This is a genomic window from Rhizobium sp. Leaf321, from assembly GCF_001423215.1.
Classification (GTDB): domain Bacteria; phylum Pseudomonadota; class Alphaproteobacteria; order Rhizobiales; family Rhizobiaceae; genus Neorhizobium; species Neorhizobium soli.
In genome coordinates this window covers 1,134,189-1,249,531 of sequence record NZ_LMOF01000006.1, presented here as the reverse complement: position 1 = coordinate 1,249,531, position 115,343 = coordinate 1,134,189, and the positions used below count along the sequence as shown (strand labels likewise).

Below are 115,343 nucleotides of genomic sequence, written 5' to 3'. Positions count from 1 at the left end.
CGGAAGTTGACCTTGATCGAGAAGCCGCTGAACCGTTCGATCTCGATCACTGCACGGGTAATCGGCTTGGCACGTGCCCCGACCCGAACCGAACCGAACCGAACGGGAATATAGGGAGAGCCGGCATCGCTGCCCGACAACTGATCGAACATGGCAACAAGGCCATGGAAGACGGCATCAACCGAGAAAGGGTTAAGGTTATAGGTGAGATAGGGGTGCGCCGGAGCCTTGGCAGACTTCAGATCGACCTCGACCGTGTTACGACCAAAGACGCGCGCTTCGCGCAGCAGCTGAAAGTGCGGGCCGTATTGGAGGCCGAACCGTTCGGCAGTGCTATAGACGTCCAGCGTGGAGAGCTTTGCGCTTTCGCCTTCGCTGGCACGCCAGATCTGGCGGTCAGATGCATGCTCTACCGGCTTGCGGCAGCGGGCTACTGCATGCACGGTCCAGTCGTCGCTGCTCAGTCGTTCGCGCGAACGGATTTCGATATCACCTGTCTCGGGCGACAGGATCGTCGATAGCTCGAGCAGCCGGTCGGTGCGAAGTTCGAGCGGACGCACGATCTCCATATTGGTCAGTTCGACGTCGTCTGACCCAAAATGCACCTGAGCGGCGGTGATGGCGATCTCGACAAATCCGCTCCCCGGAAGGATCGCACGCGAATCGACGACGTGCTCAGCCAAATCCGGGAAGAGCTGCGCGTCGACATGGTTCTTCCAGTGGGCGCTGTTGGGATCCGTGCGCCATCCGAGCAGCGAGTAGCTGCCGTGGTGTTGGCGGCCGAAGATATCGACCTCATCGGTCGTATTCGCCATCTTCAGCACAGACGGCTCGAGCGGCAAGACCGGTAGGCCGGCAAACGCATCACGCTTGCCGCTTTGACGCGACACGCTCGGTGCGATGCCGTGGGCGATGGCGCGGGCAAACGACTGCGCGACCGGGTCACGTCCCTCGATCGGGGTCTCTCGCTGCAGGGTGCCGATCACGACAGCCGAATGCGACGCATGCTTGGCGATTTCACTGACATAGTTCGACAGAATCGAACGTGGCGAAATCTCGATGAAGAGGTTGCAGCCGAGCTCCAGTGCTGTTTCGGCCGCGGACTTGAAGAGAACCGGATCGCGGACATTCCGCCACCAGTAATCGGCATCCAGGCCGCGGCAGTCGTAGATGCCGCCGGTGACCGTCGAAACATAGGTGCAAGCGCCACTCTTCGGCTCGATCGTCGGCAGGTCCGCGAGAAAAAGATCGCGCGCGCTGTCGATGATCGGGTGATGGAACGGGTAGTTGATGTCGAGAACATGGACGACGGTCTGCGCCTTGCGTGCCGCATCGCGAAACGCCTGGATCTCGTCAGTCGGACCGGAAATCGTGACCGAGTTCGGTGCGTTGATGGCGGCGACGCCGATCTCGTTCAGACCATGGGTCTTTGCGAAGGCAAGCGCCGTCTCCTCGTTCATCACAGCGGCAGCCATCTTGCCCTTGCCGGCAAACAGATCCTGCGACTTGGAGCGCTTGGCGACGATCGCCACGGCTTCCGCAGCCGTCAGGGCCTTGGCGGCATAGGCAGCTGCAATTTCGCCCACGGAGTGGCCGAAGACGACATCCGGGCGAACCCCGAGATTAGCGAGGCAATCCGAGATGGACGCCTGGATCGCAAACAGCATAGGCTGAGCGATCTTGGTATCGGCAAGCCTACTGCCGATATCGTCGGCAAACAGCAGATCCGAGAGCTTTTCGCCCAGGTGATACTCGAACAGCGCGCTGAAGGACTGGAAGCACTGGCGGAAATGGCGGCTTTCACGATAGGCCTCAACACCCATTCCAGCCCACTGCGCACCATTGCCGGAAAACACGAAAGCTGTCTTGCCGGCATGGGACGGCGCTTCTCCGCGCTCCCCCTGCGAAGCCGTTCCGGCCAAATGCGTTTCGATCGCCTTGAGAACCCTGCCCTCGTCCTTGGCTTCGACGGCGAAGCGATAACGCATCGGGTCGCGATTGGCGCTGGAGGCGGCGATCATCCGACGTGCCTTGACAGCATCGGAGCGTTCGAGGGCCGACTGGTAGTTTTCCAGAAGCGACTTCAGGGCGGTGGCGCTATGGGCGCTGGCAAAGAAGAACTGGCTGTCGGCCTTGGTGGGCAGCGCCGGCGTGTCGACCGGATCGGGATCGCCGATCACGACGTGGGCGTTGGTGCCGCCGAAGCCGAACGAGTTGATGCCGGCGAGCCGAGCGCCCTTGGCAGGCATCAGCTTCATCGCGGACATGTTGACCCGCACGTTGAGCGAGGCGAAGTCGATATCCTCGTTGGCTTTTTCGATATGAAGCGTCGCGGGCAGGAAATCGTTTTCCAGCGCAATCATCGCCTTGATCAGGCCGAACAGACCAGACACCGGTTCGGTATGACCGATATTCGACTTGATCGAACCGATCGGTAGCGGGGCCGGACGGTTCTGGCCGATGACAGTGCCAATGGCCCAGACTTCCGCCGGGTCGCCCACACGCGTTCCCGTGCCGTGGCCTTCGATAAAGGCGACGCGGTTCACGTCGATGCCGTTACCCTGGTAGATCGAGCGCAAAAGATCCGCCTGCGCTTCGCGCGATGGCAGACTGATGCCGTTGGTGCGGCCCGAAGAATTCACGCCTGTTGCGTGGATCTTGGCGTAGCTGCGGTCATTTTCCCGCTTCGCGCGATCGCTGCGACGAAGGACGATCGCCACCCCGCCTTCGGCGCGGACATAGCCATGGCCGTTGGTGTCATAAGCACGGCAAAGCCCTTCGGGCGACAGCATGCGCGCCTGCGCGAAGCCGACGAAGGAGAGCGGGTTGACCAGGATATTGACGCCGCCGACGATCGCGGTGTCGATATCACCGCGCTCGAGCGAGCGCACCGCCTGATCCAGCGCCACCAGCGACGACGAGCAGGCGGTGTCGATGGTCATGCTCGGCCCATTGAGGCCGAAGACGTGCGAAATGCGGTTCGAGACGATCGAGAGCGTGTTGCCCGTCATGAAATACGGGCTACCGGATGCCGGATCCTCCGACGACAGCGTACTGTTTTCGAGACTGGACGCGCCGATATAAACGCCGACCTTTTCCTTGGCGAGCGTGCTTGCCGGAAGATTGGCGTCTTCCAGCGCCTGCCAGACCAGTGTCAGAAGCACGCGCTGCTGCGGGTCCATCTGCATGGCCTCGCGCTGCGAAATGCCGAAAACGGCAGGATCGAAGTCATACAGCCTGTCGATAACGCCTGCGGCAAACGTATAGGTCTTTCCAGCGACACCCTGTGCCGGATGCCAGAAACGTGCCAAGTCCCATCGATCTCCAGGGATCTCCGAAACGGTGCAACGGCCGCCGCTCAGGATCGTCTTGAGTTCCTTGACGGAGCTTGCACCCGGCGCCACACAGGCTCTACCAATAATTTCGATCGTCATTGTCACTCTGTTTTCACAGCTAAAATGGCGGATGCGGAATGCCCGCATCGGACAACTTTAACAACATACTTATTAGCGGATGTCACGAGAAAAGCTAATACACATATGGCCCAAGGCAGGTTCAGGGGTTCGCAAAAAGCACAAAGTTATTGCATAAACAAGCCATTACATAACCTGCCTCCTGTTTATACTAGCATGGGTTGGATCGCCAGATACCTTACAGCAACAATCAACCATACAGTGAACAGAAAGCGGCACCACGCCTGCAAATGGAGTTGAGAAGGCGAGACAGCCTACAGCTCCGACCAGCGTAAACTCGTCCGCCAGGCGCTGATGACCGCCGGTCGAATCGAAAATATGGCGAAGCTCTAGATTTGAAGCCTGTTAGTAATGTGGTAAGCGCAGGCATCATCGCAGGCATTCCTCGATCGGAACAAGACTATGCCGCAAGAGGAGAGGCCCGCAATTTCGACCCCTGCCGAACAGCGTCGCCGACGCGGCGGCCGGTTGTTCGTTCTTGCGGTATTCCTTCTCGTTGTCTTCAGCGGGCTTGCGGCGACCGTCCTTTTCGTCAACGAAGGGCGCAACTACAAGCGTCTGGTGCGCCAGTTCGGCCTGCAAAACTATCTGCTTCCTCCTCCTCCCGCACCTTCTGTTCGCATCGGGCGCCAGCGACGGCTTGCGGCGAGTAGCAAGCAGCTGCCCAGACTGGTCCGGCCGCTGGCGCACGACACGTCGCGTCTCATCCCACCCGTTACGACATCAACCGAGGAACGCTGCCAGGCACTGGCGGGCATAGGCGGCGAACCGCCGAACTTCTTGGCGGGCGCCAATGTATGGGAGTGCACGTTCTTCCTGCCGCTGGGCCCGGGTGAAGATCCCGCGTCTCTGTTCATCCAAGCGAAAGGGGTTGGAGAGGATGACCTGCGTACCTTCCGGATCAAGCTCAGTTTCACGGATGAGCGCCACGACGGTGCGCTGTTGCAGACTGCACTGACCACGCTCGACGGTTACGGCCTGTCGCTGACACCGCAGAGCCGGTCATATCTCGAGGCAAGGCTTTCCGCCCGCACGGCGTTTAAATCCGATCTCGAAAACTACCGCGCCACCTTTGTCCCCGAAATGATGGACCAGAGACGGTTCAACCTGCTCCTCGTTGCCCATCCCGTTACCACGGCATGCCCGGTACCGACGCCGGAACCTGGCAGGGCGTCACAGCGAGCGATCGTCAGCACGCGGATCGGCTGCCTGACGCTCCCAGTGGGGCAAGTTTTTTCGCCGCAAGGCTAGCCACGCTACGCAACCGTCAGATTGCGTTAAAGCCTGATCAAATCCAGCCGCTCTCCGAGTTCGCGCTGCGCCGTTTCCACCAGGCTGAGCTGGTGGGTGAACAGCACCGTCTGGAACTTGTCGCCGGCAGCAGCCAGTGTGCGGATGCCGGCAGCGGTGCGTTCGTCGTCGAATGTCTGGAAGATGTCGTCGAGGATCAGCGGTGCCGGTTCGTTGCGGCTGCAGTAATCCTCGAGGAACGCCAGACGCAGCGCCAGATAGAGCTGGTCGCCGGTCCCTTCGCTGAGGCCCGATAGCGGAACCTGCTCACCGGTGTTTCGCTCGACAGCCAGCTGCAGCTCGTCCTTTTCGTCATAGAGCTGCACGAGCTTGGCAAACCGTCCGCCGGTGAGATCCGCAAAAACCTTGCCGGCCCTTTGCATGACTGGATCGGCCTGCTGCTCGCGGTAGGTTTCCATCGAGGACGACAGAAGGCTTGCGGCAAGCTTCAGCACTACCCACCGACGCGCAAGGTCCCTCGCCTCGGTTTCGGCCGCATGCTTCTGGAACACAGCGCGCTCGGCGCCGATGCCGCTTTCCAGTTCGCGGCGGCGGCGGGCATTGTCTGCCTCAGCGGTGCGCAGGGAAGAAATCCGGTCGATCTGCCTGCTATCGGCGCTCTCCAGCTGCTCGATCTCGAGCCCTGCGGTCACCTTGTCGAAAACGACCAGCGCCTCGCGCACCGCTGCTTCGTCGTCACCATCGGCGTGCTCGTTGAAACGGGAGCGGCACTGCAGCAGCTGTCCGTTCAGCCGGCTTCGCTGGCGCAGTTCTTCCAGCACCTGCTCGAGGTCGGCGACGTCTCGCGAGGCGGATGCGGCAAGGGCCGCAAGCTCGTCCTGCAGGGTCTTTTCGCGCGTGGCGTAGCGATCCAGAGAGAGCGTCGCACGCTCCAGGTCAGCCGACATCGCCGCCTTGTGCTTGGCGGCGGCATTGGCGTCCATTGCCCGGTCGTTGAGCAGGCCGGCGGCGACGTCTGCCGGCACAGTGATCAAGTCGGGTGCCACCTTGGTGCAGAGGCTGCGGATCTCTTCGTCGAAGGTTTCCATGTCGCGCTGCATGCCGCGCACACGGCGGCGGCGGTTTTCGCGCTCGGCCAGAATATCCGGCACGCTGCGCCAGACATCGAGCGCTGCCGCTGCCATGTCGACCGTCGCCTCATCCGGCAGGCCGGCCATGGTCGCAGCGTTGGAGAATGCGGCCCGCCAGCTATCGACCTCACGACGAAGAACGGTCTCGCGCTCTTCGAGGCGTTGCAGCGCATCGACAGCGGAATGGCGCTTGCCCTCCAGCGAGCGGCTTTCCGTCCAGCGTTCCGCTATCTCCGCCAGTCTGCGGTCGAGAGCGCGCGCCAGGGCCGCAGGCGGCAAGGCGGTTGCGGCAAGCCCGATCGCGTCCGCAAGACCGACCAGCACCGGCTTCAATCGCTCTTCCTTCAGCCGCGCGGTCTGCAGCGCGTCGCTTGCATCCTTCAGCGCATCGACCTGACGCGACAGGGCTTCGACGCCGCGGCGCCATTCGAGCATGCGCTCCGGCGATAGCGGCGAGACGGGCACCGAGCGGAACAGGTCCTCGAATTCTGTAATCGCATCCGACAGCGCGATATCGCTTTCGCGCGCTTCGGCGCGGGCGTTCGTCAACTGCTGCTCGATCTCGTGCTGGCGCAGGCTGAGCTGCGCGTGGCGGGAAACGCGCTCGGCGTCTGTCAGGGCAGCGTCAGCCAGTTCGTCAGCGTTCTGCACGGCCTTCTGGACATCGGCTAGCTGACCCGCTGATGGCTTTGCTCCGAGCGCGGCAAGACCCGCGTCGCGCTGTTTCCGGGCTTCAACAAGATCGGCACGCGAAACGATGCGGCCCTGCCCTTCCAGCGCCGCCATCTGATCCGCCACGGTCTTGGCTTCTGCCTTCACCGTCGTCAGCGTCTGGGTGATCCTCGCATGCACGGCGCGTGCATCGTCGATCAGCTTGCGGTGGCTGCTGAGCGCTGCGAGATCCGGCAGCGGGCTCGCAAGCAGGGCGTCGATGTCCTTGACCGGCGGATCGAGCCTTGCAACGGCGGCGGCAAGATCGCTCTCTGCCCGTGTGGCCCGGACCTGCAGGTTTTCGATGCCTGCGAGATCACTGAGTTCGGGGCGCAGCGCCGTGAGCTGCTCGGCCCATGGTTTCGGATCGATCAGGCGGCTGTCCGGATTGGCTTCATCCAGACGCCGCAGCGCCTCGCGCTCTTCTTCCAGACGGAGATGCAGCTGTTTGAGGCTGCGGTCGAGTTCGCTGCCTTCGTCGAGCAGCGTTTTCAGCCGCACCAGATCGGCATCGGCAGGCTGGTGGCGTTCCAGGTCGTCGGTCCTGACAAGACCTAACCTCCGCCCCAGCTGCACCAGCCGGGTGTCGAAATCCTCGACCTCGCCGCGAACCCTGGCGATATCCTCGCGGGCTTTCAGATAGACGCCCTTGTCGGCGTGGCGGGCGAGAATGCTGCCGGCAGCGGCGATCAGCGCGTCGTCGACATGGAGAGCCGCGATCTCATCGCCGAGGCGCGAGACTTCGGTTTCCGCCGCCCGATGAGCGTCGTCATTGCGGCGCGCCTCGTCCAGAGCCCGCGCGAGTGCGTCCTCAAAGCCAGGCGGCAGCGAGGCCAGCGCCTGATACTGCGCCAGCTGGTCCTGCTCGCGATCGATTTCGCGCAGCACCGGCTCCAGCCGCATCAATTTGCGCAGCCGTTCCAGCGTCTGCTTGGTGTTTTCGCGCTCGGTCTTGATGGTGGCGAGTTCCGCTTCCAGCTCGGCCTGTTCGGCGAGCAGCTTCTTCCAGTCGCCCGACTTCAGCTCGTTGTCGCGCTCGGCCTTGCGCGCCTCGTCATGGCTGTCGAGCACCTGGTAAAACAACCGGTCCTTGGAGCGGCGCGACGCGTAGATGGTGTCGGCCTCGGCATCGAAGCTCTTGCGCAGGTCGGAGAGGCCGGTAAGGCCCGACGCTGCGGAAAACAGCAGGCTGCCGATCTCGCCGCCGCTTTTCAGCATGCTCTGGCCGCCAGCCCGCAGCGAAGCCGAATCAAGACCGAAGGCGCGTTGAAACACATCGCGGTTCAGCGTGCCGAGAAAGGGTGCCAGCGCATCTTCGGGCAGCGCCTCTTCCGCCTCGCTTGCCGCGAGCAGCGTGTTCTTGCGGCCGCGACGACGGCGAAAGCCCAGCTTGCTGCCATCGCGTGTCTCGATTTCGGCGCCGACGCGAAGGGCCGTCGCATCGTGGAGAAAACTGTATTCGGCAGCGGTCGGAAAACCGAACAGCAGATCCGAGATTGCCGACAGCGCGGAAGACTTTCCGGCTTCGTTCGGGCCATAGATGACATGCAACTGCGCATCCGGCCGGAACGCAAGCGCGCGATCGGTGAGCGCGCCGTAGCGCAGGATGTCGAGACGGGTGAAACGCATGTGACTACCCTACCCTTGCCGCGCGCGACAGAAGCAGCTCGCGTGCTTCCGCCAACAGTGTTGCCGCATCATCACCTAGCGCCAGGTCACCGGCACCGATACCGCCCGGCAGACGCGCGGCAATTTCGGCAATGCGGGCCTCGGCTTCGCTGACCAGAAGCGGCGAGAACTCCGCCGTCGGCAGCAGGCCTTCGAGCCCGAGCAGATCGGTGGCTTTCCCAGTTGAGGCAATCTCGGCTTCGAGTTTGACCTCCAGCTTTTCCAGCCAGATATCCTCATGACCCCGATGGCACGCGGCTTGCACCTCGTCCCGGAAATCGGCCGCTCTCGCCAAGATCTCGTTGCGGAAGCGACTGCGGCCGCTGATGCGGATGCGCAGTGCCAGCGGCCGGCTTTCCATGGCATCGATCACAGAACCAAGCAGATCTTCCAGCCGCCGCAGGATTGCCGCCGGCGTCTCGTCCGGCTCGACAAGAACAGCGAGTTCAGCAAACCTTGCGCTGTCGGTCACGATACGCTCATAGGCGATGCGCCCGTCCTCGACAGTCACGAGGACGGCGCCCTTTGCCCCCTGCTCGCGGATCGACCGCCCCTGAAGGTTTCCGGGGAACACGACCAGCGGGTCTTCGGCGACGATTTCGAAATCGTGGACGTGCCCCAGCGCCCAGTAATCGTAGCCACGCGATCGGAGGTCTTCGACGGAACAGGGCGCATAGGCTGCGTGCGGCTCGCGGCCGGTCAGCGACGTATGTAGAACGCCGATGTTGAACCAGCCGGCCTCCGGCCTCGGATAGGCAAGCGCCAGGTTTTCATTGGCCGAGCGCTCGGCGAAACCCTGGCCGTGCAGCGCGACCTTCAGATGATCCAGCTTGAACGTACCGGGCTTTGCGGTCGGGAATTCGCTGACATTCTTCGGCAGTGTGATTGTCTTGGTGATGACGCTTTCGGCGTCGTGATTGCCCTTCAGCAGAAAGACCGGAATGCCGGCGCGTTCCAGCCGGGCGACTTCGCGGTTGAAGAACAGGCCGATCTTGTTGTCCTTCCAGTCGCCGTCATAGACATCGCCGGCGACGATAAAGAAGTCGACCTTGCGCTCCACCGCCTCGTCCACCAAGCCCGAGAACGCCTTGCGGCTTGCCTCGATGAAGATATCGGCGAGTTCGGCATCCTTCAGCGCCAGGCCCTGAAAGGGACTGCCTAGATGCAGATCGGCGGCATGGATGAAGCGGAATGAGGTCATCGACTCGGCTGCTGGAACACATCGGGAACGACAGACTTAAGTCACGCATCGACAATAAAAAAGGCCGGGTGCGAAAACACCCGGCCTTTTCCTGTTGATGAACGGTTTAGTTGGTCGCCTTGATCTCAACCGGGAAGAACAGCGTCTCACCAGAACTGTCATCGACGCCGTCATTGTCGGTGATGGCGAAGGCCTTGCCGGACTTGTCGAAGGCGAAACCTTCGAGCTTGTCGACCATGTATCCGTTGGTGGCGTTCTTCAGGTCGGGCAGGAAGTCGTGAACTTCCTGCTTGGTGACGAGCGGCAGCTCTCCGCCAAGCTTTGCGGGCTTCAGATCGGCGATTGCCACACGGTAGAGCTTCTTGAGCTTTGCGTTGTCGCCGATCAGGTTGTCGCGCTCGATGATGTAGAGGTAGTCACCGCGGGCGGTGATTTCCGACAGGCCGACCCAGCCTTTTTCGGTCTTTTCGAGCGGGTAGCGAACGGCGGCCCATTCCTTGGACTTCGGCTTGTAGGACAGAAGCTTCACCTGGCCCTTCGGATCGTCCTTCCATTCGCGCTGGATTGCCATCCAGAGTGTCAGGTCGTCGCCCGAACCCGTTGTGGTGATGCCTTCGAGACCGAAGCGGGTTTCACCTGCCAGAAGTTCTGCCGGCAGCGCGATCTCGGACTTGATCTCGCCCTTGGCGCTGACGTTGTAGATGCCGTGACCAACGAACTTGGCACTGTCGCCTTCGGAAGCCAGCCAGAAGCCACCCTTGCCGTCGAGTGCGATACCTTCGATATCGAGCTTCTGGGCCGGCTGACCGTTGCGGGTCACACGTACCACGCTGGTGATTTCGGCCGGCTTCTTGGTGGCGTCGATGGTGAAGATCGAGGGCTGCATGGCATAGACGCTATCGCTGACTGCATAGAGAATGCCGTCCTTTTCCGCATCCCCGACGAGGCCCGACATGGCACCCCAGCCGAGCGGCTTGCCGTCGACATCCTTGGAGACGAGCATCGGATAGGCCTTTGCGCCTTCGCCAAGCTCGTAGATCATGACATGCGAGCGGGCACCGCCGTCTTCGCCGAGATCGGCTTCGTTGGCGGAGGCGAGCAGGTTGCGGCCGGGAATGGCGACAGCGCCTTCAGGCGAGATGCCTGAGGGCAGAAGCTGCACCAGTTCCGGTTCCGCACCGGTATCCTTGTAGACCGCGATCATCGAACCGCGTTCCGACAGGACGAAGAAATATTTCTGACCGTTGAAAGTCGCAGCTTCCAGGCCTTCCGGCTCGATGCCCTTGTTCTTGGCACGCTTTTCCGGGAAGTGTCCGACGCGGGCGACAGCATATTCGAGCGACGTGCCGGCGTCATAGAGAACCTTGCCGGTACGATCGAAAATGGTGAAACCGCGCGAGCCGCCCTTGTAATCACCTTCGTTGGCGACAACGAAACGATCGGTACCGAGCCACTTTACCGCATCCGGTTCGCGCGGAATGGCCGTGAGCTTGCCGGAGAAGGTCAGTGCGCCGTCGGTCTTGATGTCAACGCCATCGAGATCAACCGTGCCGGCCGGGAAATGGGCGGTAACCTTTGCGGTCTTGCTGTCGACGATGACGATGTGGTTATTTTCCTGCAGCGTCACGACGATTTCGCCGTTGGCGTTGATATTGACGAATTCAGGCTCGGGATCCTCAGGAGCGACGGTGGACAGTCCCGTCAGATCGACGTGACGGATGCTGTCGCAGACGGGCACCCCATTGTTCAGGGTGACAATCTGCAATTCACCGGCCGGCAGCTGCGGAAGAGCGCCGTCGTTGAGCTTTTCGTCGCGCTGGTTCTCGATGGCAATGGCCGCAAACGTGCCATCCGGCGAGATGACGACCGAGTCCGGCTGGCCGCCGAGATCACAGGTGTTCTCGAGTTTCCGGGAGGCGATATCGACCACACCGAGCTGGCCTGCGGGCTTGGTGAGGTCCTTGGTCCGATCGATGGTGACGAGAACCTTCGCACCGACTGCGGCGACCGAGTTCGGCTCGCCGTCGATCTTGACCGAGCCGCCTGCCTTCGGCGCTTTTGCGTCGGTGATGTCGATAAAGCCAATCGTGCCGCCCGGCGCATCGGAATAGATGAGCGTGTTGCCGTCGGCGGTGGCCGTGATGATTTCCGACGAGGTCGCCTTGTCCTCGCCCTTGGGCAGATTCTGGGCGACCGGGAAGGATGCAATGCGGTTGAAGACTTGCTCGGCGCCGGCAGGAGCTGCAACGGAGCCGAGGAGGAGCGCGGTCAAAGCGGCGCGTGTCGAGAATGTCATGGGAAGCCTCCGTGAAACTACACTCGGCTTGTGCTGCACTGTCATGACAGGCGGATGACAGTTTTGGACGCAGAAAGAACGGACCTGCGGATAAGGCTCGAACACGCTTTCCGTTCAACGAAAAAGGCCCGGTTCTCACCGGGCCTTCTCAACGCTTTGCATCACGGCGGCAGGCCGCCAGATGCTTTCGATCAGCTGTTAACAGCTTCCTTGAGACCCTTGCCGGCCGAGAACTTCGGAACGTTGCGAGCCGGGATATCGACTTCAGCGCCCGTGGACGGGTTGCGGCCCTTGGATGCTTCGCGACGCGAAACGGAGAAGCTGCCGAAGCCAGCGAGGCGAATGTCGCCACCATTCTTCAGTTCGGCCTGGACAGTCTCGAAAACGGCATCGACTGCAGAGGCGGCATCAGCCTTGGAGAGGCCGGCTTTTTCGGCCACTGCGGACACCAGTTCGGTCTTGTTCATATTTCCACCCTTTCAACGGTTTTGGAACGACTCATTTGGTCGGCGCCGACAATAGTTTTGCGTCGGCACTTGGCAACCCAAAGGCTCCGAAAAAGCCTGAAAAACAAGGGGTCTTGGGCATTTTTCACAAAAAAAGCCGGCTTTCGCCGGCTTTTTTATCAGTTCGTGGCGGCTTCAAGGCACCGCTTAGTGAGCGATCGTTGTCGACGAGTCGTCGGCACCGTCAACCGTCGCAATGACCGGTGTCTCCACAGTGCCATCCCACTCGATCGGTTCGGGAAGGCGAACCAAAGCGTGCTTGATCACCTCGCCCATACGCGACACCGGGATGATCTCCATGCCGTTTTTCACGTTGTCCGGAATGTCCGCGAGGTCCTTCGCGTTCTCCTCCGGGATCAGCACAACCTTGATGTTGCCGCGCAGAGCCGCAAGGAGTTTTTCCTTGAGACCACCGATCGGCAGCACCCGGCCGCGCAACGTGATTTCGCCGGTCATGGCGACATCCTTGCGTACAGGAATGCCGGTCATGATCGAAACGATCGCGGTTGCCATGCCCACACCGGCCGACGGACCGTCCTTCGGCGTCGCACCTTCCGGCACGTGCACGTGGATGTCCGACTTGTCAAAGCGCGGCGGCTCGATGCCGAAATCGACGGCACGGGAGCGGACATAGGATGCCGCAGCCGAAATCGATTCCTTCATCACGTCCTTGAGGTTGCCGGTGACGGTCATGCGACCCTTGCCCGGCATCATGACGCCTTCGATGGTGAGGAGCTCACCGCCGACTTCTGTCCAGGCAAGACCCGTAACGACGCCGACCTGATCCTCACCTTCGGCTTCGCCGTGACGGAAACGCGGAACGCCAAGGTAATCCGAGATGTTGGCAGCGGTAACCGCAACCGACTTCGTCTTGCCCTTGATGATCTCGGTCACGGCCTTGCGGGCGAGCTTCATCAGCTCGCGCTCGAAGGAGCGAACGCCGGCTTCGCGCGTGTACTGCTGGCTGATCGCCATCAGGGCATCGTCCGACACCGAGAATTCCTTCGGCTGCAGCGCATGGTCCCGGATCGCCTTCGGCAGAAGGTGACGCTTGGCAATCTCGCGCTTCTCATCCTCGGTGTACCCGGCGATGCGGATCACTTCCATGCGGTCCATCAGGGGACCTGGGATGTTCAGCGTGTTCGCCGTGGTGATGAACATCACGTCGGACAGATCGTATTCGACCTCAAGGTAGTGGTCCATGAAGGTCGAGTTCTGCGCTGGATCGAGCACTTCGAGCAGCGCCGACGACGGATCGCCGCGGAAGTCCGAGCCCATCTTGTCGATTTCGTCGAGCAGGAAGAGCGGGTTGGACTTCTTCGCCTTCTTCATCGACTGGATGACCTTGCCGGGCATCGAGCCGATGTAGGTGCGGCGGTGACCACGGATTTCGGCTTCGTCACGAACGCCACCGAGTGCCATGCGCACGTACTCGCGGCCGGTCGCCTTGGCGATCGACTGGGCAAGAGACGTCTTGCCGACGCCCGGAGGACCGACGAGGCAAAGTATCGGACCCTTGAGCTTGGTGGCGCGGGCCTGCACGGCAAGATACTCGACGATGCGTTCCTTGACCTTGTCGAGACCGAAGTGATCCAGTTCGAGGACCTTTTCAGCCGCGTTAAGATCGGTCTTGATCTTCGACTTCTTGGACCACGGAATACCGAGCAGCCAGTCGAGATAGTTGCGCACGACGGTGGCTTCCGCCGACATCGGGCTCATCTGCTTCAGCTTCTTCAGCTCGGCGTCGGCCTTTTCCTTGGCTTCCTTGGAAAGCTTGGTCTTGCCGATGCGCTCTTCCAGTTCGGCCATCTCGTCACGGCCTTCGTCGCCGTCGCCGAGTTCCTTCTGGATCGCCTTCATCTGCTCGTTGAGGTAATACTCGCGCTGGGTCTTTTCCATCTGGCGCTTGACGCGCGAGCGGATGCGCTTCTCGACCTGGAGGACGGAGATTTCGCCTTCCATGAAGCCGAGCGCCTTTTCAAGCCGCAGCTTGATCGAGACCGTTTCGAGCATTTCCTGCTTTTCGGTGATCTTGATCGACAGGTGCGAGGCGACAGTGTCTGCCAGTTTCGAGTAATCCTCGATCTGGCTCGCGGCACCAACGACTTCCGGCGAGATCTTCTTGTTGAGCTTCACGTAGTTTTCGAATTCGGAAACCACGGAGCGCGACAGCGCTTCCACCTCGACGGCGTCCTCATCGGGCTCGGCCAGAATCTCGGCCTTGGCTTCGTAGAACTCTTCGCGGTCACTGTATTCGGAGATCTGGGCGCGTGCCTTGCCTTCGACCAGAACCTTGACGGTTCCGTCCGGGAGCTTCAGGAGCTGCAGCACATTGGCCACCGTGCCGACCTTGTAGATCTGCTCGGGCTCAGGATCGTCGTCGCTGGCATTGATCTGGGTGACGAGCATGATCTGCTTGTCGGAACCCATTACCTCTTCAAGCGCCCGGATGGACTTTTCCCGTCCGACGAACAGCGGCACGATCATGTGCGGGAAGACCACAATGTCGCGCAGTGGCAGGACCGGATAGGTCTCAGCGCCGGATGCCGCAGACGTTGAATTCGTCATGTCATTTCCTTTCCATCGTCCCGTTGCCGGGATGGCTTGAGAAATTACCCAAGCACTTCACTCCCGCTAAAAGTGGAGTTTTCACAGATCGTTTTCAAGCCTTGCAAGGTCGCTGCACTGCACCTTGTGCAACCAGCCGTCAGACAAAGCGCCCACGCATAACGCCTTACGCAAAATGTCAGCTCTTCAGCACGGACGCGCCACCGTCCTTGCCGACAAACCTTTTCGAGACGAGGTCCGAAATCAACGGCACACGCACAAAAGGTGCGAAGCAGCCGGAACGGAAAGGTTCATCCCTGACCCTGTCTAAATCAAGCGGATTATCTTGCAACTCTTTGCAGTGCAAAAATCGTGTAATACGGCCTAAAACAATAGCCGAGGCTAAAACGAAAAAGAGGCCCCAATGGGGCCCCTTCTCAATGTTGCTATGACCGCTGAGGATCAGGCCGAAACGTTGGCCTTTTCTTCCTGCCTGTCGGCGTAGATGTAGAGCGGACGTGCATTGCCCCGCACCACATCGTCGGAAATGACCACTTCGCGAACGCCTTCCAGCGCCGGCAGCTCGAACATCGTGTCGAGCAGGATCTTTTCCATGATCGAGCGAAGACCACGAGCACCGGTCTTGCGGATGATGGCGCGCTTGGCGATCTCGCGCAGCGCGTCCTCGTGGAACGTCAGTTCGACGTCTTCCATCTCGAACAGGCGCTGGTACTGCTTGATCAGCGCGTTCTTCGGCTCCGACAGGATCTGGATCAGCGCATCCTCATCGAGATCCTCGAGCGTTGCCAGAACCGGCAGACGACCGATGAATTCCGGAATGAGACCGAACTTGACCAGATCTTCCGGCTCCAGTTCGCGCAGCACTTCGCCAACGCGACGATCGTCCGGAGACTGGACGGATGCACCGAAACCGATCGAGGTCTTCTCGCCACGGGCAGAGATGATCTTGTCGAGACCGGCAAAGGCGCCGCCGCAGATGAACAGGATGTTCGTCGTGTCGACCTGCAGGAATTCCTGCTGCGGATGCTTGCGGCCTCCCTGTGGGGGTACGGATGCGACCGTGCCTTCCATGATCTTCAGAAGCGCCTGCTGGACGCCCTCGCCCGACACGTCGCGGGTGATCGAAGGGTTGTCCGACTTGCGGGAGATCTTGTCGACTTCGTCGATGTAGACGATGCCGCGCTGGGCGCGCTCGACATTGTAATCAGCCGACTGAAGCAGCTTCAGAATGATGTTTTCCACGTCTTCACCGACATAGCCGGCTTCCGTGAGTGTCGTCGCGTCGGCCATCGTGAAGGGCACGTCGATGATGCGCGCGAGCGTCTGGGCGAGATAGGTCTTGCCGCAACCCGTCGGACCGACGAGCATGATGTTCGACTTCGCAAGCTCGACATCGCCGCCCTTTGAGGCATGCGCGAGACGCTTGTAATGATTGTGGACTGCGACCGACAGAATACGCTTGGCCTGCTTCTGGCCGATGACGTACTCGTCGAGGACCTTGATGATGTCCTGCGGCGTGGGAACGCCTTCACGGGACTTCACCATCGAAGACTTGTTCTCTTCGCGAATGATGTCCATGCACAATTCGACGCATTCATCGCAGATGAATACGGTCGGGCCGGCAATCAGCTTGCGGACCTCGTGCTGGCTCTTTCCGCAGAAGGAGCAATACAGGGTATTCTTGGAGTCGCCGCCGTTGCCGCCGCTGACTTTGCTCATATCACTTTCCTTCCAGCACTCCGCCTATCCGCCTGTCCAGACGGTCGCGGTCAACTTTGTCGCTGTCGACACGCGCGGACGCCATGCCGCGCCTGTCTTCGCTCAAGGGGTACTCTACCGGCCTTAAACTCGCTTTCGCAGGTCCAGAATGACCGGCTGCAACGAAACCCCTAAGACGCCAATGCTATGTCATAAACACTCAACACAGCCTTAATAGGTACTAATAGCGCGTTCCGTGCCACTTGAAACCCCCGAAATCACTCAAATCCGGGTGAGCAGCACGGATGCCACTATTGCCTCAAGACGCCGAAACGCCTTCCATTTCCTGACGCGTGGTCAGGATCTTGTCGACGACGCCCCAGTCCTGAGCTTCGTCGGCGGTCATGAAGTGGTCACGATCGAGGGTCTTTTCAACTTCCTCAAGCGTACGGCCGGTGTGCTTCACGTAAACGTCGTTCAGGCGGCGCTTCATCTTCAGAATGTCGCGGGCATGACGCTCGATGTCCGAGGCCTGACCGGTAAAGCCGCCGGAGGGCTGGTGAACCATGATACGCGAGTTCGGCATTGCAAAACGCATGCCCTTCTCGCCGGCGCACAGCAGCAGCGAGCCCATTGACGCGGCCTGACCAATGCAGAGCGTCGACACGGCCGGCTTGATGAACTGCATCGTGTCGTAGATCGACATGCCGGCGGTGACGACACCACCTGGCGAATTGATGTAGAGCGCGATTTCCTTCTTCGGATTTTCAGCCTCGAGGAAAAGCAGCTGGGCGCACACGAGCGACGCCATGTAATCTTCCACCGGACCGGTGACGAAGATGATGCGCTCCTTCAGGAGGCGCGAGTAGATATCGTAGGAGCGTTCACCGCGATTGGTCTGCTCAACGACCATCGGCACCAAGGCCATTGCGGTATCAACTGGATTTCTCATGTCCGTCCTTTGTCAAATGCATCGCCGAAGGCGGCGATGCGCTCCGGAATCATTGGAATTGGTTATCTCCTACATAGAGTGTCACCGCCGGGTACTTCAAGACGGAGAGCCCGATATCCTTAATCGGCTTGGGATGCGCGAGGCTGACCGATAATGCAACAACTCTCATATACCAGAGGCAAAAGAGAAGTATCGACAGCCATCCAAGCATTTTTGATCGAGCAGGGTAAAGCAGATATGAAAAAATGACAGCATTCTAATCAAAATAACCGACGCAAAACAGCAACGCAGCCTTAAAGACTTAGCTGCATACTGAAGCGGCCGGGAATGAATGACGGAGCTGGACGTGGATATCTTGACGGGTCTGTTGATCTGGGCCGCTGAAGCGGTGACGCTCGCCGTCCTGCTCTTTTCACGCTGGTACTATGAGCGCGAACCACTTTATCTCAGCTGGGGCAGCGGCTTCGCTGTGCACGGGATTGGCGCAGCTCTGGTCGCAATGCGCGGCGACATCCCGGACTTCGTTTCGATCGAGATCGCCAATACCATGGTTCTTTCGGGTATCGGCCTGTGGGCTGCGGGCCTGATGCAGCTCGACCGCCGGCCCGTGGAACCCTATGTTGGCATTCCGGCCCTTATCTGGATTGCCGGGATGTTTCTAGACCCCGTCCGCGGCGACTTCGCCAGTCGCGCCATCCTTCACCATGTCGCGGCCATGGTCGGTCACGCCATGATCATCGGCATTCTGCTTTACCATCGCGGTCCGCGCAGTATCACCCGTCGCGTGTTTGCCAGCGTCATCTGGATACAGTCCTTCTCCTGTGCGCTGATTGTCCTGATGGTGTTCATCGGTAGACCGGATGCGCTTGTCGCTGCGTCGCATTCGCCGTGGCTCTATCTCCCGACGGCTTTCGTCTTTGTCGGCAGCATCGTCTGCGGGGCGCGACTCCTGACCGAGCGGTCGGAGCTGACCCTGAAGGAGCTGGCGCGGACCGACCCGCTGACCGGTGTGCTCAACCGCCGCGGTCTGCTGGAAGAGTTTCACCGGTCGAAGGGCGTTGATGCGGTGGATGGCAGCATGATTGCTTTCATCCAGTTCGATCTCGACGGGTTCAAGCAGATCAACGACGTCTACGGTCATCAGGCCGGCGATGACGTGCTCTCCGCCTTTGCACGGATTGGTGCGGCGGCTCAGCGCGGCCGCGGCTCGTTCGGACGCATGGGGGGCGAGGAATTCGCGTCGATCATCCGCGTCTCCGATATGGTCGAAGCAGCCAGTATCGCAGAGGCAATCCGCTCGACGCTCAGACGCCATCCAATCAGTGTCGGCGAACACAGGATAGCCGTGACGGTCAGCGCCGGCATCTCGCTGTGCTCCACAAAGGACGCTGATATCGACGTGTTGCTAACCGCTGCCGACAAGGCTCTTTACGTGTCGAAGACCAGCGGCCGCGACCGCACCGCCGTTCATACGGATCAGGAAATCATGATCATACCGTCGACGGATTTTGCGTCCCCAACCCCGTTTGCCGCAGAACCTTTCGAAGACATCAGCGTGTCCCAACAGGTGGCGTCGCTGAAACGCATCGTCGTCCTCAGCCAATAGTGCCGTTGCCCACGACCGCCTAAAGTCTTGCAATGGCGCGACAATGCTCCACACTCTCTCCGAGCAAACTCAAGAATGCGGAGAGACATGCCATGCTGAAGCAAATTTCCGGAACTGTTCTCGCCGGTTTCCTGACGATCTCAGTTGCCTCGGCGCAGCCGGCATCGGACACGACAGCGCCGGAAAAAGCTTCGGCAGTCACGTCGGCCAAGCGGGTGGAGACGAGGCGCTACATGGTCGCCGCCGCCAATCCGCTCGCCGCGGAAGCGGGCCGTGCAGTGATCGAGAAAGGCGGCAGTGCCGCCGATGCACTGGTTGCCGTGCAGACCGTGCTCGGGCTCGTGGAGCCGCAAAGTTCGGGCCTCGGCGGTGGCGCTTTCCTCGTCTATTACGACGCAGCCTCGCAGAAACTGACGACGTTCGACGGCCGCGAGACGGCGCCGATGGAGGCGACGCCGAAGCTCTTTCTCGACGATCAGGGGCAGCCGTTGAAGTTCATGGCAGCCGTGGTCGGCGGGCGGTCGGTCGGCACGCCGGGCACGGTGCGGCTTCTGGAAACCGTCCACCGCAAATACGGTAAGGCGAACTGGGCGGGATTGTTTACTGCCGCCGAGCGCCTCGCCACTGACGGCTTTGAGGTCTCGCCGCGGCTCGGCACTCTGCTTGCGGCCGAGGGTGACAAGCTGAAGACCGAAGACGCTACGATCCGCTATTTCTTCGACGATGGCGGCGCACCGCTGAAAACCGGCACTCTCCTCAAGAACCCGGCCTATGCCGAAACGCTGCGGACGATCGCGGCCGGCGGCGCTGATGCCTTCTATTCCGGCCCGATTGCGCAGGCGATCGTCAGGGCCGTGCGCGAAGCGAAGGGCAATCCCGGCGTTCTGTCGCTATCCGATTTCGCCAACTACAGGGTCAAGGAGCGGGAACCCGTCTGCCTTGCCTATCGCGCTCTCGATATATGCGGCATGGGCCCACCCTCCTCCGGTGGCGTTGCCGTCGGCCAGATGCTGGGCATGCTCGAAAACTTCGATCTGAAGGGGCTCGGGCCGGACAATGTTGAAAGCTGGAGGCTGATCGGCGATGCGCAGCGTCTGGCGTTTGCTGACCGCGAAAGATATCTCGCCGATCCCGATTTTGTGCCGGCACCGATCAAGGGTCTCCTCAAAAAAGAGTATCTCGGCGAACGGGCACGACTGCTCGACACGGATAAGGCGCTTGCCAAGGATGCCGTGAAGTCGGGTGAGCCGACCTGGGATCACGCGCTCCTGTTTGGCCGCGGCGAGGCGATCGAACTTCCCTCCACCAGCCATATCTCCATCGTCGACAGGGACGGCAACGTCGCCAGCATGACGACGACGGTCGAGAACGGTTTCGGATCGCGGCTGATGGTCAACGGGTTCCTGCTCAACAACGAACTCACCGACTTTTCCTTCAAGACGCATGATGGCAGCATGCCGGTCGCCAACCGCGTCGAGCCGGGCAAACGCCCTCGCTCCTCGATGGCGCCGACGATTGTGATGAAGGACGGCAAGCCGCTGATGGCGATCGGGTCGCCGGGCGGCAGCCAGATCATCGGATATGTGGCGCAGGCGCTCGTCGCCTATATCGACTGGGGCATGCCGGTGGAGCAGATCGTCGCCCAGCCGCATCTGATCAACCGTTTCGGAACCTACGATATTGAAGCCGGAACGCGGGCCGAGACGCTGATGGAGCCGCTGAAGTCGCTTGGATACGAGGTGAAGGCGGGCGAAATGACGTCTGGCCTGCAAGCGATCGAGATCACCGACCGGGGACTTGCGGGAAGTGCCGACCCGCGACGCGAGGGTATCGCCACAGGCGAATGACGGGCTTTCGTGGAACCGCGGATTGGGTTACCCATTCGGCATGACCGCGATCCCCGATTTCCTCCGCATCGATCCCGATACCCGCCGTGTCTCGCTGGATGGCCGCAACCAGGCCTTCTACAGCGATCCGAACCGCGTCTACGGGCTCTTGCATCAGCACTGTCCAACCTTCTTCTGGGAGGAGCAGCGGCAGTGGTTCTTCACCGGATATGACCATGTGAACCTTCTCCTGCGCGACCGCCGATTCGGCCGGCAGATCCTGCATGTCGCAAGCCGCGAGGAATTGGGCCTCCCGGAGCCGGAAGCGCATCTTGCAAATTTCGACCTCGCCGAGCGGCACTCGCTGCTGGAGATCGAACCGCCGGAACATACGCGGCTGCGGACAATGGTAAACCGCGCTTTCGTCTCCCGCCATATCGAGAAGCTGAGGCCGGAGATCACCGAGCTTGCGGAGCGGCTGATCGACGCGTTCGACGGCCAAGGCCGGGTAGAACTGCTATCGGCCTTTGCCGACATCATTCCCGTGACGATGATTGCGAGAATGATCGGCATTCCGGACGAGATGGGTCCGCAGTTGCTGAAATGGAGCCATGCCTATGTCGGCATGTACATGTTCAAGCGCTCGCGGGAAGACGAACATGCGGCGGACAAGGCCGCCGGGGAGTTCGCAGCCTATGTGAAAACGCTGATCGCCGAGCGCCGGCGTGAACCGCGCGAAGACCTGCTGACCCACATGATCCATACGGAGCACAAGGGCCAGTATCTGACCGATGACGAACTCGTCTCGACCACGATCGTGCTGCTCAACGCTGGCCACGAGGCGACCGTGCACCAGATCGGCAATTCGGTTCGCGTGATCCTCGAAAGCGGTCTAGCGCCGGTCGAGCTCTTCCGCGACGAGGCCGCGACGGAGCGGACGGTGGAAGAGACGCTGCGGCTGTGCGCGCCCGTCCATATCTTCCAGCGCTGGGCGCTCGAAGACGCGGAAATCGACGGCGTTTCCCTGAAGCGTGGCGACAAGGTGAGCCTGATCCTCGCCGCCGCCAATCTCGACAGCAAGAAATTTTCAGATCCGCTGACGTTCAAGCCGGATCGTCAGGAAGGCCAGAACCTGTCCTTCGGCGCCGGCATCCACTTCTGCATCGGCGCACCACTGGCGCGGCTGGAACTGAATACCGTTCTGCCCATCCTGTTTCGCCGCCTGCCCGGCCTCAAACTGGCCGGGGTACCGACGGTCAAGGACGTCTACCATTTCCACGGGCTGGAGCGGCTCGATCTGGTCTGGGGATAGGAGCAGCCGGAGGACCTGCCGTCAGGCTCAGAGCCTGATGACGTAGTCCTTGCGGGTCGTCTCCACCACTTCCCAGGTGGCGACCAGACCAGGCCGCAGAACCATGCTGTCGCCGGCCTTCAGATGCAGCGGTTCTGAGCCTTCTTCGGTGATGATCGAGTAGCCGAACTGGATGTGGAAATATTCCCACTCGTCATAGACGATCTTCCACTTGCCCGGCGTCGCTTCCCAGACGCCTGCATAGATGCCGCCTTCGGCCTCCTCGAAATTCCAGGTGAGGAATTTCGGATCGCCGAAGATGATGCGGTCGGGAGCGGGTGCGCCCTCCTCCGGTTCGATTGCGGTCAGATCGAATGTCAGCCAGTTCTTCATGAGTATCTCAAGTCCTTGCTAATGCTTGGTCCAGGTCGGAGAGCAGGTCTGCCACATCCTCGATGCCAACAGACAGGCGAACCACGTCAGGTCCGGCACCGGCGGCGATCTGCTGCTCTTCGGTGAGTTGCCGGTGGGTGGTGGATGCCGGGTGGATGACCAGCGAGCGGGTATCGCCGATATTGGCGAGATGCGAGAAGAGCTTGAGGCTTTCCACGAAGATCTTGCCGGCCTCATAGCCGTTCTTCAGGCCAAAGGTGAAGACAGCGCCGGCACCGTTCGGCGAATAGCGCTGCTGCAGAGCATTGTTCGGGTCGTCAGGCAGGCCGGCGTAGTTCACCCATCCAACCTTCGGATGGCGGCTCAGCCACTCGGCAACCGCAAGCGCATTATCGCAATGCCGCTGCATGCGCAGCGAGAGCGTCTCGATCCCCGTCTGGATCTGGAAGGCGTTGAAGGGCGAGATGGCCGGCCCGAGGTCGCGAAGGCCGAGCACCCGCGCGGCGATCGCAAAGGCGATGTTCCCGAAGGTTTCATGCAGGACCATGCCCGAATATTCCGGCCGCGGTTCGGACAGGACCGGGTAGTTGCCGGAGCGCGACCAGTCGAACGTGCCGCCGTCGACGATGATTCCGCCCATGGAATTGCCGTGGCCGCCGAGAAATTTGGTGAGCGAGTGTACGACGATATCGGCGCCGTGTTCGAGCGGCCGGACGAGATAGGGGCTCGCCATCGTGTTGTCGACGATCAGCGGGATTCCGAAACGCTGGGCCACCTCCGAAATCGCCGCGATATCGACGAAGGTGCCGCCGGGGTTTGCCAGGCTTTCGACGAAAATCGCCTTGGTGCGATCGTCGATCTCGTTTTCAAAACTTTCCGGAACGGCGCTATCGGCCCAGCGCACCTGCCAGCCGAAATTCTGAAACGCGTTGCCGAACTGATTGATCGAACCGCCATAAAGTTTGCGCGCCGCGACAAAGTTGTCACCGGGCTGCATGACCGTGTGGAAGACCAACAACTGCGCTGCATGGCCGGACGCGACGGCAAGGGCTGCCGTGCCGCCTTCGAGCGCCGCCACCTTTTCCTCCAGCGCGGCCTGCGTCGGGTTCATGATGCGGGTATAGATGTTGCCGAATTCCTTCAGCCCGAACAATGCGGCTGCATGTTCGGTATCCTTGAAGACGAAGGACGTCGTCTGATAGATCGGCACCGCCCGGGCGCCGGTCGTCGGATCGGGCTCGGCGCCGGCATGAACAGCGAGCGTTGAAAATCCGGGATTGCCGGAACTGCGTGAATTCGGGTTGGCCATGCCGGTCTCCTCTAGGGTCGTTTCATCACAGCAGAGCCTGCGGGCCGACGGCGATCAAGAAATATCGTTGCAGCATTCGCACCGATTGCGAAAAGAGTCCGCGAAATCAATCCGCGAATTACCTGCCCCGCTCCCTTACCCTATCCGAGAAGACGGGCAAGCCTCGGATATTCGATCGCCGGGCAGCGATCCATGATTACCTGGATACCGGCAGCCTCCGCCTTGACTGCGGCCTGATCGTCGCGGACGCCAAGCTGCGCCCATATGACGTTGGGCAGCTGATCCAGCGCCAGCGCTTCGTCCACCACACTGTCCAGATATTCCGAAGCGCGGAACACATCGACCATATCGACGGGTTCGGGCACATCCGCGAGGCTCGCATAGACGTCCTGACCGAGGATCTGCTTGCCGGCCTGGCCGGGATTGACCGGAAACACCCGGTAGCCGCGCTGCAACAGAAATCCCATGACGCGGTTGCTGGGCCGGTCGGGATTGGGCGATGCGCCGACCAGCGCAATCGTCTTCGTGCTTTTCAAGACGCCAGCGATGACGTCGTCGTCATACCGATCGTGAGCCATGGTTCTAACCTCCTCATGCAGTCACCTGGACATAGGAAAGCAATGGAAATCTTCCAACTCGGTTCCGGAATCACATTTTCCCACCAGCCAGGCGTCCGGCCTGCTGCGGCTCAAACCAAGGTATCCCTTCTCGATAAGTCGTGTAAGAGACGAAACACCGGCCGAATATTTGTGAGGTATTATTTTACCTCATCAGTAAGTCATTCTAAACGTTGAGCTATTTTTCCGACCGCTCCGGGCCGGCTGCTTGACGCTTTTTAGGCTCCGTCGTATAAGCCGCCCAGATCGCGGACCTCTCGAAGGCCCGCTTTCTTTTTTGTCGGCATAGCCGAGCAAATCAAGCAACAAAAAACGCCCTTACGGCCGGTCTTCCGGTGGTCTTGGGTTCAGATGAGAGAGAAAAACAATGTCAACCTTCGTTCAGAAGCCTGCAGAGGTGGAGAAGAAGTGGATCATCATCGATGCCGAAGGCCTCGTTGTCGGTCGCCTCGCCACCCTCGTTGCCAATCGCCTTCGCGGCAAGCACAAGGTCACCTACACACCTCACGTCGACGACGGTGACAATGTCATCATCATCAACGCTGAAAAGGTTGTCCTGACCGGCAAGAAATACACAGACAAGAAGTACTACTGGCACACCGGTTACCCGGGTGGCATCAAGGAGCGTACTGCACGCGCCATCATCGAAGGCCGCTTTCCTGAGCGCGTCGTCGAAAAGGCGATCGAGCGTATGATCCCGCGCGGCCCGCTCGGCCGTCGCCAGTTGAAGAACCTGCGTGTATACGCCGGCTCCAACCATCCCCATGAAGCACAGCAGCCGGTCGCTCTCGACGTGGCATCGCTGAACAGCAAGAACGTAAGGAGCGCCTGATCATGGCCGATCTTTCCTCTTTGAAGGACCTCGCTCCGGCTGAAAGCCAGGCACCGGTTCACGTCCGCAAGGTCGATGCACAGGGCCGTTCCTATGCAACCGGCAAGCGCAAGAACGCGATTGCCCGCGTTTGGGTCAAGCCGGGCTCCGGCAAGATCATCATCAACGGTCGCGACTTCTCGGCGTACTTCGCCCGTCCGGTTCTGCAGATGATCCTTCAGCAGCCGCTGGTTGCCGCTGCCCGCACAGGTCAGTTCGACATCATTGCCACCGTCACCGGTGGTGGTCTTTCCGGTCAGGCCGGTGCCGTTCGTCACGGCGTCTCCAAGGCCCTCACCTACTTCGAACCAGGCCTTCGCCCGGTTCTGAAGAAGGGTGGCTTCCTGACCCGCGACAGCCGCGTCGTCGAGCGTAAGAAGTACGGTAAGGCGAAGGCCCGCCGGTCCTTCCAGTTCTCGAAGCGTTAATCGCTTCAAGACTTTGCATTTCGAAAGGCGGGGCTTCGGCTCCGCCTTTTTCGTTTCGGGCTTTCTTCGGTCCGAGTCTTGTCTTACAGACATTCCCACTGCACTTTCTCTGCGATCCGGGAGAATGCAATGGCTTCAAAATCCATCGACAACGCCTTTACCGCCAAGTCCCTGCGCGATGCTGCCACCGACCCGACCTATGCGGGCGCGCTGTCCTTCATGCGGCGGCGCTATACCAAGGATCTGATCGGCGCCGATGCGGTCGTCCTCGGTATTCCCTTCGACGCTGCGGTCTCCAACCGGCCGGGTGCGCGGTTCGGGCCACAGGCCATCCGCCGGGCTTCGGCGATCTTCGACAACGACCCGCAATATCCGTTCTCGCGCGATCTCTTCGAAGCCATGTCGGTCATCGACTATGGTGACGTCATGCTCGACTACGGTCATCACTGGAAGACGCCGCGGCTGATCGAGGCGGAGGCGACGAAGATCATCGAGTCGGGCGCGTTTCTGCTGTCGCTCGGCGGCGATCATTTCGTTACCTGGCCGCTCTTGAGGGCGCATGCAGCCCGCCACGGTCCGCTTGCCCTCGTGCATTTCGATGCCCATCAGGACACATGGAGCGACGATGCGGACGAGACCGGCGACATAGAACGGATCGACCACGGCTCGTTCGTGGCGCGCGCCGTGCGACAGGGCGTGATCGAGCCGCAGCATTCGATCCAGATCGGCATCCGCACCCATGCGCCTGGGGATTTCGGCATCAGGATCATGCCGGGCCATGAGGTAGAGGATCTGAGCGCCCAGGCAATTGCCGACGCGATCCTTGCCCATGTCGGCGACCGCCCGTGCTATCTCACCTTCGACATCGACTGCCTGGACCCCGCCTACGCGCCCGGTACAGGAACGCCCGTTGCCGGTGGTCCGTCGAGTGCGAAAATCCTGTCGGTGCTGCGCAAACTCGGCGCCCTCGAGATCTGCGGCGCCGACGTGGTGGAGGTGGCACCGGCCTATGACCATGCCGATATCACCGCCATTGCCGGGGCAACGGTTGCGATGTATATGCTTGGCCTGCGCGCGGAGCGACTTTCCGCCCGTTGACAAATTGAATCAAGCAGCTGGCAAACTGATTCCGGCTCTCACCCCAAGGCACTGACATTTCAGGGATAATGACCATGACGGCAAAGATCTTCATCGACGGCGAACACGGCACGACAGGGCTGCAGATCCGCACCCGCATGGCCGACCGCCGCGACGTCGAGCTCTTGTCGATCCCGGAAACCGAGCGGCGCAATGCCGCAATGCGCGAGGACCTGCTCAACAGCGCCGACATCGCGATCCTCTGCCTGCCGGACGAGGCTTCGAAAGAGGCCGTGACCATGCTTGCCGGCAACAACAACGTGCGGGTAATCGATACCTCGACGGCCTACCGCGTCGATCCGAACTGGGCCTATGGTTTCGCCGAGCTGGACAAGGCACAGGCCGACAAGATCAAGGCCGCCCGCAACGTCGCCAATCCGGGCTGCTATCCGACCGGTGCTATCGCGCTGCTGCGTCCGCTGCGCGCTGCCGGTCTCCTGCCCGACGGCTACCCGGTCTCGGTCAATGCAGTCTCCGGCTATACCGGCGGCGGCAAGCAGCTGATCGGCCAGATGGAAGACGCTTCACGCGAGGACGCCATCTCCGCCAACAATTTCCTCTACGGCCTGACGCTGAAGCACAAGCACGTTCCCGAGATGAAGGAACACGGCCTGCTCGATCGAGCGCCGCTGTTTTCGCCATCTGTCGGTCGCTTTGCGCAGGGCATGATCGTACAGGTGCCGCTGTTCCTCGAAAACCTCAAGGATGGTGCCACGCTAGAGAGCATTCATAGCGCCCTCGTCGCCCACTATACGGGTCAAGATATCGTTACCGTCGTGCCGCTCAACGAGAGCGCGAAGCTTGCCCGCGTCGATGCCGAGGAACTGGTCAACACCGACAGGATGAAGCTGTTCGTGTTCGGCGCGGCTGGTAGCCCGCATGTCAATCTCGTGGCGCTGCTCGACAATCTCGGCAAGGGTGCCTCCGGTGCCGCCGTCCAGAACATGGACCTGATGCTGTCTGCCTGAAGACATCCGGATTTTTAAGACTTGAGGCCGCGGTGAACTCAGTTCGCCGCGGCTTTTCTGTCTTCAAGCGGGTATTCGCCGATATAGCCGCGCCAGTGGGTGATGGCATAGCCGAGCACGACAAGGGCGCCGCCCTGATGCGCGAGCGCCAGATCCAGCGGCACCCGATAGACCAGCGTCAAAATACCGATCACGGCCTGCAGACAGACCAGCAGGAACAGGATGACGGCACGCCCCGTATGGACCGAGCCCGGTGCCTTGGACAGTGACACGATCATGTGGATCAGTGTTGCGGCCAGAAGCACATAGGCGCCGCAGCGGTGAACGAACTGCACGGTCTTCGGGTTCTCGAACAGATTGATCCACCAGGGATCGCGCAAGAACAGGTCGGCCGGAACGAAGGCGCGATCCATCATCGGCCAGGTGTTGTAGCTGAGGCCGGCATCGAGGCCTGCGACGAGTGCGCCGAGATAGATCTGGAACAGCGCCAGAAACGCGAGGCCTCCAGCCGCGATATAGGAGTGACGCGTCGGGGCCGCCCCCTGCTTCTGGGGCGTGAGGCCGCGCATGATCCAGACGCAGGCGGAAAAGATCAGACAGGCAATGACCAGGTGTGTGGCGAGGCGGTATTGCGACACGCTGACGAGCTTGGTGAGACCCGACGACACCATCCACCATCCAATGAAGCCCTGAAATCCGCCGAGTGCCAGCGTGCCGACCAGCGGCCAGCGCAGGCGTTTCTCGATGCGACCGGTCACCCAGAAGAAGATCAGCGGCAGGGCGAAGACGAGGCCGATCGAGCGCGCCAGGAAACGGTGCGCCCATTCCCACCAGAAGATGGTCTTGAACTCGTCGACCGTCATGCCGGCGTTGACCAGCTGGTATTGCGGGATGCGCTGATAGAGCTCGAACTCTTCCTGCCATTCTGCCGCATTGAGAGGCGGAATGACGCCGTGGATCGGTTTCCATTCGGTGATCGAGAGACCCGAATCGGTCAGCCGGGTCGCGCCGCCGACCAGGACGAGGCAGAACAGCACGAAGACGACGAAGCCGAGCCAGATACGCACCGATCTGCGGTCGCGCTCGCGGCGTTTTGCTGCCGGATGGATGACATCGATGATGACGCTATCAGTCGCCGACATGCGGAAACTCCTGTCGCTCGAAGAAAGATCAGCCTTGCACGCGCTTGAGAGCACCATGCGGGCGGTAATCTTTCCGCTCCTGGCGTTGATTTGCCCCAAGGACACGTGCAAAACAAGCCCCGATGCTTTGCGGCATCGCGTCGCGGGAGGAGAAACGCGTTGGTCCCACGCCTGAGAAGTTTCATCGGCACGATCATGATCATCGTGCTCGTCATCGTCTACGCGCTGGCTGCAACCACGGTCGCGACGCTGTTGCTCGCGACATCGCCGTGGTGGGTGCATTTCCTCTACTTCCTGCTGTCGGGGCTTTTGTGGATCCTGCCGGCCATGCTGATCATCAAGTGGATGGCGGGCGCACGGCCGAAAGTCTAGGTTATGCCTGGGTTCACCCCGCATTAACCAGCCGTGATAGTATTGGCGGCGGGCGACACAGCAATAAACAGATTGTTGGTGCACGCTGCCTATTCTCCCCGCTTGAAAGACAGCGGAGCGCGTCATGCAAACCTCGAGACTGATTGAAGAGCTTGCGCCGGCAGGGACATCGGGATCGCCTTCCCGTGAGACTGTCCCGTTGCGTTTCGCGCAGATCGAAATGGCAGTCGCGACGGACATGGCGGATCTGAAGTCCGACTGGCACCGTCTGCAGGCGATCAAGCTCAATTCGCTGCATCAGGGTTTCGACTGGTGCGAAGCCTGGGCGAAATCCCACGGCCGCACGCTTGCAGTCGTCGTCGGTCGCATCGACGGTCGCGCCGTGTTTATCCTGCCGCTCGATATCGTGCTTGAAAAAGGCATCCGCGTCGCCCGCCTCCCCGGCAACCATTACAACAATCTCAATACCGGGCTGTTCGATCCCGCACTCGAGGTGGCTTCCGCTGCCGAGCTGAAGCCGTTCCTGCGCATGCTGCGCACGGCGCTTTCTCCTTACGCCGATCTCGTGGTGCTCGATTGCGTGCCGCTCTCCTGGCGCGGCAGTCGGCATCCGCTGAGTGCTCTCGCAACGACGGAGAACCAGAACCATTCGTTCCAGCTGCCGCTATTCCCGAATTTCGAGACGACGCTCGCACAGCTCAACGCCAAGACCCGCCGCAAGAAATTCCGCTCGCAGAGCCGCAAGATCGAAGCGGCCGGCGGCTATGACCATGTGATCCCGCTAGACGCGGACGAAAAGCACGCGCTGCTCGATACGTTCTTCCGCCAGAAGGCGGCGCGGCTGAAAATGTTCGGCCTGCCCGATGTCTTCCACGCGTCCGAGATCCGAGAGTTTTTCCATCGCCTGATAGACGCGCCGACGGATGGGACAGACACTTCGCTCACCCTTCACGCGATCCGCATGCGGGGTGAGCACGAGGGACATGTCGTGGCGATTGCCGGCGTGTCGCGCAAGGGCGACCATGTGATCTGCCAGTTCAGCTCCATCGACGACAGCATCTGCCCGGAAGCAAGCCCCGGCGAGTTGCTGTTCTGGCTGATGATCGAGAAAAGCTGCCACGAAGGCGCGACACTGTTCGATTTCGGCGTGGGCGACCAGCCCTACAAGCGCAGTTGGTGCAGCCAGGAAACCGTGCTGCACGATATTCTCATCGCCATCACGCCGAAGGGTTCCGTCCTCAAACCGCTGATGGTTCTGGCAACGAGGGCGAAGGCTGCGGTGAAGCACAACCCGCGCCTTTACGCACTCTTGCAGAAACTGCGGGCCGCCAAAACGAACAAGGCGGCATGAAAGCCGCCTTGTAGATCGTGGTTCATGAGGTGTGGCTCACGCCACCTGTCGTCCAGCCTTGCGCGGCGAGCTGCGGTCATTGGCGTCAGACATTACCAGCAGGTTGCGAATTCCCTCGCCTTGGAAGTCCTGGACAATCTTTGCGACATCCTCTTCCTTGAACTCAGGCACGGAGAGAATGACCTCCGCCTTTTCGTTGCGGGTCAGTCGCGACAGCATCGGCGCTTCCGCCGGGCCGCATTCGATCAGCACTAGATCATAGGCGTCTGCGAGTGCGTCGACGACCATCGGCAGCCGGTCTGCGCCCCGCATGGCGCGAACCGGATCGGCAGAACCGAACGGGATGATATGCGCATCCGAGAGACGGTCCGGATGGATGGCTTCCCCGAACGCAACCTCGCCGCACAGCAGATCGGTGATGCCGGCAAGCTTGACGTCCTGCGCCATCAGCCGTGTCGGGCAAGCCGAGCCGGTCATGTCGATCAGGGCGACGGTGCGACCGCGCTCCGAAATTTCACGGGCCAACATCACGGTCGCCGTCGAGCCTGCATCGCCACCGGGCGACACGACCAGGCCGATCGGCACCGCACGGCGCTGGAGGTAGCGGGCAACGGACGCGATCGTGAAGGATTCCTCCTCCCCGTCGTTCGCCGGCGGCGCCACGGCAATTTCTTCGACCGGTGGCTCGGCAGCGATCGAAGCCTCCTGCTTCTGATCAACTTCCGCGCCCTTCGCGGCAGCGGCATCCTTGCGGGAGGCAGCCAGCATTTCCTTTGCCGCCGCGAACAGTCTGTGTTCGCGCTTTGGCCGATCTGCAACAGTTTCTGCCGCAACCGGAGCTGCGGCGGGTGTTGTTGCAACCAAAGCGCCGGCAGGGGTCGGTTCGGGCTCGGCCGGGGCCGGTTCGACTGCAGGCGTTGCGACCTCGTGTGGTGTCAGCAGGAAATCGTCCTCGCGACGGCGATTGAGAGGGCGGAGCGCCCGGCCGCTGAACAGTTCGGCGATGATGACGACCAGGCAGCTGACGATCAGTGTCGCAAGCGTCGCCACGATGACGATCGGAATGACCTTCGGAAAGAAGGGTTCCGACGGTTCGACCGCGCTCGATACGATGCGGGCATCCGCAGGGCTTGAATTGGCGTCGCGGCGCGACGTCGCCTCGCGGTAGCGCACGAGATAGGTTTCGAGCAGCTGGCGCTGGGCGGACGCTTCGCGTTCCAGGGCCCGCAGCCCGACTTCCTCTTCACCGGCCTTGGCCGAATCAGCCTTCAAGCCGTTCATCTGCTGCGTCAGCTGACGCTCGCGGAGCCGTGCAATCTCTCTCTCGTTGTCGAGGCTTGCCAGGATCTTCTGGGTTTCACGCTCGATCTGCTGATTGATGCCGCTGAGCTGCGCGCGAAGTCCCCGAAGACGCGGATGGTTGTCGAGCAGGGATGTCGAGAGATCATTGATCTGCGCCTGCAAATTGGTCTGGGTTTCCTTCAGACGCTGGATGACCTGCGATCCCGCGACGTCCGCCAGCGTGTCCGAAGCGCGGCCGGCTCTCAAACCAGCGCGGACGTTTTCCGAACGGGCCTCGGCATTGGCGAGATCGGCGCGAACGCGGGCAAGTTCGGTCGAGATATCGTTCAACTGCTTGCTGGAAAAGCTGTTGGCTTCGCTGGTCTGGAAAAGTCCGTTCGAGGAGCGGTAGTCCGCCACCTTCTTTTCGGCATCGTTGACGCGGGTCGTCAGGTTGGCGATTTCCGGCTCCAACCAGCGGGCGGTTTCGGCATGGGTGTCGACCTTCGAGCCACTCTGGATCTGAAGATAGGCTTCGGCCATCCGGTTCGGCACATCCGCCGCGAGCTTCGGATCATGCGAGGCAAATTCGACGGCGATGACGCGCGAGCCCTCGACCGGATAGACCGACAGCTTTTCGCGGAACTTCTGGATGACCCGGTCTTCCGGATCGATCGCCATCGGATCCTGCTTCAGGCCGACCATCACCAGGAGGTCCGGCAGTGCCGACTGTCCAGCCGGGTCGAATTCCGGGCGATCGGAAAGCTTCAGATCGCGCGCAACCCGCTTGATGAGGTCGGTCGATTGCAGCAGCTGGGCCTGGCTGGTGATGTTCAGCGTGTCCAGAACCGGATCGTTGGAACTGCCTGCCCCTTCCCCGCCGGAGAGGTTCGGCGATCGCGATTCGATCAGCAGCCTGGTTTCGGCCTTGTAGCTGGGTTTGATCAGCGAGGCGCCGACCAGCGCCAGCGCGCCCGCCGCGATCGTCACGGCGAGGATCTTCGCCTTGCGTTCCCAGACGGCCGCGATGACCTGCCTGAGGTCGATATCCACATCCTGATGGCCGCCGTTTACGCCAGACATTGCCCGCTCCAAACTGGTCTATTTGGGCGGACAGTAAATTATCATGGTAACGCTACAGTTAATGAGCCGCGGCTTCGAAGAAAAACCGGACTCTGATCTTGCAGGCATTATTTCCGAGGGTCGTCTCGCCTCTCTTTACCGGGCATTAACCCTAATGGATCGATAACAGGCTCGAAATCGTCGAACCACCACCCCGAGCCTGGGACGCGAACATGCTATTCGCCCAAGACAAGAAAAATCCGACGCGCAACCAGCGCGCCAAAACCGTTCTGGCTCTTGCGGCGGCAGCCGTTGCGATGACGCTGTCGGGCTGCGCCTCATACAAGCCGGCTCCGAAAAGCTTTCAGGAAGCGACGATCCAGCCTTACCGGCTGGACAGCGGCGATCGGCTACGTGTCAGCGTCTTCGAACAGCCGAGCCTTTCCAACACCTATACCGTCGATCAGGCCGGCTATATCGCCTTCCCGCTGATCGGTCAGATCACGGCCCGGGGCCAGACCATGCCGACGCTCGAGGGTGCAATCGCCGCCAAGCTCAAGCAGGGCTATCTGCGCGATCCCGACGTGACGATCGAAATGGATCGTTACCGCCCGGTTTTCGTCATGGGCGAAGTCGGACGACCCGGACAGTATTCCTATGTGCCCGGCATGACGGCACAGAACGCCATCGCAATCGCCGGAGGCTTTACCTCTCGCGGAAACCAGCGCGATGTCGACGTCACACGCAAGATCAACGGCGAGGTCATCACGGGCCGTACGACGATTTCCTCACAGGTCCTCGCTGGCGACACGGTCTACGTCCGCGAGCGGCTGTTCTGACATCATCATGTCGGCTGAGGCCCCTCCCTTGCGCATCCTCCATTGTTTCAGGTCGCCCGTCGGCGGGATCTTCCGCCATGTGCGCGACCTGGTGGAAGAACATCGGGCTGCCGGCCACGAGGTCGGCATCCTCTGCGACAGCTCGACCGGTGGCGAGCACGAGGACAGGTTGTTCGACACGATCCGGCCGCAGCTTTCGCTTGGCCTGACACGAATTCCGATGCGCCGTTCGATCGCTCCTTCCGATCTTGCGGCACTCTACAGAAGCTACAAGCATATCAAGAGCTTGCGGCCGGACATATTGCACGGACACGGCGCCAAGGGCGGCGTTCTGGCGCGATTGATCGGCTCAGCCTTGCGGGTTAACAGGTATTGCGTGGCCCGCCTCTATTCGCCGCACGGCGGCAGTCTGCATTTCGACCGGTCCAGTCTTTCGGGCAAGGTCGTGCTGCAGCTCGAACGGTTCCAGGAACGCTTCGGCGATGCCCTGGTCTTTGTCTGCGATTACGAGCGCCGCACCTACGAGGAAAAGGTCGGAAAACCGCTCAAGACTGCGCGCGTGATCTATAACGGCATTGGCGAAGCCGAGTTCGAGCCGGTCCCAGCGGTCATTTCCGCGGTCGACTTTCTCTATATCGGCATGCTGCGCGACCTTAAGGGACCGGATGTCTTCATCGACGCCTTTGCCCGAACGGAACGCGCGGTCGGTCGGCCGCTCTCGGCGCTGATGGTCGGCGACGGTCCGGACCGTGAGCGCTATGAAGCCATGATTTCCGAACGTGGCCTTGGCCGCCGGCTGACGATGATGCCGGCCATGCCCGCCCGCAAGGCGTTCGCCCTCACAAATTTCGTCGTCGTTCCGTCGCGCGCGGAAGCGATGCCCTATATCGTGCTGGAAGCGCTTGCCGCCGGGAAACCCGTCATCGCATCGCGTGTCGGCGGCATTCCCGAAGTGCTGGGTGTGAAAAGTGCGGCCCTTGCCGTCCCCGGCGACGCCGCAAGCCTTTCCGACGTGATGACGCAGGCACTGCAGACACCGGAGTGGCATGACCGCGTCATGCCGAAGCCGTCCGATTTTAAGGCAGTGTTTTCCGCCTCCGTTATGGCGGACGACATGCTTCACTTGTACCAGGATCTACTCGGCCAAATCCCTGACCGAAGGTACAGCTAAAGGCTTCTTTAGCTTCTTTTTGCTACTGGACTGAGACTACTTCTGCGCCTTCGCGGCAGCTGAGTCGAGGATCCTGGCATGAGCCCGCTGAACAAGCCCGATGAATTCGACGTCGAAAGCCTTCGCCGCAAGGTCTCAGAGATGCGTGCGAGCGAGGAGAAGGAAGCGGGCGCGGTCCTCAATCCCTTCGCACGCCAGATCGCCCAGCAGTTCCGCGAAACCAGCTATTCGCCATCCCTGCTGGTCGGACTGATCCGGCTTACCGAATTTGCCGCGATCCTGATTGTCGGCCTCATCGTCGACCTGATCTACGGCGCGACCGAGATGTCGCTTTCCCGCCTGGTCATCATCACCTTCGGTTCTGCCATCACGCTTCTGCTTCTGCAGATTGCCGACACCTATCAGATCCCCTCCCTGAGGTCCGCCAACAGGACCTTGAAGCGGGTTCTCATCACATGGGCCTTCGGTTTTGTCCTGACCAATCTCGCGCTCAGCTTTGCCGCGGGCGGCTGGGTGCCCGTGACCGGTCTCATCGTCTGGTTCTCCGTCAGCTGCGTCGTCCTTGCCGCCGAGCGGCAGGCGATCGCGCTTGGCATCCGCCACTGGGCGCGCAACGGCGTGATGGAACGCCGCGCCGTAATTGTCGGCGGCGGCGAACCTGCCAAGCAACTGGTGCGCGCTTTGGAACGCCAGTCGGATAATGACATCCGCATCTGCGGCATCTTCGACGACCGCAACAGCGACCGCTCGCCAACCGTCGTTGCCGGCTACCCGAAGCTCGGTACCTTTGCCGAGCTTGTGGAATTCTCGCGCCTTGCCCGTATCGACATGCTCATCATCGCGCTTCCTGCCAGCGCCGAGCAGCGTATCCTGCAGCTTCTGCGCAAACTCTGGGTTCTGCCGGTCGATATCCGGCTCGCGGCGCATGCGAACCGCCTGCGCTTCCGCCCACGGGCCTATAGTCACGTCGGCACCGTTCCGATGTTCGATATTTTCGACAAGCCGATCCGCGACTGGGATTCGGTCGCAAAGCGCATCTTCGATATCGTCTTTGCCGTGTTCGCGATCGCCTGCCTCTGGCCCGTCATGCTGGCTGCTGGCATTGCCGTGAAGCTCAGCTCGAAAGGGCCGATGCTGTTTCGCCAGAAGCGCCACGGCTTCAACAATGAGATCATCAACGTTCTCAAATTCCGCTCGATGTACACGAGCATGAGCGACCAGACCGCGATCAGGGCCGTGACCAAGGGCGATCCGCGGGTCACGCCCGTCGGCCGGTTTCTGCGCAAGTCCTCGATCGACGAGCTACCGCAGCTGTTCAACGTGCTGAAAGGAGAGCTGTCTCTCGTTGGTCCCCGTCCGCATGCGGTCAGTGCCCAGACTGGCGAACGCAGATATGTGGACGTCGTCGAAGGCTACTTCGCCCGCCACCGCGTGAAACCCGGCGTGACTGGCTGGGCGCAGATCAACGGACTGCGCGGCGAGTTGGACAGCGACGAAAAGATCCGTGCCCGCACCGCCCACGATCTCGACTATATCGAGAACTGGTCGATCCTGTTCGACCTCAAGATCCTGTTCCTGACACCGATCCGGCTTCTCAACACGGACAATGCATATTGACGACGCTGGCCGCACATGAGACCCGGCCGTTCAACGTCCAGCTGGCCGTTTTTGCCCTCGTGGCCAATGGCATGCTGGCCTTCGGCGTGTTTCTGTCCGGCTTCGTCATGTCGGAGCCTGCCCCTTACGAACTGATGATGGTGGCCCAGATCGGCCTCTGGTTCCTGTTTGGGCTCAGGATCTCGCGCACCGTCGCGATGCTGATGGCGATGCTGCTGATCTTCAACATCAGTGGTCTGTTTTCCATCTTCGTAATGAAGGATTCGTCCGGCGCCGGCATGTATTATGCGGTCTCGATCTTTCTTGCGCTCACCGCCGTGTTCTTTGCAGCGGTCATAGAGAACGACCATCGGCGGCTGAAGATCATCTTTCATGCCTGGGTGGCGGCCGCCATCATCACGGCCACTCTCGGCATCCTCGGCTATTTCGACGCGTTTCCCGGGGCCCATGTCTTTACCCGCTATAACCGCGCGATGGGCGCCTTTCAGGACCCCAACGTGTTCGGCCCCTATCTGGTCGGCCCGCTCCTCTATCTCCTTTACCGCATGCTGACCGGCCCGGTCATCCGTACCCCCCTTCTCATCCTCGGCATGCTGGTGCTGGCGATCGGCATCTTCCTGTCGTTTTCACGCGCGGCCTGGGGCCTCCTGCTGTTCGGTGCCATTGCACTGATCGTCCTCATGCTCCTCAAGGAGCGCACGACGGCATTCCGCCTGAAGATCCTGGTCATCTCGATTTGTGCCGGCGTGGCTCTCGTGCTCGCCCTTGCGATCGCTTTGCAGATCCCGCAGATCGCCGACCTGTTTTCCAACCGTGCGAAACTGGTGCAGGATTACGACGGCGCGCGGCTTGGTCGCTTCGAGCGGCACAAGATGGGCTTCCTGATGGCGATGGAGCGACCGCTCGGCATGGGACCGATGGCGCTTGGAAAAATCTTCGGCGAAGACGAGCACAATATCTGGCTGAAGACACTCACGACCTATGGCTGGGTGGGTGCGGTGACGTATCAGATCATGATCTGGTCCAGCCTGTGGATGGGCTTCCGCTATATGCTGCGCGAGAGGCCTTGGCAGCCTTTTCTGATGATTGCATGGGTCCTGATCCTGGGACATGCGATGATCGGCAACGTCATCGACACCGACCACTGGCGGCATTTCTATCTCTCGCTCGGCATTCTCTGGGCGTGCGTCGCCCTGGAAAACCGCTATCAGCGAAACACCACTGCCGCGATGCCGCCGTTACAGGCCTGAGTTGTTGCCTCAAGCGCAAGTCCTTGACATTGGGTCGCCTTGCGCCAGATTTCTCGTATGTTGACCTCATCACAAATTCGCGCAGCGCGCGCACTCACCGGCATCTCGAAAGAGGCGCTTTGCGCCGCTTCGGGCCTGTCCGCCGTCGAATTCGACAACGCGGAGGCCCATGACGCCCTGCCCGACCCAACCATCAGTGAGAGACTGAGGGCATTCTTCGAGACAAGGGGCGTTATATTCCTGGCAGCCGGCGACGGCGGATCCGGAATGGGACCGGGTGTGAGACTGAAGCAAGACGGTCAGGAAGAGGGCATGCGCCCCGAAGATCTCAACGCCGCAAACGACGATTGAAAAAAACCTGAAACTCGCTGGAACATATTGAGCTCATAGGCGTTTCCCGGCCAGAATTGCATAGTCGGGGAAATTCATGACGCGTTCCAATAATCTGTACTTCATCATCGGCGCTCTCGTTGTTCTGGTCGTCGGTCTGGGGTTCTATGTCTACCGCGAAGAAACCAAGCCAAAGGGCGTAGAATTCAGCATCGGCCAAGACGGCGTCAAGGTCGAGGAAAAGTAGTTTCTCCGGGAAAACCGAGCTTAAGAATTTCTTTATTTAGAGTCGTTTTGTATGCACTGGATATTGGAGGATACCATCCTCCAATATCTGTGAGGGGGCACAATGTCGCATATTACATCCGTCGATCTTCAGCAGTGCGGAATGAAGAAGGTGTGGAGCGTAACTGACTTCGCCCGCCGTTACCGTCTCGACAAGGACGAAGAAAACCGTCTTCTGCAGCTCCTGGGGTCGTTTGCTTCCGAGCAGGAGCTTCTGATGAATGCGAGCCGGACAGCGCGTTTTCGCTAACGCGAACTACTATCGCGTCTGCTACGCCTATACTTGCTGATTGATCGCAGGCGGAACTTTACCACTCACAAATCAGTTACATCCCCGTGAATATCTTGCGCCGCAGGCCCTGCCACGGCTCCATACACGGAGGATACAATGATCAATGTTTTCGCAAAGGCAGGCCTGGCCTTGGCCTTGTCCGTCTGCACCCTTGGTGCGGCCACTGCCCCGGCATCGGCCCAAGACGTACAGCTGCGCATCGGACCTGACGGCGTGCGCCCGGTGATCCGCGACAGGGATCGCGATTACGACAGACGCGATCGCCGCATGGGCTGCAGCCCTGGCGAAGCACGCGCCGCCGCTCGCGACGAAGGCTTCCGTCAGACGGAGATCGTCCGCGCCACTCGCCGCAGCATCACCGTCCAGGGCATGACCCGTCGGGGTCCCGACCGGATCACCTTCGCCAATCGCCCTGGTTGCCCGGAAATCTAAGACTGACTGAAAAGGCCCCGCAAGTGCGGGGCCTTTTTTTGCTCGAGCTGTATCTCGACAACAGCGGCAAAAATGAAAAAGGGTCAGCTCGTGTTTCGGAGCTGACCCTTTTAGATCGAAATGCACTGGCCGTTACCGCCAGAAATCCAGAACTTAGAATACGAATGCGTAGAGCAGCACGATTACAAGGATCGGAACGCCCATCGCCCAAAGTACAACACCCTTCAACATCACATTCTCCTTTGTTTTCCTATCTGACAACGCGTCGGGAACACTGACGTTCCAGCCAAATGCAAATTGTAGTCAGATAAGTCGAACGCGGTTCGGGATGATCCATCATTCGTTCACAGGTTCTGGTGAGTGACGTGGCAACAGGATGGCGTGACGAAAGACGAGTTCACCAGTGGCGAGCTCAGGTCAAAGCGGCTCTGGGGGAGCCTGTCGCCGAAGGAAGAATGGTCGGAATGGCCGGATTCGAACCGACGACCCCTTGACCCCCAGTCAAGTGCGCTACCGGGCTGCGCTACATTCCGCCACATCGCTTCGAGCCGGCGGACCGGCGTCGCGTGAAGCATGCATTCCATACTGACATGATCTTCACCACGCAAGGAAAAAATCGGCTTTCAATGGATCTCGGATCGACGGTCTTGCTTCAACAAGAAAGCCGGCCCCATTGTCTGGAGCCGGCCTATCAGGACGCCTTGGCGACTACCCTATCAGTAGGGCGAGTAGCACAGCTGGCGCGGGCCGTTATAGGGCTGGAACGTATTGTCATAAGCCCTGTAGGACCGGTAGCGGTTGGCGCACCAGTTGACGTGCGCGCTATTGGCGTTCACGTAACGACGTGGCTGCACGTAACGCGGTTCGGCGTAGCGCGGCTGGGATGCAATGGCACCGCCAATCAGAGCGCCGGCAGCAAGACCGCCGATGATCGCACCTGAATTGTGGCCACGGTAGTGGCGACCGCGGTAATAGTCGCCGCGGCGGTAGTCGCGATGGTGACGATAGTAGCGACGACCTTCCCAACGATCACGATGCCGCCACTGAACCTGCTGGACCTGATCAACGCTCTGCGGCGCTTCGATGGTCTTCGGTGCGTTGACGACAGGGAAGGCGTGTGCCGGTACCATGCTCGTCAGTGCCGTCATGGCCGAGACGACAATGATTGCGAGTTTTTTCACGTTTGCATCTCCTCTTGTGTTTCCTCGTAGGTAAATGTTGTACCTTCGCGTTTGAACCAGAGGTGAACGGTAAATTTACAGTGAGTTCATGTAAGCAGGTATCGGATCAACGAACCTGGTCCAGCAGGCGCTTGCATTCCAGAAGGTCAAACAGTGCCTCCTGTAGCAGGGCACGGTCTTCCTTGCCGACACTCGATTTTCCAACCGAGACTTCCAACTGGTCCTCCCCGGCACCGCCGAAACCGAAGAACCGGCCGCTCGGCTTTACCTTCGGGCGCCCGACGACCTGATCTTCTTCCTGGGTGGAAATTTTCGGCTCGGCATTCTTCTCGCTGTTGGCCGCCATGATGGCTTCCATCGTGGCGATATCACCCGATGCGATTGCTGAGACGAACTTGTTGCCATTCGTCTTCAGGAGCTTCTGAACGCCCTTGATCGTGTATCCGTGGTCGTAGAGAAGGTGACGGATCCCCTTCAACAGGTCCACGTCCTCCGGGCGGTAGTAGCGACGGCCGCCTCCCCGCTTCATCGGCTTGATCTGCGGAAACCGCGTTTCCCAGAAGCGCAGGACGTGTTGCGGCAGGTCGAGATCGTCAGCGACTTCGCTGATGGTGCGGAATGCGTCCGGGCTCTTGTCCAAGTGTCAATCTCCAGGGATCGAACGGCCGTGCGGCGCGAAAGGGGTCAGCACGAAAGGCTGGACGAGGATTATGCGTCGAATCGCACATTTCTCAACGGCTTGCACCGAAAGATTCAAGTGTGTTCACAAGATTGGTGTTTTGGCAGGGGTGCCAGCGTGCAAAACGGGCGTGTCAGCTCGCAGGGCTTGCCGGCTTCTGCTTGACCTTGCGCAATGTGTGCGCTTTGAGGATGCGTTGCTTCAAAACATTGGATGCCTTGAAGGTCATCACCCGGCGGGGTGAGATCGGTACTTCCTCGCCTGTCTTCGGATTGCGACCGATGCGCTCGTTCTTGGCGCGCACCTGAAATGTCGCAAACGACGAAAGCTTGACCATTTCGCCGCGAACGATGGCGTTGCAGATTTCGTCGATTACCGTTTCGACGAGTTCCGCCGATTCCGTGCGAGAGAGGCCAACCTTGCGAAAAACCGATTCCGCCAGATCCGCGCGTGTGACTGTCTTGCCGGCCATGGTCCCCCGCCTGATTTAATGTGATATTATCAAAGCCCGCAAACAGTATTTTGGTTGTGCCCCACGGTCAAGCGCCCCCGGGCCAAGCATCTGTTCGGCATTGATTATTTCATAATATGGCTCAGGTTTTCAGCCGGCATCACCAGCGGATCAGGACGGCACCCCAGGTGAAGCCGCCACCCATGGCTTCCAGCATCACAAGATCGCCCTTCTTGATGCGACCGTCGGCACAGGCAACTGAAAGCGCAAGCGGGATCGATGCCGCAGACGTGTTGCCGTGAATGTCGACGGTGACGACGACTTTCTCGGTGGGAATGTTGAGCTTCTTGGCAGATCCATCAATGATACGACGGTTGGCCTGGTGCGGTACCAGCCAGTCGATATCCTCGGCAGTCGTGCCGGTCGCCTCGAATGCGTCCTCGATCACGTCGGTGATCATAGCCACCGCATGCTTGAAGACCTCACGGCCTTCCATCTTCAGGTGCCCGACCGTGCCGGTCGTCGATGGGCCGCCATCGACGTAGAGCTTGTCCTTGTGGGATCCGTCCGAGCGCAGATGCGCCGTCAGGATACCGCGGTCGGCAATCGTGCCCTCGCCTTCCTGAGCCTCCAGCACAACGGCGCCGGCGCCATCGCCGAACAGCACGCAGGTTGTGCGGTCGTTCCAGTCCAGAATGCGGGAAAAGGTTTCGGCGCCGATCACCAGCGCGCGCTTCGCAAGCCCGCCACGCAGGTGGAGGTCTGCCGTCGTCATCGCGTAAACGAAGCCGCTGCAGACCGCCTGCATGTCGAAAGCGTAGCCATGCTTCATGCCGAGCCGGTTCTGGATCTCGACGGCGGTCGCGGGAAAGGTGTTGTTCGGCGTCGAAGTCGCCAGAAGGACCAGATCGATGTCGTCAGGTGTCAGGCCAGCATTATCGAGCGCTGCCCGCGCCGCCTTCTCACCGAGCGATGCCGTCGTTTCGTCGTCGCCGGCGATGTAGCGCTGGGTGATGCCGGTGCGCTGGACGATCCACTCGTCCGACGTGTCGACCATCGTCTCCAGCTCGCGATTGGTGACGACCCGTTTCGGGAGCGCTGCCCCGTAACCGCGAACAACTGATCGAATCATAGTCAAATCACATCCTAACGTCATGCGGCTTCAGGGCCGGCCGGCGGCAGGCGTCTGGCATGATAAATCTTCAAATCCTGCGAAATTTTGGCGTTGAGGTCGTTTCGCGCCATGTCGTAGCCGACTGCGATCGCGGCCGCGATGCCTTCGGCGTTGGCGCTACCGTGGCTCTTGATCACAATACCGTTGAGGCCGAGAAAGACACCGCCATTGACCTTGTTCGGGTCCATCTTCTCGCGCAAGCGATCGAATGCTGGCTTTGCGAGAAGGTAGCCGATCCGGGCAAGCAGCGTGCGCGACATGGATTCGCGCAGAAGCGTGGCGATCTGGCGCGCGGTTCCCTCGGCGGTCTTTAGAGCGATATTGCCGGTAAAGCCTTCGGTCACCACAACGTCGACGGTGCCCCGACCGATATCGTCTCCCTCGACGAAACCGTGATAGGAGAGGTGCGGAAGGTTGGCTTCGCGGATCAGCCGACCGGCTTCCTTCACCTCTTCCTGCCCCTTGACCTCTTCGACACCGACATTGAGAAGGCCGACGGTCGGGCAATCGACTTCAAACAGAGCCCGCGCCATAGCGCCGCCCATCAGGGCGAAATCGAGCAGCTGCTGGCTGTCAGCGCCAATCGTCGCGCCGATATCGAGAACGATGCTTTCGCCCTTCAGCGTCGGCCAGATGCCTGCAATTGCGGGGCGTTCGATACTCGCCAACGTGCGAAGACAGAATTTCGACATTGCCATCAGCGCACCGGTATTGCCGGCGGACACAACGACATCAGCTTCGCCAAGCTTCACGGCTTCGATGGAACGCCACATGGTCGACACATAGCGACCACGGCGTAGCGCCGCACTCGGCTTCTCGTCCATGGCAACGGCCAGTTCACACGCATGGAACACGGACCGCTCGCGCAATTTCGGATAGCGCGCAAGCCACGGCTCGCATTCGGCTTTCAGTCCGTAGAGGAGAAAACTGACGTCGGGATGGCGTTCGAGCGCCTTCGCGGCGCCCGCCATGACGACCTCGGGGCCAAAGTCGCCACCCATGGCGTCAATCGAAATTCTGATCACGCGTCCCTGATCCTTGTTTTAACCGGCCGCACGCGCCTGCAACGAATGCCTGCGCCGACTTTTGCTTCTTCAGTGGGCACGCTCATGCGCCGCCCTGCCGGCGAAATCGTGGCCAAAATATAGGTTTTGTTTCTGCTTACAACCGGTCTCAGTCTTTTTTCCAATCCTTGAGCGCAGCAAACGGATTGGGTTTGGTCGCCGGATCGTTCGGGTCGCTCTCGATATGGTCCTTGAAATCGATGCCCGGCCTGCGCGGATAAGGGTCTATCGCCAGTGCCACGAACTCGGCAACGACCTCGCCCGCATCGATCGTATCGCCGACAAACATTTCCGGCAGGTCCGGACCATCAGGATCGACCACCATCTCGGCGCTTTCGGCAGTGACGACGCGCGCAAGCTTGGATCCCTCAGGCACGAAGACCTGATCGAAATCTTCTGAAATGGTCGACGAGACAGGATCAAGCGTCACCACGCAGGCCTGGGTGACGGCGGCCTTGACGTGGCCCTTGAGGCGCACGCCGTCCTTCTTCCAGCGGGCAATGTAGATTTCCGCCTTCAACGAATTGACCGATACGACGTCCCAGAGAACGGCCAAGCCCTTCAGCTCGTTTTCATCGGCTTCAACAGTGACAGTGACGGGATTGGCCGAAATGTTTCCGACCTTCACAGGATAGGAGAACGGAGGCTTGCCGCCTTTGGCCTTGCTGGGTTCTTGATCGCGTTTCATTGTTCCTCGCCTTCCCGGACCGGCTGCGGCACGACCAGCAGCCCACGGGAAATCGTATCTTCTGAGACCGCTGACATAGCGGTTTCGGTGGTTGTCATCCAGTGCGCAAGTGCGCTCATGTCTTGTATATCGGTGGCTTTAGGATGGATATTACGGTGCAGCGCTGCGGCAAGCGCGGTCTCGTCGCCGCTGTCGAGAGCTGCGGCATAGGTTTCGAGCCGACCGTAGAACATGCCCGCGAGCTTCTTCATCCGCTTCGGAACCCCCTGGTCGCCGATGCCGAGCTCGCGAATCGAATGGTCGATATCCTGAAAGAAGGCATCGACGATCTCCTGCGCCAGTTCCTGCCCGCTCGGCCCCGACTTCGCCGTCCGGCGAAAAAACAGGATCATCACGATGGACAGCATTTCAAACCGGCCCATCACGGTATCGGGTACGCCGAAATCCTCGTAGAACACGGGGATGCGCGCTGCCGACGTCAGGGCGTAGTATTGCCGGTTGACGATGGTCTGATTGCTGTTTTTCTTTTTGAACAGGCCGAATATCATCGTGTTTCCTGCATTTGCCTTCATGTTTGCGTCATGGTCGAAGCTGGCGATGTTGCATGCAAACGAAAGCTGGTTTACCGAAGCAGGCACGAATTGCAATGCATTCGCCATCGGCGGGCTTCGGTTCGGCTATCCGGAAGCGGCAGTCAGCTGTCCCCGGAATAGCCACAATGGTATGAGCAGCAGAGTAACCGGCTTCCGCCGGCACATCGACATGTGGGGGATACCGTTGAAGAAGCGGGTTTTCGGATACGAAATGAAAGCGTTGAGCAAAACGGCGGCGGCCCTTGTCGTTGCATCGATTGCAGTTTCCGGCTGCACATCCATGGAAATCGGCGACACGATGTACAACGGCTATGTCGTTGACCAGCAGTCGCTGAACCTGATCCCTGTCGGTTCAAGCCGCGAGCAGGTGATCCTGACCATGGGTACACCGTCGACGACCGCGACCTTCGATACGGAAGTGTTCTATTACATTTCCCAGAAGCGCCACCGTCGGGCAGCCTTCATGAAGCCGCAGATCGTCGAGCAGAGCGTGCTTGCCATCTATTTCGACAAGAACGGCGTGGTCGCCCAGCGCGCCAACTACGCACTTCAGGACGGCAAGGTGTTCGACACGATCTCGCGCACGACGCCAACCGGCGGCCGCGACCTTACCTTCCTGCAGCAGCTTCTGTCGGGTGGTTCCGGAGCAGCAAGCGGCGGTGCCGGCCAGATCCGCAACATGCTGCAGAGCATGGGCAACTAACAAGCGCATTTCCGAATATCAAAAAGCCCGCGATACCAATGGTACCGCGGGCTTTCTTTTGTCTGGATGAGACCTGGTTCTAGTGGGCGAGAACCGCGAGCAGCAGAAGGGCGACGATGTTGGTGATCTTGATCGCCGGGTTGACGGCAGGGCCTGCCGTATCCTTGTAGGGGTCACCCACCGTATCGCCTGTCACCGAAGCCTTGTGGGCTTCGGATCCCTTCATGTGGCGCGTGCCGTCCTTATCGACGAAACCGTCCTCGAAGCTTTTCTTGGCATTGTCCCAGGCGCCGCCGCCCGAGGTCATCGAGATCGCGACGAACAGGCCGTTGATGATGACGCCGAGAAGCGAGGCACCGAGCGCTGCAAAGGCGGACGCCTTGTCACCGCCGGAGACGAGAAGCACACCGAAATAGACGAAGATCGGTGCCAGCACCGGTAGCAGCGAGGGCACGATCATTTCGCGAATCGCGGCCTTGGTCAGGATATCGACCGCGCGGCCGTAGTCGGGCTTTTCCGTTCCTTGCATGATGCCGGGCTTTTCGCGGAACTGCCGGCGAACTTCCTCGACAATCGAGCTTGCCGCCTTGCCGACCGCCGTCATGGCGATGCCGCCGAACAGATACGGGATGAGACCGCCAAACAGCAGGCCCGCCACCACATACGGATTGGACAGGCTGAACGAGATCTGGCCTACCCCCTGGAAGTACGGATATTTATCGGCGTTTGCCACGAAGTACTGGAGATCGTTGGCGTAGGCCGCAAACAGCACCAGTGCGCCGAGACCGGCTGAGCCGATCGCGTAGCCCTTGGTGACGGCCTTGGTCGTATTGCCGACGGCATCCAGAGCATCCGTGGCTTTCCGAACATCCGGCGGCAAGTGCGCCATTTCGGCAATGCCGCCGGCATTGTCGGTGACAGGGCCGAAGGCATCGAGTGCCACGATCATTCCGGCAAGGCCGAGCATGGCGGTGACGGCGATGCCTGTGCCGAACAGTCCGGCGAGCTGATAGGTGGAGATGATGCCACCGACGATGACGAGTGCCGGCAACGCGGTTGATTCCAGCGAGACGGCCAGTCCCTGAATGACGTTGGTGCCATGGCCGGTCACGGAGGCCTGGGCGATGGAATTGACCGGCCGCTTGTTGGTGCCGGTATAGTATTCGGTGATCACAACGATCAGCGCTGTCACGACCAGCCCGACGAGGCCGCAGGCAAACAGTCTGGCGCCGGTGATGTCCATGCCGGCAACCGTGCCGATCGTTCCCCAGCCGATTGTGATCGACGTCGCGATTGCAAGTCCGACAATGGACAGCAGCCCCGTCACGATCAGGCCCTTGTAGAGGGCGCCCATGATCGAGCCGTTGGTGCCGAGCTTGACGAAGAACGTGCCGACGATCGAGGTGATGATGCAGGTGCCGCAGATCGCCAGCGGATAGAGCATCGCCTGGTCGATGACGGCGCTGCCGGCAAAGAAAATTGCGGCAAGCACCATGGTGGCGACAACCGAGACTGCGTAGGTCTCGAACAGGTCGGCCGCCATGCCGGCGCAGTCACCGACATTGTCGCCCACATTGTCGGCGATCGTTGCCGGGTTGCGTGGATCGTCTTCCGGAATACCGGCTTCCACCTTGCCGACGAGATCGCCGCCGACATCGGCGCCTTTGGTGAAGATGCCGCCGCCGAGGCGCGCGAAGATCGAGATCAGCGAGGCGCCGAAGCCGAGTGCCACAAGGGCATCGATCACTTCGCGTGAACCGACCGCATGGCCAAGCACGGTTGTCAGGATGAAAAAGTAGATGGACACGCCGAGCAGTGCGAGGCCCGCGACAAGCATGCCGGTGATGGCGCCAGACTTGAAGGCAATGTCGAGACCTGCTGCCAGACTATGGGATGCCGCCTGCGCCGTGCGCACATTGGCCCGCACCGAGACGTGCATGCCGATGAAGCCGGCAGCGCCCGAGAGAACGGCGCCGATGATGAAGCCGATGGCTGCCGTGCCAGACAGAAGAAACCATGTGAGACCCGCAACCAGCACACCGACGATGGCAATCGTCATATACTGGCGAGACAGATAGGCCTGTGCGCCTTCGCGGATATAACCGGCGATCTCCTGCATCCGCTGATTGCCTTGATCGGCGGCAAGTACGGAACGCGTCGCCCATGCAGCATAAATGATCGACAGCAGACCGCAGACGATCACACCTAGAATTACAGTCATGCGAATTTTCCTCTCCCTGACCGGCTGCGGCCGATGCCGCCCCGGCATTCTGCACCCTCCAGCAACGGCTTTCCCCTCCCAAGGAACGCAGCTGTTGCCATGCGCGGGTGAGATTGCGGTGAGGAACAACCGCCGTCAAGCGCTACGACGGTAATAGAACCGGGTCAGTTGGCTTTTGCGACGGGCCTGCGCAGCATCAGCGCCAGAATGAGAAGAAGGCAGAAGATCGCGACCGGCCAGATCACCAGGTTGATGAATGACCAGCCCCAGGTGACGAACACCTTGCCCGAGGAGAAGGAGGACAGTGCCACCGTGCCGAAGAGGACGATGTCGTGAAACCCCTGCACCTTGTCGGCCTCCTGCGGTCGATAGCTGGAGGCGACGATCGTGGTCGAGCCGATGAATCCGAAATTCCAGCCTATCCCGAGGAGAACCAGCGCCAGCCAGAAATTCCACAATTCCACGCCCATATGGGCAACGATCGCGCAGCCCATCAGCGTGACGAGGCCGGCGGCGACCACTTTTTCCGCGCCGAAGCGGGTGATCAGCATGCCGGTGAAAAAGCTTGGGCCGAACATGGCGAGCACATGCCACTGAATGCCGAGCGCCGCCAGTTCCGTCGGAAAGCCGCAGCCGATCACCATGGCGAGCGGCGCACCAGTCATCACGAAGGTCATCAGCGCGTAGGTGCAGATACCGCAGACCATGCCGGTCATGAACCGCTGCGTCACGACGATTTCCCGCAGCGACCGTGCCGGCGGCTGCTGGGTTGAGAGCGACGCATCCGCCTTGGTCGGCAGACGCAGGAAGGCCATGATGCAGATACCGGCAAGACAAAGCGGGATCAGCATCAGGAACGCACCGGCAAAGGTCACCGGCGCCAGCCAATCCTTTGCGGCGATGGAGAGCTGAGGCCCGACGATCGCCGAGACGATACCGGCCCCGAGGATCCAGGAGATGGCTCGCGGCTTATAGGCTTTGGGAGAAATATCGGCAGCGGCGAAGCGGATCTTCTGGGTGAAACCGGCGCAGGACCCGACCAGCAGCAGCGCGAAGGCAAACAGCCAGAAATCACCGCGAAACAGCGCAATTGCCGCAAGCCCGCCGCCGATCGCGCCGAGCATGCCGCCCGACATGAAGGCCGCCTTGCGGCCCAGGAACTTGGACGCGATGGCAATCAGCACCGCACCGACGGCCGTGCCGAGGTTGAACGCGGTGATCGGCGCTGTCGCAAGCGACTTGTCGTCGCCGAGAAGCTGGTAGCCGGCAAGAGCGCCGATCGACACTGTGAGAGGTGTGGCAGACCCCAGGATGGCCTGGGTGCCTGCGAGCAGAAAGACGCTGCGGCGGGCGGTGCTCAAGTCAATTCTTTGACGCTCGACCGCTTCGTCCATCTGATGCTCTTTCCGGGATGTTACTTCTTCGCGTCGCCGCGGATTTGCTTGGCAATGCGGTCGAGAACCGCATTGACGACCTTCGGCTCATCTTCCTCGAAGAACGCGCGGGCAATCTCGACATACTCGGTAACGATGACGGCCACCGGGACATCCTTGCGCTCGACGATCTCGAACGTTCCGGCACGCAGGATGGCGCGCAGGGTGGAATCGATCCGCGACAGCAGCCAGTCTTCCTGCAGCGCCGAGCGGATCAGCGGGTCGATCTTGTCCTGATCGCGTACGACGCCGGCGACGATCGAGCGGAACCAGGAGGCATCCGCCTTCAGATAGGTATCGCCATCGAGTTCCTGGCCGAGGCGATGGGCCTCATATTCGGCCACGACCTCGAGAACGCCGGTGCCGCCGACATCCATCTGATACAGGGCCTGAACGGCTGCCAAACGCGCCGCGCCACGCTGATTTGCCGGCTTGACCGGATGCTCGCCTTCTTTGGACATTCTATCAACCACCATTCAGCTTTTCGCGCAGTGCGATCATGGTGAGGCAGGCACGGGCCGCAAAGCCGCCCTTGTCCTTCTCGGACCGCTTGATGCGCACCCAGGCCTGCTCGTCGTTCTCGACGGTCATGATGCCGTTGCCGATCGCCAGCGATTCGGAGACCGCAAGATCCATCAGCGCGCGCGAGGATTCGTTCGAGACGATGTCGAAATGGTAGGTTTCGCCACGGATGACCATGCCGAGCGCGACAAAGCCGTCATAGGACGTGCCGTCCTGATCGCCAGCATCGAGCGCCATCGCGATTGCCGGCGGAATTTCGAGCGCGCCGGGAACCGTCACCACGTCGTAGGTCGCACCCGCATCCTTGAGAGCGGTCGTTGCGCCATCGAGCAGCGCGTCCGCCATGTCGTCATAAAACCGTGCTTCCACGATCAGGATGTGAGGTGCGTTTTCTTGCGGCATGATTTCACCTTGGTTACATCGGCGCGTTGGGCGACAAGCCGAATATTCGGCGGTCAAAACATGCCCGGCCGGGATTGGCAAGTGGTTTTCGCTGAACGCTGCGTTGCAGGGCGCGAATACCTATTCTGCAACGTCATCGGGGCGGAACAGGAGGAGCGCAGCTTGCCCGCGGCCGCCTGTTTCCGATTGTCGTCGGATCGACCTCAGCCCGTCGGGAACTGCGCCAGCCTTGCTGCGTAGCGGGCCATCGTATCGACTTCGAAATTGACGAAATCGCCGGCCTGGCGATCGCCCCATGTGGTGACGCCCAGCGTGTGCCTGATCAGCAGCACGTCGAAATCGGTGCCATCGACAGCGTTGACGGTGAGCGATGTGCCATCGAGCGCAACCGAACCCTTCGGCGCGACGAAGCGGGCGAGACTTTCCGGCGCCCGAAGGCGAATGCGGACTGCTTCGCCTTCGGAGGTCACGGACAGGATCTCCGCCTTGCCGTCGACATGGCCGGAGACGATGTGGCCGCCCAGTTCGTCGCCGATCTTCAGCGCCCGCTCCAGATTGACGCGGGTACCGGATGTCCAGCCAGCGATCGTTGTCAGCCGCAGCGCTTCTTCCCAGGCTTCCACCTCGAACCAGCGCTCATTGCTGCCGTCCTCAGGCAAGTTGGTCACGGTCAGGCAAACGCCGCCATGGGCGATCGAGGCACCCATCGCGATCGTCTTCGGATCGTAGCTGGTGGCGATACGGAGCTTGACGCCCTCGTCCATCGGGGTCGTCGCCGCTACGGTTCCGACATCGGTGACAATTCCGGTAAACATCGACGACCTCTATGACTGCTCGATTTTCTGAAAATCGTAGGAACGGTCGGGACCGAACGTATCCTCACGAACCAGCTGGAAACCCTCCGGCATATCGGATGGCGACAGAGGCGATTCAAGACCGCCCTCGCCCACCATCGTCGGCCCCTGCGACAGCACGATCCGATCGACGAGGCCGGCATCCAGAAAGGCCTTGCCAACCGTTGCGCCGCCTTCAACGAATAGAAGGGAAATTCCGCGTGTCGCCAACTGGTCGAGAAGTGCTGCGAGATCGCCTGCCTCGATCACATCGACACCTGCGGCCAGAAGTTTTTCCCGCTTTTCGGACTCTTGCGAGACCGGCACGCAGGCGACGATCACAGGCACGTCGCGGGCAGACTTCACCAGAAGGCTGTCGAGCGGCAGTTCGAGACGGCGGTCTAGAATAATGCGGACGGGCGATCTGTCGCTCATCTCGGGAAGCCGGACCGTCAGTTGCGGATCGTCGGAACGGACGGTTCCCATACCAACCAGGATCGCATCGCTTTCGGCGCGCATGACATGCACCTGGGCACGGGCGAGCGGCCCGGTGATCAGCACTTCCTCGCCACGGCGTCCCAGCATTCCATCGGCCGAGACGGCAAGCTTGAGCGTGACGAAAGGGCGGTGACGGATCTGGCGGGAGAGATAACCGGCGAGCGCGCGCTTGCCGTCATCTTCCATCAGGCCAAGCTCGGTCGCGATGCCGGCATCGTGCAGGATCTTCAATCCCTGACCGGAGACGCGCGGATCGGGATCGGCGACGCTGACGACAACGCGGGAAACACCGGCCGCCACGAGCGCATTGGCGCAGGGCGGGGTCTTGCCGTGATGGGCGCAAGGTTCCAGCGTCACATAGGCGGTCGCCCCCCTCGCCTTCTCGCCGGCAACGGCGAGCGCGCGGGCTTCCGCATGTGGTCGGCCGTCGCGGGCCGTGACCGCTGCACCAACAATGGCACCATCCCTGACGAGCACGCAGCCGACCGATGGATTGGTCATGGTCTGGCCTTCATGCCAGCGCGACAGCCTCAGCGCTGCGGCCATGAACCGCTGGTCGTCGGCCTCCGACATGGCGTCAGGACTCCAGCCCGGGATCGCGGGCAATCTTGGCGTTGATCTCGGAAATCACTTTCTCGAAGTCCTCCGCATGGGAGAAGTCGCGATAGACGGATGCGTAGCGCACGAAGGCGACGTCATCGAGGCTTTTCAGCGATTCGAGCACCTGGAGGCCGATCTCTTCGGAGGAGATTTCGCTCTCGCCCGAGCTTTCGAGGCGCCGGACGATGCCGGAGACGGCGCGCTCGATGCGGTCGGGATCGACGGGCCGCTTGCGCAGCGCAATCTGGAACGACCGCACCAGCTTGTTGCGGTCGAAAGGTACCTTGCGGCCGGTCTTCTTCGACACCAGCAGCTCGCGCAACTGCACGCGCTCGAATGTCGTGAAGCGACCGCCGCAGTCAGGGCAAATGCGCCGCCGCCTTATGGAGGTGAAATCCTCGGCCGGACGCGAGTCCTTGACCTGGGTATCCTCCGAACCGCAATAGGGGCAGCGCATCGCTTTTCCTTAGAGGTACGGGTACATCGGGAAGCGATTGGTGAGCGTCATCACCTTTTCGCGGACACCCGCTTCCACCACCGCATTGCCCTCGTCCGAATTGGCCGTCTTCAGGCCGTCAAGCAGTTCGACGATCAGGTTGCCGATTTCGGTGAACTCGGCTTCCTTGAAGCCGCGCGTCGTTCCGGCCGGCGTGCCGAGACGGATACCGGACGTGACGAATGGCTTTTCAGGATCGAACGGAATGCCGTTCTTGTTGCAGGTGATATAGCCGCGGCCAAGCGCTGCTTCGGCCCGTTTTCCGGTCGCGTTCTTCTTGCGCAGATCGACCAGCATCAGGTGGTTGTCGGTGCCGCCGGAGACGATGTCGAGACCGCCTGCCACCAGCGTTTCCGACAGGGCCTTGGCGTTCTTGACGATCTGAGCCGCGTAATCCTGGAATTCAGGCTGCAGCGCTTCGCCGAAGGCCACCGCCTTGGCGGCGATGACATGCATCAGCGGGCCGCCCTGCAGGCCGGGGAAGACAGCCGAGTTGAATTTCTTCGCCAGATCCTCGTCATTGGTAAGGATCATGCCGCCGCGCGGTCCGCGCAGCGACTTGTGGGTCGTGGTGGTCGCGACATGGCAGTGCGGGAACGGCGACGGATGCTGGTTGCCGGCAACGAGACCGGCGATATGCGCCATGTCGACCATGAGCCAGGCGCCGACTTCGTCGGCGATCTCGCGGAAACGCTTCCAGTCCCAGGTGCGGGAATAGGCCGTGCCGCCGGCGATGATCAGCTTCGGCTTGGTCGTGCGGGCCTTCTCGGCCACGGCATCCATATCGAGAAGGTTGTCGCCTTCACGAACGCCGTAGGACACGACGTTGAACCACTTGCCGGACATGTTGACCGGCGAGCCGTGCGTCAGGTGACCGCCCGAGTTGAGATCGAGGCCCATGAATGTGTCGCCCGGCTGCAGCAGCGCCAGGAACACGGCCTGGTTCATCTGCGAACCGGAATTGGGCTGGACGTTGGCGAAGTTCACACCGAACAGCTTTTTGGCACGTTCGATGGCAAGTTCTTCGGCGATGTCGACGAACTGGCAGCCGCCGTAGTAGCGCTTGCCCGGATAGCCCTCGGCATACTTGTTGGTCATGATCGAGCCCTGGGCTTCGAGCACGGCACGCGACACGATGTTTTCCGAGGCGATCAGTTCGATCTCATGGCGCTGACGGCCAAGTTCCTTCTCGATCGCGCCGAAAATATCCGGATCGGATTCGGCCAACGGGCGGGAGAAGAATGCTTCGGTATTGGACATGTGCGAGGCTCCTCGAAGGGTGGCAGGCGATGTGACGCGTCTTAGCCTTCCCTTCCGATCAGGGCAATACACGGAGCGACATTTGCGCGTCCAACTCCGTTTCGAGACAACGGCAAAAGGCCGCACCACCCTTTCGGGCGATGCGGCCTTTCAATCGACTTCGTCGTTCGTCAGCGACGTCCTGCTTATTGCGGCAGAAGATCCTGTTCGGTGATCGCACCGGAGGCACGCTCCACGCCGGTCGTGGTCTGCAGAGCCAGTTCCTGGTTGCCGTCGCGCTGGTAGATATCGTCGCGGAACTGGACGACCTGGTCCTTTGCCGACCATGCCGTGACATAGACGATATAGACCGGAACTTCCTGGCTGAGCTTGATCGGGTTGTTCTGGCGAGCAGCGATAACCCGTTCGATTTCCTGACGCGACCAGCCGGGCGTGTCACGCAGCAGCCAGGTCACGAGATCGCGCACGTTCTGGATACGCATGCAGCCCGAGGACTCAAAGCGCATCAGCTTGTTGAACAGGCCCTGCTGGGGCGTGTCGTGCATGTATTCGTTGTTCGGGTTGTGGAAGTTGATCTTCGTCGAGGACATCGCGTTGATCTTGCCCGGATCCTGGCGGAACATGAAGTTCGGCGCCTTGGGGGCATTCCAATCCACGGTTTCCGGCGACACTTCCTGGCCACGACCGTCGATCAGACGGATGTTGTTGCGCGTCAGGTAGGTCGGGTCCTTGCGCATCAACGGCACAATGTCTTTTTCGACGATCGAGCGCGGTGCGGTCCAGTAAGGATTGAGGATGACTTCGTAGATCTTCGAATTGATCGCATGGGTCGGGCGGTCGATACGGCCGACGACCGCATTGGTGCGCAGCGCCACGCGATCGTTCTCGACCGCTTCAACATAGGCCGCCGGGATGTTGACCATGACGTAACGCGAACCGAGATCACCGGACATCGACTGCAGACGGACCCGGTTGGTTTCGAGCTGCATCAGACGTGTCTGGGCCGGAACGTTCATCGCCTTGACGCTGAATTCGCCAAGCACGCCATCTGCCGGCAGGCCGTGACGGGCCTGGAAGCGCTTGACGGCACCGTCGACATTGCTGTCGAACGAGCTGGACATGCCTGCGGACTGATCGAGATCGCCGGCGATCATCAGGCGACGGCGCAGGTTCTGCACCGACGGATCAACGACGCCGAGCTGCAGGCGCACGGACGAATTGACATCTGGCCAGCCACCTGCAGAGACGATCTGCTGATAGAAGGCAATTGCCTGCTGGATGTTTGCCGGGCCTTCGGAACCAAGGATCGGATTGTTGGAGACGACACCGACGGCCGAGCGCGAACCACGCGCATCGAACTGGTCATCCCAGTTGCCACGACGAGGCGCGGTCATGATGCCATCGAGCGTCGACTGCGCCAAAGCCGGCGCGGCCAGAACGGCGGCACCCACGGAGACGGCCGAACGCAACATGGCGCGGCGGGAAAGCAATTCCGATCCGATCTTTTTCGACATCATCCTGTCCATCTGGTCCCAGAGGCTTCAAAACAAAAGCGCTACAGGGATATGGTTAATAAACGCGCAAAATTCCGCGGCTGGGCTGCTGGAAATGCTCGGGGGGCCATCTGGATTAGCACGAGTTTCCCGAACCTGTTCAAGCATGGCGGTCCCATAGCAATATGGCCAATTCGTGTCAGTTGCCGCAGCGTCACAAAGCCGTGTGAAAGCGTGACTTTTCGGCCTCCGACGATGTCAGGAGCCGAAAATGTGGCAGGCTCGATCTCGAAGCCATTTCGGGAGGTTGGGAGTGCGCTGTGGAGCGAGAGAACGCTGCGTTCCTGTGTTCTTAAAGAGCCTGCATCAGGCGACCATGATAGAGGACATCTGGAGCTCTGAAACGGGATCGGCGGAGCGTATTGCTACGCTCCGCCCGATATGTGTGTCGTGCCACTGCATGACTGGAGGAAATGCAGGCGCCGACAGTTGTCTTTGCCGTGCCGCCGTCGCGCCTCCGGTGGTTCAGGAGCGCGGCGCGGCGATGGCAGATATTACATGCGGTAAGCGATGCTGTCGTTCCAGAAGCGGTCGAGGCGCTGCAGCAGCTTGTTCATCTGCGAGAACTCGCCTTCTCCGATGCCGCCGACCTTTTCGATCGAACCGACGTGGCGATCATAGAGCTTGGCGACGGTTTCTGCGACTTCCTGGCCTTCCTTGGTCAGGCTGATGCGGACCGAGCGGCGGTCAATGCGCGAACGCTGGTGGTTGATGAAACCAAGGTCGACCAGCTTCTTGACGTTGTAGGAGACGTTGGAGCCGAGATAGTAACCGCGCGAGCGCAGTTCACCGGCAGTCAGTTCCGAGTTGCCGATGTTGAAGAGGAGAAGTGCCTGGATGGCGTTGACGTCGTCGCGACCCTGACGGTCGAACTCGTCCTTGATGACGTCGAGCAGGCGGCGGTGAAGACGCTCGACCAGGTGGAGCGATTCCATGTAAAGCGAACGGATCGGGTCTTCGTTGATGTCTGCTGCGACCGGTGCTTGCGGCTTCATTTTCGTGTTCATCATGACTGCCTCACTGTTTTGCTTGGCGGTGTGTTTGTTTATTCCCGCCTTGAGACAGACACTAACGAAAGCGCATAAAATTCGACTTAAAACAAAGGGTTAACAAAAGCTTGCAGAAGTTTTTCCAATCGTCGGCAGTCTAGCTGCCTCCCCCTCACCCTTATTTCCGCCCTATTGAAATCAATGGGTTAGGTCGAAATTTCAGGCCAAATAAAGGCGCCAAAGCTTTAGGGTCAAGGTGAATCAATCCTTACCCGCTCCGCCTTGCGCCGCTCTTCCAGCCATAAAGAGAGCCGAAACACGCCGTAAATGGCGGCCACGAGGCCGTGCAGGATGGGCACAAGAGTGTTCCGTCCGAAGATTTCTGGCCAGACGAGATACATCAGCACCTGCGAGAACGCTGCGATAGTCCAGAGCACCGCGCCCCAGGACACGGTGAGCCACAAACCGAGCGAGGCAACCGGAAACAGAACGGCAAGCGAGGCCGCCGCCACTTTCCATGGCGGCGCCAGAAGATCGAAGCGCGCCATGCCGTGCAGCGAATAGCCGACCAGCATCGCCCAGTACTGGATGCCGAACCATAGGCAGGCAACCGCGATAATCCTGAGGAAGACGACGAACAGGATTTCCGTCAGCGTGCGCTTGGGTACCGTGGGTGAATCAGATTCCATGCCTTCGATCATATCGGGAGACGTCGCGAGCCGCCAGCAGGCCGCATGGCAGCAATGCGCAGTAAGCCCCATTCATAAACAGTTTCTCGCGTGTTAGAGCGTTTGACCTGACACAAGCCTGCTCCGGCAGAATGTTTCAATCCAGCCAGGAAACACTCTCGTCAGCAGCGAGCAATAAGAACGGAGTATCCGTCATGGACAAGACCCACCTCGTCGACCACGTCACCGGTCATCGCCGCATGCGGCGCAACCGCAAGGCAGACTGGACGCGACGCATGGTGCAGGAAAACCGGCTAACCGTGGACGACCTGATCTGGCCGATCTTCATCGTGCCCGGCACCGGCATCGTTGATCCGATCAAGTCGATGCCCGGGGTCAACCGGATGAGCGTCGACAAGGCGGTGGAAGCTATCAGGGAAGCGGCCGATCTCGGCATTCCCGCTGTTGCACCCTTCCCCGACATCGAGATGAACCTGCGCGATGAGACCGGCTCGGCGATCCTTGATCCGAACAACCTGATCAACCAGTTCACCATCGCCGCGAAGAAAGCGGTGCCCAATATCGGCGTCATCACCGACGTGGCGCTCGATCCATTCACCAGCCATGGCCATGACGGCATCCTGCGTGAGGGCATCATCGTCAACGACGAGACAGTTGATCAGGTGATCAAGGCGGCGGTCCTGCAGGCGGATGCAGGTGCCGACATCATCGCGCCGTCCGAGATGATGGACGGTCGCATCGGCGCCATCCGCCGCGGGCTCGACGCTGCCGGTCACCAGGATGTCGGCATCATGTCCTATGCGACAAAGTTCTCCTCGGGATTTTACGGTCCGTACCGTGAGGCGATCAATACGAGCGGGCTCCTGAAGGGCGACAAGAACGCCTATTACATCTCGCCCGCCAACGGCACCGAAGCGATGCGCGACGCGGCACTCGACGTGGAAGAAGGCGCCGACATGCTGATGGTCAAGCCGGGTATCGCCTATCTCGATATCTGTTGGCGCGTGAAGGAAGCTTTCGGCCTGCCGACCTACGCCTATCAGGTCTCCGGCGAATATTCGCAGATCAAGGCGGCGGCGATGAACGGCTGGATCGACGGCGACCGGATCATGATGGAGACGCTGCTCTGCTTCAAGCGCGCCGGCTGCGACGGCATCCTGACCTACTTTGCGATCGAGGCCGCGAAGAAACTCGGCCGGGTTTAAAGCCTATGGTGGCAAACCTTGCTGTTGGGCTTGCCACCTCTTATATCGGGTTTGGTACAACTGGAGAACCACGCGAATGAGCTTCGAACCGAACCCGACCTATGCCGCACCGGACAATTGGCGCGCCTATAGCGGCGTTCTGTCACGCCGGATCTTCGCCTTTGTCATCGATTACCTGTTCGTTCTTCTGCTGTGCATCCCTGCAGCGGTGATCGTGTTCTTCTTGGGAATTCTGACGCTCGGGCTTGGCTTCATGCTCTATCCCGCGTTGTTCTTCATCGTCGCCCTCCTCTATTTCGGCCTGACGCTCGGTGGCGCCAGCCAGGGATCTCCGGGCATGCGCGCCATGGGGCTTGCCATGACACGGGTCGACGGGCGCCGGATGGATTTCCTGACTGCCATGGTTCACACGGTACTGTTCTGGGTGATCAATTCGGTACTGACGCCGCTGGTGCTCCTGGCCGGGCTGTTTATCGAGCGCTCGCGGCTGGTTCACGATCTCCTCCTCGGCACCGTCGTCGTCCGCAGGTCGTAAGACCGCAACAGTGATCTAGGGATGCGTCAACCGGCAAATGCGCCAGTTGACGTTTCCGCGTTATGCGCCATGCTAGGATCAGTAGCGCCACGAGCAAGACGACGGACCGGGCTGCACCTCTATGAACACACAGACAACGCCATCACCTCAGTTCTACCTGACGGCACCGGCGATTTGTCCGTATCTATCGGGTGAAATGGAACGCAAGGTGTTCACGCATCTCGTCGGCCCGAGGGCTGCCGAAATGAACGACCTTCTGACCCAGGGTGGATTTCGCCGCTCCCAGAACATCGCCTACCGGCCAGCCTGCGAAGCGTGCCGTGCCTGCGTTTCCGTACGAATTCTTGCAGGCGACTTCCAGCCGGCGAAATCCATGAGGCGCGTTCTTGTGACCAACAGCGACATCGTTGCGACCCTTGGTCCAGCGCAGCCGTCCACCGAACAGTTCTCCCTGTTCCGACGGTATCTCGACAGCCGTCACCAGCGCGGCGGGATGTCGGACATGTCCGCCCTCGACTACGCGATCATGGTCGAGGATTCGCACGTCAACACCCGCGTCATCGAATACCGCCGCCGCGAGCCGGGAGACGGTATCGCCGGCACGCCGAGGGGCGAATTGCTCGCCGTGGCGCTGACCGACATGATGAGCGACGGGCTGTCGATGGTCTATTCCTTCTTCAACCCCGATCTCGAAAAGCGCTCTCTCGGCACTTTCATGATCCTCGACCATATCAACCGCACGAAGACGCTCGGCCTGCCGCATGTCTATCTCGGCTACTGGGTGAAGGGCTCGCCCAAGATGGGCTACAAGACCCGCTACCAGCCTCAGGAACACCTGACGGCCCGCGGATGGGAACTTGCCGATCCGGCGCGCGACGTCTGACGCCCCCTCTCCCGACGGCATTGCAAATCGGCCATCCTCATGTTGCAACACGAGGATACGCGCATGAAGACCACCATCCGCAAGATCGGCAATTCCGAAGGCATCATCATCCCGAAGGAGATTCTGGAGCGGATGGGGTTGCGCGCGGGAGATAATATCGATCTTAGCGAAGAAGCAGGGAAGCTGGTGTTGAAGCCGCTCGATGACGATTTCAACCGTCAGCTAGAGCATGCGGAGCGCTTCATGGACAGATACAAGGTTGCCCTCAAGAAGCTGGCCGAGTGATGGCTATCCAATTTCTTTCACGAGCGCTGGTTGAACGCCTCCACCTGCGCCAGATCGAAAGATTCGGTGGGGCTTATGGTTTGCGCGATGAGGGCGCGCTGGAATCTGCGCTGATGCTTGCCGTCAACAAGGTTGCATATGGATCGACAGACCTCATCGAGCTGGCGGTAGCGTATCTTTACGTTCTTGCAATGAACAATGCTTTTATCGACGGAAACAAGCGGATCGCGATCGTCTCAGCCGGTGTCTTAATGATGGACAACGGGTATGCCATCGATACCGATGACGCCACGCTCTACCAATTCATCCTCTCCGTCGCAGCCGGCGAGATCGACGAGGATGGTGCAGCGCGGTTCCTTCGCGATCACACGGTCCCCTACCCCTGAACCGGTCCGCCCATCAGGGCGAACCGTCTCAATCCAAAGGCCTGATCAGCCGGCGAATTTGCCGCTGCGCGGAAAGCCCTTCGGAACGGTGCGGCCGGCGGAGGCGCGGTCACCCATCCATTCGAGAAGCTCATCCTTGCTGCGGTTGAAGGCGCGTCCGGCACTGTCTTCCCAGGCAAGCCCGGTATCGATTGCGAAACACTTGATGTCGGAGATGCCGCCGTCCTTGTAGCGCTGCAGGCGCACGCCCTTGCCGCGTGTCATTTCCGGCAACTGGTCGAGCGGGAAGACCAGCATCTTGCGGTTCTCGCCGACAATCGCGACGTGATCACCCTTGACCTGAACGACCAGCTTTGCCTCGTCCGGCATCGAGACGTTCATGACTTGCTTGCCCTTGCGGGTATTGGCCACCATCTCGCTTTCGGCAATGACAAAGCCATAGCCGGCGGTCGAGGCGATCACCATCTTGCGGCTGGCGTCGTGGACGAAGGCGGTCAGGATGTCCTGGTCGTTCTCCATGTCGACGATGATGCGGATCGGCTCGCCATGGCCGCGGCCGCCCGGCAGCTTGTCGGCGCCGAGCGTGTAGGCCTTGCCGCCTGTTGTCACCAGCAGCAGCTTGTCGGTCGTCTGCGCCGTGAACGCGATCTTCGGTCCGTCTCCTTCCTTGAAGACGAGGCCCGACGTATCGGTCACATGGCCCTTCAAGGCGCGGATCCAGCCCTTTTGCGAGATCACGACGGTGATCGGTTCCTTTTCGATCATCGCCTGCTGGATCGCTTCCAGATTGGCTTCCGGCGCATTGGCGAACTGGGTGCGCCGGCGGCCGAGCTCGGTCGCCTTGGCATACTGTTTCTTGACCTCCTGGATCTCCCAGGCGACGGTCTTCCACTGCTGTTCGTCGGAGGCGAGAAGCGCTTCGATCTCGCCCTTTTCCTTGGTCAGATTATCGTGCTCGGTGCGGATCTCGAACTCTTCGAGCTTGCGCAAATTGCGCAGCCGCATGTTGAGGATCGATTCCACCTGCAGGTCGGTCAGAGACCAGCGCGCCACCATGACAGGCTTCGGCTCGTCCTCCTCGCGGATGATGCGGATCACCTCGTCGATGTTGAGGTAGGCGATCAGCAGGCCGCCGAGGATTTCCAGCCGCCGGTCGATTGCTGCCAGACGGTAGCGGGAGCGGCGAACCAGCACGTCCTTGCGATGCGCCAGCCATTCGAGCAGCACCTCGTTCAGCGCCATCACCCGCGGCACGCGCCCCATCGAGAGCAAGTTCATGTTGAGCGGAATGCGGTTTTCAAGCTCGGTCAGCTTGAACATCGATTCCATCAGCAGCGTCGCATCGACCGTGCGGTTCTTCGGCACGATGATGATGCGGACGTCTTCGGCGGATTCGTCGCGGATGTCGTCGAGCAGCGGCAGCCTGCGGGCAATCAGCAGTTCGGCGATCTTTTCGATCAGGCGCGACTTCTGCACCTGGTAGGGAATTTCGGTGACGACGATCTGATAGCCGCCGCGGCCGAGATCCTCGATCTCCCACTTGGCGCGGACGCGGAAGCCGCCGCGACCTGTCTTGTAGCTCTCGAGGATCGACTCGCGGTTATCGATGATGATGCCGCCGGTCGGAAGATCCGGACCCGGCATGAACTCGAGCAGCTTTTCGACGCTGGCATCCGGATGGGCGATGAGATGCAGCGCCGCGTCGCAGACTTCATGGGCATTGTGCGACGGGATCGACGTCGCCATGCCGACCGCGATCCCGGAGGCGCCGTTGGCCAGCAGGTTCGGGAAGGCACCGGGCAGAACCGTCGGTTCGGAGTTGCTCTCGTCATAGGTATCGCGAAAGTCGACCGCATCCTCGCCGATTCCCTGCAGCAGCAGTTCGGCAACGGCAGTCATCTTCGATTCGGTGTAACGCATCGCGGCGGGGCTATCGCCGTCGATATTGCCGAAATTGCCCTGGCCGTTGACCAGCGGATAGCGCTGCGAGAAATCCTGCGCGAGACGGGCAAGCGCATCGTAGATCGATTGGTCGCCGTGCGGATGGTAGTTACCCATCACTTCACCGACGATCTTCGCGCATTTGCGGAAGGCCGAGTTGGGGCGAAGGCCCATCTCGTTCATCGCGTAGACGATACGGCGATGGACGGGTTTCAGACCGTCGCGCACATCAGGCAGAGCACGGTGCATGATCGTGGAAAGAGCGTAGGCAAGATAGCGCTCTTCGAGCGCTGCCTTCAGGTCAACCGCCTGAATGTGGTCGCCGCCGCCGTCTCCCGAGCCGTCGCCAGGTGGAGTTACAATTTTTCCCATGGCACTTGACTATAGAAATCCCTGATTCCCGGCAAGAAACCTATCCAAACGCCCTGTGGATGATCGGGCCGATGACACAAGTTTTCACTGTTTGGCGACAAACATTTACGCTGCCGCAATTATGCCGAAGCGAATGGACACTACGGCATGGACGTTTTGCACCGTCCGCCTTAACTCTTGCCTCAGCCAGACTGTAATTGATCCCGGGCCGTGCCGCCCGCCAGGAGGACCTATGACCCACTTTTCCACCACGGCGCGCCTGCTTGCCGCCGCCACAGCGCTGTCGGTGTTTGCCGGGCCGGCCTTGGCTCTCGACGGCAACGATCTTCTGAAGAAGATCAACGCCGCGCTCGTCATCCAGGGCGGCGCGCTCGAAGCCCAGTCGGTTGCCGTCGACGGGTCGAAGGTGACGCTTACAGGCGCGACCTACAATCCCTCAGGGGCTCCGCAGAAGATGCCGATCGGCACTGTGACGATGGATGGCGTCGAAGAAGCCGAGGGTGGCTACACGATCGACAAGGTGACCTTCCCCAACATCAACGTTTCGCATGAAGCCACCACGATCAGCGCGTCCGACATCACGATGAGCGGCGTCACGGTACCGGCGGACGCCACGAAGAACACAATCGAGTCGCTCCTGCTCTACGAGGAAGCCAAGACCGGCGCCACGACCGTCGCAGTCGGCGGCAAGACCGTTCTCACAGTCGGCCCGAGCAGCGTCACGACGGAGGTTGCGGACGACAATTCCGGTATCGACTTCGATATGGCGCTGAACGAAATCAAGGCGGATCTCAGCATCATCGACGACCCGCAGTCGCGCGAGGCAATCCAGGCGCTTGGCGTCAACACTCTGGATGGCAGCATCAACCTCAACGGCACATGGACGCAGAACGACGGTACTGTCGCCGTCGAGGAATATGCCATCGACTTCGACAAGGTTGGCCGCCTCGACCTGTCCTTCAGCTTTTCCGGCTATACGATCGACTTCCTGAAGTCCGCGCAGGAAACCGCAAAGGCGCTGGAAGCCAACCCGAACAAGCAGGAAGCGCAGCAGGCGGCAAACCTTGCCATGCTCGGCCTGATGCAGCGGCTCACCTTCAACGCCGCCCAGATCCGCTTCGAGGATGACGGCGTGACGGCGAAGGCGCTGGATTATGCCGGCAAGAAGCAGGGTTCGAACGGCCCGCAGATGGCACAGATGATCAAGGCGATGACGCCGATCGTGCTGTCGCAGTATAACATTCCGGAACTGCAGAACATGCTGAGCCAGGCCGTCAACACCTATCTCGACAAGCCCGAGAACCTGACGATCACGGCAGAGCCGGCAAACCCTGTTCCGTTCCCGATGATCATGGGCGCGGCAATGGGCGCACCGAACACGCTGCCGAACGTGCTGGGCGTCAAGGTCTCCGCGAACGACTGATCGCTTCCCTCTACGGGATGAATGAAAAAGCCCCGGCAAGCGATTGCCGGGGCTTTGTCTTGTTCAGGATAGGTGCGCCGCTTCAGTGTCCGGGGGTTGCCGAAAGGGCTGCGTGTTCCTTGTCGTGCAGCGCGAACCGGTCGATCATCGAGGCGCTTGCCTCGTTGGCACCGATCACCTCGACGGCGATGCCGCGGCTACGGAATTTCATCACTGCACGGTCGAGTGCGCCGACGGCCGAGATATCCCAGAGGTGCGCACGGCGAACGTCGATCGTGACGCGTTCCAGGCTTTCGGCGAAATCGAAGGCGTCAACGAGAGCGTCTGCCGAGGCGAAGAAGACCTGTCCTTCAACCGCATAGGTTCTTGCCTTGCCGTCTTCGGAAAGGCTGGAGGACACGCGCACCATCCTGGCCACCTTGCCCGCAAAGAACACACCCGACAGAAGCACGCCGACGATGACGCCCTTCGACAGATCGTGCGTTGCCAGAACAACCGCGACGGTCGAGAGCATGACGATCGAGGATGTACCGGGATGCCGCTTGAGATCGATGACCGACTTCCAAGAGAACGTGCCGATCGCCACCATGATCATGACGGCCACGAGTGCTGCAACCGGCACAATGCGCAGGATATCATCCAGCACCAGAAGCAGGATCAGCAGGTATATGCCGGAGGCAAAGGTCGAAAGCCGGCCTCGCCCGCCTGACGTGACGTTGATCACCGATTGGCCGATCATGGCGCAGCCGCCCATGCCGCCGAACAGGGCTGCAACGATGTTGCCGCTGCCCTGACCGAAACATTCTTTTGTCTTGCTGCTGGTCGTGTCTGTCATTTCGTCGACGATCTGTGCGGTCAGCAGCGATTCCAGAAGACCGACGGCTGCGAGTGCCAGCGAATACGGAAAGATGATCCGCAGCGTCTCGAAGGTCAGTGGCACATCGGGCAACAGGAAGTCCGGAAGCGCAGTCGGCATCGCGCCGAGATCGGCAACGGTCGGAACCTCTATGCCGAAGGAGAGCGCCAGAATGGTAACGGCAGCGATCGCCACAAGGGGTGACGGGATGGCTTTGGTTACATAGGGAAACAGATAGATGATGCCGAGCGCCAATGCGATGAGCAGGTAGGTCACTTCGGGAACGTTGATGAGCTGCGGCAGCTGAGCCAAAAAGATCAGGATCGCCAGTGAGTTGACGAAGCCGGTCATGACCGATTTCGACACGAACCGCATCAGGCGACCGAGTTTCAGCATGCCGGCGAAGATCTGCAGGATGCCCATCAGGATGGTTGCGGCAAACAGGTACTGGATGCCGTGATCGCGTACCAGGGGCCCCATCAGCACCGCAGTGGCAGCCGTGGCGGCCGAAATCATGGCCGGGCGGCCACCGGTGATCGCGGTGGTGCAGGCAATGGCGACCGAGGCGAACAGGCCGACCTTTGGATCAACGCCGGCAATGATGGAAAAACCGACAGCTTCGGGGATGAGCGCGAGCGCGACGACGATGCCGGCAAGGAGATCGCCGCGAATGTTCGAAAACCATTCGCGCCGATAGGCGGAAATTGACTGTGTCATGTATTGGAAACTTCGCAAATAAAGCGCATCCGCCGGGAGGTATCCTCCAGGGTGAGAAAGACGGCTGATGCTTTGCGTTGTCCGGCGGATCGGCGGCCGGAAGAGCCACTCGGGAGTTTCACCTGAGTCCTTGTGATGGGCGACCTATAGCGGAGAGAATTGCAGATGCCAAGCGTGGTACGGGAATATCTGCGAGACGGCGGCGGTAGCGGCCCCGAAGCGATACGGACTAAAAGCTCCGACGCAAAAAGACCGGAGCTGCGGTGGCAGCCCCGGTCTCTCAAATACTATCCGAAATCAGGCAGGTACTATTCCAGGACCTGAATAACCGTGCGCGTCTGCGGGTCGACGATGACGCGGCGATCGTTCACGACCGTGTAACCGTAGGAGTCATATCCCTGCACAGGACGGACCTGGACGGCTTCCGGCAGCACGCGGCCGACCAGGACGTCGCCTTCGTACGGCACTGATTCAACCGGCTGTTCCATCACGTAGGTGCGGACTTCGCCTGGCATGACAACCGTTGCGGGTGCCATTGCTGGTTCCTGCGTGATGATCGTCGTCTGGGCGAAGGCTGCACTCGAAAGCGCCATGAATGCCGCCGAAGCGGTCAGTACGATCTTGCGCATAGTCTTACTCCATTTGTTTATTCTGCCTCTACAACTCGAAATACGCGGCGATGGTTCCGTCCGACCAAGGTCTGATCGCTGCACTGCAACGAAGCCCTGCCCTGCTGAAACGGGAAAGCCCGGCCTCCTTCGAGCGCCGGGCTTTCCAATCTCGTCACAGAAATAGAACCGAAGATCAGTCCTTCTTGACCGGCGGGATCGGGCGGATCGCCAGTTCGCGCAGCTGCGAGGGGCTCGCTTCCGATGGCGCGCCCATCAGAAGATCCTGGGCCTGCTGGTTCATCGGGAACAGCGTGATCTCGCGCAGGTTCTTTGCACCGGTCAGAAGCATGACGACGCGGTCGACACCGGCTGCCATGCCGCCATGCGGCGGTGCGCCGTACTGGAATGCGCGGTAGAGGCCACCGAAGCGATCTTCCACGTCCTGCTGCGAAAGGCCGACCATTTCGAACGCCTTGACCATGACTTCCGGCAGCTGGTTACGGATCGAGCCAGAGGCGATTTCGAAGCCGTTGCAAACCATGTCGTACTGATAGGCCTTGATCGTCAGCGGATCCTGGTTTTCCAGCGCGTCGAGACCGCCCTGCGGCATCGAGAACGGGTTGTGGGCGAAGTCGATCTTCTTGTCTTCCTCGTTGTATTCGAAGAACGGGAAGTCGACGATCCAGCACAGGGCGAACTGGTTCTTGTCGGAAAGGTTCAGCTCGTCGGCAGCGCGGTTACGGGCTTCGCCGGCAAACTTGTAGAACTTGTCCGGATCGCCAGCGACGAAGAAGCAGGCATCGCCCGCTTCGAGGCCAAGCTGGGTGCGAACGGCTTCGGTGCGCTCCTCGCCGATGTTCTTGGCGAGTGGACCCGAGCCCGCGATCTTGCCGTCTTCTTCCTTCCAGAAGATGTAGCCGAGACCCGGCTGCCCCTGGCCCTGCGCCCAGGCGTTCATACGGTCGCAGAACGCTCTCGAACCGCCGGTCTTGGCCGGGATCGCCCAGACTTCGACCTTCGGGTTGGATGCGATCATGTTTGCGAACACCTTGAAGCCGGAGCCGGCGAAATGCTCGGTGACGGCTTCCATCTCGATCGGGTTGCGCAGATCCGGCTTGTCGGAGCCGTATTTGCGCAGCGCGACGTCGTAAGGGATCCGCGGAAACTCCTTGGTAACCGGCTTGCCTTCGGCAAACTCTTCGAAGATGCCGCGCATGACCGGCTCCATCGTCTCCCAGACTTCTTCCTGGGTAACGAAGCTCATTTCCAGGTCGAGCTGGTAGAATTCGCCTGGCAGGCGGTCGGCACGCGGGTCTTCGTCGCGGAAACACGGTGCGATCTGGAAGTAGCGGTCAAAGCCCGCCACCATCATCAGCTGCTTGTACTGCTGCGGCGCCTGCGGCAGCGCGAAGAACTTGCCGGGATGGATACGGCTTGGAACCAGGAAGTCGCGCGCGCCTTCGGGCGACGATGCGGTCAGGATCGGTGTCGAATATTCGGTAAAGCCACAGGTAGCCATTTCGCGGCGCATGGCAGCGATGATCTGCGTGCGCTTGACGATGTTCTTGTGCAGCGTTTCGCGGCGAAGATCGAGAAAGCGGTACTTGAGGCGCACGTCTTCCGGATATTCCGGCTCACCGAAGACCGGCAGCGGCAGTTCCTTGGCAGCGGACAGGACTTCGATCTCCTGTGCGTAGAGTTCGATCTCGCCGGTCGCCATCGTCTTGTTGACGGTCTCGTCGGAACGCGCCTTGACGGTGCCGTCGATGCGGATGACCCATTCGCCACGCACGACTTCGGCCGACTTGAAAGCCGGGCTGTCCGGGTCGGCAACGACCTGGGTCATGCCATAATGGTCGCGAAGGTCGATGAACAGAACGCCGCCATGGTCACGGACGCGATGAACCCAGCCGGAGATACGGACATTGGAGCCGACATCCGACTTGCGGAGGGCTGCACAGGTGTGGCTGCGGTAACGATGCATTGTCTTTTATCCTGGACTGATGCTGAAAGCGGCTTCATCGGCGCGCGAAGCACAGCCGTACGAACCCATGAAAATCGGCCGGAAAAGCGCATGGTGGGCCTGCTTTGTCAAGACTTGTCACAGTCTCCCGCGGCGCTCGAGCCCTTTCCCCCGCTTTTACGGCTAGAGTTGCATAGGAGGATGTCATAACCAGAATGGGTCGATACGGCCAGCGCGCTGGCTGAGTCTCTGCGCCTGCCGACCATGCCCGAAAGCATCCGATGAACCAGATCCGCCCGCTGATACCGCTTCTGATCACCGCAGGGATCCTGATCGGCGGCAACGGGCTCCAGGGCACTTATATCGCGCTGCGCGGTTCGGCCGAGGGTTTTTCGCCGTCGGTCATCGGCCTGATCGGTGCCGGCTACAGTGTCGGCTTTGCGATCGGCTGCATCTATGTGGCAAGGCTGCTGCGCTCGATCGGCCATATCCGCACCTTTGCGGCCATGGCGGCAATCGCTGCGTCCGCCTCGATCGCCCTATCAATGGTCATCGACCCCGTCTTCTGGTTCGCCATGCGTTTCCTGATCGGCATCACTATCGCCAGCCTGTTTGCCACCGTCGAGAGCTGGATCAACTCGCAGGTGACCAACGAGAACCGCGCGCGGACGCTGTCGATCTACCGTTTCGTCGATCTCGGCTCGGTCACGATCGCGCAATACCTGATCCCGACCTTCGGCATCGACGGACCTGTCATCTTCAACATCATCGCCATCGCGCTGACGCTTTCGCTTGTGCCGATATCCATCGCCGACAAGTCGGGGCCGACGCCACCGGCCTCCATCTCATTCGATCTGAGAACCGTGTGGCGCATTTCGCCGCTCGCTGTGGTCGGCGTCGTGGCGGTCGGTCTGTCGATGGCGGCCTTTCGCAATATCGGGCCGATCTACGCCAAGGAGATCGGCATGAGTATCACGTCGATCGCGACCTTCATGAGTGCCGGCATCATCGGCGGCGTGGTACTGCAATATCCGCTCGGCGTCTATTCGGACAAGCTCGACCGGCGGCGCGTCATCCTGTGGACGACGATCGGGTCCGTCATCACCGGCGCCTATCTGTCGTTCGGCGCGGGCAGCAACGAGACGGCCAATATCATCAGCGTCTTCCTGTTCGGCGCCTTTTCGATGCCGCTCTATTCGCTCTGCTCGGCGCATGGCAACGACCACGCGAAACCAGGCGAGCACGCGGTGATCGCGGCAGGCTTGCTGTTCTTCTGGTCGGTCGGCGCCACGTTCGGACCGCTGCTTGCCGCGGCGCTTCTCGAATTCTACGGCCCGCGCGCATTCTTCCTCTACACGTCCTTCATCTTCGCCGGGTTCGCGATCTACACGCTGCGCCGGATGCAGGTGCGGGCACCGGTGCCGCCGCAGCAGCGGAGTTCGCGCTTCCGGGCCCTCCTGCGCACGTCGGCCTATTTCAACCGGCTTGCAGACCCTGCGGACCGTGGTGGCGACAAGGACAGGGACGCTGACGGCAACAACAGGAAATAGCCGGCTGCTGCGGGGAAAGGCTGGCCGTTTGTCTTGACATCTGCGGCGGGAAGGGAAAGGAAGGTTGACCACCTGCACGTGAATGAGACGATGATCGAAACAACAATTGCCCTTCAGGAAGCCTGCGAAAAGCTGGCTCAGTCAGACTTCATCACCATCGATACGGAGTTCTTGAGAGAGACGACCTTCTGGCCGGAACTCTGCCTGATCCAGATGGCGAGCCCGACAGTCGAAGTTCTCGTCGATCCGCTGGCAAAAGGGCTCGACCTCAAGCCCTTCTTCGAGCTGATGGCGAACACGGCGGTCACCAAGGTGTTTCATGCCGCGCGCCAGGATATCGAGATCATCCACCATCTCGGCAATCTCGTGCCGCACCCGATCTTCGATACGCAGGTCGCCGCCATGGTGTGCGGCTTCGGCGACAGCGTCTCCTACGACCAGCTGGTCAACCGCATCAAGGGCGTGCAGATCGACAAGTCGTCGCGCTTTACCGATTGGAGCCGCCGGCCGCTTTCCGAAAAGCAGCTCGACTATGCGCTGGCTGACGTCACCCATCTGCGCGACGTCTATCTGTCTCTGAAAGAACAACTGGAACGTGAAGGCCGTGCCCTCTGGCTGACGGAGGAAATGGCGGTTCTCGAGAGCGCGTCGACCTATGATCTGCATCCCGACGATGCCTGGCTTCGTCTGAAGTCGCGGCTGAGGAAGCCAAGCGAACTGGCGATCCTGAAATTCGTCGCCGCATGGCGCGAACGTGAGGCGCGCAGCCGCAACGTGCCGCGCTCGCGCGTGTTGAAGGACGATGCGATCTACGAGATTGCCCAGCAGCAGCCGAAGGATACCGAAGCTCTCGGACGTCTTCGCACCGTGCCGAAGGGCTGGGAACGCTCATCCTCAGGCGCCGCGATCGTCGAGGCTGTCAATACGGCGCTGGCGCTGCCGAAGACCGAGATGCCGCATGCTCCGAAGCATGTGCATCTGCCAGAAGGCACGGGCGCTGCCGTCGAACTCTTGAAGGTTCTGCTGAAGCTCATTTCCGACAAGCAGGGCGTTGCCGCCAAGGTGCTCGCCAATACCGACGATCTGGAAAAGATTGCTGCCGAAGGCGAGTTGGCCGAAGTGGCCGCCCTTTCCGGCTGGCGTCGCGAACTGTTCGGCGACACGGCGCTCAAGCTGATTCAAGGCGGCGTGGCGCTGCGCTTCGTCAACAAGAAGGTCGAGGCGGTCGAGCTGTAAGGCTCGTCCTCACCGTCATTCATCATACAAGGGATCGGCCACCGGAGCTCCGGAGCGCGATCCCTTTTCGTTTAAATCCCAGTTATTTGCAGCGTTCCAGGCCGGCTCCGCGACGCTTGAACTACCTGCTCTGGCACCGTCAAGAAACCGACGTAAAACCTTCATCCAAGCGTCAACCGATCATCACCCTACCGTCATGCGTCCCGCCTATCGACGTCGCGTGTTCTTCTCATTCGAACAGGTGATTTGATGACCAAAACCTTTTTAGCCTCCGTCTTCGTAAGTGCCCTCCTCGCCGGCACGGCATTGGCCGACGACAAGGAGTTTCCCGCAAAGCTCGCGGGCCAGGCAATCCTGCCGGCCAATACGGTGACTGCTGCTCCAACCGATGCGCCTGAGTTTCTCAAGACCTCGGGCAAGTTCACGACGCCGGACCGCAAGCGCACGGAAAAGCTCGGATCGATCGACGGCAAGGACGGTGTTCGCGTCACCGACGTCAAGCTGCCGTTCAACGGTCAGCCGATCCAGGGCTTTTCCGGGATCAAGGCGATGGCAGACGGCACGTTCTGGACGCTCTCCGACAACGGTTTCGGCTCCAAGGCCAATTCCTCCGACGCGATGCTGTTCCTGCACCAGGTGAAGTTCGACTGGGCGACCAACAAGGTCGATGTCGTCAAGAACATCTTCCTGTCGGACCCGAACAAGATCGCCCCCTTCCCGATCGCCATGGAAGGCAGCGACAAGCGCTACCTGACCGGCGCCGATTTCGACATCGAATCGATCCAGCCGGTGGCAGACGGTTTCTGGCTCGGCGAGGAATTTGGCCCCTATCTGATCAAGGTCGACATGCTCGGCCAGCTGACCGATGTCGTTGCCACCACCGTCGACGGCAAGAAGGTCACCTCGCCTGACAACCCGACCCTTTCGATGCCGGCCAACCCCGCCGCCAAGATGCCGGTCTTCAACCTGAAGCGTTCGGGTGGCTATGAAGGCATGGCACTATCGAAGGATGGGCAGAAGCTTTACGGCCTGCTGGAAGGCCCGATCTTCCTCGACGACGGCAAGGTCGAACAGGCCGATGGGCGCACCGCGCTGCGCGTCATCGAATTCGACATCGCTTCGAAAAGCTGGACCGGTCGTTCCTGGCTCTATCCGCTGTCTGAAAAGGGTGTCGCGATCGGCGATTTCAACATGCTGGATGCCACCACCGCGCTCGTCATCGAACGCGACAACGGCGCCGGCACCAAGGACAAGGCCTGCGCCGATCCGAAGCAGCCGAAACCGGATTGCTTTGATGCGCCGGCCGAACTGAAGCGCGTCTACAAGATCGAGATGACCGACGCCAATGTCGGCGCGGCCGTCCGCAAGATCGGCTATATCGACCTTCTGAACATCAAGGACCCCGACAACAAGAAGAAGGCTGGCTCGAAGGACGGCATCTACGACATGCCGTTCGTGACGATCGAGAATGTCGACCAGATCGACGCGACACACCTGATCATCGGCAATGACAACAACCTGCCCTTCTCCGCCGGTCGCGCCGTCAACAAGGCTGATGACAACGAGTTCAGCCTGATCGAAGCCGCCGAGTTCCTCAACGCGAAGTAAAGCAGTGAGGTCGTGATCCGCAGGCCTCTAGAGCCCGGACATCACCACGACGAAACCGAAAAGGGTATCTGCATCGGCAGGTACCCTTTTCGACTCCATGACACTTCGAACCTGGACGTATTAAAGCTCAGGTATCGCCCGGATCTACCATTTCAGGACGTCGTTAAGCGACGATGGCGCCTTCAAGCTTCTGTTCAAATTCGTCGAAGGGTCGTTGAGTTGGCGAACGATGTCGCTCTTTTGCGACGAGGAAAGATTGCTCCCCGACTGCCGCAGGATCAGGATCTGGTTATTGGCCACACCCTGATCTGTCGTATCCTTGGCAGCGTTTACGCTCAGCTCCACGGCCCGCGGATCCTGCAGGCGGTACAGAAAATCGGCTGCCTGGTAGCGAATGGTCTTGTCCGGATCTGCGGCCGCCTGAATCAGCAACGGAAAATCCTCAGCGGCCAACTTTTGCGACAGAGACGACGCCAGGTTGGGGTCGGAGCGGATCATTTCTGCCAGGGCATAGACCACGCCGAGCTTGACGCGGTAATCGTCCGGCGATGCGTGCAGCGCAGACAGCATCATGGGCACTGCGACAACTCCGGCAGAGACCAGAAAGTCGCGGGAATTGCGCCTCAGGAACGTATCCTCGTTCCGTAGGCCGGCAAGCGCCTTCTGAATTTGGTCGACCGATGCTTCCGGCCGAACCGCCGCCTGAGCGAACGCGCTCAGATCCCACCATGCACCTGTCGTGCTGCCGCTAACCTCCGCTGTCGGCCCAGGTGAAAGCGTATCCAGTTCGGACAGGAGAACCAGCGAGCCGTTCTTGACCTGCCGCGCATTATAGTCGAAGCGCCACTGGACCGGCCGGCCTTCGGCGAAAATTGCCCGGATTTTCTGGGCATCGCCGATAAGCTCGAAATACTCTTTGCCAGCTTCCTTTTCGATTGTATCGACCTGCATCCGCATCTGCGTGCTTTGTAGCGATGTACCGAGGCCAAGAAACTTGATCCGTCGGACCATGGCATCCTTGTAGATGTAGAGCGGCTCGTCATCGATTATGCGGATATCGGCGACATGCGAGAAGTCGCCGCTGATCTCGCCTTTAAACAGCGCCGGCGTGCCAGGCGGCGTAAATTGCTGGAGCATTAGAAACAGAACGACTGCCATGGCGCCGGCCCCGGTCACCGACCAGCCGGCCCAGTTCCCTGCAACCTTTGCACCGAACGCCGCAAGCACCAGCCCGAAACCGACGCAGATGGTCAGCGAGGAGGCGGTCTGGCTGCGTCCCAAGAGAAGGATCGCAGTACCCAGCAGCACGAGAAAGAGCCCGACGGCCACGCCGGCAACAAAGTATTTTTCCGGAAAATTGTTCTCGGGCGCCAGCGCGTTATTGGCCCCACGGTCCGCATGATTGTTCGCGCCTTGATCTGCCACTGCCATGTTCGAGCCCCCCTCGAAGCCAACACCAACATAAGGCATGCCTGTTCAACCGAAGATAAGCCGAAGCCCGCTCGGTTGCAACCGTCTAGATCTGATGCATCTGTTCTCGCAACAGCTGCTATTCGAACACGAAGGCGAGCTTCTTGCCGGTCAGCTTGGCAAGCTGCTGCAGCCGACCTTCCAGCCGCTCGCCAGCGAAGTTGCGGTAAGCGTGCGGCACGACGAATTCCATGTCGAGATCGGGCGAACTCGACTGGCGGAAAGTCAGGTTATTGACGATGCCGGGCATCGAAGCCGAGAACAGATAGACGACCCGCAAAAGCCCGCCGAGCAGTTTGGCGAGCTCAAGAAGCCGCGGTGTCGCGATCGTCGAGAGCGGACCGGTGGCACCGTCGTCGCTCAAACCCTCGAACCGGTAGTAGTTGGCGAGCGCCAGATAGGCGCGGCCCGCATGGGTAATCCCGACGAAGGACGAGTGGGCGATGACGTTAAGTGCCTGGGCGCCGCGGTAATCGGGATGCGCACGCCAGCTGATATCGGCCAGCAGGCAGGCAGCCCTGCGATAGCGGCTTTCTTCCTCGGTCTCGGTAATGCCGAAGAACGGCACCATGCGGCCGGTCCAATCGGCAAGCTCGCGCGCATGTTCCGGCGAACGCGCGCGCAGGATGGCAAGCTGATCGGCAGCCACGACCAGCGGATCGGCCTGCTTTTCCTCATCCGGCATCAGATGATAGAGATAGCCTTCCCGCACGCCCTGCGCCGAAAAGCTGACGACCGACGGCTTCATGACGGAGAGCACTTCCTGCAGGGCCACGGCGCCGAAGGGCAGAAGCGAACGACGGCTTTTCGAGACGGCCTGCCAGGCAGGATCCTTGGAATCCTTGGCATCGATCACGTCCTCGAGGAATTTCTGGATTTCCTCGAAGGTCAGTTCATACCCCTGCATCATGTGCAGCGGATATTTGGTGATTTCCATGTGCAGTTTGGCGATGTTGCGCCATGTGCCGCCAACGGCGTAGAAGGTGCGGCCCTCGCCCTTTTCCAGGAAGCGGGCGGTATTGACCTGCTTGCGGGCAAAGGTGCGCGCCTTGGAAATGGAGCCACCTGATGATTCCGACAGGCGCAGGCCGCCGAGAGGCAGGGTGATCCCCTTGCCGAACTCATGTCCCTTGATGTCGATCAGTTCAAGCGAACCGCCGCCAAGATCGCCGGCAACGCCGTCGACCTCGTGGAAGCCGCTGATCACGCCGAGAGCCGAATACTTGGCTTCTTCCTCGCCGGACAGAAGCTGGATTTCCTGGCCGAGAATTTCCTCCGCCTTGGCGATGAAATCCGGGCCGTTGGAGGCTTCGCGGGCGGCGGCCGTTGCAAGGACGTAGATTTCCGTCGCCTGCGCCTGGTCGGACAGCGCCTTGAACCGTCTGAGAGCGGCGAGCGCGCGCAACACGCCCTCGTCGTCCATCCGGCCGTTCGAGCCGAGACCCTTGCCAAGACCGCACAGAACCTTCTCGTTGAAGAGAACGGTCGGTGCCCTGGTCAGGCCTTCGTAAATCACCACGCGAACCGAGTTCGAGCCAATGTCGATGACGGAAACAGGGGCGATGCCAGGCAGGCGCCCTTGAGCTTCAGATCGTACCATGCTGCCTATTTCTTGACTGTTCTTGCCGGCTACTTTTTGCGTCCGGACATGACGCCGGCAATCAGTTTCGGAGCGCTGGATTTCAGGGCTTCACCACGCCCCGAGAGGCTAGGATTGGTCATGAAATAATGCTGCGCGTTGAACGGTTCTTCACCCTTGCGCACTTCCATGCGCCTTGACGTACCGTCCGCCAATATCTCGTAGCTCTGTTGATTGTCAATGAGATTGCCCAGCATGATCTGTGAAAGAACCTGCTCGTGCACGGTCGGATTGAGCAGCGGCACCAGCGTTTCGACGCGGCGATCGAGGTTTCGGGGCATCATGTCGGCGGACCCGATGTAGAGCAGAGCCTTGTCCGAAGGCAGGCCGTAACCGTTGCCGAAGCAGAAGATGCGGCTGTGTTCGAGGAAGCGCCCGACGATCGATTTGACGCGGATATTGTCGGAAAGACCCGGCACCTGCGGGCGCAGGCAGCAGATGCCGCGGATGACCAGATCGATTTCGACGCCGGCGCGGCTGGCGCGATAGAGCGCGTCGATAATCTCGGGATCGACCAGTGAATTCATCTTCATCCAGATCGCGGCCGGAGCTCCCGCCTTCGCGTGCGCGATCTCTTCTTCGATGTGTTTGAGAATGCGCGGTCGCAGCGTGTAGGGCGACATGGCGATCTTGGTGCTTTCCTTCGGCTCGCCGTAACCGGTGATAAAGTTGAAGATATTCGCCATGTCGTGGGCGATCTTCGGGTTGCAGGTGAAGAAGGAAAGGTCCGTGTAGATCTTTGCGGTGATGGGATGGTAGTTGCCGGTACCAAGGTGGCAGTAGGTTCTCAGCTTGCCGTCCTCACGGCGCACCACCATCGACATTTTCGAATGTGTCTTGAGCTCGATAAAGCCGAACACGACCTGCACGCCAGCGCGCTCCAGGTCCCGCGCCCAGCGGATGTTGGCCTCTTCGTCGAAGCGTGCCTTCAACTCGACCAGCGCCGTCACCGACTTGCCGGCCTCGGCCGCATCGATCAGGGCTCGGACGATGGGGCTGTCGTTGGAGGTTCTGTAGAGGGTCTGCTTGATGGCGAGGACGTCGGGGTCGCGTGCTGCCTGAAGAAGAAACTGCACCACAACGTCGAAACTCTCGTACGGGTGGTGGACCACCATGTCCTTTTCGCGGATGGCGGCGAGGCAGTCTCCGGCGTGTTCGCGGACGCGTTCGGGAAATCGGGCGTTGTAGCTTTCGAACCGCAGATCGTCGCGCGGCGCCTTGGTGATTTCCGACAGCGTGTTGAGTGCCAGAAGACCCGGCAAGACCGCGACGCGGTTGTCCGGAACGCCGAGTTCCTGCACCACGAACTGGCGCAGTTCCGCCGGCATTTCCGAATCGGTTTCGATGCGGATGACCTTGCCGCGACGGCGGCGCTTGAGCGCCGTCTCGAAGAAGCGGACCAGATCTTCGGCTTCTTCCTCGACTTCGAGATCGCTGTCGCGGATGATGCGGAACGTACCGCCGCCCTTGACCTCGTAACCGGGGAAAAGCCGGTCGGTAAACATGGCGACCGCATCTTCTAGCGTGATGTAGCGGATCGTGTTTGCGTCGTCGGGCAGACGGATGAAGCGGTCAAGCGTCGTCGGCAGGCGCAGAAGACCCGTCATCGGCTCCTTGCCGTTCAGGCTGTGCAATTGCAGCCCCATCGAGAAGCCAAGATTGGGGATGAACGGGAACGGATGCGCCGGATCGATCGAAAGCGGTGTCAGGATCGGGAACAGCTCGTCGTCGAACGTCCCGGACAGCCAGTTACGGTCTTCGTCCGAAAGCGCTGCCGGACGGACGATCAAAATCTCTTCCTGCGCCAGATACTGCTGTAGCACGGCGAGCGAAGCCTGCTGCTCCATCTGCAGATTGTCGATTTCCTGCAGGATCGCATCCAGCTGTTCTGCCGGCGTCTTGCCATCGGGGCTCTTGATGACGATGCCCTGGCGGACCTGCCCCTCGAGACCGGCAACGCGCACCATAAAGAATTCGTCGAGGTTTGCAGCCGAGATCGACAGGAAGCGGATGCGCTCCAGAAGCGGATGCGACGCGTTCAGCGTTTCCTCGAGAACGCGGCGGTTGAACTGCAGCCAGGAAAACTCGCGGTTGATGAACCGCTCGGGGCTGGAAAGCAGCGCCTCACCCATATCCACCGCTTCGTCCCTGCTGGCTGCCTCGCCCTTTTTGGGCTGCTCAATCTCGGTCGTCATCGATTCCATCTTCATCCATCCCAGAGCCAGCCCCATAACCGGTATGCGTGGGGCCGTACGATACGTTTGACGACGCGACAGTCATAGTCAATTGCCGGCGCAGACGTTGCTAATCATTCGGTCCGGCACTGCCGAAATCCTTGAGGACTTCGGTTGCCAGAGGACGGGTGATCCGGGTCCCGCGCGCCAATGCCAACCGGTCAAGCCGGTCGACGATGGTCTGCGCAGCGCCCAAAGATCGCTCCATCCTGGTGACGATGTAACTGAGAAGTTTGTCATCAATATAAAGCTGACGATCGGCAAACAGTTTTACCATCACCTGGGCCAGCAATTCCTCATCGGGCTCGCCGATTTCCACCACGGTTGCAGCCTTCAGCCGTGATTTGAGGTCCGGCAGCGTCACGGACCAGGACATCGGCCACAGCCGCGATGTCATCAACAAAGTGCGGCCATTCTGGCGCACGGCATTGATGACGTGGAAAAGCGTCGTCTCGTCGAAGTCGCGCCGATCGGCGTCCTCAAACAGCACCGGGCCGTCCGCTGCGACAGTTGCTGCATTCGAACCCGCGATCGGCTGGATCTCGGCAGCCCCTGCCCGCTCCCGCCAGATATAGGCGAGATGCGACTTGCCGGAACCGACGGGACCCGCAAGGATCACGACCGGCGATGGCCAAGCCGGCCATTCATCGACGATCGAGACCGCGGCGGCCAGCCGTTCGGAGACCAGGAGATCATCCCGGCTCTGCGCGGAATCATGGGTGAATTGCAGCGGAAGCTGTTCGCTTCTGCGCTGGTCGCGTTCGCTCGATCCGGTCATTCGCTTTTCAGATGTCTTTCTGGTCGCTCTTGGGAGCATCGAGACGCTGCATGCCGGTATTTTCATTGACCACGGCCTGTGGCGCCCCTTCCCACGGCAGATCTACCGATCGGCCGTAATAGAGATCGCTGTCAAGATACCGTGAGATCGCGAAGCGGACAAGCACGCCGACGACTGCCGCTGCGGGCACGGCCAGAAGAAGACCGACAAAGCCGAACATGGCACCGAAGGCAAACAGCGCAAACATCAGCCAGACCGGATGCAGACCAACGCTTTCGCCGACCAGCTTCGGCTGCAGGATATTGCCTTCCAGGAACTGGCCGGAAAAGAACACGGCAGCGACCGCCATGATCCACAGATAGTCCGGCCAGAACTGTACGAGCGCCACACCGATCGCCATGATCAGACCGATCATCGAGCCGATATAGGGAATAAACGAGATCATGCCGGCGACGAAGCCGATCAGCAGGCCGAAATTCAGGCCCACCAGCGACAGACCGACGGCATAGTAGATGCCGAGGATGAGGCAGAGCGATCCCTGCCCGCGAATAAAGCCGGCGACGGATCCATCCATGTCGCGGGCGATATCGCGCACCGTCTGGACCTGATCGCGCGGGATCCAGCTATCGACCTTCGATACCATCCGGTCCCAGTCGAGCAGCAGATAGAAGGCGACGACCGGGGTAACGATCAGAAGCGACACGACGTCCACGATCGCCTTGCCGGAGTTCCAGATCTGCGCAAACAGGGTACCGATGAAACCGGCGCCCTGGCTCAGCACTTCGGAGAAATTCTGTTTGACGGTCTCGATCTGGCTGGAGACCCAGCTCGGCAGGAACGAGTTCTCCGGGTTGGAAATGATCTGCTGCAACTGGGTGATGTAACCGGGCAAAGCGGCGGCGAACTGGGTGAACTGGGTGACGATGATCGGGATGACCAGCATCAGCGACAGCGCGAACACCGTGACGAACGAGACCAGGATTAGCACGGAAGCCATCATCCGGCTTAGTCCGCGGCGCTGCAGCCAGTCTGCGACAGGATCGAGGAAATAGGCGAGCGCCATGCCTGCGACGAAGGGAAGAAGGATGGAGCTGAAAAACCACAGAAACAGCGCGAAGATGAAAAGAACGGCTGCCCAGAAGAAGACATGGCGGCGAAGGCTCGCTCCGCTGATATGATAGGGCATCTTTACGTCCTTTTTTGCACTGCATTCCCGGTATCACGCATATGAGCCCGGACCGGGTAAGGTCAAGATCGGCATCGACTTCGCCGCGTCGCCAGAGGCCGGGCCTGTGAAAAGCCTTGAAAGCCCACGCTTCTGCTTGCATCCTCCGCCTTGTCATGCAATGGCGGGCCGGAGATTTTTGCGCAGCCGCACCACGCCGAAAGGTCTCGATCTTCGGTTCGCGCGGCATGTCCCAACGGAGAATTACGATGAGCGAGACGGGCAAGAACGGTCTCACCTATAGCGATGCCGGCGTCGATATCGACGCGGGCAACCTGATGGTCGAGAAGATCAAGCCGGCGGTACGCTCAACCCGCCGTCCCGGCGCAGACGGCGAAATCGGTGGCTTCGGCGGCCTGTTCGACCTGAAAGCAGCAGGATTTACCGATCCGATCCTGGTGGCTGCCAATGACGGCGTCGGCACCAAGCTGAAAATCGCGATCGATGCCAATTTCCACGACACCGTCGGCATCGATCTTGTCGCCATGTGCGTCAACGACCTCGTCGTGCAGGGCGCAGAGCCGCTGCTGTTTCTTGACTACTTTGCCACCGGCAAGCTTGATCCGGACCAGGGCGCTGCCATCGTCAAGGGCATCGCTGCGGGCTGCGTGGATGCAGGCTGCGCGCTGATCGGCGGCGAGACGGCGGAAATGCCGGGCATGTATTCCGATGGCGACTACGACCTTGCCGGCTTTGCCGTGGGTGCAGCCGAACGTGGCCAGCTTCTACCGGTCGGCGACCTGGCCGCCGGCGACGTCATTCTCGGCCTGACCTCCTCGGGCGTGCATTCCAACGGTTTCTCGCTGGTGCGCAAGATCGTCTCGATCTCCGGCCTCGGCTGGGACGCGCCTGCGCCGTTCTTCGACGGCAAGTCGCTCGGCGAAGCGCTTTTGACGCCGACCCGCATCTATGTGAAGCCGCTGCTGAAGGCGATCCGCGAAACCGGCGCCCTGAAGGCGCTTGCCCACATCACTGGCGGCGGCTTTCCCGACAACATTCCGCGCGTGCTGCCGAAGAACCTGGCGGCCGAAGTCGATCTCGACTCGATCCCTGTTCCGCCCGTGTTCTCGTGGCTGGCAAAGACCGGCGGCGTGGAGCCGAAGGAAATGCTGCGCACGTTCAACTGCGGCATCGGCATGATCGTCGTCGTTTCGGCTGAGAATGCGCAGACGGTGACGGATGTGCTCACCCGCGAAGGCGAAATCGTCGTCCCGCTCGGCCGCATGATCGACCGTGCAGAAGGCGAAGCAGGCGTCGTCTACAAGGGCACGCTCGGTCTATGAGCGAAGCACTCGCCAGCGTGCAGAAGAAGCGCGTCGTCGTGTTTATTTCCGGCGGCGGCTCCAACATGCTGTCGCTGGCGGACGCCTGTGAAGATCCAGGCTTCCCGGCCGAAATCGTTGCCGTCATCTCCGACAAACCGCAAGCCGGCGGGCTTGCCAAAGCTCAGGCGCGGGGCATCCTGACGCTCGCATTCGAGCGCAGGTCCTTTGCCGGCAAGGCCGAACACGAGGCGGCTATTCTCGAGACGCTCGCGGATATCCAACCGGATATTATCTGTCTTGCGGGTTATATGCGGCTGATTTCGGGAGAGTTCATTTCCCGCTACGAGGGCCGGATGCTCAACATCCACCCATCAATCCTGCCGTTGTTTCCGGGCTTGCACACGCATCAGCGCGCGCTCGATGCCGGGATGAGGGTCGCCGGTTGCACTGTGCATTTCGTGACCGAAGGCATGGACGAAGGCCCGATTGTCGCGCAGGACTGCGTGCCCGTTCATATCGACGACACGCCTGATACGCTCGCCGCACGGGTACTGACCGTCGAACACCGGCTTTACCCGGAAGCGCTTGCGCTTCTGGCAACGGGAGGCGTCAGTCTCAAGGCCGGCAGGGCAAAATTCGACCCAGAGGGTTAGTACACTTCCGCGCCGCACGCCGGCGATACCCATCCGGCGTGCAGCGTTCATCACTTAGCTACGCAGGAACGCCATCAGGTCGTCCGTCAGCTGCTGCTTGTTCGAGGCAAACAGCCCGTGGGGCGCGCCGTCGTATTCGATCAGCGTCGCGCCGGGGACCGCGGCAGCGGCGGCACGGCCGGACGTCTCGATCGGCACGGTCTGGTCGCCTGTTCCGTGGATGATCAGCGTCGGCACCTTGAAGCTCGGCAGGTCCGGACGGAAATCCGTCGAGGAGAAGGCCTTTGCGCAAGCAAGCGTTGGCCAAAGACCCGCCATCATCGTCTGCTGGAACGACCAGTCGAGCACGGCTTCGCTCACCGACCCGGTGAACACGCCGACGCCGTAGAAGCTTTTCAAAAAGCCGTGGAAGAAATGCGCCCGGTCTTCCTTCATGCCGGCCGTCATCTCGTCGAACACCGACTGCGGCACACCATCAGGGTTGTCGGGCGTCTGCGCCATATAGGGCACGACCGACGCGATCAGCGCGGCCTTGGAAACGCCCTTGCCACCGTGGCGCGACATATAGCGGGCAACCTCGCCACCGCCCATGGAAAAGCCGAACAGTGCTGCATCCTGCGCGCCGGTCGCCTCGATGACATCGGCAAGATCGTCGGCCAGCGTATCGTACTCATAACCGTCCCACGGCTGCTCGGAGCGGCCGAACCCGCGTCGGTCATAGGAAATGGCGCGGAAACCGGCGTTTGCTGCCACCACCGCGAAGTCGTCCCAGGTGTCCGACGTCAGCGGCCAACCGTGCATCATGATAACGGGACGGCCGGTCTTCGGACCCCAGTCCTTGACATAAAGCTGCGTTCCGTCGCGGGTGGTGATCATGGTCATCTTTGCATCCCTTCTTCTGGCAATGGAACCAGTCTAACGGGAGGTCTCTGGCAATTGTTCCCCGACATGGAAGCGATGCATCCCTCCCAACGACCAGCCATTTGACGACCGGCTTGGCGCGGACTACCTTGGATTGAACCGGAGGTGTGAGATGACGATCACGGTCAAGCTGGGTGATGCGAAAACCGAACTTTCCGAGCTCCTGCCCCTCGTCGAAGCCGGCCAGGAGGTGGTGATTGCGCGTGGCGAAACACCGGTCGCGCGGCTCAGCCCGATCGCGGCCACGCCCGGTATGAGTGCTGAGTTCACCGAAGAACAACTCGCGCGGCGGCGGGCCCTTATTGAGACGATCATATCTGAGCGCGACGCTCGAATGTCCGCCACTGCCGAAGAAATCGACGAATGGAAAAAAGAAGGTCGGCGTTAGTGCAGACTTTCGTGGTTGATGCCTCGGTTGCAGCCGGCTGGTTCATAGCTGATGAGGCCAATCCATATTCGAACCATGTCTTGAAAGTCTCAGTGGCGTTGGGCGCGGTTGTGCCTGACCTTTTCTGGCACGAAATGCGCAGCCTGCTGACTATCGCCGCCCGAAGGAAGCGGATCGTCTTGGAAGATGTTGCTACATCGATGACACGCTTGCGAGAGCTGGAAATCACGACCGTCACAGGGCAAGAGGACGGGCGTATCCTCGAGCTGATAGCCCGTTACCAGCTATCCGCCTACGACGCAGCCTATCTTGCGCTGTCGCTCGAGCAAAACCTCGAACTCGCAACGCTCGACAAGCAGTTGATCGCGGCAGCCCGGTCGGCCGGGTGCAGCCTCGTGCGGGCCTAAAGCGCCGCCCGGTTAAGCACGGCCCACTGCAGCAGCATGATAGTCTTGGCATCGATGATCTCGCCGTCAGCGATCATCGTGACGGCCTTGTCGAGCGGAAACTCCAGCACTTCTATATCCTCGTGCTCGTCGGCGAGCCCGCCACCCTCGTTGATCCGGTCGGAAAGATCAATCGAGGCGTGGAAGAAGTGGATGACCTCGGTCACGGAGCCCGGCGACGTCAGTGCCTTGAAGACGAAACGCACGTCGCGGATCCGGTAGCCGGTCTCCTCCATCGCCTCGCGGCGGATCGCGTCTTCGGCGTCTTCGCCATCAAGAAGGCCGGCCGGGACCTCGATCATGAAGGACGGCTCGCCGATGAGATGCGCGGGCAGCCGGAACTGTTTGACGAGGACGACGATATCGCGTTCGCGGTCATGTAGCAGGATGCAGGCGGCCGGCGTGCGATGGAAAACCTCGCGCTTGATCCGCTGCGTCTCGCCGTTGCGATCAGTATAGTCGAGTTGATAATCGGAAAGCCGCGTCCAGCCCTGCGACAGCGTCGTATCGCTGACGATCTTCACCCGGTCATTCACGTCGCTCATGCGATTTCCCTGCGTAGCCAGACCTTGTTGTCGTGCACGGCAGCACCTCCGAAAGGCGCCACCGGATCGGCGCCGGTGAGGACGTTGATCCCCTCGCCGTCGAGATGCGCGTCGTTGGGCCACAGTCCTTCGGCGATCAGCACGCCGGGTTTTGCGCCGGCCACGAGTCTCGCATGCAGACGGATCTCGCCCCGACGGTTGCCGAGCGTCACGATATCGCCGTCGACGATGCCGAGACCTGCGGCGTCGGTCGGATCGATCATCACGTCCGGCCGCCCTTCCTTCTCCACCGAGCTTCTGGTCTCGGCAAAGGATGAATTGAGGAAGCTGCGCGACGGCGAGGTCGCGAGGCGGAACGGATGCTCGGCGTCGGCCGTCTCAATCACATCGACATGATCGGGAAAACGCGGCAACTGTGCGTGTGGCCCGAGCGGGCCGACGCTGTCGGGCGTCCGATCCGGCGATGGGCCGTTGATCCAGTCGGGACTGAAGCGGAATTTGCCGTCCGGGTAGCCGAACCCGTTGATGTAATGCGCGGTGTCGAAATCCGGCTGCGCATCAATCCACTTGTCGGCCTTCAGCGCGTCATAGGAACCCCAGCCGCTGGCAGTCAGGATACGATCGATATGGGTGCGTTCGTCCATGCCGAAGCCGGCGAACCCGTCGACGCCAAGACGCTTGGCCAGTTCCTCGATGACGAAAAGGTTGGTGCGCACCGTTGCCGGCGGTTCGACCAGTTTCGGGCCGAGCAGGATATGCTGATGCCCGCCGCCGCGATAAAGGTCGTCATGCTCAAGGAACATGGTCGCGGGCAGAACGATATCGGCAACCTTTGCCGTATCGGTCATGAACTGCTCGTGGACGGCGGTGAAAAGATCGTCGCGCAAAAAACCTTCGCGCACGAGGCGCTGTTCCGGCGCAATATTCATCGGATTGGTGTTCTGGATCAACAGCGCCGTCACCGGTCCGCGATGACGCAGCGCTTCCGCGTCGCCGGTCAGCACACGGCCGATCTGCGACTGGTCGAGCATGCGGATGTCCGGATCCTTGTAGGCCGTGCCCATCAGCTCGGCCTTGTTGAATCGATATATCTCGCCGTTGTTGTGGAAGGCGCCGCCGCCTTCGTGTCGCCAGGAGCCAAGCACGGTCGCGATCGACAGCGCCGCGTGCATCGCCGCCGTACCGTTGCGCTGACGGGAGAAGCCGTAGCCCAACCGGAAGAAGCTCTTCGGCGTGGTGCCGACGAGCCTGGCGAACCCCTCGATTTCCTCGACGGCGAGGCCTGTGATCGCCGACGCCCATTCCGGCGTGCGGCTTTTCAGATGCGCTTCGAGGCCAGCCGGATCATCGGCATATTTCGCCATATAGGCGCGGTCGGCATAGCCGTCACGGAAGGCGACATGCATCACGGCGCAGGCGAGTGCTGCATCGGTGCCGGGGCGCAGCACCAGCTTGACGTCGGCCTGCTTCATCGTCGGATTGTCGTAGATGTCGATGACGACGATCTTGGCGCCGCGCTGTTTGCGGGCCTTTATCGCATGGGTCATCACATTGACCTGGGTGGAGACGGCGTTGGTGCCCCAGATCACGACGCAATCGGATTTCGCGATCTCGCGCGGATCGGGGCCGCGCAGGGCGCCGGTGCCCATCACATAGCCGGTCCAGGCCATGTTGGTGCAGATTGTGCCCATGAAGCCGGAATATTTCTTGGCATGGCGAAGGCGCTCGATCGAATCGCGCTGCACCTGCCCCATCGTTCCCGCGTAGAAATAGGGCCAGACCGCTTCGGACCCGTGCTTCGCTTCGGCCTTGACGAAAGCGTCGGCGATCTCGTCAAGCGCCGCTTCCCAGGAGATTTCCTGCCAGAGCCCTTCGCCCTTGGCACCCATGCGGCGCTGTGGCACCATCAGGCGGCCGGGATGATAGATGCGCTCGGTATAGCGCGCGACCTTGGCGCAGATGACGCCGGCCGTGTAGCTGTTGTCGGACGAGCCGCGGACACGACCGATCCTGCCATCCGCGGTCAGATCGACATCCAGCGCGCAGGCGCTCGGACAGTCATGCGGACAGACGGTATGGCCGACGGAAGTGTGACCGACGACGGGGCTTTCGGGAATGGGGGTCGCAACGTTCATGGCTTTTCTATATGGCATGGCGACGGCTGCAAAAAGGGCCATTTGCAGCGCATCAATTTTATTCAAGCGAGACACAAGCTGAGATGAACTATCGGCACATCTACCACGCAGGCAATTTCGCCGACGTCCTCAAGCACGCCGTCCTGTCGCGGCTCGTTCTTTATGCACAGAACAAGGACAAGGCGTTCCGCTTCCTCGATACGCATGCGGGCATCGGGCTTTACGACTTATCCTCCGAAGAAGCGCAGAAGACCGGCGAATGGCTCGACGGCATCGGCAAGCTGGTCGATGCCGAGTTTTCTCCCGAAGTGGCCGAAATCCTTGCGCCCTATCTCGGTGCCGTGAAGGAACTGAACCCGAAGGGTGGCGTCAAGTTCTATCCCGGCTCGCCGAAACTCGCGCGCATGCTGTTTCGCCCGCAGGACCGTCTCTCGGCAATGGAACTGCACCCGGAAGATTTTGCCCGCCTGTCGCGCCTGTTCGAAGGCGACTACCAGGCACGTGTGACCGAACTCGACGGCTGGCTGGCGCTCGGTGCGCATCTGCCGCCGAAGGAAAAGCGCGGCATCGTGCTGATCGATCCGCCCTTCGAGGAAGAAGGCGAATACGACCGGATGGTCAGGGGTCTCGCCAATGCCTATCGCAAGTTCTCCGGCGGTACCTATTGCCTTTGGTACCCGATGAAGAAGGGCGCGCCGATCAAGGACTTCCACGAGCAGCTGAACGCGCTGGATATCCCCAAAATGCTCTGCGTCGAGCTGACCGTGAAAAGCGACCGCGATCTTGTCGGCCTAAACGGCTCGGGCCTCGTCATCGTCAACCCGCCTTTCACGCTCAAGGATGAGCTGCATACGATCCTGCCCGCGATTAAGACGGCGCTGGCACAGGATCGTTACGCCTCGCAGCGATGCTTCTGGATAAGAGGTGAACACACCGACGCCGAGGCTTGACCCGTCGGCGCATCCCTTTCATGGTGCGGCGCGACTGGAGGCCGCCCACCATGAAACGCTTGTTCGCCGCCCTTGCAGGCCTCGTCGTCCTTCTCGCCTTCACTACTGCGTCGACGGCGCAGGATCGGCAGCGCAACCGGAGCCAGCAAGGCTCCGAGGACCGTGCGGGCGCTTTCGATTTCTACGTCCTCTCCCTGTCCTGGTCGCCGACCTTCTGCGCGTCCGATGACGGAGGCCGAAACCGGCAGCAATGCGGCACCGACAAACGTTTCCGCTTCGTCGTACACGGGCTCTGGCCGCAATACGAAACCGGTTTTCCGGATTTCTGCCGATCGTCGGAACCCGATCGCGTGCCGCGCCAGCTTGGTGAGAAACTGTTCGACATCATGCCGTCGATGGGCCTGATCGGTCACCAGTGGCGCAAGCATGGAAGCTGCACCGGCCTCGACCAGCCAACCTATTTCGACACTGTCCGCAAGGCTTTTGAGCACGTCAAACTTCCGGCGGACCTTGCTGGCGGGCAAAGCCCGCTTAAGCTTTCCCCAGATGCCATCGAGCAGGCCTTCATTTCCGCCAACCCGGGTCTTTCCCGCCGCGGTATCGCTGCGAGCTGTGAGGGCGAAAAGCTCGATGAAATTCGTATCTGCCGTAGCAAGGATCTACAGTTTCGCGATTGCGCGGAGGTCGACCGCCGAGGCTGCCGGATTGGCCAGGTTACGCTTCCTCCGGCCCGCTGAAATCCGCTTGCTCAAGATGACACCAGCGGCCCTCGATATCAGAACAAGGACATACCGATGAAGATCCTCCACTCCCCGGCCTCGCCCTACTCCGTCAAAGTTCGCATGGCCGCCCGCCATCTCGGTCTCGACGTGACCGAAGAAAAGACCGACACGAATGCGGCGCCTCCCGAACTCATCGACAACAATCCGCTCGGGAAGATCCCGGTTCTGATCCGCAAGAACGAGCCGCCGGTCTATGACAGCGTCGCGATCATGCACTTCCTCGATCGTCACTCCGGCGGCAAGCTTTACCCGAAGAAGGACGTGAAGCGGACCGAGGCGGAAGTGCTCGAAGCGCTCTGCGACGGCATTACCGATAGCCTTCTCGCGATCGTCTACGAGCGTCGCTCGCGCGAGGAGGAAAAGGTCCACCAGCCCTGGATCGACAAGCAGTGGGACAAGGTGGTGCGCGGGCTGGACTATCTGGAAAAGAACCTGCCGAAGACCGGCAAGAAGCTGCATGGTGGCCATTTCGCGCTTGCCGCTATGATCGGTTATCTCGACCTGCGCTTTAACGGCCAGTGGGCCGAAGGTCGTCCGGAACTCGCCTCCTGGCCTGACACGTTCTCCAAGCGCTTTCCGGCCTATATGGAAATGAAGCCCTACGCCTGAACCGAATGAGGTCCGCGGCCGCCCTAGAACTCTTGGGTTGCCGCGGATCCCGGCACAACCTGCCGGTCGTTCGAGACCTTCTCCCATTTGCACAAGCAATTGAAACGCTTGCCCTCCGGTTTTCCTCCGCTACTATGACGAGAACGGCGGGAGGCCGTTTGAAGCAATTCGGAGGAATTTCATGAAGCGATCAGCGTTGACGCGGCGAACCGCCCTGCGCCTTTCCGTAGTCCTTGCAGGCTCGGCCCTGTCCCTGATGTCACTGGGACTTTCAGCCACCGGGGCTGCGGCCCAGTCGTTTCCCGACCAGACGATCACCCTCGTCGTGCCGTTTGCAGCCGGCGGATCGACGGATGTTGTCGGTCGAGTCGTGGCGCAGAAGATGGGCGATATCCTCGGCCAGCAGATCGTGGTTGAAAACGTCGCCGGTGCCGGCGGCAATCTCGGGGCTGACCGCGTCGCGCGTGCGGAGCCGGACGGTTACACAATCCTGATGGGCACGGTTGCGACCCACGCGCTCAACCCGCTGATCCTGAAGCAGAAGCCCTACGACCCCGAGAAGGATTTTGCGCCCGTCTCGCTACTGGTCATCGTGCCGAACGTTCTGGTCATCAATCCGAAACTGCCGGTCAACACGGTGGCGGAACTGGTGGAGCTCCTCAAGAAGGAGCCGGAGAAATATTCTTACGCGTCGTCTGGCAACGGCACGCCGCTGCATCTCTCGGGCGAATTGTTCAAGGCGATGACCGGCGTCAAGATGGAGCATGTCCCATACAAGGGCGCGGGTCCTGCCCTCAACGACCTGATCGGCAACCAGATCTCGATCATGTTCGACAACCTGCCCTCCTCGTCTCCGCATATCAAGGCGGGAACTCTGAAGGCACTGGGCGTCACCACTGCCGAGCGGGCAGCTTCTTTCCCGGACGTGCCGACGATTGCCGAGACGGTACCGGGTTACGAGACCTACACCTGGAACGCCCTGTTCGCACCGGCCGGCACGCCGCCTGAAGTGGTCGCAAAACTGAACGACGCCGCCAACAAGGCGCTACAGGACCCGGCAGTTGTCGCGAGGATGAAGGATTTCAGCGCCAAGATCGTCGGGTCTACCCCGGAGGAACTCGGCAAACACGTGACAGCCGAACTCGCAAAATGGACCCCGGTCGTCAAGAACGCCAATATCCAGATGGACTGACCTTTATACCGACCGAAAACCACGCATAAAAAAGCCCGTTGGTGACAACGGGCTTTTAGATGAGAAGCCGGGAAACGCTCCCGGCTTTTTGTTGTTCTTATTAGAACTTTACGCCGATACCGACCTTAACGCTGTGATCGTCGAAGCCCTTGGAGACGTTGCCGCTGTCGAGGCTGTAGTCCTTGGCTGCGAAGTCCGTGTAGCGGTATTCGATACGGGTCGTGATGTTGCTGGTGACGAATGCTTCAGCACCGACGCCGACCGTGTAACCAACGGATGTCTTGTCGTCAGACGACGTTGCATCCTTGAGTTCGTTGTTCTGCAGCGCGACACCAGCCGTACCGTAGATCAGGAAGGGGTTGAGGTCGTAACCGACGCGGCCGCGGACCGAACCGTCCCAGCCAGCTTCGCCACGGTAACCGCCGGACGTTCTGCCGTCCTGGCCGTTGTAGCCGACGTCAGCTTCGATACCGTACACAACCTGGCCGCTCTGCCAGTTGTAACCGGTATAAGCACCGCCGCCTGCACCCTTGGCATTGTAGTCGCCACCGCCGAAACGGCCCCAGTCGTAGGAACCGGTGGCGCCGAGGTAGAAGCCCTGCCACGTAGCGGCCGGTGCGACTTCTTCAACAGCCATAGGAGCTGCAGGGATCTGGTCGACGGCGTCAGCAGCGCTGGCCGAGGAAATTGCAATAAAGCTGGCAGCCGAGGCCATCAGAGTCGCGACGAGAATACGCATACCTTTTTCTCCGTTTGGCGCATCGGCTCAAAAACCACTTCGGGTTTCGGAAGGTCCGACACGAGTATTCCTAATTGCTACAACGTCCCTGCGCACCCTTTCGGGTATCGGCGCTGTAGGCTGCCGGGCAAGTGTCACATCAACAGAGTTGACGACAGCTTTGTTCCCTGCTGGCTGAGGACGAATTTGGGGGGCAATTGAGGAATTGAAAGAGCCGAAATGTGAATTGTTTGTGGCAGCTAGACGGCTAAATTTCGATGTTGCTTCATCGCCACAGGTATATCGTTAAGGATAATCAGACGTTAATCGCACTATAGAGCATTTTACATTTCTTGATCGTTTCTTAACATTGCGAACAAACGCTGTCAAACAGCCTCGACACATATCACGACTCCGAGAGGCGCGAGATTTAGCCTCCTTTATTCGAGTTTAACTCAAATTTAGCCGAGCAACGCATCAACGCCATCACAGCATCCTGCAGAACTCCTACTTGCAAATCGTCATTTCCGGTCGAAACGAGGCCGAATTCCTGCCGTATTCGCTTCCAGGACCCCGCGAGCACGTTTGCTGAGAGAGAAATGCAGGCGTGGTGGCACGCTTCCAAAGCTGCCGGCAAAACACTATCTGTTGGTGAACAGCTTCAGCCCCGAGTCGCCGATTTCTTCGGGTTGGATGATCACAAAGACGAGATGAGCCCGCAGAAATAGTCGTCTGAACTGATTCTGCCGGCGGAGACATGCGATGAACGCGAAGAATGTGCCCGATGGCGGCGTTCTTTATGACGGAAACGAAGAAGACGACGACGATGCCCTGGCACCGGAAGCGGTCGCTGCGGCTATCACCACGTCCATCGACTGGAACGAGGCTGTCCGCCACGACACGGGCCTCAAGGGCGCCGACCTGATCGCCGAGTTCGTCAAGCACCTTCCGAACGCGCCGGGCGTCTACCGGATGTTCAACGAGGCCGGCGACGTGATGTATGTCGGCAAGGCGAAGAGCCTCAAGAAACGCGTCAGCAATTATGCGCAGGGCCGACTGCATTCCAACCGCCTCACCCGCATGGTGCGCGAAACCACGCATATGGAATTCGTCACGACGCGGACGGAGACCGAGGCGCTGCTGCTTGAAGCGAACCTCATCAAGCGGTTACGTCCGCGGTTCAACGTTCTGCTGCGCGACGACAAGTCGTTCCCATACATTCTCATCAGCGGCGATCACCGTGCCCCTGCCCTGATGAAACACAGAGGCGCCCGCGCCCGCAAAGGCCAGTATTTCGGACCGTTCGCATCGGCGTCTGCCGTTGGCCGCACGATCAACTCGCTACAGCGTGCGTTCCTGCTGCGCACCTGCACAGACAGCGTGTTCGAGAGCCGCACGCGTCCCTGTCTTCTTTATCAGATCAAACGCTGTTCCGGCCCCTGCACCCATGAAGTCAGCGACGAGGGCTATGCCGAGCTCGTCAAGGAAGCCTCGGACTTTCTTTCGGGCCAGAGCCAGAACGTGAAGACCGTCATCGCCAGGCAGATGTCGGAAGCCTCCGAAGACATGGATTTCGAGCGCGCCGCAATCTATCGCGATCGGCTGGCAGCGCTCAGCCACGTCCAGAGCCACCAGGGCATCAATCCGGCCGGCGTCGAGGAAGCCGATATCTTCGCCATCCAACACGAAGGCGGGCTTACCTGCATCCAGGTGTTCTTCTTCCGCACCGGCCAGAACTGGGGCAACCGCGCCTATTTCCCGAAGGCCGATCCGCAGATGGCGGGAGCGGAAGTCCTCAACGCGTTTCTCGCGCAGTTCTATGACGACAAGCCGGTTCCCAAGCAGATCCTGCTGTCGGAAACGGTCGAGGAGCAGGAACTGCTGGCGCTCGCGTTTTCCGAAAAGGCGGGACACAAGGTCTCGATCCTGGTGCCGCAGCGTGGCGAAAAGCGCGATCTCGTCGATCACGTCGCTGCCAATGCGCGCGAAGCACATGGCCGCAAGCTGGCCGAAACATCGTCGCAGGCGCGCCTTCTCAAGGGTCTCGCCGAAACTTTCAGCCTGCCCTACCAGCCCCGGCGCATCGAGATCTACGATAACTCGCATATGATGGGCACCAATGCCGTCGGCGGCATGGTCGTCGCGGGTCCGGAAGGATTTGTGAAGGGCCAGTACCGCAAGTTCAACATCAAATCAACCGACATCACCCCCGGCGACGACTTCGGCATGATGCGAGAGGTCATGACCCGGCGCTTCTCGCGACTGATCAAGGAAGAAGGCATTCCTGATCGCAGCATCTCGACGCCGAAACCCGTCGAGGCGACCAGCGATGACATCAACGATGCCGCGTTTCCGGCATGGCCCGATGTCATCCTGATTGATGGCGGCCAGGGCCAGATGACGGCTGTGCGCACCATCCTCGACGAACTTGGCATCCGAGACGTGGTGACGGCGATCGGGGTGGCCAAAGGTGTCGACCGCGATGCCGGCCGCGAACGCTTCTTTGCCGATGGCCGCAGCGATTTTTCTCTGCCGCCACGCGATCCCGTCCTCTACTTCGTCCAGCGCATGCGCGACGAAGCGCACCGGTTCGCGATCGGCTCGCACCGGGCCCGGCGCAAAAAGGAGATGATCAAGAACCCGCTCGACGAAATCGCCGGCATCGGGCCGGGCCGAAAGCGCAAGCTGCTGCAGCATTTCGGCACCGCAAAGGCCGTGTCCCGCGCAGGTCTCAACGATCTGATGGCGGTCGAAGGAATTTCCGAAGCGGTGGCCAAACAGGTCTATAATCACTTCCACGAGAGCCGAAGTGGATGACGATGAACGACATGCATGGGTCATCAAAACAGCGTATGCATCTCAACCAACTGTAAAAAAGCCGCGAAAACTGTTGACGCTGGCGTCTCGAAACCTCAACTAGAGGCAACCCTCAAGCACAGGTCCATCATGGCTTCCCGCGCGTACAACATTCCCAATCTTCTGACCTATGCGCGCATCCTTGCCGTACCGGTGATCGTTCTGTGCTTCTTCATCGAAGGAAAGCTGGAAAGTTCGGATTTTGCCCGCTGGGCCGGATTCTGGATCTTCGTCGTGGCGTCGCTGACCGACTATCTGGATGGCTATCTGGCCCGTATCTGGAACCAGACCTCGAATATCGGCCGCATGCTGGATCCGATCGCCGACAAGCTTCTGGTTGCCGCCGTGCTTCTGCTGCTTGCTGCCGACCAGACGATTGCCGGCTGGTCGCTGTGGGCTGCAATCACGATTCTCTGCCGCGAAATTCTCGTCTCGGGCCTGCGTGAATATCTGGCGGCGCTCAAGGTCTCGGTGCCGGTGACCCGCATCGCCAAGTGGAAGACGACGATCCAGATGGTGTCGATCGCGTTCCTGCTGGCCGGACCTGCCGGCGACAAGTTCCTGCCGTTCACGACGCAGATCGGCATCGGCCTTCTCTGGGTCGCCGCGGCCCTCACCTTCTACAGCGGCTACGACTATTTCCGCGCCGGTCTCAAGCATCTCGTGGATGACGAGGGATGACAAAACTCGTCTATTTCGCCTGGGTGCGCGAGAGAATCGGCAAGACCGAGGAGGATCTCGACCTGCCGCCTGAGGTCGTTACCGCGCGTGATCTCCTCAATCACCTGAAGACGCTCGGCGAGGAATACGAGAACGCGCTGCAATATCCCGAGGTCATTCGCGTCGCGATTGACCAGGAGCATGTGGAGCATTTTGAAAAGATCGCCGGAGCACGAGAGATCGGCATTTTCCCCCCAATGACAGGCGGGTAAACGGAAGACAATCTGATGACGATGCCCACGATCCGCGTCCAGACCGACGATTTCGATCTGCAATCGGAGATCGATCTCCTCACTGCCGGCCGCATGGATATCGGCGCGGTGGTCAGCTTTAGCGGTCTTTGCCGCGACGAGCAGGGAGCGCTCTCGGCGCTGGAGCTCGAGCATTATCCGGGCATGGCAGAAGCCGAGATGAACCGCATCGCCCTCCTTGCCATCGACCGCTTTTCGCTTCTCGGACTGACCGCCATCCACCGCTACGGCAAGATTGCCCCCGGGGCCAACATCGTCCTGGTCATTGCCGTCGCCTCGCATCGCCAGGCAGCCTTCGACGGCGCCAATTTCGTAATGGATTTTCTGAAGACATCGGCGCCGTTCTGGAAAAAGGAACACGCGGCTGATGGTTCGCCCCGGTCCTGGGTCGATGCCAAAGACGCCGACGATACCGCACGCGACCGTTGGCGCTGAGGTTTACAGGACCACCCTTTCCCGCCGGCTGATGACAAGAACCGCAACCAGCACCAGGCCGATGGCGAAATCCCGCCACAGGATCGGACCGTAACCGCTCCACAGTGTTTCGGCGAAACCGACAGCGGCGGCACCGGCTGCCGACCGCAGCGGATGCGAATGGCCTCCGGCTGCAGCAATCAGGACGAGCTTGATGCTGATCAGCAACCCGGCGCCGAAGTCCATCGTTCCGTAATACGAGGTCGCCAACACGCCTGCGACGGAGGCGTACAGAGATGCTGCCGCGTAGGCGAGGACGAATACCAGACGGGAACTGATGCCGCAGAGTTGGGCCACAATCTTGTCGTCGGCCACCGCCCGCCAGATGCGCCCGAGGCTTGTATGATCAATTACCAGCCAGCCGGCCGCGATCATTGCCAGCATCAGGCCGGTATTAAGCAACTGGATCAGCGTCAGGGTTATTGCGAAACTGTGACCCGCCCAGAGCGGAACGGCACGGTTCAGAAACGGCGACAGCCAGATCTCCCGGGAGCCGGAGGCAAGCCGAGCGCCCTCCATCAGCACCAGCAGCACGCCCAGCGCGGCGACGATCGGCGCGTTGCGCGCATGCCTTTCGATCAACCGCAGGGTCAGCCCGCCGACCACGATCCCGGTCGCGACGCCGCCGACGATCGCCGCGCCCGCCCCCATCGCCAGTGCCGCCGGCAGGACAAGCCAGAACTCGTCCCAGCCGAGCTGCGCGAACAACACGTAGAGATGGCCGGAAAAAGCAAAGATGGTGCCATAGGCGATGTCTGCGCGCTTCGTCAGCGCAAAGCCGATCACGTAGCCGAAGGCAAGCGTTGCGTAGAGTACCGACAGCGGCACAGCATTCGCCAATTGCTGGAGCAGATAGGCCATCGGCAAACCCCAAAAGGATGACACGAATATAACTGGTAAACCGCGTTACACCAGTTATAATTCTGGGATGGATTTCACCTGGACCCCGCATCGTTTCGTCGGTGGCGCCTTGGCGCTCGATGTCGCCAACAGCGTCATACTGCGCATCGATCCGTCACGCCGCATTGATCGCTTCGCCTCTCCGCAGCAGATGGATGCCTTTCCCGAGGCGGCCGGAGAATTCTCGGCGGAGCGGGCGTTGTTTGGAGAAGTGACGCCAGTCGCCGCGGAAAGACGCGCCGATTTCCTCGTGCTTCGGGAGGCGATCGACCGGTATTTCCGTGCTCGAGCGGATGGCGAGGATGACCCGCACAAACTGGCGGATCTGCTTGGCGCGGCGGCTGTGGCGTTGCGCGGAACCGGCACCGGCTCGCTCGAGGCTGCCACCGCTCGCTCGGCCTTGCGGCTTCTTGGCGACGATCAGATTTCCCGCCTCAAGAGCTGCCGCAATTGCGGCTGGCTGTTTATCGACCGAAGCAGCAACCGCAGCAGAAGCTGGTGCGACATGACCGTCTGCGGCAACCGCGTGAAGGCGAACCGCCACTATCGCCGCAGCCGCGATGGCGGACCTTCGGCTGGAGACCCGTCATGATGTGGAGGGCAGCGATATCAGCCGGGCTCTGCATGATGGGCCTGATTGTGACTGGCTGCCAGCGACCGTCGGAAGGTGTGTATTTCGAACTGTCCGGCCGGATTTTCGTCTTCAACTACCGGGTGGCTACCGCTAACTACCTCGTCACGCTTCGAAAGGTCGCCGCCACCCCTAAGGAAAGCCGCGCTAGAGCGGAATTCGAAGATCCGCAGGGCGGACCGGCGCTTTTCACCGAAGAGAAAGTTCTCGATGTCGACGATGTGCTCACGCTTGCCAGCCCGTTCGTCCAGTGCGTCCGGAAGGACAGGCCCTACCGCGTGGCCATCACGCTGAGAGGCGCGTCCGGCGAGGTGCTGCAGGTGATCGAAACCACCGTGACGTCGGATGTCGATCAGTCTGTGATACCGGCGGCACCGCTGGTCGTCGGCCCGGCCTACACACCCAACCCCGACATGTTCAAGGCCGATGGCTCGACCGACTTCTCCGGGCGAACCGGCTGCCCGGCGACTCCATGACCTTGCCGCAAACACCAAAAAAGGCCGGAGCGAATGCCCCGGCCTTTTTTAGATCGAACCGATCCGTCAGCAATCAGCCGACGATTTCGGTTTCGGCGAACCAGTAAGCGATTTCCTGGGCAGCGGTTTCCGGAGCATCCGAACCGTGAACCGAATTTTCACCGATCGACAGGGCGAACTGCTTGCGGATCGTGCCTTCGTCGGCGTTGGCCGGGTTGGTCGCGCCCATGATTTCGCGGTTCTTCAGGATGGCGCCTTCGCCTTCGAGAACCTGAACGATGGTCGGGCCGGACGTCATGCCGTCGACGAGTTCGCCGAAGAAAGGACGTTCCTTGTGAACGGCGTAGAAGCCTTCAGCTTCGCGCTTGCTCATCCAGACGCGCTTGGATGCGATGATGCGCAGGCCGTTGTCTTCAAATACCTTGGTGATGGCGCCGGTCAGGTTGCGCTTCGTTGCGTCCGGCTTGATCATCGAAAACGTGCGTTCAATCGCCATTGGTCTCATCCTTTGTTTCCACGGAAAGTGGGCGGTGTTTAACCGCCCCTTTCGCCGGAAACAAGGGGGATGGGCCTAATTTCACGCAGCCGTCACAACGCGTCCTGCGCTGTCATGAAGGTCGAGCAGACGCTCGAACCACGAAGCCAGCAGGCCGTCCTTGCCCAGCACGTCGGCACCATCCGTCACCCGCAGCCACTGCAGCGCGCCGAAGAGAATGTAGTCGGCAAACAGCGGCGCCTCGCCGCCAAGGAAAGGCTGGAATTTCAGCGTGTGCGTAACCGGCTTCAGTTTCTCGGCGAAGGTGTCGATTTCCCTCTGCCGGTCGGCGGCGACCTCTTCCAGCGACCGGCCGAATATGGCCTCGCGGCTGCTGCGGAAATAGGCCTGGTCGGCCGGCCCCAGCGTATCGTGCACGCTCTTGATTGCGATCCTTGCGATTGCGCCGTGTACCACCGTCTGCGAAAAACCCTCGACAAACCGGGAGAGCGCCTTGCCGCCTTCCCCGCCGAACAGGGTCGGACGGTCGGGATAGCGCTCGTCTAGATAGACCGCGATGTCGAAACTGTCACGGATCAGTTCGCTTCCGTCCCGCAGGATCGGCACGGTCTTGGAAAACCCGTTCTCCAGGTTGGGGATCTGCGTAAACGGTGTCGGCTGCTCCGTGTAGTCGAGCCCCTTGTGCTTGAGCGCCATTACCACCTTCCACGCATGCGGCGAAAATGGCCGGTGCGCGTCAGCGCCGCAGAGGGAATAGAGAATGCGTGTCATCATGGGCTCCTGATCTGTCACTCACCGCACATGATGGGATGGCAAGCCCCACAAATCCAGTCAGGAAATTTCATGGGTGGTATCAACCCCTGCCCCTCGGGTTGGCCGACAAATCCGGTATGATTACACGTGAACAACCGGAGACGTTTTGAATGCTGCGCCATTTCCAGATGCTTGCCGCTTACAATTCCTGGGCAAATTCACAGGTCTACGATGCCTGTGCCGCGCTGACGGACGCCGAATACCGCGAAGATCGTGGCGCCTTCTTCGGATCAGTCCACCGCACGCTCAACCACATCCTCGTTGCCGACCGCATCTGGATGCGCCGCCTGACCGGAGACGGCACGGCGCCGACGGATCTGGGGGCCGTTCTGTTCGAGGATTTCTCTGACCTGCGCACGGCGCGTGACGCTGAAGATGTGCGTATCACCGACTATCTCACGTCGCTGAGCGACGGCGCACTCAGTGCCACCATCACCTATACGCCAGTGACCGTTCCGACGGAGGTCACCGAACCAGTGGCGCCTGTTCTCGCCCATCTCTTCAACCACCAGACCCACCACCGGGGACAGGTGCACGCCATCCTCACCTCGCTCGGCAAGCCCTCCGTAGTGCTCGATATGATCGCCTTCCTACGCGGGCATGGAAAACAGTGGATGCAGGTTTAACGTAATACGGCTTTAGGACAAATAGGGGTTGTGAACTCAGCCTTAACCTTATTCGCAACGAGACGTCTTCAAACGCCTGACAAAAGCCAACGTTTCAGGCGTTCTTAACCCTCGATCTCGCGTACTGTTTTCCTGAAACGAGACAGTAACGAGACCCTAAGGAATAGGTGGATCATGTCGGCGGACAATGCACGGCAATCGCGTGACAGGAGCCTGGCTGTCGTAGCGCAGCAGATGGCAAAGCAGGACGTTGCCGGTCTTCCTCGCAATTACACGCTGTTCCACGAAGCGCTGTCGGGGTCCGATCCGGCGCTTACCCGCGACGTCGCCACGCTTCCGGCCGGCGCTACCCAGGCCCAGATCGACGAGATCGGCCTGCGCTACCAGCTTCCCGGCTTCGTGGTTCTATCGATCGCCAACCGGGACGAGGAAACGAGACGCGTTCTCGATCTCGTCGGCACGATTGCCCAGGCCACGCTGAAGAAGCAGAATTTCGTGCGTGCGCTAGAGACGGCGGCCGAAAGCCTTCGGAGCGGAAGTGCCAGCGGTCTCGCCGACATCCAGGCCGAGCTCGATCATCTTCAGGCGAACCTAAGCGAAACGCTCTCCGCCGAGATCGGTCTCACCAAATCTCTGGAGCTTGCCGCGGACCGGCTGCTGATGTCGAGCAATCTGGCGGAAGCGGCCCGAACCAATTCTCTGTCCGACCGGCTGACCGGGCTTCCCAACCATGTGGCGCTGGCGGAAAAGCTGGATCTCCTCTACGCCCCTTCCGCCGAGCACCGCCCGGCCGCGCTGTTTGTCGTCCGCCTCGTCGATCTCGGCGAGATGGCGCAGACCTATGGCCAGGTGACTGCCGGCCGGATCGTCAAGCGCGCCGCCGCGATTTTCCGCAAGGCGATCAAGAAGAACGACTTTCTGGCCCGGACCGCGACCGACAGCTTTGCGTTTCTGTTCGAGGATGTCGATCGGAGCGGTGCAAAAGCGATCGCCGATCGACTCGTAACTTCGATCGCCGACAGCCTCGTGTTTGCAGGTTCCGGTGAAGGGCATTACCCCCACATGCGGCTGTCGACCGGCGTGGCGCTCTCGACCGAGGCATTCTCGCCGCAGCAGATCAAGCTGCATGCGGCAACGGCACTCGAAAGTCTTCGTGCCCAGGGTTCAGGCGCCGGAACCGACACCGTGGCGATCTTCGGCGATCCAAGCCGTCGCGTTTCCTGAACGCATCGACCGATCCCCCATACGACAGTGACGCGGCGGCCCGTCCGGGCGCCGCGTCCTGCATTTCAGCAAAAAGTCGATCGCGTCGGCGTCAGGCGGGAACGAACTGGTTTTCCTGCGTGAAGCGGATCGTCTTTCTGGTCACGCCCTGAGCGAACTGGACCGGAAACGCTGCAGACGAGATGGCAGTATCGATCACCTGCCCCTCGATGAACGAGCCGGCGATGATGAAATAGCTTGGCTTCGGTGTGAACGTGTAGTCGAGGTTTGGCTCGAGCTGTACGGCGACGGCCGGTTTGCCGCCCATCGCAAGACCCACATTCAGCGACATCCGGACACTGGCCTGCTGCAGAACCGACGGGATCAGGTTGTTCGCCCGCACGAGAAACACACCGGCCGGGCCGGCGGTCGGATTTGTCGGAAACGCCGGAGCACCGTTCGGGAACGCGCCCTGGTAGGTGATCGCGACGTTGTTGAGACCCTCGAGCATGACGTCGCATTTGCTGGCGGTCGCAAAGGCCCGCGGGCTGAGCGTCGACCCGAGTTCCTGGATGTAACCGGCGCTGATCGAGTAGTCGATCGTCCAGCTGAATGTCGACATGCTCGGGTTTTCCGGGCTGCCCGAGGCCGCGTTGCCGATCATCCATGCCAGGGACAAAGGGCTCTGAGACGCGCCGACCACGTCCGGTATCGTCTGGAACAACGCATAACTCTGGAACTTCGGGTTCTCGTTCATGACCGTAAGCGTATAGGGCGTCCCCAGATCCTGTTTCTCGAAGATCTCGATCGCTTCCCTTCCCATCATAACACGCATGCTGACCTCTCCTCTTTCACATTCTTGCCGCCGCGACATGCGGACCGGACCGAGCGGTCCGTTCGGCTACCAACGGCAACTCCTGCCGTGAGCACAACCTAGAATGATTTATCGCTGGAGAATGTCACGCATGTAACAACTTTTGATTGCATTTATTCGTATCACGGCTCAGACGGCAAGCGACACCTCAGCGTCCGAGTGGGTTTATGACATCGAACCTTATCTCCAAGATCAACAACGACATCCGACATTCCGCGTGGTTCGACGATCTCGACGACGACACGTACTCGCGTCTCGTGTCGGGGTCGGCGAGCCGGCTCTATAGGGACGGCCAGACGCTGTTTTTCAGCGGTCAGGCCTGTGACGCGCTGTCGATCATCGTGTCCGGTTGCGTGCACCTCTATTTCATCTCGGAGGATGGGCATGAGGTGATCTTCGCCGAGCTCGGCGCCGGCGACGTTCTGGGAGATGTCGAACTCACCCTCGGCTGCACCCACTTCGCGAACGCGGTCGCGGCCGGTGAGACCCGCGTGATGGTGGTCCGTCGCAGCGCATTCAGTGAGATCACCCGCATGCCCCAGATGTCGGCTTTTCTGATGAAGACATTCGCACGCAAGCTCAGAAAGACGATGGCCTTTGCCGAAGGCATGGCACTGCATACGCTGCAGACCAGGCTTGCGCGTCTTCTCGTCGATCTCGCCCGCCTGCACGGCCGCAGCACAGCGGAGGGGCTGCTGATCGACAGAGCGATATCGCAGGAGAGAATGGGGCAACTGATCAATGCCAGCCGCCCACGAGTGAACGCGCAGCTTCAGGCTTGGAAGGGCGACGGCGTGCTCGGCATGCGGCGCGGCCGCCTGATCATCCTCGACTACCGATCGCTGAAGATCATGTCGCGCGAGGGGGCGACCGACAATTGACAGGGTGGTCCAGGCCGCGACGCCGAGCGCGACGGATTTTGAGTTCCGTCGCGCAGGTCGCCTGCCCTTTTGCGATCGCTACTTGCAGCCACCCTTGACGTACTCGATCATTTCCTCGGTCTCATGCGTGAAATGCGGCCCCTTGACGTTACTAGGGCTGCCATTCGACACGACGCTGAAGATTTCGAAAGCCTTGTTCTCAGCCGGCAGGAACCACGCGCCGCCACTGGCACCGCCGCCGTACATCGGATGCGGCTTTGCCTCGTAAGCCGTCGCATCGCTGACGCTGATCGACGGGTCCTCCAAGAACATGTACTCGCCACCATCCAGCCGTCCGGGATATCCCATCAGGGTGAGTTCGGTTTTCTCAGGCACCTTAGCGAGACGCAGCTGGAATTTTCCAGACGTCGAGGCCTTGGTACTGCGCATGACCGCGTAATCGACTGCGGCCGCGGCAAGGCCCGGGACTTGCGGTATCTTCGTCCACGCCGTCAGGACGGACGCCATTTCGATAGGATAAGCCTCGCCCGGCGCTCCGTCATAACCCGGATAGAACACCACGTTGCTGGCCTGGTCTCCATTCAGCCACATGGCGTGTGCCGCCCCGATAATGATCTTGTCGTCGGAGACGAACTGGGCGCTGGCCGCTTGATCGATTCCGCCTAGGCTAAAGAACAGCTTGCCACCGAACTTGAACGGAGCCTCCTTGATCGGTGCCAGCTTGACCTCGGTACCTTCGAGGGAATGTACGTCGCCACCTGGCATGCCGCTCTCCGGCAGTAGGCCGGGAGCGGGGATTGCATTGCGACGGCGCTCGTCCGTCCAGTAGTCTGCGGTAAAGGCCGCCTGCGCCGCGGTCGGCGCCCAGCAGGTGAACCGGTCATCGGCGAATGCGCCTGTCGGTGCAAAGGAAACCGACACCAAAAGTGTCAGGCATGACGCTTTCCAGAACTTCATCTCTCAACCCTCCTTGTTCGAACATCCGTCAGGGATGCTTCGGCCGAGTGGCCAGGGACGAACCTAGATGGGCGCGGTCTGGAGGGCTGTTCCCGGAGGAACAGGGGGAGATCCTTGAGAGATTGTCCCTTCGCAGCGCACAATGCCCGCAAATCGCGACGGCCGCCGTCTTGCCTTCACGCCCGGTTTCGGCCAAAACCGCGGCCATGATTACCATTACCGACCTTTCCGCCCGTATTGCCGGGCGCCTTCTCCTCGACCATGCCAGCGTGACGCTGCCCGCCGGCACCAAAGCCGGGCTTGTGGGCCGCAACGGTGCGGGCAAATCGACGCTGTTCAAGCTGATTACCGGCGAGCTCAGCTCGGAGACCGGCTCGGTCTCCTATCCGAAGAGCGCCAAGCTCGGACAGGTGGCTCAGGAAGCGCCCGGCACCGAGGATTCGCTGCTGGAAATCGTGCTCGCCGCCGACAAGGAACGCGCAGCACTGATGACCGAGTCGGAAACGGCCACCGATCCGGACCGGATTGCCGACATCCAGATGCGCCTCGTCGACATCGACGCCCATTCGGCGGAGGCGCGCGCCGCCAGCATTCTCGCCGGCCTCGGCTTTTCGCAGGAAGCCCAGCTGCGGCCGGCCTCGTCGTTTTCCGGCGGCTGGCGCATGCGCGTGGCGCTTGCCTCGGTTCTGTTTGCCGAGCCGGACCTGCTTCTTCTCGACGAGCCGACCAACTATCTCGACCTTGAAGGCACGCTCTGGCTGGAAGATTACGTGCGCCGCTATCCGCACACTGTCATCGTCATCAGCCATGACCGCGACATGCTCAACAATGCGGTCACGTCGATTGTCCATCTCGACCAGAAGAAGCTTACCTTCTATCGCGGAGGCTATGACCAGTTCGAACGCCAGAAGGCGGAAAACGACGAGCTGCAGACCAAGGCCAAGGTGAAGAACGATGCGGCCCGCAAGCATTTGCAGACCTTCATCGACCGCTTCAAGGCCAAGGCCTCCAAGGCCAAGCAGGCGCAGAGCCGCGTCAAGGCGCTGGAGCGGATGGGAACGGTCGCCTCTGTCATCGAGGATCATGTCCAGCCGATCACTTTCCCCGAGCCCGAAAAGCAACCCGCCTCGCCGATCATCTCGGTGCAGAACGGTGCCGTCGGGTACGAGCCGGGCAAACCGATCCTCAGGAACATCACGCTCCGGATCGACCATGACGACCGCATCGCCCTCCTCGGCTCGAACGGCAACGGCAAGTCCACCTTCGCCAAGTTCATCGCCGGCCGGCTTGCCGCCGAAAGCGGCGAACTGAAACTCGCGCCAAGCCTGAAGATCGGCTTCTTCGCCCAGCACCAGCTCGACGACCTCGTCCCGGGTGATTCTCCCGTGGAGCACGTCCGCCGCCTGATGCCGTCAGTCCCGGAAGGCAAGGTCCGCGCCCGCGTCGCCCAGATGGGGCTTGCGACAGAAAAGATGTCGACACCCGCCAAGGATCTGTCGGGCGGCGAAAAGGCTCGCCTGCTGATGGGTCTCGCCGCCTTCCACGCGCCGAACCTTCTCATCCTCGACGAGCCGACCAACCATCTGGACATCGACAGCCGAAGAGCCCTGATCGAGGCACTCAACGACTATCAGGGCGCGGTCATTCTTATCTCCCATGATCGGCATCTGATCGAGGCGACGGTCGATCGTCTCTGGCTCGTCAACAACGGCACGGTGCAAACCTTCGAGGGAGATCTCGAAGAATACCGCGACCTGATTGTCAGTTCCGGTAAAAAAAAAGAAGAAAAACCGCAGCTGATTGACGATTCGGCATCGAAGGTCGAACAGCGTAAGGCGAGTGCGGAAAGGCGTGCCTCGCTCGCCCCCTTGCGCAAAAAGATCAACGATGCCGAGGCCTTGACGGCCAAGCTTGAGAAGCTGATTCAGGCGCTTGATAAAGAGCTTGCGGACCCGGCACTCTATGAAAAGACGCCGGCAAAGGCCGCGACCAAGGCCAAGGAACGGGGCGAAGCCGCGGCCAAGCTCTCGGCCGCCGAAGAGCAATGGCTGATGCTGTCTTCCGAATACGAGGAGGCGATGGCCGGCTGAGTTTCGAAATCCGGTTGCCCCTACTCCGCTGCATGCCTAGCTAAGTGGCTGCAGACACAGGAGGCCTTCGATGGATCTTTATCTCGAAACCGACGACGACGCCCGCACGCTCGCGTTTATCGCCGAGCAGAACGCAATCTCGGCCGAGGCGCTCGAAACACCCCAATTCGAAGCGGACCGCGACACGCTGAAGGCGATGTTTGAGCGCGAGGACCGGCTGATCGTGCCGGCGCGGCGCGGACGCTGGCAGTTCGACTTTCATCGCACCAAGGACAATCCCCTCGGTCTCTGGCGCCGACTACCGGCAGCAGACGAGCCGCGCAACGACGCGGCCTGGGAAACCATTTTCGATTTCGACGCCTTTTGCGTTACTGAAGGCAAGCGCTGGATCTATAGTGGCGCCGTCACCTCCCCTTACGAGCCGACCCGCGTTCTCGTCATCCTGTCCGACGGCGGATCCGACCAGATGCGATTGCTGGAGTTCGACACGGAGCCGAAGGCGGTCGTCGAGGGCGGTTTCGACACGCCGGTGGCGCGAGCCCATGCAAGCTGGATCGGCCCGGACGAGATTGCCTATTTCGGGTCGATCGACGAATTCTCCGCCACCCGCTCTGGCTGGCCCCGCGTCGGCCGCCGGCTGAAGCGCGGCATGGATCCGAAAGATGCACCGATCCTGTTCGAGGCAGGCCCGGACGACGTTCAGGCCACCGGCGGGATCATCGATCCACTGTTCTGGAACGGCGGACCGGACGAGAAGCCGATCGAGTTCTTTACCGTCATCCACGAGATCGACCGGATGAGCGTCCATGTCCGCGATAGACAAGGTGCGCTCCCGCGTCTCGATCTGCCCGACAGGATCGATGTCACCGCCAACCATCGCCATCTGCTCTGGCGCGCCAAGAGTGACGAGCGCTATCCGACCGGCAGCCTGATCCTGCAGGATTTTATCCCGTATTCGGATGAGCCGCTGGGTGCTGCCCGTGTTCTCTTTAGCCCTGAACACGGGCAGACCGTCACTCAGTTCACGCTGTTCAAGACCTGGGGCGCATTCGTCGTCAGCGACGTGATGGTGCCGCGGTTATTCCTGATCGACCTCACGAAACCGGATGCGCAGCCGCAGGAACTGCAGCTGCCGTCCACTCTGCAGACCGTCGGATTCCGCACGCTCGATGCCGACCTCACGCGCGGCGAGGAAATCCTGACCGTCATCGGCCAGGGCTTCCTGCAGCCTTACGGGACATGGCGTCTCGACCTGACGGATCGCGCCCGCTTGCCCGATTTGGTTCCGACAGGCGTCTCTCCCGCCTATTTCGATGCGCAAGGGATGCAGTCCGAGCTTCTGCAGGCGACATCGGAAGACGGGACGAAAATCCCCTATCACATCGTCTATCCGAAGACGTGGGAGAAGGGCGAACTGCCGGTCCTGATGTATGGCTATGGTGGTTTCGGCTGGCCGCTTGCTCCCTACTACTCGGGCAATACCGGCGTCTGGCTCGAGCATGGCGGCGCCTATGTACAGGCCTATATCCGCGGCGGCGCGGAATTCGGCCCCGACTGGCACACGGTCGCCAAGGGCAAGGGCCGTCACAAGGCGTTCGAGGATTTCGTCGCAGTCTCCCGCGATCTTGTCGCACGTGGCATCACAAAACCGTCGCGCATCGCCTGCCATGGCGGCAGCAATGGCGGTCTTCTGACCGCTGTCATGGCAACGCGCTATCCACAAGATTTCGGCGCAATCTGGACCTCGGTCCCCGTCATCGACATGTCGCGTTTCCACGTCTTCCCAGCCGGCAAGGCCTGGATGGACGAATACGGCAACCCTGACGTCGCGGAAGAGCTTGCCGCGATGCTGACCTATTCGCCGCTCCACAATATCGACCCCGCGACTGAGGTGACCTATCCGCCGATCTACATCGAGAGCTCGACGAACGACGACCGCGTGCATCCATCGCATGCCCGCCGCTTTGCCAAGAGACTGATCGACGCCGGGCATCGTCCTCTGTTTCACGAATACGGCTCGGGCGGCCACGGCGGCGCCGGCGATACGCTTGAACAGGCGGCGCGATTGGCAATGGGCTACAGTTTTCTGCGCGAGACGATCGTGAAGGCGTGAGCGGAAGCCATCGGTTGTGCCAAATCCGCGGATACACTACCGTCCGTTTGCAACCCTGTGAGGCATGACCATGACGCTTCATATCACCGACCCGGTTCTCGATGCGCTTGCCGAACAGGCGCAGAAAATCCTGAATGCTCCGAGCAAGGAGGATACGGTTCGCCAGGCGCTGGAGCGCGTGGTGGGAGAGGTTCATCAACGAACTGAACCTGTCTCCGACAACACGACACGAAGCGAACGACTGCAGGCTTTGCGAGACCGGTTGGAGCGGCTGAGGCAAGATTTCAACATGCCACCCAATGAGTCGCTGCCCCCGTTTGATGAAAAGGCTTATCTCGACGAGATGTGGGGCGAGAACGATGTTCATCGATAGCTCGGTCGTCGTTGAAATCCTGATCGACGGCGACAGGGCAAACGAGCTTCTGGGGCGCATGGCAGAGAGCCGGTCGATTTGCACGGGACCGACCGTGATCTACGAATCGGCGACTGTGCTGGCGACCCGGCTTGGCAGGCAACCCGAAGAAACAAAGCTGCTGGTACAGCGCTTCGTCGAACGCTTCGAGATTTCTGTCCTGCCAGCATCCTACGATGTCTCGTCTGCCGCCATAGACGCCTTCGCCCGCTACGACAAGGGCCGCCATCCGGCAAAGCTCAATTTCGGGGATTGCTTCTCCTATGCCGGCGCCCGCCAGTCGGGTCTGCCGCTTCTCTATGTCGGCGGAGATTTTGCGCGGACCGACCTTGCCTGATCAGGCCTTTTTCACCCAGCGTCCCTCGGGCGATTGCTGCCAGTAGGTCAGCGCATGTCCATCGCCCTTCAGCTTCTTCCACTGGGCGCGCGCGCCTTCCAGCTGAAGCTGATCGTAGCCATCGAACATGAAGACGACGCGCTCATAGGGGTCGAGCGGCGGCGGCTCGGCGCCGTCGACGACGAAACGCACGGTTGCGGCATTCTGGTTCTCGGGAGTCGCCGTCAGCAGGACCGGTTGCTCCTGCGGCATCGGCGCTGCATCGGTGCCATGCGGCAGAAAACTGTCATCGCGAAACGTCCACAAATGTGCGTCGAGAAAATCCCGACGCACATCTTCGGCTGTCTGAACGACCACCTTCCAGCCGCGCTCGACGCTCTTTTCGAGAAGCGCCGGCAGCGCATCTTCGAGCTTCGATTCGGTCAGGTGATAGAACAGTACTTCGGTCATCAGTTCTCGTAGTTCCTGCGGACAAGTTCGTCCAGCAGGCGTACGCCGTAACCGGATGCCCAGGACTGGTTGATCTCGTTCTGCGGCGAATTGAGCGCCGTTGCCGCGATGTCGAGATGCGCCCAGGGCGTATCGCCGACGAAACGCTTGAGGAACTGCGCCGCGGTGATCGAGCCGGCCTGCCTGCCGCCGCTGTTCTTCATGTCGGCAAAGCGGCTGTCGATCATCTTGTCGTAGTCCTTGGAAAGCGGCATGCGCCAAAGCTTCTCGCCGCTTGTCTCGCCCGCCTGCGTCAGTTCGTCCGCCAGCGCGTCATCGTTGGAAAACAGTCCGGCATGGAGGTTGCCGAGTGCGACGACGATGGCGCCGGTCAGCGTCGCGAGATCGATCATGAAGCGAGGCTTGAAGCGTTCCTTGCAGTACCAGAGCGCATCGCCCAGCACGAGACGGCCTTCCGCATCGGTATTGACGATCTCGATCGTCTGGCCGGACATCGAGGTGACGATATCGCCGGGTCTCTGGGCGTTGCCGTCAGGCATGTTTTCGACCAGGCCGATAATGCCGATCACGTTCGCCTTGGCCTTGCGAGCGGCGAGCGTGTGCATCAGGCCGGTCACGGCGGCAGCTCCGCCCATGTCGCCCTTCATGTCTTCCATGCCGAGGCTCGGCTTGATCGAGATGCCGCCGGTATCGAAAACGACACCCTTGCCGACAAAGGCGACCGGCTGATCTCCCGGCGTGCCGCCGTTCCAGGTCATGATCGCCAGCCGCGGTGGCCGGGAAGAGCCCTGGGCGACGCCGAGCAGAGCGCCCATGCCGAGTTCCGTCATCTCGGTCTCGGTCAGGATCTCCACGTCAACGCCAAGCGATTCCAGATCCTTCGCCTTCTGCGCAAACTCGATCGGGCCAAGCACGTTGGGCGGCAGATTGACCAGGTCGCGGGCAAGAATCACACCCTCGGCAATGGCCTTCGCCGAGACGAATTGCTCAGTCGCCGCATCGGCTTTTGCGGTTACGATGGTGACGGTCACCGTCTTCGGCGACTTGTCCTCGTCGTCGTCCTTCTTCTTGGTCTTGTAGGTATCGAACTTGTAGGCGCGCAGCAGCATGCCGGTCGCGAAATCCGCAGCTTCGGCCGCGCCGACGTCGGCACCGGGTGCATCGAGGAACACCGTCACCTTCTCCATCGTCTTGACCGCAGCGGCCGCGACGCCACCCGCCTTCAGCCAGTCGTAGGCTGTCAGCTTGTCGGCCTTGCCGAGACCCAGCACGATAAGCCGATCGGCCTTCGATCCGGCCGGGGCCAGAATATCAAGCGTCGACAACGCCTTGCCTTTGAACTTGGCGATGCCCGCCGCCCTTACCGCAACAGCCTGCGGATCGACTTCGGCGACACTGGCGGCTACGGCATCTCCCGAAAGCTTGAGCTGAATCGCAAGTCCTCCATCGATGACGGCGGAGGCGGAAAAGGCGATATCGAATTTCATGGACATTACAGCTCCAGGCATTGTGGTGCGGAAGAAAGGCCCGATCTTCACCCTTTCGGTCGCGAACGCAAGCGCGCAGGATCGAACTTCTCGCCTTCCTAAAGCCCGTATTGATGTCCAATCCACTGTTTCCAAATGTCACAACGCCGAAGAAAACCGGGGTTGCCAACATTTTGTGACAGGGGCCCTGTCGCAATGCCGTTCCCAATCGCTTAGATAGGCGCGGCTACCATCGATCGAATGCGGGACGAAAGCCCCTTAGGACCTGAGGCATAATGCGGGAATGAAGCTTCTCGAACTCTACATATTGCGCCGAATCCTGCAGATGTTCCTGGTGGCACTCGTTCCGGTGCTCACGATCATCTGGACGATTCAGGTGCTCGGCCGCATCAACCTGGTCACCGACACCGGCCAGTCGATGGGCTCGTTCATGCAGCTCGCAAGCTATATCCTGCCGACCATCATTCCGGTTGTCCTGCCCTTCGCCTTTGTCATCGGCATCACCCAGACGCTGACGGCGATGAACAATGATTCGGAACTGCCTGTGATCGACGCGGCCGGTGCGGCCCGCAGCATCATCTACAAGCCGGTGATCTTGCTCGCGGTCGCGCTCAGCCTCGTCTCCTTCACCATCACCAATTTCATCGAACCCAAATCACGGCTCGGCGCGCGCGAAATGGTCGCAGCTGCCTATGCTGACCTTCTATCTTCCGTGATTGAGGAAAAGACCTTTCGCAGCATCGAGGACGGGCTTTACGTCCAGATCTCCGAGCGCCATTCGGGCCGGGTGCTGAAAGGCCTGTTCATCGTCGATTACCGCGATCCGAATTTCGGCCTGATCTATTATGCCCGCGAAGGATCGGTCGATCCTGGCGGCACATCGCTTACCATGCGCGACGGCGAAGTGCATCGCAAAGGCCCGGACGGCCGGATCTCGATCGTCAAGTTCGCGTCCTACGCGTTCGATTTGTCAGCGATGACCCAATCGGATGAGGGCGGCCTGCCGCTTTACTCCGGTGACCGGCCGCTGAGCTTCCTGCTCAACCCCGACAAGACCGATCCTGCCTATCAGAAAAAGCCCGAGAGCTTCCGCAGCGAGCTGCATCGTCGCCTGTCCGACTGGCTGTTCCCGATCACCTTCGCGCTGGTGTCTCTGCTTGTGGCCGGCAACACGCGGTCGCACCGGTCGGCACGGCTGCATCCGATGATCTATGTGCTGCTTTTCGCCTTCCTGCTGCGCTGGCTGGGCTTCTCGGCCACCAATCTGACGGAACGCAACGCGGCCTACGTGCCGCTGGTCTACGCGATTCCGCTGGTGACCTGCCTGGTGACGGGCTTCATGCTGGCCACCAACCGGCAGATCCAGATGCCTCGCCTGTTCAGCCGCAGCATCACGAAAGCGACAACCGTCGTGCAGAAGCGCCTTTCGCCGACGGGACGGGGAACCACGGGAGAGGCGAAATGATCTTCTCCACACTCGGCCGCTATTTCTTCAAGCGCTATATCAGCACCGCATTCTGGTTCCTGCTCGGTGTCAGCGCCATTATCTTTCTCGCCGATTTCAGCGAGACGAGCCGTCGCCTCTCGGGCCTCAACGGCTACAGCCTCTACGGCGCGCTGGCGATGACGGCATTGCGCGTGCCGCAGATCCTGCAGCAGGCCATCCCGACGCTGAGCCTGTTTATCGGCATGACGGTGCTGATCGCGCTCAACCGTCGCTACGAACTGGTCGTCACCCGTGCAGCCGGAATTTCTGTCTGGCAGTTCGTCGCACCTTTCATTGTCGGATCGTTTCTGCTCGGTCTCTTCACGCTGTTCGTCGTCAACCCGATCGGCGCCTGGGGCCAGCGCGAATCAATCTCGCTCGAGACCACGTGGCGGCAGGCCAGCAACAAGTCCAAGTCGTCCAAGTTCGTGCCGTGGATCCGCCAGCTGTCCGGCGACGAAGACGTGATCATCGGCGCCAAGACCTATCGCGAAAGCGGTACCGAGCTCCTCGACGTGGTGGTTTTCCACTTCGACAAGGACGACGTCATCACCATGCGGCAGGACGCCAAGACCGCTAAGTTGGAAGATGGTTACTGGCTTCTTAACGACGTTCTGGAGAATCGGCCGGGCGAAATTCCGACCCGTCTCGAGACGGCACAGGTCAAAACCAATTTGAGACGCGAGTATCTTCAGGAGAGCCTTGCTCAGCCGGAAACCGTTGCGTTTCTTGGTCTTTCCAGAAAGATCGAGATCGGCAAATCCTTTGGAATCTCGACGAAGGCGCTGGAAACCCAGTTTCACTCCCTGCTTTCACTGCCGCTGCTGCTCGTCGCCATGACGATGATTGCGGCAACAGTGTCGTTAAAATTCAGTCGCTTCGCGCAGTCCAGGTCGATGATTCTGGGTGGAATAGTTTCGGGCTTCGTGCTTTATGTCGTCTCGGTGCTTGTGAAGGCATTCGGGAGCAGCGGGGCGATTCCTCCTTTCGTGGCGGTCTGGATTCCAGTCGTCGTCGCGACTGCCCTGGGCGCTACGATCTTGCTTCATCAGGAGGATGGCTAGTGGCGGTAAGTAACCGCGGAAATATCAGTCGGCTCGCCGCCGCCCTGCTGACCGGTGTGTCTGTATGTGTCTCTGGCGTCGCTGCATTGACGGGCGGCGCGTATGCGCAGGGCCTCGTGCCGGCTGCTGAAGACGGTGCGAAGATGCTTCTGCGCGCCAACGAACTGACCTACAATCAGGACAACAAGCGCGTCACCGCGACCGGTGGCGTCCAGATCTATTACAACCGTTACCGCATGGTCGCGCAGCGCGTTGAATACGATCAGAACACCGGCCGCGTCATGGCGACCGGCAATATCGAGTTCATCGAACCGTCGGGCAGCCGCGTCTATGCGGAAGAGCTCGACGTGACCGACGATTTCGGCCAGGGCTTCATCAATGCCCTGCGCGTCGAAACCACTGACAACACCCGCCTTGCGGCTGAAAGCGCCGAGCGCCAGACCGGCGATATCATGGTGCTCAACAACACCGTGTACACCGCCTGCCTTCCATGCGCCGCCACACCCGGCAAGGCGCCTCTCTGGCAGGTCAAGGCACAGCGCGTCATTCGCAATGGACAGAAGCATACGATTCGCCTCGAGAATGCACAGTTCGAGTTGTTCGGCTTTTCGCTTGGAAAGCTGCCCTTCCCGATCGAAGTTCCCGACGAGACTGTCGAGCGCAAGTCCGGCGTTCTGTTTCCGAAGTTCATCGTCAGCGACAACCTCGGGTTCGGCGTCACCGTCCCCTATTACCATGTCTTCTCGCCAAGCATGGATGCCACGATCAGCCCGACCTACTATTCGAGCCAGGGACTTCTGGTCGAAGGCGAAGTGCGCAACCGGTTCGACAACGGCGACCACACGTTCCGTTTTGCCGGCATCGATCAGCGCGATCCCGGCTCGTTCGACGCTGGCACAAGCGACCGCGAGCAGAACAGCCGCTTCATGGCCGCCTCCAAGGGCGAGTTTCAGATCAACCCGCGCTGGGCCTTCGGCTGGAACGTCATGGCCCAGACGGACGCGAACTTCTCGCGGACCTACAGCCTGACCGATGTCAGCCAGGATACGTTCACCAACGACGTCTACCTGACCGGCCTTGGCAAGCGTAACTATTTCGACCTGCACGCCTACTATTTCGACGTCCAGGACAATGGCACGTCGAACACGCTCGAGCGCCAGCAGGCGATCGCCTATCCGTCGTTGGACTACCAGTATATCGCGCCCGAATCGGTGTACGGCGGTGAGCTTTCGTTCAACGCCAACCTGACCAACCTGTCGCGTCGCGAAGAGGATTCCTACTTCGAGGGCACCACATACCGCTTCCCTGGTCTCGAAGGCGATTACGCCCGCGTGACGACCGAAGCCGAATGGAAGCGCACCTACACGACATCGGGCGGCCTGCTGCTGACGCCGCTGTTTGCAGCACGCGCCGATGGCATCCGCCACGATGTGTCCAATCCGAACTTTGCCTATGACGGCAATCTGGAGCCGAACGGTACGAACGGCCGATACATGCTGACGGCTGGCCTCGAGGCCCGCTATCCGTTCCTGATCACCAGCGAAAACAGCAGCCACATCATCGAGCCGATCGCGCAGATCTATGCGCGTCCGGACGAACAGATGTCCGGCGGCCTTCCCAACGAGGATGCGCAGAGCTTCGTGTTCGATGCCACTTCGCTGTTCGAACGGGACAAGTTCTCCGGCTACGACCGTGTCGAAGGCGGCACCCGTGCCAATGTTGGCTTCCGCTATACCGGCTCGTTCAACAACGGCATCGGCGTGCGCGGCATCTTCGGCCAGTCCTACCAGATTGCCGGCGAGAATTCCTTTGCCAGCGACGATCTTGTTCAGGCCGGGGCCAATTCGGGCCTCGAAACATCGCGATCCGATTACGTCGCCATGGCGGCGATCGACCTGCCGCAGGGCTTCTCGCTTTCCAACAACGTACGGCTCGATGAAAAGTCGCTCGATATCCGTCGCACCGATACAGCGTTCAGCTATTCCACACCGCGGGTCAGCGGCAAGCTGATCTACACTAAGGTCGATGCGCAGGACGAGTACGGCGACAGCGACGCGACGGACGTGCTGAAGAACAGCATGTCGCTCCGGGTCAACGAAAACTGGTCGCTGGCCGGTTCCGCCACGTGGGACCTGACAGACAGTTCGCTCATCCGGCGCGGCGTCGGTATCAGCTACGCCGACGAGTGCACGATCTTCACGCTTGCCTATACCGACAAGCCTTCGGAAGCCGATGCGAACGACTGGACGATCAGTGCGCGCCTGAGTTTCCGCACGCTTGGCGACGTCAATATCGGCACGACCAAGGATTACGATCAAACCTTCCGTTACTGAGACCGGTAACGGAAGAATCGTCATGGTTTTGCCGCAACGATTGTGCAATCGGACGCCAATCGGCTAGTATGGCGGCCGAAAGCGCGCAAAGTCGCGCGACAAGTGCCCGGGCGGAAAAAAGGGATTGGTTTCATGTTTGCAATGACCGCGACACGCAAGATCGTGCTGGCAGTCTCCGTGCTCGCCGCGACCACGGTCGCCACGCCGGTGATGACACCAATCGTGGCAATGGCACAGTCGACGAGCGGCGTCGCAGCCGTCGTCAACCGGTCGGCGATCACCACCGCCGACGTTGCTCGCCGTTCGGCCTTCATGCGCCTTCAGCGTCAGAAGCCGAGCAACAAGGTAGCTCTCGATCAGCTGATCGACGAAACGCTGAAGCGCCAGGAAATCTCGCGCGTCAAGATGTCCGTCAGCACCGAGGACGTCGATCGTTCGTTTGCCCGCTTCGCGCAGGGCAACAAGATGACGCCCGAGCAGTTGAGCAGCGTGCTCAATCAGGCCGGCGTCACACCGGACCATTTCAAGGCCTATATCGC

At 60.6% G+C, this 115,343-nt stretch carries 104 protein-coding genes, 1 tRNA gene and 1 other annotated feature (2 of these 106 cut by a window edge); of the genes, 53 read left to right on the top strand and 52 right to left on the bottom strand.

The features are described from left to right. Positions 1–3,434, bottom strand: partial view of a type I polyketide synthase gene (locus ASF70_RS12330; protein ID WP_062579994.1) — the start only. 4,003 nt of this gene lie to the left of the window's left edge; 3,434 of the gene's 7,437 nt are visible here — the first part of the coding sequence; the start codon lies at positions 3,432–3,434; its stop codon lies off the left edge, out of view. A gap of 441 nt (positions 3,435–3,875) precedes the next feature. On the opposite strand from ASF70_RS12330, the gene ASF70_RS12325 reads away from it, so the two are divergent. Beyond that, positions 3,876–4,724, top strand: a complete 849-nt coding sequence (locus ASF70_RS12325) for a DUF6030 family protein (protein WP_062579992.1) — start codon at positions 3,876–3,878, stop codon at positions 4,722–4,724. A 26-nt stretch (positions 4,725–4,750) separates the two neighbouring features. On the opposite strand, the gene ASF70_RS12320 is transcribed toward ASF70_RS12325, so the two are convergent. The 7 genes from ASF70_RS12320 to clpP all read right to left on the bottom strand — a co-directional run bounded on the left by ASF70_RS12320 (position 4,751) and on the right by clpP (position 17,454). Continuing rightward, entirely contained in the window at positions 4,751–8,194 is a 3,444-nt protein-coding gene (locus ASF70_RS12320; protein ID WP_062579990.1) for a YhaN family protein, read from the bottom strand. 4 nt (positions 8,195–8,198) lie between these two features. Then, entirely contained in the window at positions 8,199–9,434 is a 1,236-nt protein-coding gene (locus ASF70_RS12315; RefSeq protein WP_062579988.1) for a DNA repair exonuclease, read from the bottom strand. 106 nt (positions 9,435–9,540) lie between these two features. Then, on the bottom strand, positions 9,541–11,730 hold the full coding sequence (locus ASF70_RS12310; RefSeq protein ID WP_062579986.1) for an esterase-like activity of phytase family protein: 2,190 nt from the start codon (positions 11,728–11,730) through the stop codon (positions 9,541–9,543). 191 nt (positions 11,731–11,921) lie between these two features. Continuing rightward, complete coding sequence (gene hupB / locus ASF70_RS12305; RefSeq protein WP_062453245.1) at positions 11,922–12,197, bottom strand: DNA-binding protein HupB; 276 nt, start codon at positions 12,195–12,197, stop codon at positions 11,922–11,924. Positions 12,198–12,383: 186 nt separating this feature from the next. After that, a complete protein-coding gene (gene lon, locus ASF70_RS12300; protein WP_062453246.1) occupies positions 12,384–14,804 on the bottom strand; it encodes an endopeptidase La in 2,421 nt (806 codons plus the stop codon). A 441-nt stretch (positions 14,805–15,245) separates the two neighbouring features. Next, complete coding sequence (gene clpX, locus ASF70_RS12295) at positions 15,246–16,523, bottom strand: ATP-dependent Clp protease ATP-binding subunit ClpX (protein WP_062453247.1); 1,278 nt, start codon at positions 16,521–16,523, stop codon at positions 15,246–15,248. Between the two features lie 298 nt (positions 16,524–16,821). Continuing rightward, positions 16,822–17,454 carry an ATP-dependent Clp endopeptidase proteolytic subunit ClpP gene (clpP, locus tag ASF70_RS12290; RefSeq protein ID WP_062453248.1) on the bottom strand — a complete coding sequence of 211 codons (633 nt, stop codon included), beginning with the start codon at positions 17,452–17,454 and terminating at the stop codon, positions 16,822–16,824. Positions 17,455–17,800: 346 nt separating this feature from the next. On the opposite strand from clpP, the gene ASF70_RS12285 reads away from it, so the two are divergent. The 3 genes from ASF70_RS12285 to ASF70_RS12275 all read left to right on the top strand — a co-directional run bounded on the left by ASF70_RS12285 (position 17,801) and on the right by ASF70_RS12275 (position 22,198). After that, the gene (locus ASF70_RS12285; protein WP_162237979.1) at positions 17,801–19,060 is read left to right on the top strand and encodes a GGDEF domain-containing protein; all 1,260 of its coding nucleotides are present in this window, start codon (positions 17,801–17,803) and stop codon (positions 19,058–19,060) included. A gap of 92 nt (positions 19,061–19,152) precedes the next feature. Beyond that, complete coding sequence (ggt, locus tag ASF70_RS12280) at positions 19,153–20,907, top strand: gamma-glutamyltransferase (protein WP_062579983.1); 1,755 nt, start codon at positions 19,153–19,155, stop codon at positions 20,905–20,907. Positions 20,908–20,947: 40 nt separating this feature from the next. Further along, on the top strand, positions 20,948–22,198 hold the full coding sequence (locus tag ASF70_RS12275; protein ID WP_062579981.1) for a cytochrome P450: 1,251 nt from the start codon (positions 20,948–20,950) through the stop codon (positions 22,196–22,198). A gap of 27 nt (positions 22,199–22,225) precedes the next feature. Here ASF70_RS12275 and ASF70_RS12270 read toward each other — a convergent pair whose 3' ends face one another. The 3 genes from ASF70_RS12270 to ASF70_RS12260 form a co-directional block, all read right to left on the bottom strand. Further along, positions 22,226–22,570, bottom strand: coding sequence for a cupin domain-containing protein (locus ASF70_RS12270; RefSeq protein ID WP_062579979.1), 345 nt, complete (start codon positions 22,568–22,570; stop codon positions 22,226–22,228). Positions 22,571–22,577: 7 nt separating this feature from the next. Continuing rightward, positions 22,578–23,879, bottom strand: coding sequence for an O-acetylhomoserine aminocarboxypropyltransferase (locus ASF70_RS12265; protein WP_062579977.1), 1,302 nt, complete (start codon positions 23,877–23,879; stop codon positions 22,578–22,580). Between the two features lie 140 nt (positions 23,880–24,019). Next, entirely contained in the window at positions 24,020–24,457 is a 438-nt protein-coding gene (locus ASF70_RS12260; RefSeq protein WP_062579975.1) for a CoA-binding protein, read from the bottom strand. 406 nt (positions 24,458–24,863) lie between these two features. Here ASF70_RS12260 and rplM point away from each other — a divergent pair, with 406 nt between their 5' ends. The 4 genes from rplM (at position 24,864) to argC (ending at position 27,900) form a co-directional block, all read left to right on the top strand. Then, on the top strand, positions 24,864–25,328 hold the full coding sequence (rplM, locus tag ASF70_RS12255; RefSeq protein ID WP_062453255.1) for a 50S ribosomal protein L13: 465 nt from the start codon (positions 24,864–24,866) through the stop codon (positions 25,326–25,328). 2 nt (positions 25,329–25,330) lie between these two features. Beyond that, on the top strand, positions 25,331–25,795 hold the full coding sequence (rpsI, locus tag ASF70_RS12250; RefSeq protein WP_062453256.1) for a 30S ribosomal protein S9: 465 nt from the start codon (positions 25,331–25,333) through the stop codon (positions 25,793–25,795). Positions 25,796–25,924: 129 nt separating this feature from the next. Further along, complete coding sequence (speB, locus tag ASF70_RS12245) at positions 25,925–26,893, top strand: agmatinase (RefSeq protein WP_062579974.1); 969 nt, start codon at positions 25,925–25,927, stop codon at positions 26,891–26,893. Positions 26,894–26,967: 74 nt separating this feature from the next. Next, positions 26,968–27,900, top strand: a complete 933-nt coding sequence (argC, locus tag ASF70_RS12240; protein WP_062579973.1) for an N-acetyl-gamma-glutamyl-phosphate reductase — start codon at positions 26,968–26,970, stop codon at positions 27,898–27,900. 38 nt (positions 27,901–27,938) lie between these two features. On the opposite strand, the gene ASF70_RS12235 is transcribed toward argC, so the two are convergent. Then, positions 27,939–29,042, bottom strand: a complete 1,104-nt coding sequence (locus ASF70_RS12235) for a COX15/CtaA family protein (RefSeq protein WP_062580252.1) — start codon at positions 29,040–29,042, stop codon at positions 27,939–27,941. 159 nt (positions 29,043–29,201) lie between these two features. Between ASF70_RS12235 and ASF70_RS12230 the strand changes: the two genes are divergently transcribed. After that, positions 29,202–29,414, top strand: coding sequence for a DUF2842 domain-containing protein (locus ASF70_RS12230; protein ID WP_062453259.1), 213 nt, complete (start codon positions 29,202–29,204; stop codon positions 29,412–29,414). A 124-nt stretch (positions 29,415–29,538) separates the two neighbouring features. Then, positions 29,539–30,765, top strand: coding sequence for a GNAT family N-acetyltransferase (locus ASF70_RS12225; protein WP_082471874.1), 1,227 nt, complete (start codon positions 29,539–29,541; stop codon positions 30,763–30,765). Between the two features lie 36 nt (positions 30,766–30,801). Here the strand turns inward: ASF70_RS12225 and ASF70_RS12220 are convergent, their stop codons facing one another. Further along, positions 30,802–33,129: an exopolysaccharide transport family protein gene (locus tag ASF70_RS12220; protein WP_062579968.1), complete on the bottom strand. Its 2,328-nt coding sequence runs from the start codon at positions 33,127–33,129 to the stop codon at positions 30,802–30,804. 296 nt (positions 33,130–33,425) lie between these two features. On the opposite strand from ASF70_RS12220, the gene ASF70_RS12215 reads away from it, so the two are divergent. The 8 genes from ASF70_RS12215 to ASF70_RS12185 all read left to right on the top strand — a co-directional run bounded on the left by ASF70_RS12215 (position 33,426) and on the right by ASF70_RS12185 (position 39,324). Then, complete coding sequence (locus tag ASF70_RS12215; RefSeq protein ID WP_062454730.1) at positions 33,426–33,947, top strand: polysaccharide biosynthesis/export family protein; 522 nt, start codon at positions 33,426–33,428, stop codon at positions 33,945–33,947. 7 nt (positions 33,948–33,954) lie between these two features. Next, the gene (locus ASF70_RS12210) at positions 33,955–35,118 is read left to right on the top strand and encodes a glycosyltransferase family 4 protein (protein WP_062579966.1); all 1,164 of its coding nucleotides are present in this window, start codon (positions 33,955–33,957) and stop codon (positions 35,116–35,118) included. 78 nt (positions 35,119–35,196) lie between these two features. Then, positions 35,197–36,735, top strand: coding sequence for an undecaprenyl-phosphate glucose phosphotransferase (locus tag ASF70_RS12205; protein WP_062453263.1), 1,539 nt, complete (start codon positions 35,197–35,199; stop codon positions 36,733–36,735). Between the two features lie 5 nt (positions 36,736–36,740). After that, positions 36,741–37,985, top strand: a complete 1,245-nt coding sequence (locus tag ASF70_RS12200) for an O-antigen ligase family protein (protein WP_244474033.1) — start codon at positions 36,741–36,743, stop codon at positions 37,983–37,985. A 57-nt stretch (positions 37,986–38,042) separates the two neighbouring features. Beyond that, positions 38,043–38,336, top strand: a complete 294-nt coding sequence (locus tag ASF70_RS12195) for a hypothetical protein (protein ID WP_062579963.1) — start codon at positions 38,043–38,045, stop codon at positions 38,334–38,336. A gap of 76 nt (positions 38,337–38,412) precedes the next feature. Next, entirely contained in the window at positions 38,413–38,562 is a 150-nt protein-coding gene (locus tag ASF70_RS24340; RefSeq protein ID WP_092661949.1) for a hypothetical protein, read from the top strand. Positions 38,563–38,664: 102 nt separating this feature from the next. Next, entirely contained in the window at positions 38,665–38,850 is a 186-nt protein-coding gene (locus ASF70_RS12190; RefSeq protein WP_062579962.1) for a hypothetical protein, read from the top strand. 138 nt (positions 38,851–38,988) lie between these two features. Next, positions 38,989–39,324, top strand: coding sequence for a hypothetical protein (locus ASF70_RS12185; protein ID WP_062579960.1), 336 nt, complete (start codon positions 38,989–38,991; stop codon positions 39,322–39,324). A 456-nt stretch (positions 39,325–39,780) separates the two neighbouring features. On the opposite strand, the gene ASF70_RS12180 is transcribed toward ASF70_RS12185, so the two are convergent. From ASF70_RS12180 to ASF70_RS12145, 8 genes are all read right to left on the bottom strand, one after another. Then, a tRNA-Pro gene (locus ASF70_RS12180) sits at positions 39,781–39,857 on the bottom strand. A 183-nt stretch (positions 39,858–40,040) separates the two neighbouring features. Continuing rightward, entirely contained in the window at positions 40,041–40,505 is a 465-nt protein-coding gene (locus ASF70_RS12175; RefSeq protein WP_062579958.1) for a BA14K family protein, read from the bottom strand. 106 nt (positions 40,506–40,611) lie between these two features. Then, positions 40,612–41,145, bottom strand: coding sequence for a MerR family transcriptional regulator (locus tag ASF70_RS12170; protein ID WP_062453269.1), 534 nt, complete (start codon positions 41,143–41,145; stop codon positions 40,612–40,614). A gap of 172 nt (positions 41,146–41,317) precedes the next feature. Beyond that, on the bottom strand, positions 41,318–41,656 hold the full coding sequence (locus ASF70_RS12165; RefSeq protein ID WP_062453270.1) for an integration host factor subunit alpha: 339 nt from the start codon (positions 41,654–41,656) through the stop codon (positions 41,318–41,320). Positions 41,657–41,795: 139 nt separating this feature from the next. Continuing rightward, the gene (locus ASF70_RS12160) at positions 41,796–42,767 is read right to left on the bottom strand and encodes a beta-ketoacyl-ACP synthase III (protein WP_062453271.1); all 972 of its coding nucleotides are present in this window, start codon (positions 42,765–42,767) and stop codon (positions 41,796–41,798) included. 20 nt (positions 42,768–42,787) lie between these two features. Next, complete coding sequence (gene plsX, locus ASF70_RS12155) at positions 42,788–43,834, bottom strand: phosphate acyltransferase PlsX (RefSeq protein WP_062453272.1); 1,047 nt, start codon at positions 43,832–43,834, stop codon at positions 42,788–42,790. 148 nt (positions 43,835–43,982) lie between these two features. Beyond that, entirely contained in the window at positions 43,983–44,561 is a 579-nt protein-coding gene (locus ASF70_RS12150; protein ID WP_062579955.1) for a DUF177 domain-containing protein, read from the bottom strand. Continuing rightward, positions 44,558–45,109, bottom strand: a complete 552-nt coding sequence (locus tag ASF70_RS12145; protein ID WP_062579953.1) for a ubiquinol-cytochrome C chaperone family protein — start codon at positions 45,107–45,109, stop codon at positions 44,558–44,560. The genes ASF70_RS12150 and ASF70_RS12145 overlap by 4 nt, the downstream gene beginning before the upstream one ends. 223 nt (positions 45,110–45,332) lie before the next feature. Here ASF70_RS12145 and ASF70_RS12140 point away from each other — a divergent pair, with 223 nt between their 5' ends. Continuing rightward, complete coding sequence (locus ASF70_RS12140) at positions 45,333–45,857, top strand: outer membrane protein assembly factor BamE (RefSeq protein WP_062454732.1); 525 nt, start codon at positions 45,333–45,335, stop codon at positions 45,855–45,857. 79 nt (positions 45,858–45,936) lie between these two features. Here ASF70_RS12140 and ASF70_RS12135 read toward each other — a convergent pair whose 3' ends face one another. From ASF70_RS12135 to ASF70_RS12085, 11 genes are all read right to left on the bottom strand, one after another. Beyond that, on the bottom strand, positions 45,937–48,078 hold the full coding sequence (locus ASF70_RS12135) for a sodium-translocating pyrophosphatase (RefSeq protein WP_062579951.1): 2,142 nt from the start codon (positions 48,076–48,078) through the stop codon (positions 45,937–45,939). Positions 48,079–48,242: 164 nt separating this feature from the next. Further along, positions 48,243–49,472 (bottom strand): MFS transporter, encoded by a 1,230-nt coding sequence (locus ASF70_RS12130; RefSeq protein ID WP_062579950.1) that lies wholly within the window; start codon positions 49,470–49,472, stop codon positions 48,243–48,245. 20 nt (positions 49,473–49,492) lie between these two features. After that, on the bottom strand, positions 49,493–49,972 hold the full coding sequence (gene nusB, locus ASF70_RS12125) for a transcription antitermination factor NusB (protein ID WP_062453277.1): 480 nt from the start codon (positions 49,970–49,972) through the stop codon (positions 49,493–49,495). A 4-nt stretch (positions 49,973–49,976) separates the two neighbouring features. After that, positions 49,977–50,435 carry a 6,7-dimethyl-8-ribityllumazine synthase gene (ribH, locus tag ASF70_RS12120; protein WP_062579948.1) on the bottom strand — a complete coding sequence of 153 codons (459 nt, stop codon included), beginning with the start codon at positions 50,433–50,435 and terminating at the stop codon, positions 49,977–49,979. Between the two features lie 203 nt (positions 50,436–50,638). Continuing rightward, entirely contained in the window at positions 50,639–51,250 is a 612-nt protein-coding gene (locus tag ASF70_RS12115) for a riboflavin synthase (protein ID WP_062579946.1), read from the bottom strand. Positions 51,251–51,259: 9 nt separating this feature from the next. Beyond that, entirely contained in the window at positions 51,260–52,339 is a 1,080-nt protein-coding gene (ribD, locus tag ASF70_RS12110) for a bifunctional diaminohydroxyphosphoribosylaminopyrimidine deaminase/5-amino-6-(5-phosphoribosylamino)uracil reductase RibD (RefSeq protein WP_062579944.1), read from the bottom strand. Between the two features lie 4 nt (positions 52,340–52,343). Continuing rightward, a complete protein-coding gene (gene nrdR, locus ASF70_RS12105; RefSeq protein WP_062453281.1) occupies positions 52,344–52,823 on the bottom strand; it encodes a transcriptional regulator NrdR in 480 nt (159 codons plus the stop codon). 9 nt (positions 52,824–52,832) lie between these two features. Next, positions 52,833–54,122 (bottom strand): serine hydroxymethyltransferase, encoded by a 1,290-nt coding sequence (gene glyA / locus ASF70_RS12100; protein WP_062579943.1) that lies wholly within the window; start codon positions 54,120–54,122, stop codon positions 52,833–52,835. A gap of 185 nt (positions 54,123–54,307) precedes the next feature. Beyond that, positions 54,308–55,636, bottom strand: coding sequence for a L,D-transpeptidase family protein (locus tag ASF70_RS12095; RefSeq protein ID WP_062454734.1), 1,329 nt, complete (start codon positions 55,634–55,636; stop codon positions 54,308–54,310). Positions 55,637–56,169: 533 nt separating this feature from the next. Continuing rightward, positions 56,170–56,682, bottom strand: coding sequence for a MarR family winged helix-turn-helix transcriptional regulator (locus tag ASF70_RS12090; RefSeq protein WP_062454736.1), 513 nt, complete (start codon positions 56,680–56,682; stop codon positions 56,170–56,172). Positions 56,683–56,915: 233 nt separating this feature from the next. Then, positions 56,916–57,353, bottom strand: coding sequence for a DUF6163 family protein (locus ASF70_RS12085; protein ID WP_062454738.1), 438 nt, complete (start codon positions 57,351–57,353; stop codon positions 56,916–56,918). Between the two features lie 194 nt (positions 57,354–57,547). Between ASF70_RS12085 and hemB the strand changes: the two genes are divergently transcribed. The 5 genes from hemB to ASF70_RS12060 all read left to right on the top strand — a co-directional run bounded on the left by hemB (position 57,548) and on the right by ASF70_RS12060 (position 60,647). Continuing rightward, positions 57,548–58,558: a porphobilinogen synthase gene (hemB, locus tag ASF70_RS12080; RefSeq protein WP_244474015.1), complete on the top strand. Its 1,011-nt coding sequence runs from the start codon at positions 57,548–57,550 to the stop codon at positions 58,556–58,558. 76 nt (positions 58,559–58,634) lie between these two features. Beyond that, on the top strand, positions 58,635–59,093 hold the full coding sequence (locus ASF70_RS12075; protein WP_062453284.1) for an RDD family protein: 459 nt from the start codon (positions 58,635–58,637) through the stop codon (positions 59,091–59,093). Between the two features lie 121 nt (positions 59,094–59,214). After that, positions 59,215–59,976: an arginyltransferase gene (locus tag ASF70_RS12070; protein ID WP_062579941.1), complete on the top strand. Its 762-nt coding sequence runs from the start codon at positions 59,215–59,217 to the stop codon at positions 59,974–59,976. 63 nt (positions 59,977–60,039) lie between these two features. Further along, positions 60,040–60,261, top strand: a complete 222-nt coding sequence (locus ASF70_RS12065) for an AbrB/MazE/SpoVT family DNA-binding domain-containing protein (protein ID WP_062453286.1) — start codon at positions 60,040–60,042, stop codon at positions 60,259–60,261. Further along, positions 60,261–60,647 carry a type II toxin-antitoxin system death-on-curing family toxin gene (locus ASF70_RS12060; protein WP_062579940.1) on the top strand — a complete coding sequence of 129 codons (387 nt, stop codon included), beginning with the start codon at positions 60,261–60,263 and terminating at the stop codon, positions 60,645–60,647. The genes ASF70_RS12065 and ASF70_RS12060 overlap by 1 nt, the downstream gene beginning before the upstream one ends. Positions 60,648–60,692: 45 nt before the next feature. On the opposite strand, the gene parC is transcribed toward ASF70_RS12060, so the two are convergent. Then, a complete protein-coding gene (gene parC / locus ASF70_RS12055) occupies positions 60,693–62,960 on the bottom strand; it encodes a DNA topoisomerase IV subunit A (RefSeq protein ID WP_062579939.1) in 2,268 nt (755 codons plus the stop codon). A 232-nt stretch (positions 62,961–63,192) separates the two neighbouring features. Here parC and ASF70_RS12050 point away from each other — a divergent pair, with 232 nt between their 5' ends. Continuing rightward, the gene (locus ASF70_RS12050; RefSeq protein ID WP_062453289.1) at positions 63,193–64,383 is read left to right on the top strand and encodes a hypothetical protein; all 1,191 of its coding nucleotides are present in this window, start codon (positions 63,193–63,195) and stop codon (positions 64,381–64,383) included. An 82-nt stretch (positions 64,384–64,465) separates the two neighbouring features. Here the strand turns inward: ASF70_RS12050 and ASF70_RS12045 are convergent, their stop codons facing one another. From ASF70_RS12045 to aspS, 3 genes are all read right to left on the bottom strand, one after another. Further along, complete coding sequence (locus tag ASF70_RS12045; RefSeq protein ID WP_062579937.1) at positions 64,466–65,956, bottom strand: SulP family inorganic anion transporter; 1,491 nt, start codon at positions 65,954–65,956, stop codon at positions 64,466–64,468. A 75-nt stretch (positions 65,957–66,031) separates the two neighbouring features. Continuing rightward, positions 66,032–66,089: a sequence feature (sul1 is cis-regulatory element that is thought to sense ions involved in sulfur or methionine metabolism; They are found in Alphaproteobacteria), on the bottom strand. Positions 66,090–66,264: 175 nt separating this feature from the next. Next, on the bottom strand, positions 66,265–66,585 hold the full coding sequence (locus tag ASF70_RS12040; protein ID WP_062579936.1) for a DUF1236 domain-containing protein: 321 nt from the start codon (positions 66,583–66,585) through the stop codon (positions 66,265–66,267). A 175-nt stretch (positions 66,586–66,760) separates the two neighbouring features. Next, positions 66,761–68,551: an aspartate--tRNA ligase gene (aspS, locus tag ASF70_RS12035; RefSeq protein WP_062579935.1), complete on the bottom strand. Its 1,791-nt coding sequence runs from the start codon at positions 68,549–68,551 to the stop codon at positions 66,761–66,763. A 260-nt stretch (positions 68,552–68,811) separates the two neighbouring features. Between aspS and ASF70_RS12030 the strand changes: the two genes are divergently transcribed. The 3 genes from ASF70_RS12030 (at position 68,812) to ASF70_RS12020 (ending at position 72,924) form a co-directional block, all read left to right on the top strand. Beyond that, a complete protein-coding gene (locus ASF70_RS12030; RefSeq protein WP_062579933.1) occupies positions 68,812–70,080 on the top strand; it encodes an MFS transporter in 1,269 nt (422 codons plus the stop codon). 90 nt (positions 70,081–70,170) lie between these two features. Continuing rightward, a complete protein-coding gene (gene rnd, locus ASF70_RS12025) occupies positions 70,171–71,316 on the top strand; it encodes a ribonuclease D (RefSeq protein ID WP_062453294.1) in 1,146 nt (381 codons plus the stop codon). Positions 71,317–71,565: 249 nt separating this feature from the next. After that, positions 71,566–72,924, top strand: coding sequence for an esterase-like activity of phytase family protein (locus ASF70_RS12020; RefSeq protein ID WP_062579932.1), 1,359 nt, complete (start codon positions 71,566–71,568; stop codon positions 72,922–72,924). A 144-nt stretch (positions 72,925–73,068) separates the two neighbouring features. Here ASF70_RS12020 and ASF70_RS12015 read toward each other — a convergent pair whose 3' ends face one another. From ASF70_RS12015 to ASF70_RS11995, 5 genes are all read right to left on the bottom strand, one after another. Beyond that, positions 73,069–74,355, bottom strand: coding sequence for a HEAT repeat domain-containing protein (locus ASF70_RS12015; RefSeq protein WP_139283846.1), 1,287 nt, complete (start codon positions 74,353–74,355; stop codon positions 73,069–73,071). Positions 74,356–74,473: 118 nt separating this feature from the next. Continuing rightward, positions 74,474–75,994: an exopolyphosphatase gene (ppx, locus tag ASF70_RS12010; RefSeq protein WP_062579928.1), complete on the bottom strand. Its 1,521-nt coding sequence runs from the start codon at positions 75,992–75,994 to the stop codon at positions 74,474–74,476. A 29-nt stretch (positions 75,995–76,023) separates the two neighbouring features. Continuing rightward, the gene (locus ASF70_RS12005) at positions 76,024–78,237 is read right to left on the bottom strand and encodes an RNA degradosome polyphosphate kinase (protein WP_062580250.1); all 2,214 of its coding nucleotides are present in this window, start codon (positions 78,235–78,237) and stop codon (positions 76,024–76,026) included. 100 nt (positions 78,238–78,337) lie between these two features. Then, the gene (gene hdaA, locus ASF70_RS12000; protein WP_062579926.1) at positions 78,338–79,045 is read right to left on the bottom strand and encodes a DnaA regulatory inactivator HdaA; all 708 of its coding nucleotides are present in this window, start codon (positions 79,043–79,045) and stop codon (positions 78,338–78,340) included. A 7-nt stretch (positions 79,046–79,052) separates the two neighbouring features. Beyond that, a complete protein-coding gene (locus ASF70_RS11995) occupies positions 79,053–80,231 on the bottom strand; it encodes an AI-2E family transporter (protein WP_062453299.1) in 1,179 nt (392 codons plus the stop codon). Between the two features lie 248 nt (positions 80,232–80,479). On the opposite strand from ASF70_RS11995, the gene purM reads away from it, so the two are divergent. Next, positions 80,480–81,553 carry a phosphoribosylformylglycinamidine cyclo-ligase gene (gene purM / locus ASF70_RS11990; protein WP_062579924.1) on the top strand — a complete coding sequence of 358 codons (1,074 nt, stop codon included), beginning with the start codon at positions 80,480–80,482 and terminating at the stop codon, positions 81,551–81,553. Then, entirely contained in the window at positions 81,550–82,188 is a 639-nt protein-coding gene (gene purN / locus ASF70_RS11985; protein ID WP_062579922.1) for a phosphoribosylglycinamide formyltransferase, read from the top strand. The genes purM and purN overlap by 4 nt, the downstream gene beginning before the upstream one ends. A gap of 54 nt (positions 82,189–82,242) precedes the next feature. Here the strand turns inward: purN and ASF70_RS11980 are convergent, their stop codons facing one another. Further along, positions 82,243–83,070, bottom strand: coding sequence for an alpha/beta hydrolase (locus ASF70_RS11980; RefSeq protein ID WP_062579920.1), 828 nt, complete (start codon positions 83,068–83,070; stop codon positions 82,243–82,245). 151 nt (positions 83,071–83,221) lie between these two features. Here ASF70_RS11980 and ASF70_RS11975 point away from each other — a divergent pair, with 151 nt between their 5' ends. Further along, positions 83,222–83,497 (top strand): type II toxin-antitoxin system Phd/YefM family antitoxin, encoded by a 276-nt coding sequence (locus ASF70_RS11975; RefSeq protein ID WP_062579918.1) that lies wholly within the window; start codon positions 83,222–83,224, stop codon positions 83,495–83,497. Then, positions 83,473–83,904, top strand: a complete 432-nt coding sequence (locus ASF70_RS11970) for a type II toxin-antitoxin system VapC family toxin (RefSeq protein ID WP_062579916.1) — start codon at positions 83,473–83,475, stop codon at positions 83,902–83,904. The genes ASF70_RS11975 and ASF70_RS11970 overlap by 25 nt, the downstream gene beginning before the upstream one ends. On the opposite strand, the gene ASF70_RS11965 is transcribed toward ASF70_RS11970, so the two are convergent. Both ASF70_RS11965 and ASF70_RS11960 read right to left on the bottom strand, forming a co-directional pair. Continuing rightward, positions 83,901–84,488 (bottom strand): NUDIX domain-containing protein, encoded by a 588-nt coding sequence (locus tag ASF70_RS11965; protein WP_062579914.1) that lies wholly within the window; start codon positions 84,486–84,488, stop codon positions 83,901–83,903. The genes ASF70_RS11970 and ASF70_RS11965 overlap by 4 nt on opposite strands. Further along, complete coding sequence (locus ASF70_RS11960; protein ID WP_156461815.1) at positions 84,485–86,623, bottom strand: molybdopterin oxidoreductase family protein; 2,139 nt, start codon at positions 86,621–86,623, stop codon at positions 84,485–84,487. Before ASF70_RS11960 ends, ASF70_RS11965 begins: the two co-directional genes overlap by 4 nt. Before the next feature lie 83 nt (positions 86,624–86,706). Here ASF70_RS11960 and ASF70_RS11955 point away from each other — a divergent pair, with 83 nt between their 5' ends. The 4 genes from ASF70_RS11955 (at position 86,707) to ASF70_RS11940 (ending at position 90,156) form a co-directional block, all read left to right on the top strand. Then, on the top strand, positions 86,707–87,573 hold the full coding sequence (locus tag ASF70_RS11955; RefSeq protein WP_062579910.1) for a 23S rRNA (adenine(2030)-N(6))-methyltransferase RlmJ: 867 nt from the start codon (positions 86,707–86,709) through the stop codon (positions 87,571–87,573). 50 nt (positions 87,574–87,623) lie between these two features. Beyond that, positions 87,624–88,310: a ribonuclease gene (locus ASF70_RS11950; protein WP_062579908.1), complete on the top strand. Its 687-nt coding sequence runs from the start codon at positions 87,624–87,626 to the stop codon at positions 88,308–88,310. 57 nt (positions 88,311–88,367) lie between these two features. Further along, the gene (locus ASF70_RS11945; protein WP_062453309.1) at positions 88,368–88,964 is read left to right on the top strand and encodes a glutathione S-transferase family protein; all 597 of its coding nucleotides are present in this window, start codon (positions 88,368–88,370) and stop codon (positions 88,962–88,964) included. Positions 88,965–89,145: 181 nt separating this feature from the next. Next, positions 89,146–90,156: a tripartite tricarboxylate transporter substrate binding protein gene (locus ASF70_RS11940; RefSeq protein WP_062579906.1), complete on the top strand. Its 1,011-nt coding sequence runs from the start codon at positions 89,146–89,148 to the stop codon at positions 90,154–90,156. 100 nt (positions 90,157–90,256) lie between these two features. Here the strand turns inward: ASF70_RS11940 and ASF70_RS11935 are convergent, their stop codons facing one another. Then, positions 90,257–90,895, bottom strand: a complete 639-nt coding sequence (locus tag ASF70_RS11935) for an outer membrane protein (protein WP_062453311.1) — start codon at positions 90,893–90,895, stop codon at positions 90,257–90,259. Between the two features lie 741 nt (positions 90,896–91,636). Between ASF70_RS11935 and uvrC the strand changes: the two genes are divergently transcribed. The 4 genes from uvrC (at position 91,637) to ASF70_RS11915 (ending at position 95,136) form a co-directional block, all read left to right on the top strand. Then, positions 91,637–93,691: an excinuclease ABC subunit UvrC gene (uvrC, locus tag ASF70_RS11930; protein WP_062579904.1), complete on the top strand. Its 2,055-nt coding sequence runs from the start codon at positions 91,637–91,639 to the stop codon at positions 93,689–93,691. Positions 93,692–93,820: 129 nt separating this feature from the next. After that, entirely contained in the window at positions 93,821–94,411 is a 591-nt protein-coding gene (gene pgsA, locus ASF70_RS11925) for a CDP-diacylglycerol--glycerol-3-phosphate 3-phosphatidyltransferase (protein WP_062453313.1), read from the top strand. Then, positions 94,408–94,662 (top strand): molybdopterin converting factor subunit 1, encoded by a 255-nt coding sequence (gene moaD, locus ASF70_RS11920; protein WP_062453314.1) that lies wholly within the window; start codon positions 94,408–94,410, stop codon positions 94,660–94,662. Before pgsA ends, moaD begins: the two co-directional genes overlap by 4 nt. 15 nt (positions 94,663–94,677) lie before the next feature. Beyond that, positions 94,678–95,136, top strand: a complete 459-nt coding sequence (locus ASF70_RS11915) for a molybdenum cofactor biosynthesis protein MoaE (protein WP_062579902.1) — start codon at positions 94,678–94,680, stop codon at positions 95,134–95,136. Between the two features lie 3 nt (positions 95,137–95,139). Here the strand turns inward: ASF70_RS11915 and ASF70_RS11910 are convergent, their stop codons facing one another. Next, positions 95,140–96,036, bottom strand: a complete 897-nt coding sequence (locus ASF70_RS11910; protein ID WP_062579901.1) for a branched-chain amino acid ABC transporter permease — start codon at positions 96,034–96,036, stop codon at positions 95,140–95,142. A 67-nt stretch (positions 96,037–96,103) separates the two neighbouring features. Between ASF70_RS11910 and ASF70_RS11905 the strand changes: the two genes are divergently transcribed. Next, positions 96,104–96,667 carry a CGNR zinc finger domain-containing protein gene (locus ASF70_RS11905; protein ID WP_062579899.1) on the top strand — a complete coding sequence of 188 codons (564 nt, stop codon included), beginning with the start codon at positions 96,104–96,106 and terminating at the stop codon, positions 96,665–96,667. Next, positions 96,667–97,182 (top strand): hypothetical protein, encoded by a 516-nt coding sequence (locus tag ASF70_RS11900; protein ID WP_062580249.1) that lies wholly within the window; start codon positions 96,667–96,669, stop codon positions 97,180–97,182. The genes ASF70_RS11905 and ASF70_RS11900 overlap by 1 nt, the downstream gene beginning before the upstream one ends. A gap of 73 nt (positions 97,183–97,255) precedes the next feature. Here ASF70_RS11900 and ndk read toward each other — a convergent pair whose 3' ends face one another. Further along, on the bottom strand, positions 97,256–97,678 hold the full coding sequence (gene ndk / locus ASF70_RS11895; RefSeq protein ID WP_062453319.1) for a nucleoside-diphosphate kinase: 423 nt from the start codon (positions 97,676–97,678) through the stop codon (positions 97,256–97,258). A gap of 81 nt (positions 97,679–97,759) precedes the next feature. Next, the gene (locus ASF70_RS11890) at positions 97,760–98,449 is read right to left on the bottom strand and encodes a glutathione S-transferase family protein (protein WP_062580247.1); all 690 of its coding nucleotides are present in this window, start codon (positions 98,447–98,449) and stop codon (positions 97,760–97,762) included. A gap of 152 nt (positions 98,450–98,601) precedes the next feature. On the opposite strand from ASF70_RS11890, the gene ASF70_RS11885 reads away from it, so the two are divergent. Beyond that, a complete protein-coding gene (locus ASF70_RS11885) occupies positions 98,602–99,117 on the top strand; it encodes a DinB family protein (RefSeq protein WP_062579897.1) in 516 nt (171 codons plus the stop codon). Positions 99,118–99,291: 174 nt separating this feature from the next. Next, positions 99,292–100,341, top strand: a complete 1,050-nt coding sequence (locus ASF70_RS11880) for a diguanylate cyclase (protein ID WP_062579894.1) — start codon at positions 99,292–99,294, stop codon at positions 100,339–100,341. A gap of 91 nt (positions 100,342–100,432) precedes the next feature. Here ASF70_RS11880 and ASF70_RS11875 read toward each other — a convergent pair whose 3' ends face one another. Continuing rightward, complete coding sequence (locus ASF70_RS11875) at positions 100,433–101,155, bottom strand: hypothetical protein (RefSeq protein ID WP_062579892.1); 723 nt, start codon at positions 101,153–101,155, stop codon at positions 100,433–100,435. A gap of 206 nt (positions 101,156–101,361) precedes the next feature. Here ASF70_RS11875 and ASF70_RS11870 point away from each other — a divergent pair, with 206 nt between their 5' ends. Beyond that, the gene (locus tag ASF70_RS11870) at positions 101,362–102,075 is read left to right on the top strand and encodes a Crp/Fnr family transcriptional regulator (RefSeq protein WP_062579890.1); all 714 of its coding nucleotides are present in this window, start codon (positions 101,362–101,364) and stop codon (positions 102,073–102,075) included. A gap of 78 nt (positions 102,076–102,153) precedes the next feature. Here ASF70_RS11870 and ASF70_RS11865 read toward each other — a convergent pair whose 3' ends face one another. After that, a complete protein-coding gene (locus ASF70_RS11865; RefSeq protein ID WP_062579884.1) occupies positions 102,154–103,032 on the bottom strand; it encodes a hypothetical protein in 879 nt (292 codons plus the stop codon). A 206-nt stretch (positions 103,033–103,238) separates the two neighbouring features. On the opposite strand from ASF70_RS11865, the gene ASF70_RS11860 reads away from it, so the two are divergent. The 4 genes from ASF70_RS11860 to ASF70_RS11845 all read left to right on the top strand — a co-directional run bounded on the left by ASF70_RS11860 (position 103,239) and on the right by ASF70_RS11845 (position 107,984). Continuing rightward, the gene (locus ASF70_RS11860; RefSeq protein ID WP_062579883.1) at positions 103,239–105,122 is read left to right on the top strand and encodes an ABC-F family ATP-binding cassette domain-containing protein; all 1,884 of its coding nucleotides are present in this window, start codon (positions 103,239–103,241) and stop codon (positions 105,120–105,122) included. 70 nt (positions 105,123–105,192) lie between these two features. Continuing rightward, on the top strand, positions 105,193–107,235 hold the full coding sequence (locus ASF70_RS11855; protein ID WP_062579881.1) for a prolyl oligopeptidase family serine peptidase: 2,043 nt from the start codon (positions 105,193–105,195) through the stop codon (positions 107,233–107,235). A 70-nt stretch (positions 107,236–107,305) separates the two neighbouring features. Next, entirely contained in the window at positions 107,306–107,608 is a 303-nt protein-coding gene (locus ASF70_RS11850; protein ID WP_062580245.1) for a type II toxin-antitoxin system VapB family antitoxin, read from the top strand. Continuing rightward, complete coding sequence (locus ASF70_RS11845; protein WP_062579879.1) at positions 107,595–107,984, top strand: type II toxin-antitoxin system VapC family toxin; 390 nt, start codon at positions 107,595–107,597, stop codon at positions 107,982–107,984. The genes ASF70_RS11850 and ASF70_RS11845 overlap by 14 nt, the downstream gene beginning before the upstream one ends. On the opposite strand, the gene ASF70_RS11840 is transcribed toward ASF70_RS11845, so the two are convergent. Continuing rightward, complete coding sequence (locus tag ASF70_RS11840; protein WP_062579877.1) at positions 107,985–108,434, bottom strand: DNA polymerase III subunit chi; 450 nt, start codon at positions 108,432–108,434, stop codon at positions 107,985–107,987. Continuing rightward, positions 108,434–109,927: a leucyl aminopeptidase gene (locus ASF70_RS11835; protein WP_062579875.1), complete on the bottom strand. Its 1,494-nt coding sequence runs from the start codon at positions 109,925–109,927 to the stop codon at positions 108,434–108,436. Before ASF70_RS11835 ends, ASF70_RS11840 begins: the two co-directional genes overlap by 1 nt. Positions 109,928–110,204: 277 nt before the next feature. Here ASF70_RS11835 and ASF70_RS11830 point away from each other — a divergent pair, with 277 nt between their 5' ends. The 4 genes from ASF70_RS11830 to ASF70_RS11815 all read left to right on the top strand — a co-directional run. After that, the gene (locus ASF70_RS11830) at positions 110,205–111,386 is read left to right on the top strand and encodes an LptF/LptG family permease (protein WP_062579873.1); all 1,182 of its coding nucleotides are present in this window, start codon (positions 110,205–110,207) and stop codon (positions 111,384–111,386) included. After that, positions 111,383–112,471 (top strand): LPS export ABC transporter permease LptG, encoded by a 1,089-nt coding sequence (gene lptG, locus ASF70_RS11825; protein WP_062453330.1) that lies wholly within the window; start codon positions 111,383–111,385, stop codon positions 112,469–112,471. Before ASF70_RS11830 ends, lptG begins: the two co-directional genes overlap by 4 nt. Then, the gene (locus tag ASF70_RS11820) at positions 112,471–114,804 is read left to right on the top strand and encodes an LPS-assembly protein LptD (protein ID WP_062453331.1); all 2,334 of its coding nucleotides are present in this window, start codon (positions 112,471–112,473) and stop codon (positions 114,802–114,804) included. Before lptG ends, ASF70_RS11820 begins: the two co-directional genes overlap by 1 nt. Before the next feature lie 141 nt (positions 114,805–114,945). Continuing rightward, positions 114,946–115,343, top strand: partial view of a peptidylprolyl isomerase gene (locus tag ASF70_RS11815; protein ID WP_062580243.1) — the 5' portion only. 556 nt of this gene lie beyond the right edge of the window; the window shows 398 of its 954 coding nt (coding positions 1–398); the start codon lies at positions 114,946–114,948; the stop codon falls past the right edge of the window.

Bases quoted from the DNA above. Each gene is read 5' to 3' on its own strand.
- ASF70_RS12195 (WP_062579963.1), top strand. From the start codon at position 38,043: ATGTTGACCTCATCACAAATTCGCGCAGCGCGCGCACTCACCGGCATC.
- ASF70_RS11975 (WP_062579918.1), top strand. From the start codon at position 83,222: ATGACGATCACGGTCAAGCTGGGTGATGCGAAAACCGAACTTTCCGAG.
- ASF70_RS12215 (WP_062454730.1), top strand. From the start codon at position 33,426: ATGACGCTGTCGGGCTGCGCCTCATACAAGCCGGCTCCGAAAAGCTTT.
- ASF70_RS12325 (WP_062579992.1), top strand. From the start codon at position 3,876: ATGCCGCAAGAGGAGAGGCCCGCAATTTCGACCCCTGCCGAACAGCGT.
- ASF70_RS12320 (WP_062579990.1), bottom strand. From the start codon at position 8,194: ATGCGTTTCACCCGTCTCGACATCCTGCGCTACGGCGCGCTCACCGAT.
- ASF70_RS12070 (WP_062579941.1), top strand. From the start codon at position 59,215: ATGAACACACAGACAACGCCATCACCTCAGTTCTACCTGACGGCACCG.
- ASF70_RS12190 (WP_062579962.1), top strand. From the start codon at position 38,665: ATGTCGCATATTACATCCGTCGATCTTCAGCAGTGCGGAATGAAGAAG.
- ASF70_RS12210 (WP_062579966.1), top strand. From the start codon at position 33,955: ATGTCGGCTGAGGCCCCTCCCTTGCGCATCCTCCATTGTTTCAGGTCG.
- ASF70_RS11965 (WP_062579914.1), bottom strand. From the start codon at position 84,488: ATGAGCGACGTGAATGACCGGGTGAAGATCGTCAGCGATACGACGCTG.
- clpP (WP_062453248.1), bottom strand. From the start codon at position 17,454: ATGAGAAATCCAGTTGATACCGCAATGGCCTTGGTGCCGATGGTCGTT.
- ASF70_RS12235 (WP_062580252.1), bottom strand. From the start codon at position 29,042: ATGTCGGCGACTGATAGCGTCATCATCGATGTCATCCATCCGGCAGCA.
- uvrC (WP_062579904.1), top strand. From the start codon at position 91,637: ATGAACGCGAAGAATGTGCCCGATGGCGGCGTTCTTTATGACGGAAAC.
- ASF70_RS12115 (WP_062579946.1), bottom strand. From the start codon at position 51,250: ATGTTTACCGGAATTGTCACCGATGTCGGAACCGTAGCGGCGACGACC.
- ASF70_RS11950 (WP_062579908.1), top strand. From the start codon at position 87,624: ATGAAACGCTTGTTCGCCGCCCTTGCAGGCCTCGTCGTCCTTCTCGCC.
- ASF70_RS12165 (WP_062453270.1), bottom strand. From the start codon at position 41,656: ATGGCCGGCAAGACAGTCACACGCGCGGATCTGGCGGAATCGGTTTTT.
- ASF70_RS11905 (WP_062579899.1), top strand. From the start codon at position 96,104: ATGGATTTCACCTGGACCCCGCATCGTTTCGTCGGTGGCGCCTTGGCG.
- ppx (WP_062579928.1), bottom strand. From the start codon at position 75,994: ATGGTACGATCTGAAGCTCAAGGGCGCCTGCCTGGCATCGCCCCTGTT.
- glyA (WP_062579943.1), bottom strand. From the start codon at position 54,122: ATGTCCAATACCGAAGCATTCTTCTCCCGCCCGTTGGCCGAATCCGAT.
- argC (WP_062579973.1), top strand. From the start codon at position 26,968: ATGACGGCAAAGATCTTCATCGACGGCGAACACGGCACGACAGGGCTG.
- ASF70_RS12045 (WP_062579937.1), bottom strand. From the start codon at position 65,956: ATGACACAGTCAATTTCCGCCTATCGGCGCGAATGGTTTTCGAACATT.
- ASF70_RS12130 (WP_062579950.1), bottom strand. From the start codon at position 49,472: ATGGACGAAGCGGTCGAGCGTCAAAGAATTGACTTGAGCACCGCCCGC.
- ASF70_RS12150 (WP_062579955.1), bottom strand. From the start codon at position 44,561: ATGAAACGCGATCAAGAACCCAGCAAGGCCAAAGGCGGCAAGCCTCCG.
- ASF70_RS12265 (WP_062579977.1), bottom strand. From the start codon at position 23,879: ATGGCCAACCCGAATTCACGCAGTTCCGGCAATCCCGGATTTTCAACG.
- ASF70_RS12030 (WP_062579933.1), top strand. From the start codon at position 68,812: ATGAACCAGATCCGCCCGCTGATACCGCTTCTGATCACCGCAGGGATC.
- pgsA (WP_062453313.1), top strand. From the start codon at position 93,821: ATGGCTTCCCGCGCGTACAACATTCCCAATCTTCTGACCTATGCGCGC.
- ASF70_RS11870 (WP_062579890.1), top strand. From the start codon at position 101,362: ATGACATCGAACCTTATCTCCAAGATCAACAACGACATCCGACATTCC.
- ASF70_RS11915 (WP_062579902.1), top strand. From the start codon at position 94,678: ATGACGATGCCCACGATCCGCGTCCAGACCGACGATTTCGATCTGCAA.
- ASF70_RS12260 (WP_062579975.1), bottom strand. From the start codon at position 24,457: ATGGCTCACGATCGGTATGACGACGACGTCATCGCTGGCGTCTTGAAA.
- ASF70_RS24340 (WP_092661949.1), top strand. From the start codon at position 38,413: ATGACGCGTTCCAATAATCTGTACTTCATCATCGGCGCTCTCGTTGTT.
- nrdR (WP_062453281.1), bottom strand. From the start codon at position 52,823: ATGCGCTGCCCCTATTGCGGTTCGGAGGATACCCAGGTCAAGGACTCG.
- rpsI (WP_062453256.1), top strand. From the start codon at position 25,331: ATGGCCGATCTTTCCTCTTTGAAGGACCTCGCTCCGGCTGAAAGCCAG.
- ASF70_RS11900 (WP_062580249.1), top strand. From the start codon at position 96,667: ATGTGGAGGGCAGCGATATCAGCCGGGCTCTGCATGATGGGCCTGATT.
- rplM (WP_062453255.1), top strand. From the start codon at position 24,864: ATGTCAACCTTCGTTCAGAAGCCTGCAGAGGTGGAGAAGAAGTGGATC.
- ASF70_RS11955 (WP_062579910.1), top strand. From the start codon at position 86,707: ATGAACTATCGGCACATCTACCACGCAGGCAATTTCGCCGACGTCCTC.
- ASF70_RS12205 (WP_062453263.1), top strand. From the start codon at position 35,197: ATGAGCCCGCTGAACAAGCCCGATGAATTCGACGTCGAAAGCCTTCGC.
- aspS (WP_062579935.1), bottom strand. From the start codon at position 68,551: ATGCATCGTTACCGCAGCCACACCTGTGCAGCCCTCCGCAAGTCGGAT.
- purM (WP_062579924.1), top strand. From the start codon at position 80,480: ATGAGCGAGACGGGCAAGAACGGTCTCACCTATAGCGATGCCGGCGTC.
- ASF70_RS11945 (WP_062453309.1), top strand. From the start codon at position 88,368: ATGAAGATCCTCCACTCCCCGGCCTCGCCCTACTCCGTCAAAGTTCGC.
- ASF70_RS11970 (WP_062579916.1), top strand. From the start codon at position 83,473: ATGGAAAAAAGAAGGTCGGCGTTAGTGCAGACTTTCGTGGTTGATGCC.
- ASF70_RS11980 (WP_062579920.1), bottom strand. From the start codon at position 83,070: ATGACCATGATCACCACCCGCGACGGAACGCAGCTTTATGTCAAGGAC.
- ASF70_RS12145 (WP_062579953.1), bottom strand. From the start codon at position 45,109: ATGATATTCGGCCTGTTCAAAAAGAAAAACAGCAATCAGACCATCGTC.
- ASF70_RS11835 (WP_062579875.1), bottom strand. From the start codon at position 109,927: ATGTCCATGAAATTCGATATCGCCTTTTCCGCCTCCGCCGTCATCGAT.
- ASF70_RS12085 (WP_062454738.1), bottom strand. From the start codon at position 57,353: ATGGAATCTGATTCACCCACGGTACCCAAGCGCACGCTGACGGAAATC.
- hemB (WP_244474015.1), top strand. From the start codon at position 57,548: ATGGACAAGACCCACCTCGTCGACCACGTCACCGGTCATCGCCGCATG.
- speB (WP_062579974.1), top strand. From the start codon at position 25,925: ATGGCTTCAAAATCCATCGACAACGCCTTTACCGCCAAGTCCCTGCGC.
- ASF70_RS11850 (WP_062580245.1), top strand. From the start codon at position 107,306: ATGACGCTTCATATCACCGACCCGGTTCTCGATGCGCTTGCCGAACAG.
- ASF70_RS12185 (WP_062579960.1), top strand. From the start codon at position 38,989: ATGATCAATGTTTTCGCAAAGGCAGGCCTGGCCTTGGCCTTGTCCGTC.
- ASF70_RS12095 (WP_062454734.1), bottom strand. From the start codon at position 55,636: ATGTCGAAAAAGATCGGATCGGAATTGCTTTCCCGCCGCGCCATGTTG.
- rnd (WP_062453294.1), top strand. From the start codon at position 70,171: ATGATCGAAACAACAATTGCCCTTCAGGAAGCCTGCGAAAAGCTGGCT.
- moaD (WP_062453314.1), top strand. From the start codon at position 94,408: ATGACAAAACTCGTCTATTTCGCCTGGGTGCGCGAGAGAATCGGCAAG.
- clpX (WP_062453247.1), bottom strand. From the start codon at position 16,523: ATGAGCAAAGTCAGCGGCGGCAACGGCGGCGACTCCAAGAATACCCTG.
- lptG (WP_062453330.1), top strand. From the start codon at position 111,383: ATGATCTTCTCCACACTCGGCCGCTATTTCTTCAAGCGCTATATCAGC.
- ASF70_RS12090 (WP_062454736.1), bottom strand. From the start codon at position 56,682: ATGAACACGAAAATGAAGCCGCAAGCACCGGTCGCAGCAGACATCAAC.
- ASF70_RS11910 (WP_062579901.1), bottom strand. From the start codon at position 96,036: ATGGCCTATCTGCTCCAGCAATTGGCGAATGCTGTGCCGCTGTCGGTA.
- ASF70_RS12050 (WP_062453289.1), top strand. From the start codon at position 63,193: ATGACCCACTTTTCCACCACGGCGCGCCTGCTTGCCGCCGCCACAGCG.
- ASF70_RS11840 (WP_062579877.1), bottom strand. From the start codon at position 108,434: ATGACCGAAGTACTGTTCTATCACCTGACCGAATCGAAGCTCGAAGAT.
- ASF70_RS12060 (WP_062579940.1), top strand. From the start codon at position 60,261: ATGGCTATCCAATTTCTTTCACGAGCGCTGGTTGAACGCCTCCACCTG.
- ASF70_RS11890 (WP_062580247.1), bottom strand. From the start codon at position 98,449: ATGACACGCATTCTCTATTCCCTCTGCGGCGCTGACGCGCACCGGCCA.
- ASF70_RS12075 (WP_062453284.1), top strand. From the start codon at position 58,635: ATGAGCTTCGAACCGAACCCGACCTATGCCGCACCGGACAATTGGCGC.
- ASF70_RS12040 (WP_062579936.1), bottom strand. From the start codon at position 66,585: ATGCGCAAGATCGTACTGACCGCTTCGGCGGCATTCATGGCGCTTTCG.
- nusB (WP_062453277.1), bottom strand. From the start codon at position 49,972: ATGTCCAAAGAAGGCGAGCATCCGGTCAAGCCGGCAAATCAGCGTGGC.
- ASF70_RS12135 (WP_062579951.1), bottom strand. From the start codon at position 48,078: ATGACTGTAATTCTAGGTGTGATCGTCTGCGGTCTGCTGTCGATCATT.
- ASF70_RS12220 (WP_062579968.1), bottom strand. From the start codon at position 33,129: ATGTCTGGCGTAAACGGCGGCCATCAGGATGTGGATATCGACCTCAGG.
- ASF70_RS12310 (WP_062579986.1), bottom strand. From the start codon at position 11,730: ATGACATTCTCGACACGCGCCGCTTTGACCGCGCTCCTCCTCGGCTCC.
- ggt (WP_062579983.1), top strand. From the start codon at position 19,153: ATGCTGAAGCAAATTTCCGGAACTGTTCTCGCCGGTTTCCTGACGATC.
- ASF70_RS11885 (WP_062579897.1), top strand. From the start codon at position 98,602: ATGCTGCGCCATTTCCAGATGCTTGCCGCTTACAATTCCTGGGCAAAT.
- hupB (WP_062453245.1), bottom strand. From the start codon at position 12,197: ATGAACAAGACCGAACTGGTGTCCGCAGTGGCCGAAAAAGCCGGCCTC.
- ribD (WP_062579944.1), bottom strand. From the start codon at position 52,339: ATGTCGGAGGCCGACGACCAGCGGTTCATGGCCGCAGCGCTGAGGCTG.
- ASF70_RS11855 (WP_062579881.1), top strand. From the start codon at position 105,193: ATGGATCTTTATCTCGAAACCGACGACGACGCCCGCACGCTCGCGTTT.
- ribH (WP_062579948.1), bottom strand. From the start codon at position 50,435: ATGCCGCAAGAAAACGCACCTCACATCCTGATCGTGGAAGCACGGTTT.
- ASF70_RS12275 (WP_062579981.1), top strand. From the start codon at position 20,948: ATGACCGCGATCCCCGATTTCCTCCGCATCGATCCCGATACCCGCCGT.
- ASF70_RS12005 (WP_062580250.1), bottom strand. From the start codon at position 78,237: ATGGAATCGATGACGACCGAGATTGAGCAGCCCAAAAAGGGCGAGGCA.
- ASF70_RS11875 (WP_062579892.1), bottom strand. From the start codon at position 101,155: ATGCGTGTTATGATGGGAAGGGAAGCGATCGAGATCTTCGAGAAACAG.
- ASF70_RS11940 (WP_062579906.1), top strand. From the start codon at position 89,146: ATGAAGCGATCAGCGTTGACGCGGCGAACCGCCCTGCGCCTTTCCGTA.
- ASF70_RS11830 (WP_062579873.1), top strand. From the start codon at position 110,205: ATGAAGCTTCTCGAACTCTACATATTGCGCCGAATCCTGCAGATGTTC.
- ASF70_RS12225 (WP_082471874.1), top strand. From the start codon at position 29,539: ATGCAAACCTCGAGACTGATTGAAGAGCTTGCGCCGGCAGGGACATCG.
- ASF70_RS12160 (WP_062453271.1), bottom strand. From the start codon at position 42,767: ATGATTCGATCAGTTGTTCGCGGTTACGGGGCAGCGCTCCCGAAACGG.
- ASF70_RS11845 (WP_062579879.1), top strand. From the start codon at position 107,595: ATGTTCATCGATAGCTCGGTCGTCGTTGAAATCCTGATCGACGGCGAC.
- ASF70_RS11860 (WP_062579883.1), top strand. From the start codon at position 103,239: ATGATTACCATTACCGACCTTTCCGCCCGTATTGCCGGGCGCCTTCTC.
- lon (WP_062453246.1), bottom strand. From the start codon at position 14,804: ATGACGAATTCAACGTCTGCGGCATCCGGCGCTGAGACCTATCCGGTC.
- hdaA (WP_062579926.1), bottom strand. From the start codon at position 79,045: ATGACCGGATCGAGCGAACGCGACCAGCGCAGAAGCGAACAGCTTCCG.
- ASF70_RS12315 (WP_062579988.1), bottom strand. From the start codon at position 9,434: ATGACCTCATTCCGCTTCATCCATGCCGCCGATCTGCATCTAGGCAGT.
- ASF70_RS12020 (WP_062579932.1), top strand. From the start codon at position 71,566: ATGACCAAAACCTTTTTAGCCTCCGTCTTCGTAAGTGCCCTCCTCGCC.
- ndk (WP_062453319.1), bottom strand. From the start codon at position 97,678: ATGGCGATTGAACGCACGTTTTCGATGATCAAGCCGGACGCAACGAAG.
- ASF70_RS11995 (WP_062453299.1), bottom strand. From the start codon at position 80,231: ATGCCCTATCATATCAGCGGAGCGAGCCTTCGCCGCCATGTCTTCTTC.
- ASF70_RS12065 (WP_062453286.1), top strand. From the start codon at position 60,040: ATGAAGACCACCATCCGCAAGATCGGCAATTCCGAAGGCATCATCATC.
- ASF70_RS11935 (WP_062453311.1), bottom strand. From the start codon at position 90,895: ATGCGTATTCTCGTCGCGACTCTGATGGCCTCGGCTGCCAGCTTTATT.
- ASF70_RS11880 (WP_062579894.1), top strand. From the start codon at position 99,292: ATGTCGGCGGACAATGCACGGCAATCGCGTGACAGGAGCCTGGCTGTC.
- ASF70_RS11865 (WP_062579884.1), bottom strand. From the start codon at position 103,032: ATGAAGTTCTGGAAAGCGTCATGCCTGACACTTTTGGTGTCGGTTTCC.
- ASF70_RS12270 (WP_062579979.1), bottom strand. From the start codon at position 22,570: ATGAAGAACTGGCTGACATTCGATCTGACCGCAATCGAACCGGAGGAG.
- ASF70_RS11960 (WP_156461815.1), bottom strand. From the start codon at position 86,623: ATGAACGTTGCGACCCCCATTCCCGAAAGCCCCGTCGTCGGTCACACT.
- ASF70_RS12015 (WP_139283846.1), bottom strand. From the start codon at position 74,355: ATGGCAGTGGCAGATCAAGGCGCGAACAATCATGCGGACCGTGGGGCC.
- parC (WP_062579939.1), bottom strand. From the start codon at position 62,960: ATGGGAAAAATTGTAACTCCACCTGGCGACGGCTCGGGAGACGGCGGC.
- purN (WP_062579922.1), top strand. From the start codon at position 81,550: ATGAGCGAAGCACTCGCCAGCGTGCAGAAGAAGCGCGTCGTCGTGTTT.